The organism is Streptomyces sp. NPDC030991 (assembly GCF_055571235.1).
On sequence record NZ_JBVIFR010000008.1, the window covers coordinates 137,277 to 252,619 of the forward strand.

General features: G+C 72.7%; 85 protein-coding genes and 1 other RNA gene (1 of these 86 only partly in view). 26 read left to right on the forward strand and 60 right to left on the reverse strand.

The genetic code is table 11. The features are described from left to right. Nucleotides 1-232: 232 nt before the first annotated feature. The 14 genes from ACZ45E_RS17370 to ACZ45E_RS17435 form a co-directional block, all read right to left on the reverse strand. The gene (locus ACZ45E_RS17370; protein ID WP_016645140.1) at nucleotides 233-514 is read right to left on the reverse strand and encodes an HU family DNA-binding protein; all 282 of its coding nucleotides are present in this window, start codon (nucleotides 512-514) and stop codon (nucleotides 233-235) included. A gap of 329 nt (nucleotides 515-843) precedes the next feature. Then, nucleotides 844-2,277 (reverse strand): NAD-dependent malic enzyme, encoded by a 1,434-nt coding sequence (locus ACZ45E_RS17375; protein WP_468221698.1) that lies wholly within the window; start codon nucleotides 2,275-2,277, stop codon nucleotides 844-846. Nucleotides 2,278-2,644: 367 nt separating this feature from the next. After that, complete coding sequence (locus ACZ45E_RS17380; RefSeq protein WP_468221700.1) at nucleotides 2,645-5,029, reverse strand: HelD family protein; 2,385 nt, start codon at nucleotides 5,027-5,029, stop codon at nucleotides 2,645-2,647. A 91-nt stretch (nucleotides 5,030-5,120) separates the two neighbouring features. Then, nucleotides 5,121-5,930, reverse strand: coding sequence for an anti-sigma factor family protein (locus tag ACZ45E_RS17385; protein ID WP_468221701.1), 810 nt, complete (start codon nucleotides 5,928-5,930; stop codon nucleotides 5,121-5,123). Next, nucleotides 5,927-6,502 carry a sigma-70 family RNA polymerase sigma factor gene (locus ACZ45E_RS17390; RefSeq protein ID WP_468221703.1) on the reverse strand — a complete coding sequence of 192 codons (576 nt, stop codon included), beginning with the start codon at nucleotides 6,500-6,502 and terminating at the stop codon, nucleotides 5,927-5,929. Before ACZ45E_RS17390 ends, ACZ45E_RS17385 begins: the two co-directional genes overlap by 4 nt. A gap of 124 nt (nucleotides 6,503-6,626) precedes the next feature. Next, nucleotides 6,627-7,226 carry a CGNR zinc finger domain-containing protein gene (locus tag ACZ45E_RS17395; protein ID WP_468221704.1) on the reverse strand — a complete coding sequence of 200 codons (600 nt, stop codon included), beginning with the start codon at nucleotides 7,224-7,226 and terminating at the stop codon, nucleotides 6,627-6,629. A 53-nt stretch (nucleotides 7,227-7,279) separates the two neighbouring features. Beyond that, the gene (locus tag ACZ45E_RS17400) at nucleotides 7,280-7,822 is read right to left on the reverse strand and encodes a GNAT family N-acetyltransferase (protein ID WP_468221705.1); all 543 of its coding nucleotides are present in this window, start codon (nucleotides 7,820-7,822) and stop codon (nucleotides 7,280-7,282) included. A 70-nt stretch (nucleotides 7,823-7,892) separates the two neighbouring features. Further along, entirely contained in the window at nucleotides 7,893-9,059 is a 1,167-nt protein-coding gene (locus ACZ45E_RS17405) for a uroporphyrinogen-III synthase (RefSeq protein ID WP_468221707.1), read from the reverse strand. 217 nt (nucleotides 9,060-9,276) lie between these two features. Continuing rightward, complete coding sequence (locus ACZ45E_RS17410) at nucleotides 9,277-10,638, reverse strand: nitrate/nitrite transporter (protein ID WP_468221708.1); 1,362 nt, start codon at nucleotides 10,636-10,638, stop codon at nucleotides 9,277-9,279. Nucleotides 10,639-10,790: 152 nt separating this feature from the next. After that, the gene (locus ACZ45E_RS17415) at nucleotides 10,791-11,726 is read right to left on the reverse strand and encodes a hypothetical protein (protein ID WP_468221709.1); all 936 of its coding nucleotides are present in this window, start codon (nucleotides 11,724-11,726) and stop codon (nucleotides 10,791-10,793) included. Between the two features lie 121 nt (nucleotides 11,727-11,847). Continuing rightward, the gene (locus ACZ45E_RS17420) at nucleotides 11,848-13,272 is read right to left on the reverse strand and encodes an acyltransferase family protein (protein ID WP_468221710.1); all 1,425 of its coding nucleotides are present in this window, start codon (nucleotides 13,270-13,272) and stop codon (nucleotides 11,848-11,850) included. Beyond that, the gene (locus ACZ45E_RS17425; RefSeq protein ID WP_468221711.1) at nucleotides 13,269-15,488 is read right to left on the reverse strand and encodes a polysaccharide deacetylase family protein; all 2,220 of its coding nucleotides are present in this window, start codon (nucleotides 15,486-15,488) and stop codon (nucleotides 13,269-13,271) included. Before ACZ45E_RS17425 ends, ACZ45E_RS17420 begins: the two co-directional genes overlap by 4 nt. Continuing rightward, nucleotides 15,489-16,238, reverse strand: a complete 750-nt coding sequence (locus ACZ45E_RS17430) for a hypothetical protein (RefSeq protein WP_468221712.1) — start codon at nucleotides 16,236-16,238, stop codon at nucleotides 15,489-15,491. A 213-nt stretch (nucleotides 16,239-16,451) separates the two neighbouring features. Further along, nucleotides 16,452-17,444, reverse strand: coding sequence for a LysR family transcriptional regulator (locus tag ACZ45E_RS17435; protein ID WP_468221713.1), 993 nt, complete (start codon nucleotides 17,442-17,444; stop codon nucleotides 16,452-16,454). An 83-nt stretch (nucleotides 17,445-17,527) separates the two neighbouring features. On the opposite strand from ACZ45E_RS17435, the gene ACZ45E_RS17440 reads away from it, so the two are divergent. Further along, nucleotides 17,528-18,790, forward strand: coding sequence for an MFS transporter (locus tag ACZ45E_RS17440; RefSeq protein WP_468221714.1), 1,263 nt, complete (start codon nucleotides 17,528-17,530; stop codon nucleotides 18,788-18,790). Here the strand turns inward: ACZ45E_RS17440 and dacB are convergent. From dacB to ftsE, 7 genes are all read right to left on the reverse strand, one after another. Then, a complete protein-coding gene (gene dacB, locus ACZ45E_RS17445; protein WP_468221715.1) occupies nucleotides 18,780-20,417 on the reverse strand; it encodes a D-alanyl-D-alanine carboxypeptidase/D-alanyl-D-alanine endopeptidase in 1,638 nt (545 codons plus the stop codon). The two genes, ACZ45E_RS17440 and dacB, sit on opposite strands and share 11 nt — an antisense overlap. Before the next feature lie 29 nt (nucleotides 20,418-20,446). After that, the gene (locus tag ACZ45E_RS17450; RefSeq protein ID WP_468221716.1) at nucleotides 20,447-21,421 is read right to left on the reverse strand and encodes an extracellular catalytic domain type 1 short-chain-length polyhydroxyalkanoate depolymerase; all 975 of its coding nucleotides are present in this window, start codon (nucleotides 21,419-21,421) and stop codon (nucleotides 20,447-20,449) included. Between the two features lie 102 nt (nucleotides 21,422-21,523). Then, nucleotides 21,524-21,911: a transfer-messenger RNA gene (gene ssrA, locus ACZ45E_RS17455) on the reverse strand. A gap of 107 nt (nucleotides 21,912-22,018) precedes the next feature. After that, nucleotides 22,019-22,567 carry an SsrA-binding protein SmpB gene (gene smpB / locus ACZ45E_RS17460; RefSeq protein ID WP_468221941.1) on the reverse strand — a complete coding sequence of 183 codons (549 nt, stop codon included), beginning with the start codon at nucleotides 22,565-22,567 and terminating at the stop codon, nucleotides 22,019-22,021. Between the two features lie 19 nt (nucleotides 22,568-22,586). Beyond that, nucleotides 22,587-23,813: a S41 family peptidase gene (locus ACZ45E_RS17465; RefSeq protein WP_468221718.1), complete on the reverse strand. Its 1,227-nt coding sequence runs from the start codon at nucleotides 23,811-23,813 to the stop codon at nucleotides 22,587-22,589. A 78-nt stretch (nucleotides 23,814-23,891) separates the two neighbouring features. Next, complete coding sequence (gene ftsX / locus ACZ45E_RS17470; RefSeq protein WP_468221719.1) at nucleotides 23,892-24,809, reverse strand: permease-like cell division protein FtsX; 918 nt, start codon at nucleotides 24,807-24,809, stop codon at nucleotides 23,892-23,894. 41 nt (nucleotides 24,810-24,850) lie between these two features. After that, nucleotides 24,851-25,540, reverse strand: a complete 690-nt coding sequence (gene ftsE, locus ACZ45E_RS17475; RefSeq protein WP_468221721.1) for a cell division ATP-binding protein FtsE — start codon at nucleotides 25,538-25,540, stop codon at nucleotides 24,851-24,853. Nucleotides 25,541-25,846: 306 nt separating this feature from the next. On the opposite strand from ftsE, the gene ACZ45E_RS17480 reads away from it, so the two are divergent. Then, entirely contained in the window at nucleotides 25,847-26,038 is a 192-nt protein-coding gene (locus tag ACZ45E_RS17480; protein ID WP_468221722.1) for a hypothetical protein, read from the forward strand. A 138-nt stretch (nucleotides 26,039-26,176) separates the two neighbouring features. On the opposite strand, the gene ACZ45E_RS17485 is transcribed toward ACZ45E_RS17480, so the two are convergent. From ACZ45E_RS17485 to ACZ45E_RS17500, 4 genes are all read right to left on the reverse strand, one after another. Further along, nucleotides 26,177-27,067 (reverse strand): hypothetical protein, encoded by an 891-nt coding sequence (locus ACZ45E_RS17485; protein ID WP_468221723.1) that lies wholly within the window; start codon nucleotides 27,065-27,067, stop codon nucleotides 26,177-26,179. 345 nt (nucleotides 27,068-27,412) lie between these two features. Further along, complete coding sequence (gene prfB, locus ACZ45E_RS17490; protein ID WP_468221724.1) at nucleotides 27,413-28,519, reverse strand: peptide chain release factor 2; 1,107 nt, start codon at nucleotides 28,517-28,519, stop codon at nucleotides 27,413-27,415. 68 nt (nucleotides 28,520-28,587) lie between these two features. Further along, nucleotides 28,588-29,886 (reverse strand): serine/threonine-protein kinase, encoded by a 1,299-nt coding sequence (locus ACZ45E_RS17495; RefSeq protein ID WP_468221725.1) that lies wholly within the window; start codon nucleotides 29,884-29,886, stop codon nucleotides 28,588-28,590. Nucleotides 29,887-30,007: 121 nt separating this feature from the next. Then, the gene (locus tag ACZ45E_RS17500; protein WP_468221726.1) at nucleotides 30,008-31,720 is read right to left on the reverse strand and encodes a serine/threonine-protein kinase; all 1,713 of its coding nucleotides are present in this window, start codon (nucleotides 31,718-31,720) and stop codon (nucleotides 30,008-30,010) included. A gap of 398 nt (nucleotides 31,721-32,118) precedes the next feature. Here ACZ45E_RS17500 and ACZ45E_RS17505 point away from each other — a divergent pair, with 398 nt between their 5' ends. The 5 genes from ACZ45E_RS17505 (at nucleotide 32,119) to ACZ45E_RS17525 (ending at nucleotide 41,608) form a co-directional block, all read left to right on the forward strand. Continuing rightward, nucleotides 32,119-35,277 (forward strand): FHA domain-containing protein, encoded by a 3,159-nt coding sequence (locus ACZ45E_RS17505; protein ID WP_468221727.1) that lies wholly within the window; start codon nucleotides 32,119-32,121, stop codon nucleotides 35,275-35,277. Between the two features lie 247 nt (nucleotides 35,278-35,524). Continuing rightward, nucleotides 35,525-36,895, forward strand: coding sequence for an ABC transporter substrate-binding protein (locus ACZ45E_RS17510; RefSeq protein ID WP_468221728.1), 1,371 nt, complete (start codon nucleotides 35,525-35,527; stop codon nucleotides 36,893-36,895). Nucleotides 36,896-36,902: 7 nt separating this feature from the next. Then, on the forward strand, nucleotides 36,903-38,351 hold the full coding sequence (locus tag ACZ45E_RS17515; RefSeq protein WP_468221729.1) for a carbohydrate ABC transporter permease: 1,449 nt from the start codon (nucleotides 36,903-36,905) through the stop codon (nucleotides 38,349-38,351). Beyond that, nucleotides 38,348-39,229, forward strand: a complete 882-nt coding sequence (locus ACZ45E_RS17520; protein WP_468221731.1) for a carbohydrate ABC transporter permease — start codon at nucleotides 38,348-38,350, stop codon at nucleotides 39,227-39,229. Before ACZ45E_RS17515 ends, ACZ45E_RS17520 begins: the two co-directional genes overlap by 4 nt. Before the next feature lie 156 nt (nucleotides 39,230-39,385). Next, nucleotides 39,386-41,608, forward strand: coding sequence for a bifunctional glycosyltransferase/CDP-glycerol:glycerophosphate glycerophosphotransferase (locus ACZ45E_RS17525; RefSeq protein ID WP_468221732.1), 2,223 nt, complete (start codon nucleotides 39,386-39,388; stop codon nucleotides 41,606-41,608). On the opposite strand, the gene ACZ45E_RS17530 is transcribed toward ACZ45E_RS17525, so the two are convergent. The 8 genes from ACZ45E_RS17530 to ACZ45E_RS17565 all read right to left on the reverse strand — a co-directional run bounded on the left by ACZ45E_RS17530 (nucleotide 41,535) and on the right by ACZ45E_RS17565 (nucleotide 55,782). Continuing rightward, nucleotides 41,535-42,680: a glycosyltransferase gene (locus ACZ45E_RS17530; RefSeq protein WP_468221733.1), complete on the reverse strand. Its 1,146-nt coding sequence runs from the start codon at nucleotides 42,678-42,680 to the stop codon at nucleotides 41,535-41,537. The two genes, ACZ45E_RS17525 and ACZ45E_RS17530, sit on opposite strands and share 74 nt — an antisense overlap. After that, nucleotides 42,677-45,406: a CDP-glycerol glycerophosphotransferase family protein gene (locus ACZ45E_RS17535; protein WP_468221734.1), complete on the reverse strand. Its 2,730-nt coding sequence runs from the start codon at nucleotides 45,404-45,406 to the stop codon at nucleotides 42,677-42,679. The genes ACZ45E_RS17530 and ACZ45E_RS17535 overlap by 4 nt, the downstream gene beginning before the upstream one ends. Next, nucleotides 45,403-48,861, reverse strand: coding sequence for a bifunctional glycosyltransferase/CDP-glycerol:glycerophosphate glycerophosphotransferase (locus tag ACZ45E_RS17540; RefSeq protein ID WP_468221736.1), 3,459 nt, complete (start codon nucleotides 48,859-48,861; stop codon nucleotides 45,403-45,405). The genes ACZ45E_RS17535 and ACZ45E_RS17540 overlap by 4 nt, the downstream gene beginning before the upstream one ends. 102 nt (nucleotides 48,862-48,963) lie before the next feature. Continuing rightward, nucleotides 48,964-49,809: a TylF/MycF/NovP-related O-methyltransferase gene (locus ACZ45E_RS17545; RefSeq protein ID WP_468221737.1), complete on the reverse strand. Its 846-nt coding sequence runs from the start codon at nucleotides 49,807-49,809 to the stop codon at nucleotides 48,964-48,966. Nucleotides 49,810-49,848: 39 nt separating this feature from the next. Continuing rightward, entirely contained in the window at nucleotides 49,849-51,003 is a 1,155-nt protein-coding gene (locus ACZ45E_RS17550; RefSeq protein WP_468221738.1) for an acyltransferase family protein, read from the reverse strand. After that, nucleotides 51,000-52,832: a hypothetical protein gene (locus ACZ45E_RS17555; protein WP_468221740.1), complete on the reverse strand. Its 1,833-nt coding sequence runs from the start codon at nucleotides 52,830-52,832 to the stop codon at nucleotides 51,000-51,002. Before ACZ45E_RS17555 ends, ACZ45E_RS17550 begins: the two co-directional genes overlap by 4 nt. A 62-nt stretch (nucleotides 52,833-52,894) precedes the next feature. Continuing rightward, a complete protein-coding gene (locus tag ACZ45E_RS17560) occupies nucleotides 52,895-53,599 on the reverse strand; it encodes a methyltransferase domain-containing protein (RefSeq protein WP_468221741.1) in 705 nt (234 codons plus the stop codon). An 89-nt stretch (nucleotides 53,600-53,688) separates the two neighbouring features. Further along, nucleotides 53,689-55,782: a bifunctional glycosyltransferase/CDP-glycerol:glycerophosphate glycerophosphotransferase gene (locus ACZ45E_RS17565; RefSeq protein ID WP_468221742.1), complete on the reverse strand. Its 2,094-nt coding sequence runs from the start codon at nucleotides 55,780-55,782 to the stop codon at nucleotides 53,689-53,691. A gap of 105 nt (nucleotides 55,783-55,887) precedes the next feature. Here ACZ45E_RS17565 and ACZ45E_RS17570 point away from each other — a divergent pair, with 105 nt between their 5' ends. Together ACZ45E_RS17570 and ACZ45E_RS17575 are read left to right on the forward strand one after the other, a co-directional pair. Beyond that, nucleotides 55,888-59,364 carry a bifunctional glycosyltransferase/CDP-glycerol:glycerophosphate glycerophosphotransferase gene (locus ACZ45E_RS17570; protein WP_468221744.1) on the forward strand — a complete coding sequence of 1,159 codons (3,477 nt, stop codon included), beginning with the start codon at nucleotides 55,888-55,890 and terminating at the stop codon, nucleotides 59,362-59,364. Beyond that, nucleotides 59,361-60,905 (forward strand): hypothetical protein, encoded by a 1,545-nt coding sequence (locus tag ACZ45E_RS17575; protein WP_468221745.1) that lies wholly within the window; start codon nucleotides 59,361-59,363, stop codon nucleotides 60,903-60,905. The genes ACZ45E_RS17570 and ACZ45E_RS17575 overlap by 4 nt, the downstream gene beginning before the upstream one ends. Nucleotides 60,906-60,916: 11 nt before the next feature. On the opposite strand, the gene ACZ45E_RS17580 is transcribed toward ACZ45E_RS17575, so the two are convergent. Further along, nucleotides 60,917-61,330, reverse strand: a complete 414-nt coding sequence (locus ACZ45E_RS17580) for an organic hydroperoxide resistance protein (RefSeq protein ID WP_468221746.1) — start codon at nucleotides 61,328-61,330, stop codon at nucleotides 60,917-60,919. 100 nt (nucleotides 61,331-61,430) lie between these two features. Here ACZ45E_RS17580 and ACZ45E_RS17585 point away from each other — a divergent pair, with 100 nt between their 5' ends. Genes ACZ45E_RS17585 through ACZ45E_RS17595 form a run of 3 tightly spaced genes read left to right on the forward strand, consistent with a single transcriptional unit; the run spans nucleotide 61,431 to nucleotide 64,845 of the window. Next, complete coding sequence (locus ACZ45E_RS17585) at nucleotides 61,431-61,889, forward strand: MarR family winged helix-turn-helix transcriptional regulator (RefSeq protein WP_468221748.1); 459 nt, start codon at nucleotides 61,431-61,433, stop codon at nucleotides 61,887-61,889. 37 nt (nucleotides 61,890-61,926) lie between these two features. After that, nucleotides 61,927-63,144 (forward strand): glycosyltransferase 87 family protein, encoded by a 1,218-nt coding sequence (locus tag ACZ45E_RS17590; RefSeq protein ID WP_468221749.1) that lies wholly within the window; start codon nucleotides 61,927-61,929, stop codon nucleotides 63,142-63,144. 60 nt (nucleotides 63,145-63,204) lie between these two features. Next, nucleotides 63,205-64,845 (forward strand): glycosyltransferase family 2 protein, encoded by a 1,641-nt coding sequence (locus tag ACZ45E_RS17595; RefSeq protein ID WP_468221943.1) that lies wholly within the window; start codon nucleotides 63,205-63,207, stop codon nucleotides 64,843-64,845. On the opposite strand, the gene ACZ45E_RS17600 is transcribed toward ACZ45E_RS17595, so the two are convergent. The 4 genes from ACZ45E_RS17600 to ACZ45E_RS17615 form a co-directional block, all read right to left on the reverse strand. Further along, nucleotides 64,839-66,272, reverse strand: coding sequence for a threonine/serine exporter family protein (locus tag ACZ45E_RS17600; RefSeq protein ID WP_468221750.1), 1,434 nt, complete (start codon nucleotides 66,270-66,272; stop codon nucleotides 64,839-64,841). The genes ACZ45E_RS17595 and ACZ45E_RS17600 overlap by 7 nt on opposite strands. Nucleotides 66,273-66,424: 152 nt before the next feature. After that, nucleotides 66,425-66,706 (reverse strand): hypothetical protein, encoded by a 282-nt coding sequence (locus ACZ45E_RS17605; protein WP_468221752.1) that lies wholly within the window; start codon nucleotides 66,704-66,706, stop codon nucleotides 66,425-66,427. A gap of 148 nt (nucleotides 66,707-66,854) precedes the next feature. After that, complete coding sequence (locus ACZ45E_RS17610) at nucleotides 66,855-67,559, reverse strand: LuxR C-terminal-related transcriptional regulator (protein WP_468221753.1); 705 nt, start codon at nucleotides 67,557-67,559, stop codon at nucleotides 66,855-66,857. Further along, nucleotides 67,556-68,905, reverse strand: coding sequence for a PspC domain-containing protein (locus ACZ45E_RS17615; protein WP_468221755.1), 1,350 nt, complete (start codon nucleotides 68,903-68,905; stop codon nucleotides 67,556-67,558). Before ACZ45E_RS17615 ends, ACZ45E_RS17610 begins: the two co-directional genes overlap by 4 nt. Nucleotides 68,906-69,090: 185 nt before the next feature. On the opposite strand from ACZ45E_RS17615, the gene ACZ45E_RS17620 reads away from it, so the two are divergent. From ACZ45E_RS17620 to ACZ45E_RS17630, 3 genes are all read left to right on the forward strand, one after another. Next, nucleotides 69,091-70,392, forward strand: coding sequence for a PspC domain-containing protein (locus tag ACZ45E_RS17620; protein WP_468221756.1), 1,302 nt, complete (start codon nucleotides 69,091-69,093; stop codon nucleotides 70,390-70,392). Next, nucleotides 70,382-70,585 carry a hypothetical protein gene (locus tag ACZ45E_RS17625; protein ID WP_468221758.1) on the forward strand — a complete coding sequence of 68 codons (204 nt, stop codon included), beginning with the start codon at nucleotides 70,382-70,384 and terminating at the stop codon, nucleotides 70,583-70,585. Before ACZ45E_RS17620 ends, ACZ45E_RS17625 begins: the two co-directional genes overlap by 11 nt. Before the next feature lie 420 nt (nucleotides 70,586-71,005). Further along, a complete protein-coding gene (locus ACZ45E_RS17630) occupies nucleotides 71,006-72,994 on the forward strand; it encodes a glycosyltransferase (RefSeq protein ID WP_468221759.1) in 1,989 nt (662 codons plus the stop codon). Nucleotides 72,995-73,054: 60 nt separating this feature from the next. Here the strand turns inward: ACZ45E_RS17630 and ACZ45E_RS17635 are convergent, their stop codons facing one another. Together ACZ45E_RS17635 and ACZ45E_RS17640 are read right to left on the reverse strand one after the other, a co-directional pair. Further along, the gene (locus tag ACZ45E_RS17635; RefSeq protein ID WP_468221761.1) at nucleotides 73,055-73,588 is read right to left on the reverse strand and encodes a DoxX family protein; all 534 of its coding nucleotides are present in this window, start codon (nucleotides 73,586-73,588) and stop codon (nucleotides 73,055-73,057) included. Nucleotides 73,589-73,685: 97 nt separating this feature from the next. Further along, on the reverse strand, nucleotides 73,686-74,957 hold the full coding sequence (locus ACZ45E_RS17640) for a hypothetical protein (RefSeq protein WP_468221762.1): 1,272 nt from the start codon (nucleotides 74,955-74,957) through the stop codon (nucleotides 73,686-73,688). Nucleotides 74,958-75,133: 176 nt separating this feature from the next. On the opposite strand from ACZ45E_RS17640, the gene ACZ45E_RS17645 reads away from it, so the two are divergent. Further along, nucleotides 75,134-75,997 (forward strand): DUF4429 domain-containing protein, encoded by an 864-nt coding sequence (locus tag ACZ45E_RS17645; protein WP_468221764.1) that lies wholly within the window; start codon nucleotides 75,134-75,136, stop codon nucleotides 75,995-75,997. A 40-nt stretch (nucleotides 75,998-76,037) separates the two neighbouring features. On the opposite strand, the gene ACZ45E_RS17650 is transcribed toward ACZ45E_RS17645, so the two are convergent. Then, nucleotides 76,038-76,829 (reverse strand): class II aldolase/adducin family protein, encoded by a 792-nt coding sequence (locus tag ACZ45E_RS17650; RefSeq protein WP_468221765.1) that lies wholly within the window; start codon nucleotides 76,827-76,829, stop codon nucleotides 76,038-76,040. A gap of 138 nt (nucleotides 76,830-76,967) precedes the next feature. Between ACZ45E_RS17650 and ACZ45E_RS17655 the strand changes: the two genes are divergently transcribed. Then, a complete protein-coding gene (locus ACZ45E_RS17655) occupies nucleotides 76,968-77,447 on the forward strand; it encodes a pyridoxamine 5'-phosphate oxidase family protein (protein WP_468221767.1) in 480 nt (159 codons plus the stop codon). Between the two features lie 77 nt (nucleotides 77,448-77,524). On the opposite strand, the gene guaA is transcribed toward ACZ45E_RS17655, so the two are convergent. Further along, nucleotides 77,525-79,102: a glutamine-hydrolyzing GMP synthase gene (gene guaA, locus ACZ45E_RS17660; protein WP_468221769.1), complete on the reverse strand. Its 1,578-nt coding sequence runs from the start codon at nucleotides 79,100-79,102 to the stop codon at nucleotides 77,525-77,527. 380 nt (nucleotides 79,103-79,482) lie between these two features. Here guaA and ACZ45E_RS17665 point away from each other — a divergent pair, with 380 nt between their 5' ends. Next, nucleotides 79,483-79,776 (forward strand): chorismate mutase, encoded by a 294-nt coding sequence (locus tag ACZ45E_RS17665; RefSeq protein ID WP_468221770.1) that lies wholly within the window; start codon nucleotides 79,483-79,485, stop codon nucleotides 79,774-79,776. 299 nt (nucleotides 79,777-80,075) lie between these two features. Here the strand turns inward: ACZ45E_RS17665 and ACZ45E_RS17670 are convergent, their stop codons facing one another. After that, on the reverse strand, nucleotides 80,076-80,795 hold the full coding sequence (locus tag ACZ45E_RS17670) for a hypothetical protein (RefSeq protein WP_468221772.1): 720 nt from the start codon (nucleotides 80,793-80,795) through the stop codon (nucleotides 80,076-80,078). A 331-nt stretch (nucleotides 80,796-81,126) separates the two neighbouring features. On the opposite strand from ACZ45E_RS17670, the gene ACZ45E_RS17675 reads away from it, so the two are divergent. Then, nucleotides 81,127-83,223, forward strand: a complete 2,097-nt coding sequence (locus tag ACZ45E_RS17675) for a glycosyltransferase (RefSeq protein ID WP_468221773.1) — start codon at nucleotides 81,127-81,129, stop codon at nucleotides 83,221-83,223. 134 nt (nucleotides 83,224-83,357) lie between these two features. Continuing rightward, on the forward strand, nucleotides 83,358-84,407 hold the full coding sequence (locus tag ACZ45E_RS17680) for an LAETG motif-containing sortase-dependent surface protein (protein WP_468221774.1): 1,050 nt from the start codon (nucleotides 83,358-83,360) through the stop codon (nucleotides 84,405-84,407). A 92-nt stretch (nucleotides 84,408-84,499) separates the two neighbouring features. Here the strand turns inward: ACZ45E_RS17680 and ACZ45E_RS17685 are convergent, their stop codons facing one another. From ACZ45E_RS17685 to ACZ45E_RS17720, 8 genes are all read right to left on the reverse strand, one after another. After that, nucleotides 84,500-86,296 carry a GMC family oxidoreductase N-terminal domain-containing protein gene (locus ACZ45E_RS17685; RefSeq protein ID WP_468221776.1) on the reverse strand — a complete coding sequence of 599 codons (1,797 nt, stop codon included), beginning with the start codon at nucleotides 86,294-86,296 and terminating at the stop codon, nucleotides 84,500-84,502. 32 nt (nucleotides 86,297-86,328) lie between these two features. After that, nucleotides 86,329-87,990, reverse strand: coding sequence for a succinic semialdehyde dehydrogenase (locus tag ACZ45E_RS17690; protein ID WP_468221777.1), 1,662 nt, complete (start codon nucleotides 87,988-87,990; stop codon nucleotides 86,329-86,331). 135 nt (nucleotides 87,991-88,125) lie between these two features. Then, nucleotides 88,126-89,871 (reverse strand): serine/threonine-protein kinase, encoded by a 1,746-nt coding sequence (locus tag ACZ45E_RS17695; RefSeq protein ID WP_468221778.1) that lies wholly within the window; start codon nucleotides 89,869-89,871, stop codon nucleotides 88,126-88,128. Between the two features lie 80 nt (nucleotides 89,872-89,951). Then, nucleotides 89,952-91,532 carry a serine/threonine-protein kinase gene (locus ACZ45E_RS17700; RefSeq protein ID WP_468221780.1) on the reverse strand — a complete coding sequence of 527 codons (1,581 nt, stop codon included), beginning with the start codon at nucleotides 91,530-91,532 and terminating at the stop codon, nucleotides 89,952-89,954. A gap of 58 nt (nucleotides 91,533-91,590) precedes the next feature. Continuing rightward, nucleotides 91,591-93,201 carry a serine/threonine-protein kinase gene (locus ACZ45E_RS17705; protein ID WP_468221944.1) on the reverse strand — a complete coding sequence of 537 codons (1,611 nt, stop codon included), beginning with the start codon at nucleotides 93,199-93,201 and terminating at the stop codon, nucleotides 91,591-91,593. Nucleotides 93,202-93,324: 123 nt separating this feature from the next. Beyond that, nucleotides 93,325-95,604 (reverse strand): protein kinase, encoded by a 2,280-nt coding sequence (locus ACZ45E_RS17710; protein ID WP_468221781.1) that lies wholly within the window; start codon nucleotides 95,602-95,604, stop codon nucleotides 93,325-93,327. Between the two features lie 156 nt (nucleotides 95,605-95,760). After that, entirely contained in the window at nucleotides 95,761-97,782 is a 2,022-nt protein-coding gene (locus ACZ45E_RS17715) for a serine/threonine-protein kinase (RefSeq protein ID WP_468221782.1), read from the reverse strand. A gap of 310 nt (nucleotides 97,783-98,092) precedes the next feature. Beyond that, on the reverse strand, nucleotides 98,093-99,799 hold the full coding sequence (locus ACZ45E_RS17720; protein ID WP_468221783.1) for a glycerol-3-phosphate dehydrogenase/oxidase: 1,707 nt from the start codon (nucleotides 99,797-99,799) through the stop codon (nucleotides 98,093-98,095). 302 nt (nucleotides 99,800-100,101) lie between these two features. Here ACZ45E_RS17720 and ACZ45E_RS17725 point away from each other — a divergent pair, with 302 nt between their 5' ends. Both ACZ45E_RS17725 and ACZ45E_RS17730 read left to right on the forward strand, forming a co-directional pair. Then, complete coding sequence (locus ACZ45E_RS17725) at nucleotides 100,102-101,517, forward strand: nucleotide sugar dehydrogenase (RefSeq protein ID WP_468221784.1); 1,416 nt, start codon at nucleotides 100,102-100,104, stop codon at nucleotides 101,515-101,517. 60 nt (nucleotides 101,518-101,577) lie between these two features. Continuing rightward, entirely contained in the window at nucleotides 101,578-102,156 is a 579-nt protein-coding gene (locus tag ACZ45E_RS17730; RefSeq protein ID WP_468221785.1) for a hypothetical protein, read from the forward strand. A gap of 78 nt (nucleotides 102,157-102,234) precedes the next feature. Here the strand turns inward: ACZ45E_RS17730 and ACZ45E_RS17735 are convergent, their stop codons facing one another. From ACZ45E_RS17735 to ACZ45E_RS17750, 4 genes are all read right to left on the reverse strand, one after another. Further along, nucleotides 102,235-103,359 carry a GuaB3 family IMP dehydrogenase-related protein gene (locus tag ACZ45E_RS17735; protein WP_468221787.1) on the reverse strand — a complete coding sequence of 375 codons (1,125 nt, stop codon included), beginning with the start codon at nucleotides 103,357-103,359 and terminating at the stop codon, nucleotides 102,235-102,237. A gap of 103 nt (nucleotides 103,360-103,462) precedes the next feature. Continuing rightward, a complete protein-coding gene (gene guaB, locus ACZ45E_RS17740) occupies nucleotides 103,463-104,974 on the reverse strand; it encodes an IMP dehydrogenase (RefSeq protein ID WP_468221788.1) in 1,512 nt (503 codons plus the stop codon). 128 nt (nucleotides 104,975-105,102) lie between these two features. After that, on the reverse strand, nucleotides 105,103-105,690 hold the full coding sequence (locus ACZ45E_RS17745) for a sigma-70 family RNA polymerase sigma factor (RefSeq protein WP_404209986.1): 588 nt from the start codon (nucleotides 105,688-105,690) through the stop codon (nucleotides 105,103-105,105). A gap of 299 nt (nucleotides 105,691-105,989) precedes the next feature. Next, nucleotides 105,990-106,601, reverse strand: a complete 612-nt coding sequence (locus ACZ45E_RS17750; RefSeq protein ID WP_003948568.1) for a response regulator transcription factor — start codon at nucleotides 106,599-106,601, stop codon at nucleotides 105,990-105,992. A gap of 383 nt (nucleotides 106,602-106,984) precedes the next feature. Here ACZ45E_RS17750 and ACZ45E_RS17755 point away from each other — a divergent pair, with 383 nt between their 5' ends. Then, entirely contained in the window at nucleotides 106,985-107,326 is a 342-nt protein-coding gene (locus ACZ45E_RS17755) for a WhiB family transcriptional regulator (protein ID WP_468221789.1), read from the forward strand. A 63-nt stretch (nucleotides 107,327-107,389) separates the two neighbouring features. Here the strand turns inward: ACZ45E_RS17755 and ACZ45E_RS17760 are convergent, their stop codons facing one another. Further along, nucleotides 107,390-108,340, reverse strand: a complete 951-nt coding sequence (locus ACZ45E_RS17760) for a LysR family transcriptional regulator (protein ID WP_468221790.1) — start codon at nucleotides 108,338-108,340, stop codon at nucleotides 107,390-107,392. A gap of 82 nt (nucleotides 108,341-108,422) precedes the next feature. Between ACZ45E_RS17760 and ACZ45E_RS17765 the strand changes: the two genes are divergently transcribed. Then, nucleotides 108,423-109,100 carry an MOSC domain-containing protein gene (locus tag ACZ45E_RS17765; protein ID WP_468221792.1) on the forward strand — a complete coding sequence of 226 codons (678 nt, stop codon included), beginning with the start codon at nucleotides 108,423-108,425 and terminating at the stop codon, nucleotides 109,098-109,100. 61 nt (nucleotides 109,101-109,161) lie between these two features. Further along, nucleotides 109,162-109,935, forward strand: coding sequence for an SDR family NAD(P)-dependent oxidoreductase (locus ACZ45E_RS17770; RefSeq protein ID WP_468221793.1), 774 nt, complete (start codon nucleotides 109,162-109,164; stop codon nucleotides 109,933-109,935). A 75-nt stretch (nucleotides 109,936-110,010) separates the two neighbouring features. Here the strand turns inward: ACZ45E_RS17770 and groL are convergent, their stop codons facing one another. The 3 genes from groL to ACZ45E_RS17785 all read right to left on the reverse strand — a co-directional run bounded on the left by groL (nucleotide 110,011) and on the right by ACZ45E_RS17785 (nucleotide 113,229). Further along, entirely contained in the window at nucleotides 110,011-111,633 is a 1,623-nt protein-coding gene (gene groL / locus ACZ45E_RS17775) for a chaperonin GroEL (RefSeq protein ID WP_468221794.1), read from the reverse strand. A gap of 119 nt (nucleotides 111,634-111,752) precedes the next feature. Beyond that, nucleotides 111,753-112,061, reverse strand: coding sequence for a co-chaperone GroES (groES, locus tag ACZ45E_RS17780; protein WP_108013273.1), 309 nt, complete (start codon nucleotides 112,059-112,061; stop codon nucleotides 111,753-111,755). A gap of 241 nt (nucleotides 112,062-112,302) precedes the next feature. Continuing rightward, nucleotides 112,303-113,229, reverse strand: a complete 927-nt coding sequence (locus ACZ45E_RS17785; protein WP_468221796.1) for a polysaccharide deacetylase family protein — start codon at nucleotides 113,227-113,229, stop codon at nucleotides 112,303-112,305. A 91-nt stretch (nucleotides 113,230-113,320) separates the two neighbouring features. Between ACZ45E_RS17785 and ACZ45E_RS17790 the strand changes: the two genes are divergently transcribed. Beyond that, nucleotides 113,321-114,520 carry a THUMP-like domain-containing protein gene (locus ACZ45E_RS17790; RefSeq protein WP_468221797.1) on the forward strand — a complete coding sequence of 400 codons (1,200 nt, stop codon included), beginning with the start codon at nucleotides 113,321-113,323 and terminating at the stop codon, nucleotides 114,518-114,520. Between the two features lie 14 nt (nucleotides 114,521-114,534). Here the strand turns inward: ACZ45E_RS17790 and ACZ45E_RS17795 are convergent, their stop codons facing one another. Next, a protein-coding gene (locus ACZ45E_RS17795; RefSeq protein ID WP_468221946.1) for an RNA polymerase sigma factor crosses the window boundary here: on the reverse strand, nucleotides 114,535-115,343 show its 3' portion. It continues 418 nt past the right edge of the window; 809 of the gene's 1,227 nt are visible here — the last part of the coding sequence; the start codon falls outside the window, past its right edge; the stop codon is at nucleotides 114,535-114,537.

Below are 115,343 nucleotides of genomic sequence, written 5' to 3' on the forward strand. Positions count from 1 at the left end.
CTTCTTTGGGGTCCCTCACTCCCGTCGGGGGTGTCTTGGTGGTTGTTCACGCATTCCCCCTCCCCCTGGGGGGAACAGGGGGTTCCCTTTTAAGGGGCGCGGGGAACTGCGCGAGAAGCCCCACCGGCCGTCGGACGGCGACGAGACGCCGACCCGGCAGACGCACCCCGCAAAGCCCGACGGGCGGCCCCCCGGAACCCCGGGTGACCGCCCGCCGAAAAAGAGCCGAAGGCTACTTGCCCTTGGCGGCTTCCTTGAGCTTCGAGCCCGCGGAGACCTTCACGCTGTAACCGGCCGGGATGTTGATCGGCTCGCCGGTCTGCGGGTTACGAGCGGTGCGAGCGGCACGGTGCGTGCGCTCGAAGGTCAGGAAGCCGGGGATCGTGACCTTCTCGTCGCCCTTGGCAACGATCTCGCCGACGGTCTCGGCGAAAGCGGCCAGCACGGCGTCGGCGTCCTTGCGAGTCACCTCGGCGCGGTCGGCCAGCGCGGCCACCAGCTCACTGCGGTTCATGTTTGTACTCCCGTGTTCTTCTTGCCGTTGAGGCGTGCCATACGGCTGAGCCGCATGTTGGGCAACAGCGAAGCCGATGCTGCCAGGGTCTCGGTCAGGCCCAGTACCCGGGGTCCGTTGTCCGGACCCTCGCGCCCGTGGGGGCGCCCCCTGGACGCAGTCCTTGGGAAAGCATCCTGCCCCCACCAGCGGCGGTAAAGCCAATCCGGCACCCGTCGGGGTCACACGGAAAAGCCTTACCCCCCAGGGAGCGGGGGCGGGCCAGGGGCCTGCTTCCCGGCCACCCTAGAGGGCCCGGAGGGGCCCCACGTTCCGCGACGCGCCGGACCTCAGGCCGTCGTGGCGCCCGTCACAACGGTTCCGGCGGCCTTCGCGGCATCGCGTACGGCACCGGCGACGGCACCCGCGACCTTGTCGTTGAAGACGCTCGGAATGATGTAGTTCGGGTTGAGCTCGTCCTCGCTCACCACGTCGGCCAGGGCCGTGGCGGCCGCCAGCATCATCTCCGTGTTGACCGTACGCGACTGGGCGTCGAGCAGGCCACGGAAGACCCCGGGGAAGACCAGGACGTTGTTGATCTGGTTGGGGAAGTCGGAGCGGCCGGTGGCCACGACCGCGGCCGTCTGGCGGGCGATCGCCGGGTCGACCTCGGGGTCGGGGTTCGCGAGCGCGAACACGATGGCGCCCTCGGCCATGGCGGCGACGTCGTCGCCGTTCAGGACGTTCGGCGCGGAGACACCGATGAAGACGTCGGCATCGACGACGGCCTCCTTCAGGGTGCCCGTCAGGCCTTCGGGGTTGGTGTTGTCCGCGATCCAGCGCAGCGGCGAGTCGCTGTCGGCGCCCTTGAGGTCCTCGCGGTCGGCGTGCACGACGCCGTGGATGTCGGCCACGACCGCGTTCTTCACGCCTGCCGCGAGCAGCAGCTTGAGGATGGCGGTACCGGCGGCGCCCGCGCCGGACATCACGACCCGGATGTCGCCCATGCCCTTGCCCGCGACGCGCAGCGCGTTGGTCAGGGCGGCGAGCACGACGATGGCGGTGCCGTGCTGGTCGTCGTGGAAGACGGGGATGTCCAGGGCCTCGCGCAGGCGGGCCTCGATCTCGAAGCAGCGCGGCGCGGAGATGTCCTCGAGGTTGATGCCGGCGAAGCCCGGGGCGATCGCCTTGACGATCTCGACGATGGCGTCGGTGTCCTGGGTGTCCAGGCAGATCGGCCAGGCGTCGATGTCGGCGAAGCGCTTGAAGAGGGCCGCCTTGCCCTCCATGACCGGCATGGCGGCCATCGGGCCGATGTTGCCGAGGCCGAGCACCGCGGAGCCGTCCGTCACGACCGCGACGGTGTTGCGCTTGATGGTCAGGCGCCGGGCGTCCTCGGGGTTCTCCGCGATCGCCATGCAGACGCGGGCCACACCCGGGGTGTAGATCATGGAGAGGTCGTCACGGTTGCGGATGGGGTGCTTGGACTGCATCTCGATCTTGCCGCCGAGGTGCATCAGGAACGTACGGTCGGAGACCTTCCCGAGCGTGACGCCCTCGATGCCGCGCAGCTCCTCCACGATCTCGTCCGCGTGGGACGTGGAGCTCGCCGCGATCGTGACGTCGATCCGGAGCTTCTCGTGGCCGGAGGCGGTGACGTCGAGGCCGGTCACCGAACCGCCGGAGGACTCCACCACGGTGGTGAGCTGCGAGACAGCCGTACCGCTCGCGGGCACCTCCAACCGGACCGTCATCGAGTAGGAGACGCTGGGCGCCGTTGCCATGGCCGACTTCCTCTGCTTTCACCGTGTAGCTGTTGCCGTCCGATGGTCGCACCTACCGCCGAGTACGTGGTAGCCGCATCGGATTGTGAACGTTACGTTCACCGCGCTTTCGGAAACTAGTTTCCACCATACGAGAAGTGCCGGAGAACAGGAAGAGGCTCCGGAACGAGAAGAGGCTCACGTCACCTGGGGTGACGTGAGCCTCTCTCTACGTTCATGACACCGGCCCGCCATGCTCGCCTCGCGGCAAGTGGTCCCTCTGAGGGACGAAGGTTGGGCCCGGGGGCTTGGATCGAGCCGGTGCCGTCTTCAACGGTACTGCATTCTCCCGAAACACCCCAGACCCCCGTGGCCCTTCGCCGCCACGTCAGTCGCGCAGCAGGTCCGGCACCCCCGACGCGTCGGGCGCGTCGCGCTCGCCGGAGACCACCGTGAGCTGCTGCGTGGCCCGCGTCAGCGCCACATACAGCACCCGCAGACCGGCCGGGGACTCGTCGGCGATCTCGGCCGGGGAGACCACGACCGTGGCGTCGTACTCCAGCCCCTTGGCCTCCAGCGAGCCGAGCGCGACGACCCGCTCCCCCAGTCCGGCGAGCCAGCGGGCCGCCTCCGCGCGGCGGTTCATCGCCACGACGACACCGACCGTGCCGTCGACCCGGTCGAGCAGCCGCGCGGCCTCCTCCCTGACCGTGGCACCGAGCCGGTCCCGCACGACGGCGAAGCGCGGCTCGACGCCGGTGGAGCGGACCGCGGACGGGGACTCGGAGCCCGGCATCGCGAGCGCCAGGACCCGCGCGGCCAGCTCCGCGATCTCGGACGGATTGCGGTAGTTGACGGTGAGCGTGAAGCGGCGGCGCGGTCGCGAGCCCAGCGCCTCGTCCCGGGCGGCCGCCGCCTCGTCGGGGTCGGACCAGGACGACTGGGCCGGGTCGCCGACCACGGTCCACGTGGCGTGCCGGCCGCGGCGGCCGACCATGCGCCACTGCATCGGCGTGAGGTCCTGCGCCTCGTCGACGATGACGTGCGCGTACTCGGTACGTTCCTGCGCCAGCCGCTCGGCGCGCTCGCGCTGGGTCTCCTCGCGCTGCGGCATCAGCTCCTCGAGACCCGTGAGCTGGTCCAGCGGGTCGTACTCGCGTTTCCTCTTCGGGCGCGCCGGGGTGCCGAGGATGGCGGTCAGCTCGTCGAGGAGGGCCACGTCGTGCACCGACAGCGCGTCGCGCCGCAGCGAGCGGGCGACCTTGCGGACCTCGCCCGGGTTCAGGATGCGGCGGGCCCAACGGCCCAGGCGCCGCTCGTCGGACATCGCGGCCAGGACGGCGCGGGGCGTCAGCTCCGGCCACCAGGCGTCCAGGAAGCGCAGGAAGTCGTCCTCGCCCGTGATGTCCTCGTCGAAGGAGGAACGCAGCTCGGCCGCGAGCTCGGGGTCGGTGTGCCGGCCGCCCGCGCCGGACTGCTCCCACAGGGCGTCGAGCAGGAGTCTGCGGGCGCGGGGGCGCAGGTGGTTGACGGGCGCCGTGCCGCTCAGCGCGGCCTGGCGGATGCGGTGGAGCCGGCCGGCCTCCAGCTCCAGGCGGCGGCCGAAGGCGACGACGCGCAGGCGCGTGGGCGTACCGGTCGGCGCGGCCGGTGTCTCCTCCTCGCCACCGAGGTCACCGAAGTCGCCGAGGGCCAGCTGTTCGGCGGGGGCCACGGCCGGGCGGCCCGACTCCAGCGCGCCGCGCGCCGCGTGGCGCAGCACCTTCAGCATCCGCGACGAGCCCTTGACGCGGGCGACGGCCGGGCTGTCGTACTCGGTCGCCTCTGCGCCGTCGACCAGGGAGCCGACCGCGCGGATCGCGACCTGGCCCTCCTCGCCGAGCGAGGGCAGCACGCCCTCGGTGTACGCCACCAGCAGCGGCGTGGGCGAGACGATCAGGATGCCGCCCGCGTACCGGCGCCGGTCCTGGTAGAGGAGGTAGGCGGCCCGGTGCAGGGCCACCGCCGTCTTGCCGGTGCCCGGACCGCCCTCGACGTACGTCACGGAGGCGGCGGGCGCCCGGATGACCTGGTCCTGCTCGGCCTGGATGGAGGCCACGATGTCGCGCATCGAGTGGCTGCGGGCCTGGCCGAGCGCGGCCATCAGGGCGCCGTCGCCGATGACCCGCAGCTGCTCGCCGTCCAGGTGCGCGGTCAGCTCGGGGCGCATCAGGTCGTCCTCGACACCGAGCACCCGGCGCCCCTTGGAGCGGATGACGCGGCGGCGCACGACCCGCCCCGGGTCGACCGGTGTGGAGCGGTAGAACGGCGCGGCGGCCGGCGCCCGCCAGTCGATGACCAGCGGCGAGTAGTCCGCGTCCAGGACACCGATGCGCCCGATGTGCAGGGTCTCGGCGATGTCGGCCGTGTTGTCCGCGCGGACCGCGCCCTCGGCCGGTTCGACGGCCGTGTACGCGCCGTCCGGGCCCTTCGTGCCGTCCTTGCCCTGGAGCAGGTCGATACGGCCGAAGAGGAAGTCCTCGAACTCGTTGTTGAGCCGACTGAGATGGACACCCGCGCGGAAGACCTGCGCGTCCCGTTCGGCGAGCGCGCCGGGCGTGCCGACCTGCCCTCGCTTGGCGGCGTCGTCCATCAGGAACTCCGCCTCGTGGATCTTCTCTTCCAAGCGGCGGTAGACGGCGTCGAGGTGTTTCTGTTCGACGCCGATCTCGCGGTCACGAACGGAGTCCGTATCCGAGTCCACCGCTGGATCCTGTTGAGCCTGAGCGGCCACCGGGCCCCCTTCTGACGTGCTGGGCAGCCGTCAAAGGTACGCGACAGGGGGCCCCGGCGGCTACGTCTGCGAAGGTCGGCTCACCGGGCGGTCACGCGTTCACCTCCACGAGCCGCTTCCCGTCGAGCGTCTCGACCTCGAAATGGTCGATCTGGTTCCGGTCGAAGGCCGCGCCTCCGTGCACGTACAGCGGGTAGTGGGCGCTCTCGTGGGCGCTGCCCTCGATGCCGTAACCCCACTTCGGGACGGACCAGGTGGTGACCGTCTCGCGCTCGCCGTTCCTGCCGACCGCGATCAGTGAGCACTTCAGCGGTCCCTTGACGTTCTTCAGCCGCAGGACGGTGTGGGTCCCCCATGCCTTCTTCTCCATGCCGACCGTCGCGCTGACCTTCGTCGTCGCGTCGGTGGCCGACACCTTCTCGTCCATGTGGTGGAAGAAGGCGTCCTCCGCGGGGCTCGTGGGGTGCGGCTCCGCGACGCTCCCGGTGCCGCCGTCGCCGGTGGCCGCCAGGACCGTGAGCGGGCCGCCGATGATCAGGGCCGCGGCAGCCGCCACCAGGTACATGCCCCGGCGCCGCCGGCGCCCGCGCCCGCGAGCGACCTCGCCGGCCAGGGACGCCGCGAGCCGCGGGCCCGGCACGGCCGCGAGGGACTCCCCGACGCGCCGCACCGTGGGCGCGTCGCGCGTGGCCGGCAGGTCGGCGAGGGCCGCGAGCAACGGCTCCATCCCCGCGAACTCCTCCAGCTGCGCCGCGCACCTCTCGCATCCGGCCAGGTGGGCCTCGAACGCGCTCGCCTCGGCGTCGTCGAGGATGCCGAGCGCGTAGGCGCCGACCGTCTCGTGCACGTCACCCGAGGGCTCGTGCCCGGACGGTCCGTACGAACCGTACGCCGATGTCATGCCGTCACCCCCCGCTCCTCCAGCGCCAGCTTCATGGAACGCAGTGCGTAGAACACGCGGGACCGCACCGTGCCGCTGGGGATGCCGAGCGTCTCGGCCGCCTCATTGACCGTACGTCCTTTGAAGTACGTCTCCACGAGCACTTCCCGGTGCGCGGGGGTCAGGTCCTCCAGGGCATCGGAGAGTGTCATCAGCCACAGCGCCTTGTCGATCTCGTCCTCCGCGGGAATGACCTCCAGCGGTGACGCGTCGACCTCCTGTGGCCGGGCCTGCCGGCTGCGGTGGACGTCGATGACGATCCGTCGGGCGACCGTCACCAGCCAGGGGCGTACCGAGCCGGTCGCCCGGTTGAGCTGACCGGCGTTCTTCCAGGCACGGATGAGCGTTTCCTGCACGACATCCTCCGCCCGCTGCCGATCCCCCGCCACCAGACGGAGCACATAGGCGAGAAGCGGTCGCGCGTGCTCGGCGTAGAGGGCGCGCATCAGCTCCTCGTCCAGCGCAGGGGGCCGGGACGCGCGATGTCGGGCCCGGGGCGGGCGTTCATCGGCCACGGCGGAATCCTTGCGCACGCCTACCTCCGGTGTCCCCAGTTCGACGATCCGACCGTCTTTTCTCGGCTGGGCTCACCGTTGGGATACGTACGCGAACACGCTTGTGTTCAAAGGGAGTTCAGGGACGTCCGAAGTGAGCCGGTCAGGCCCGGGCCAGCGCCGCCCGGCGACGGTGGCGGGCCACCCGCTCACGGTTGCCGCAGATCTCGCTGGAGCACCAGCGGCGTCTGCGCCCGCGCGACGTGTCGAGGTAGATGATCGGGCAGTTGTCGCCCTCGCACTGGCGCAGACAGCCGCGCGCGGCGGGGTCGGTGAGCAGGTCGACGACGTCCCGGGCGACGGCCGCGAGCAGCGCCGGGCAGCCGGGCTCCTCGTGCAGGGCCCGGACGAGGGCGCCGTCGGCGGCTCGGACGGCGCGGGGCGCGGGCGGCGCGGCGCGGGCGAGCAGGTTGACGCGTTCGAGGGCGGCGGGCGCGGGCCGGCCCGCCAGCTCGCCCCGCACCAACTGGCCGGTGTGACCGCGCAGTTCACGGAAGGCGGCGAGCCAGGCCGGAGCGCACGCGGGCAGTCCGACGGGTTCGGGGACGAGACCGGCGCCGATGAGCCAGGCGCGCAGGCGGTCGGTGGAGGTGAGGCGTTCGACGGGGTGTGCGGTGGCGACCAGGTCCAGGCAGAGGCGTCCGGAGTCGAACCGCAACTCATGGAGAGGGGGGAGGGAGGGCCCTGTGGGTACTGCTGCCATGTCCTCTACAGTGCCCGCCGCGACGCCCCGCCGTAACCCCCGCTTCCGCGACGCTACTTGGGGATGTACGCGGGCGGGTCCTCGTGCAACAGCCGCTGGAAGAGGACGTGGTCACGCCATTCCCCGTCGATGTGCAGGTACTTCGGGGCTCGCCCGTACTCGACGAAGCCGCATTTGGTGAGCACCCGCTGCGACGCCTTGTTGTGCGGCACGGTGCCCGCCTCGACGCGGTGCAGGCCGAGTTCGTCGCGGGCGGCGCGGCAGACCTCCTCGACGGCCGCGGGGATCAGGCCGCGTCCCGCGTACTCGGCGTCGACCCAGTAGCCGAGGCTGGCGCTGCACAGCGGGCCGAGCACGATGCTGCTGAGTGCCAGGCGGCCGACGACGCGGCCCCCGGCGGCCCGGTCGAACAGCAGCCACATCGCGCCACCCGGCTCGGTGATCCGGGTGGCCTGCGTCTCGGCGGTGTAGAACTCCTCGCTGCGGTACGGCTCCCAGGGGCGCAGGTGCTCCCGGTTGCGCAGCAGGGCGTCGGCGAGGGCCTGTGCGTCGTCCTGGACGGCGAGACGCAGTGCGATGTCGTCGGTGATCAACATGCCCGTACGGTACGCGCGGCCGCTCGTCGGCGTCCGTCTCCCGTCCGCTCGCCTCGCCCGCCGGGTCACGTCACCCGTCGGCGTACTTCGCGTCGGCCGACGCCGGGTCGAGGGCCAGCCGGTACCCCCGCTTCACCACCGTCTGGATCAGCTTGGGCGCGCCGAGGGCCGACCTGAGCCGGGCCATCGCCGTCTCCACCGCGTGCTCGTCACTGCCCGCGCCCGGCAGCGCGCGCAGCAGCTCCGCGCGAGCCACCACCCAGCCGGGCCGGCGCGCAAGCGACCGCAGCAGCGACATCCCGGCCGGCGGCACCGGCCGCAGCTCCCCGTCGACCAGGACGGCGTGCCCGCGGATCTCCACCCAGTGTCCCGCTATGGGCAACGTACGGGCGCGGGAGGGGAGTTCGCGGCAGAGCAGCTGCACCAGCGGGCCGAGCCTGAACCGCTCCGGCTGCACCGTGTCCACGCCGTGCGCCTGCAGCGGCAGCGCCGTCACGGGGCCCACGCACGCCGGGACGACGTCATGGTGCAGCGCCGCCAGGACCTCGGGGAGCAGGCCGCGCTCCTCCGCCCGGTTCAGGAGCGACGCGGCGGCCGGCGCCGAGGTGAACGTCAGCGCGTCCACGCCCCGCGCCACCGTCGCGTCCAGGAGCCGGTCCACAGGGCCGATGTCCTCCGGCGGCATCCACCGGTACACCGGTACGCCGATCACCTCGGCCCCGGCCTCGCGCAGCGCCTCCACGAAACCGGGCAGCGGTTCGCCGTGCAGCTGGATCGCGACCCGCCTGCCCTGGACGCCTTCGGCGAGGAGCCGCTCCAGGACCTCCGCCATCGACTCCGACGACGGCGACCACTCCTCCGTCAGCCCCGCCGCGCGGATCGCCCCCTTCACCTTCGGGCCGCGCGCGAGGAGTTCCACCCCGCGCAGCCGGGAGATCAGCTCCTCCCCCAGGCCCCAGCCGTCGGCCGCCTCGACCCAGCCGCGGAAGCCGATCGCGGTCGTCGCCACCACGACGTCGGGGCCGTGGTCGATCAGCTCCTTGGTCGCGGAGAGGAGTTCGCTGTCGTCGGAGAGCGGCACGATCCGCAGCGCCGGCGCGTGCAGCACCGTGGCGCCGCGGCGCCCCAGCAGCGCGCCCAGTTCGTCGGCGCGGCGCGCTGCGGTCACCCCCACGGTGAAGCCCGAGAGCGGGCCGTGCGGCTGCGCGGCCCCGGGGGTCTGCTGTTGCTCGTCCATGCTGGTTCTCGTCCCGCTCGACGGTCGTCCCGTGCACTGCTGTGCTGCTGTGCTGCTGTGGTGGTGAGTACTGCTCTGGTGGTGTGTGCCGCTCTGGTCCGTGGTGGTGTGCCGCTGGGTGCGCTCGGCCTCCGCTGTCGTGCCGACGTCCGAGCCTGTCAACCCACCGTGACAGACCCGGATCAGCGTGATTGCGTACGTGTTACGTGCTCGCTCCTCACACCTCGGCGTAGCTGAGCTGCGGCTTTGCCTCGGCGGTCGGTGCGGCGACGGAACGCGCGGCCGTCCGCCGAAGGTATACGGCCCAGGTCACGGCGAAGCACACCGCGTAGAAGACGAGGAAGGACACGAAGGCCCCGGTCCCGGTACCGGCCGTCTGGAAGGACTGGCGGAACGCGAGGTTGATGCCCAGGCCGCCGAGGGCCCCGACCGCCCCGATCAGCCCCATGGAGGCGCCCGAGAGGCGGCGCCCGTACGCGGCGGCGTCCTCGCCCGTCAGGCCGAGGCCGAGCGCCTTGGTGTGGAAGATGCCGGGGATCATCTTGTACGTGGACCCGTTGCCGAGCCCGCTCAGCACGAACACGACGATGAACGCGACCGTGAACAGGGCCAGGGACTTCTGGACCGACGCCAGGATCACCACGGCCGTCGCCGCGGCCATCGCCACGAAGTTCCACAGGGTGATGCGCGCGCCGCCGAACCGGTCCGCGAGCCGGCCGCCGACCGGCCTGATCAGCGAGCCGAGCAGCGGCCCGATGAAGGTGACCCCGGCCGCCTGGAGCGGCGTACGGCCGAACTGGGTCTGCAGGACGAGCCCGAACGCGAACGAGTAGCCGATGAACGAGCCGAACGTGCCCACGTAGAGGAACGCCATGATCCAGGTGTGGGCGTCCTTGGCCGCGTCCCGCGCGGCGCCGGTGTCGTTCTTCACCGTCGCCAGGTTGTCCATGAACAGGCCCGCGCAGAGCGCCGAGACGAGGATCAGCGGGATGTAGATGCCCAGGAGGACGCGCGGGCCGCCGCTCATGCCGATGACGGCGAGGGCGACGAGCTGGATGACGGGGACGCCGATGTTGCCGCCGCCCGCGTTCAGGCCGAGCGCCCAGCCCTTCTTGCGCATGGGGAAAAAGCTGTTGATGTTCGTCATGGAGGAGGCGAAGTTGCCGCCGCCGACGCCGGTGAGCGCCGCGCACACCAGGAACGTGGTGTACGAGGTTCCCGGCTCCATCACGACGAACGCGACGACCGCCGGCACCAGCAGCATGCTCGCCGAGATGACCGTCCAGTTGCGGCCACCGAAGACCGCGACGGCGAAGGTGTAGGGCACCCGCGCGAAGGCGCCGACCAGCGTGGCCATCGAGACGAGGAAGAACTTGCCCGCCGGGTCGATGCCGTACTCGGGCCCCATGAACAGGACCATGACCGACCACAGGGTCCAGATCGAGAACCCGATGTGCTCGGAGAGGATGGAGAAGACGAGGTTGCGCCGGGCGACCTTCGCACCCGTCTCCTCCCAGAACGTCACGTCCTCGGGGTCCCACCGATCGACCCACTCACGGGTCCGGCTCCGGCCTGCCATCTCACGCCTCCAGGGTCACGGTTCCTGCCTTGTGCGACCGAAGGTAGAGAGGCCGGATTTCCGGGCTGTGCCGTGCGATGACCGGTGGGGAACGTTGCTCTCACCCGGGGCGGCGGCGAGCGGTGAGGCCCGGGCGGGGCGCGGCCGGCGGGTCAGCTGGAGCCCGCGCCCGACCAGGGCAGCTTCACCGAACCGCCCTTGTCCCAGGTGAGGGTGGTGACGTCGGAGGACTGGGTGAGGTTGGCGGCGAAGACCTCGTCGCCGGTGTCCTGGCCCACGCAGGAGACGGCGATCCGGAAACCGTCCCCGTTCCGCGTCTGCCCGATGCCGCTGCAGATCCCCTTACCGCCCGAGTCGATGTAGGAGACGCTGTACTTGCCCTTGGCGTTGCCCGACTCGATCTTGGCGCCGACGGTCAGGGTCTGCGCCTTCTCGTTCTGCCACTGCCCCTGGTAGCCGGTGGAGCCCGCCGGGCGCTCGGCCGGCTCGTCGTCGGCGTACGGGTCGTCGGTCGGCGCCTCGCTGTTCGGGTCGTCCGACGGGGGCGAGACGGGGCTCGGGTAGCCCGTCTCGCTCGGGGCCGGTCCTGCGCTGCCCGTCGCGACGACGCTGCTCTGCTTGGCGACCGGTTCGGCGTCACCGTCGTCCTCGCCGCTGGTGGCCAGCAGGACGCCGCCGCCGGCGAGCGCGGCGACGACCACGACCGCGACGGCGATCAGCACGGCCCGCTTCTTGCCGCCGCCACCGCCGCCACCACCGCCGCCGCTGTCCGGGCCCTGCGGGGGCGGGAACTGAGCGTACGGCGGCGGCTGCTGTCCATAGGCGGGCTGCCCATAGGCGGGCTGCTGTCCGTAGGCAGGCGGCTGCCCGTAGGCGGGCTGCTGTCCGGGGCCGGGCTGCTGTGGTGGGCCGGGCTGCTGTGGTGGGGTGGGCGCGCTCGCGTACGGGTTGTCGGCGCCGCCGTACGGGCCGGGTTGCTGCGGCGGGGCGCCGTAGGGACCCTGCGCACCGTAAGGCCCGGCGGGCGGCTGCTGCGGGGGCGGACCGCCGTACCCGTACCCCTGGCCGTCCTGCGGCGGCTGCGTCATGGCTGTCCCCGTCCCCGTGGTCCCGTACGCACCGTGCGGCCCACGCCGCGCAGTGCGCACAAGTCAACCCGGAGGGGCCCTCCGGGCACAACCCCCCGCCCGCGGGCCCCGGGCGCCCTCGCTAGAGCCGTCTCCGCTTTCCTGTCGCGGTCCCCGTCGTGGTCCCCCTCGTGCTCCCCTTCGCGCTTCGGCCCCTGCCGTCCGGCCACAGGCGGGGCGGGCGCTTGGCGGCCAGGTCCTCGATCCAGCCCGTGCCCACGATCGCGAGCGCGATCAGCGGCCAGACGAGGACGAACGCCCAGAACATGTACGTCGTGTCGAGCGCGGAGCTCAGCCCGTCGGTCATGAACGGAAGCGAATAGGCCAGGTCGATCAGCGGGAACGTCGCCATGATCAACAGGTTGTGCCAGAGATAGATGGTGACGGCCCGGTTGTTGGCCAGCGTGATCGGCCGGTCCCAGCGGGCCAGGCGCCCCGGCAACCGCTGCCAGGACGGCGAGTACTGGAGCAGGACGACGACGAACCCGAGGGACCACGCCGCCTGGGCCAACGGGATCTCGTTCAGGTCCCAGCCCTCCTCGGTCAGGTGCCCCGAGGCCCACCACAGCCCGAAGGCCATGACGAGGGTGGCGCCGGAGACCGCCAGATACCTCGGCACCTTGGCCAGCACGCCCTCGTGGTGGGCGAAGCCGAGGACCCAGCAACCGCCGTAGACGGCGAAGTCGGTGACCGCCTCACCGGTCCTGCCGGGGATGTCGACCAGGCCCGTGCCCACGACGGCGGTGAGCGCCAGCGGCGCCAGCAGCGTCGCCCACGGCACCTTGCGGAAGGCCCACAGGAGCAGGGGTGAGGCGATGACGAACCAGAGGTACGCGCGCAGGTACCAGAGGGGGCCTACGGCCTGCTCGGCCCAGCTGCTCTCCAGGAAGCCGGGCGGGTTGCCCACCTCGAAGGGGAAGGGCGGCGAGCCGACCGGCACGAGGTAGTCGACGACGCTGAGCCAGCCCCAGCGCCCCCCGTAGTCGGGGTCCTTGCCCGGGTTCCAGCCGCCGATGAACAGCAGCGACAGCGCCACCGCGCTGAACGCCCACAGCGGCGGCAGCAGACGCCGGACGCGCCCGCGGATCACGCCGAGTGCCGGGCGGTCGAGGGAACGCGCCATCAGTGACCCGGCGAGCGCGAACATCACGCCCATCGACGGGAACAGCACGCTCAGCCACGCCCACCCGAAGAGGTGGTAGGCGACGACGCGGACGAGCGCGATGGAGCGCAGCAGGTCGAGATAGCGGTCCCGGCCCGGCTTCTTGGGCGCGGGCGCGGCGGGCGGTGCCGGTACAGAGGACGGTGCCGGTGCCGGCGCCGGTGCCTGCGCGGGCACGAGGGCCTGCTCCGGGGTCAACAGGGAGATGGCCTCCGTCTGGTGGGGCACCTCGGCGACCCAGGCGGCCGGCTGCGCGGGCCGCTGGGTCTGCGGCCAGGCGCCGGTCCCCGGCCCGCCGGGCGGGGCGGGCCACGAGGGGGTGCCTTCTCCGTGGGGGTGCGTCATGCGACCGGCCTCCTGTCGCCACCGGACACCGAGGCGGACCGCTGCCGCGGCATGCCCGGCGCGGTGCCGGGTGCGGGGCTGGGTACGGCACCGGGTGCGGCGCCCAGCGCGCCGGTGCGGCGCAGCTTCTGCCAGCGCAGCCGGCCGCCGGTGAGAGCGGTGATCCAGGACTGGAGCAGCACGACGTACATCAGCTGCCGGTAGAGGACCTGCTGGAGCGGGAGGGAGATGAGGTGCGTCATGCGTTCCTTGTCGAGCCGGAAGGCGTACGCCGCGCAGACCGCCTGGATGGCGAGCACGCCGAACCAGGCCAGCACCGTCTTCTGGGTGGGACCGAACACCACCCCGTACAGCAGGAAGACGTCGATCAGGGGTGCGAGGAGCGGGGCGAGGACCATGAACAGGGAGACCAGGGGCAGTCCGACGCGGCCGAAGCGGCCGGAGGGGCCGCGCTCGATCACCGCGCGGCGGTGCTTCCAGATGGCCTGCATGGTGCCGTACGACCAGCGGTAGCGCTGCGACCACAGCTGCTGCACGGACTCGGGGGCCTCGGTCCACGCGCGGGCCTTCTCCGCGTAGACCACGCGCCAGCCGTCGCGGTGCAGCGCCATGGTGACGTCGGTGTCCTCGGCGAGCGTGTCGTCGCTCATGCCGCCGATGCGCTCCAGCGCCGACCCGCGGAAGGCGCCGACGGCCCCCGGGATCGTCGGCATGCAGCGCAGGGTGTCGTACATCCGGCGGTCGAGGTTGAAGCCCATCACGTACTCGATGTGCTGCCAGGCGCCGATCAGCGAGTCCCGGTTGCCGACCTTCGCGTTGCCCGCGACGGCGCCCACGCGCGGGTCGCCGAACGGCTGGACCAGCTCGCGCACGGTGGCCGGCTCGAAGACGGTGTCACCGTCCATCATCACGACGAGGTCGTACCGGGCGTTGGCGAGGCCCCTGTTGAGGGCGGCCGGTTTGCCCGCGTTGTGCTGGCGCACGACCCGGACGTTCGGCAGCCGCAGGTTCTCCACGATGCGGGCCGTGCCGTCGGAGGAGCCGTCGTCGATGACGATGACCTCGATGGGGTGTTCGCTCGCCATCAGGGAACGGACGGTGTTCTCGATGCACTTGGCCTCGTTGTACGCCGGTACGAGCACCGACACCGGTTCCATGACCTGCGGGCCCCAGGCGAAGCCGCGGCGGCGTACGCGCCGGGCGTGCAGCGCGGACAGCAGCAGCATGAGGCCGAAGCGGCTCATGACGAGGACGCCGATGACGGCGAGCCCGACGACCAGGACGCCCGTGATGTTCTCCGAGGCCTGGACCGCGTAGACCCATGCCCGGCCCTTCCACAGCTCCACGCCGGTCACGGAGGTGTGGGCGCTGGGCATGCCGAGCGCCTCGGTGAGGTTCTGGAACCGGTACCCCTTGTCCTGGAGGCCGGGCAGGAAGCGGTCGAGCGCGGCGACGGTCTGCGCGCGGTTGCCGCCCGAGTCGTGCATCAGGACGATGGCGCCCTTGCCGTCGTGCGGGGTGGCGCGGCGGACGATCTCGTCGACGCCGGGGCGCTTCCAGTCCTCGCTGTCGGTGTTGTTGACGACCGTGAGGTAGCCGCGGCTGGCGATGTACTCGGTCACCGGCCAGGACTTGTTGTCGAAGGCCTCGGCGAACGAGGAGTAGGGCGGGCGGAAGAGCGAGGTGCGGATACCGGCCGCGCCCTCGATCGCCAGCTGGTTCTGGGACAGCTCCCAGTCGATGCGGCTCTTCGACTGGTAGGAGAGGTCCGGGTGGTTGAAGGTGTGCAGGCCGACCTCGTGGCCCTCCGCCACCATGCGGCGCACCAGCCCCGGGTAGCGCGAGGCCATGGTGCCGGTGACGAAGAAGACGGCGTGCGCGTCGTGCTTCCTCAGGACGTCGAGGACCTTCGGGGTCCATTCCGGGTCGGGGCCGTCGTCGAAGGTGAGCACCAGCTTCCGGCGCGGTATGCGCGCCGTGTCGGCCCGCTTGTCGCGGGCGTCGATGACGGGCCCGCCGGCGAGGATGCGCTGCGGCACCTGGTCGGTGGCCGCCTCCGGCTGGACGCGGTGGTCGGCGAGCAGCTCGCTGTGGACGTAGCCGCGCAGCATGAGCATGACCATCATCGCCACGAGGAGCAGCGACGGCAGGAGGTAGCGCAGCGGAAGGCGGCGCTTTCGGGCGCGGGTCTGCCGGGGACGGGAGCGGTGGGGCATTTACAGGACGCTGCTTTCCAGGGACGCGACGGACGGCACCGAAGGGGCACCGCCGAGCAGCCGCCCGACGGGCCTGCGCGGCGCGGCGCCGGCGGCGGTGGTGTCGGTGCCGCCGCCGGCCGGGGAGGTGGAGGGAGCGCCCGACGGCTCGGCGGGCGTCGGCGTGCCGGTGCCCGCGGGGGGATCCACGGGGGGCGGGACGACCGGCGGCGTGGTGTGGGTCCCGGGCCGGGACGTGGCGGCGGGCGGCTTCGGCTTGCCGTCCGCGGTCCTGCCGGGCGACGCGCTGCCGGTGCCGCGGCCCTTGCCGGGCTTGCCGGGGCCGGCGCCGGCGCCGGTGGACGGGGCCCCGCTCGTGCCCGGGGCGGTGCTGGTGCCGGGCGCGGTGGCGGAGGCGCTCGGCTCCGGGAGGCTCCCCTGCGACGTGGACGGCGTCGCGGTGTCGGCGGGCAGCAGCGGCTTGGTGTCGACCTGGCCCGCGGGGTCCTTGGGCATGGGCAGCCAGGGTGCGCTCGAATTCCCCGAGAGCATGGTGACCACGATGACGACCGCGTACACCGCGCAGGCGATGCCCATCGCCACGCCGAACCGACGGAAGGTGCGGCCGCGCCGCCCCGAGTCGTCGACGAAGACAGGGACTTCCTTCGCCTCCTTGCCGCCGCGAGGCGCCCCGGCCGATGCGGCCGGTCTGCCGCCCGCGGCGAGCAGGCCACTCAACTGGCGCCCCGCGCCGTCGAGTTGGACCGTCACCTCGTTCGGATCATGTGTCAGCCCGAGTAGGGCGTCTTCTCGCCAGTTCTCCACGTACGCACAGCCCCCCAAGGACGTGTTCGTGGGTGCGCACGCGACTACCCGGAGACTCGTCGGCCGGACCGGGCCCCCACCCGATCCGAGCGCCCCCCTTCATCACAACTGCACCCGGGCCACGAATGTAGCGACGCCGAGGGCGCTCAAGTCCACACATCAATCGCGATTCATCATGATGAGTGCATCTGGGGCCGGTAGCCATGCGTTCTCGGGGCGTCGCAGCCATCCTTCCTCCTCGGCAAGCTCGGCCGCGGCAGCCCTCAACGCCTCGATCCCGGGGTGTTTTCGCCCCTTGCGCCACACCAGGGAGACCGGTGACAGCGGGACGGGGTCGACGAGCGGCCGGAGCACCGAGCCCGGCATGGCCGGAAAGTCGATGCCGGTAAGGACTGGATTCCGGTATTTCGCCATGATTCGCCGGAACTCCTCCTCCCCGATGGCAAGCGGCGCGGGCGGCGCGATCCGGATGCCGCGCCCGGCGAACAGCCGCCGGGCCAGATCGGTCCACTCGGGCGTACGCGGATTGCCGGCGCCCGCGTAGATCGTCTCCCCCGCGAGCCGGTCCAGCGGTACGGCGTCGAGCCCGGCCAGCGGATGCTCCGCGGGGAGCACCACCGCCATCGGCTCGTAGCGCACGGGCTGCTGGGCGAGGCGTTCGCGCACCGCCGGGTCGAGCCCCGCGAACCGGCCGAAGGAGAGGTCGATCCGCCCCGCGAGGAGTTCGGCGGCGGCTCCGGTCAGGCCGCTCTCGTAGCGGGCCATCAGCTCGCACTCCGGGGCGAGTTCGCGGGCCCGCGCGAGGACGCGTTCGTTCACGAGGCCGGGGCTGTTGACGTCGACGAGCAGCGGCCTGGCCTCGGGGGCGGGCCGGGTGAACGCGGCGAGCAGTTCGTCCTGCGCCTCGATGGCGCGCCGCGCGTACGGCAGCAGCCGCGCGCCCTCCGCGGTGAGGGTGACCTGCCGGGTGGTCCGGCCGAACAGTTCGGTGCCCAGCTCCCGCTCCAGGCGCCGGATGTCTCGGCTGAGCGCCTGCTGGGCGACGTAGAGGCGGGCGGCGGCGCGCGTGAAGTGCAGCTCGTCGGCAACGGCGAGGAAGGAGCGCAGCAGGCGCGGTTCGACGTGCCGTGGGCTTGCGGCGGAGGGCGGCATCGGGCGAACTTACAACGCGAGTGCGTCAATCGGCACCGAGTAGGTGTTGGACCGCGTACGTGACCTGCGGCGACGCTCGTCGCATGGCTGACGCGCCCACGACCCCGAGCACCACCGCCCCGCCCACCGCCCCGTCCCGGAAAGTCACCTACGCCCGGCTGTTCACCCTCCCCGGCGCCCGCGCCTTCACCCTCGGCAACCTCATAGCCCGCTTCCCGCAAGGGATGTTCAGCATCAGCGCGGTCATCATGATCTCGGGGACGCGGGGTTCGTACGCGCTCGCCGGCGCCGTCACCGCGACGGGCCTGGTCACCAACGCGCTCGTCGGCCCGTGGACCGCCCGGCTCGTCGACCGGCACGGGCAGGCGCGCGTCGCCGTCCCCGCCACGGTGGTCTCGGCGTGCGGCTCGCTCGCCCTGCTGCTGTGCGTGCGCCTCGGCGCCCCGGACTGGACCCTGTTCGCCGCGTACCTGGCGTCGGCGGCCACACCCAACACGGGTGGCATGTCCCGGGCCCGCTGGGCGCACCTCCTCAAAGGCGACGCGGACGCGCTGCACACCGCGAACTCCTTCGAGCAGGCGGCGGACGAGCTGTGCTACATGCTCGGCCCGGTGGTGGCCGCCTTCCTCTGCGGAACCCTGTTCCCGGAGGCGGGCACGCTGGTCAGCGCCGTGCTCATGGTGACGGGTGTCCTGATCTTCGCCGCGCAGCGCGCCACGGAACCGCCTCCCCACGCGCGCACGGAGGCGACGAGAACGCCGCTACGCGCGCGTGGCATGCCGCCGCTGCTGGTCGCCTTCCTCGCCACGGGGGCGGTCTTCGGCTCACTGGAGGTCGTCACGGTCGCCTTCGCGGACGCGCAGGGCCACAAGGTGTGGGCGGGCGGCATCCTCGCCCTGCAAGCGGCGGGCTCGTGCGCGGCGGGCCTCGTCTACGGGGCGACGAGGCCGTCGGGCCCGGCCGACCGGCGCCACCCGGTGTGCATCGCGGCGATGGCCGCGCTGATGACGCTGCCGCTGCTCGCGGCCGCCCTCACCGGCTCGCTCCTCGCACTCGGCGGCGCGCTCCTGGTCGCCGGGATGGCGACGGCGCCGACGATGGTGACCGGTATGACGCTGGTCCAGGAGCGCACCCCCGCGGGCCGGTTGAACGAGGGGATGACGCTCGCGGTGACCGGTCTGCTCGGCGGCATCGCGTGCGGCTCGGCGACGGGTGGCGCCGCGGTGGAGCACTGGGGCCCCACCGCGGCGTACGCCGTGCCGGTCACCGCGGCGGCGACGGCGCTGCTACTGGCGCTCTACGGATACGTCCGGCGCCCCGGGCGGCCTGGCGTGGTCAGCACGTGACGGGCTTGCGCCAGGAGCACTCCAGGTCCCCGTCCCGCTCCGCCGCGGGCAGGGACCTGGTGGGCTTCGGTGTGACGGTCGCGGCCTTCTTCGCGGTCGACCCGGCGAGGGTCACGACGATCGCGTCCTCCAGCGGTTTCACCGAGTCGACGAGGTAGTTGTTCTGTACGACGCTGTAGACCAGCTCGCGTCCGGTGGCGTCCTTCACATAACCGGACAGGGCACTGGCCCCGGTCAACGACCCTGTCTTTCCACGGGCGTTGAGCGCGGCGGGCGTACCGCACATCCGGGAGCGCAGCGTCCCGCCGACGAACCGGTCCGGGTCACAGGCGACCGGCAGCGACGCGTACCAGTCGGCGTACCACGGCTCGTGGCGTACGGAGAGCAGCAGGTCGGCGAGTTGCCGGGCGGCGAAGTTGTCCTTGCGTGACAGCCCCGAGCCGTCGACCTGCCGCACCTTCCCGGCATCCACGCCGGCGCCCTTCAGGTAGGCGGCGATGGCGGCGACCCCGTCGCTCCAACTGCCGGGCCTGCCCGTCGCCTTGTACCCCATGGCTTTGGTGAGGGACTCGGCATGCATGTTGTTGGACAGCTTCATGAACGGGACGAGCAGCTTCTTCAGGGGCATGGACTCGTGCGTGGCGAGCGGCCTGGCCCCGGCCGGGGTGGCGCGGCCCGGCACGGTGGCGCCGCTCACCCGCACCCCGTGCGCGGCGAGCGCGTCACGGAAGACGGCGGCGGCGTACCCGGTCGGCTCCCACACGGTGACCCACTCCTTGGTGGTGTCCCCGCCCACCGGCACGGTGCCGCTGACGGTGATGGTGTTGGTCCCGTGCCGCCGCTCGACGGCGACGTCGTCCTCGCCGCCGGCGGCCACGGTGCTCGCCCGCACGTCGAAGCGCACGTAGTCCGTCCGGGGTGTGACGCGCACGACGGGCCTGTCCCCCGCCTTCCTGCCCGGCGCGACCTCGACGATGACGGTCCCGGTGTCGTAGTCGGTGTCGGGGGCGACGCTCAGCGCGGAGATCTGGGCGGCGTAGTACGAGGACTCGTCGTCGGCGCCCCAGGTGTCGCCCTGCCGGTGGTCGTCGAACCGCGTGTCGTCGGCGACGAGCCGCCCGTCGACCTTCTTCACACCGTCGGCGGCGACCTCGGCGGCGAGCTTGTCGTAGTCGGCGGCGAGGGTGGTCGGGTCGCCGGTCCCGCGCAGGTACAGGTCGCCGTGGAGCACCCCGCCCCGGACCCGGCCGCGGGCCAGCACGTCGGTGGTGAACGTGTGGTCGGGGCCGAGCACTCCCATGGCCGCGGCCGACGTGGCGAGTTTGGTGTTGGACGCGGGCATGAGGCGCCCGGTCTGGTTGTGCTGGTACAGCGTCTCGCCGGTGGCGGCGTCGGCGACGACGACACTCGCCGCACCGCCCTCCATGCGCGGGTCGCCGAGGATGGTGTCGATGGCCTCGGACAGCCCGCCGGGGCCGGCCTCCGCCCCCGCGGGCCCGCCCCACGAGAGCGTGGCGGCGGCCACGCCGAGAACGGCGGGCCAGACCCACTTCCGGTACCGGCCGCGGTAGTTGCCACCCGAACCGTCCGAACCACCCGGTCTGCCGGGCCCGTCGAATCTACTCATGCGACAGGAGGATCCCGGACGCTTCACCTTCAGCCAAGACCCCACGAGTGACCGAGGACGTAGGCAGCGCACACCTGCACATCGAGGAGGTACGCCCCCGCCGTCCCGCACTGGGCGGCGCCGGTCCCCGGGTCGACGGGCTGCCCGTGCCCCATGCCCGTGATGCTGTACGTCTCCACGGCGGGGCTCCCGGAGGCGTCCCGGAAGACCTGGTGCGGGTATCCGACGGCGGTGTCGCTCACGTCGGCGACCTGGTCGGCGCTCCGCACATCGGTCCACTGCTCGACGAGGTCGGTCATGTTGACCGGCTTCACTGTGTAGTCGGCGCTGCCCTGGAACACGGTGAGACGCGGCCAGGGCCCCGCGTAGCCGGGCCGGGCTGCGCGCACCCGGTCGCCCCACTGCTTCGGGGTTTGGGTGGCACCCACGTACATGCAGACGTACGGCGACGCGGCGGCCTGCGCGCATCCGTAGGGCAGCCCGGCGACGACACCGGCGGCGGCGAACTTCTCCGGATACGCGGCCATCATCACGGAGGTCATGCCGCCCCCGGCGCTGAGCCCGGTCACGTACACCCGCGAGGCGTCCCCGCCCGCGTCGGCGACCTGCTTGTCGACCATCTGCGCGATCGACGCGGCCTCGCCCCGGCCGCGTTCGATGTCGCCGCTCTGGAACCAGTTGAAGCAGGAGCTGAGGTTGTTGCCGGAGGTCTGCTGGGGCAGCACGACCGAGAACCCCCACCGGTCGGCGAGGGCGGTCCAGCCGCTGCCGGTCCCGTATCCGGCGGCGTTCTGCGTACAGCCGTGCAGGGCGACGACGACGGGCCGCCCACCGGGGAGCCCGTCCGGGACGTACCGGAACATCTTCAGGCCGCCCGGGTTGGTCCCGAAGCCCGTGACTTCCTGGACGGCGGACACTTCCGCGGCGGCCCGCGCGGTGGTGGGCAGGAGGAGGGCCAGGAGAGCGACGAGGACAGCGACGGCTCTGGCACGTATGGATGTCATGGGGAGCGAAGGTAGAACCGGGCCCGGGCACCCGGTATGGGGCGGGCCCACACAACGACAAAGGCCCGGCTGTGTGAACAGCCGGGCCCGAATCGCATGGGGTGGTGGAGATGGCGGGAATCGAACCCGCGTCCAACGGTGCAGCAGCAGGGCTTCTCCGTGTGCAGTTCGCTTCGATTTTCTCGGCCCCGGTGATCACGCGAACAAGTCGCCGACGGGCCCAGTCACTGTTTGATTTCCCATCGAACCCCGTGACCGGGCTCGATGGTTTAGTTCCCTAGATTATGCCAGGATCCGGGTCGGGAACACTCCCGGGCTGACACCCTTTTAGGGTCCTTCAGTCGCTGTTATTAGGCAGCGAGGGCGAAGGACTGGGAATCGCTCTTGGAATTGGCGATTATTGGTTGCGACATATGGTTTACGAGATCATTGCCGCTTCCTCGACACGCTTCACCTGCTTCGACATCCGCTGTCGAAACCGATCATCCCCATGTTGTGTTATCAAGCGTGGATCTTGCGATCCGGTGCTCCCGCGATGAGGAGCAGTGCCATCGTACGTGACCAACGCGGGTCGATGCCAGCGTATTCCCGACCGGCTCAGCGCTCGCGCGCCCGCTGCTTCCGCTTGGCCGCCGCGATGGCGCGGTCCGAGTCCCTCCGGTCCTGCTGCTCGCGCAGCGTCTGCCGCTTGTCGTACTCCTTCTTGCCCTTGGCGAGCGCGATCTCGGCCTTCGCGCGGCCGTCCTTGAAGTAGAGCGCCAGCGTCACGATCGTGTGACCCGACTCCTGCGACTTCGCCTCCAGCTTGTCGATCTCGTCGCGGTGCAGGAGCAGCTTGCGCTTGCGGCGCACGGCGTGGTTGGTCCAGGTGCCCTGGCTGTACTCGGGGATGTGGGCGTTGTGCAGCCACGCCTCGCCCCCGTCGATCTGGACGAAGGCGTCGGCCAGGGAGGTCCGTCCCTGGCGCAGCGACTTCACCTCGGTGCCGGACAGCACGATGCCGGCCTCGTAGGTGTCCATGATCAAGTAGTCGTGCCGCGCCTTCTTGTTCTGCGCGACGATCTTGCGCTTGCCGTCCTTCTTGGACGCGTCTCCCTTGCCCTGCTTGGGCTGGGACTCCTTCGGTACATACATTCCCTTGGCCATAGTGCTGGCCATTTTCGCACTAAGAGGGGGTACCGAGGCCACTCAATACTGTCTCGCCCCGCTGCCGGGCGTCGGCGTCGGCCTCCAGGTCGGGGGTGATGCCGCGCCCGTCGACGCCCCGGCCCGAGGGCGTCCGGTAGTGCCCGACGGTCAGCTCGGCCACGGAACCGTCGGGCAGCGGGCTCGGCATCTGCACCGAGCCCTTGCCGAACGTCCTGCTGCCCACGACGACCGCGCGGCCCCGGTCCTGGAGCGCGCCGGTGAGCAGCTCCGCCGCGCTCATCGTCCCGCTGTCGACGAGCACGACCAGCGGCCTGGTGGCATCGCCGCCGCGCTCGGCGTGCAGGGCGCGCTGCGCGCCGCGCTCGTCGTACGTGGCCACGAGGCCGCCGTCCAGGAACGCCGAGGCCGCGCTGACCGCCTCGGTGACCAGGCCGCCGGAGTTGCCCCGCAGATCGAGGACGATGCCCGCGCGCGCGGGGGCCTCGCGCACCGCGCTGCGCACCTGCGCGCCGGAGCCCTTGGTGAAGGCGCTGACCTTGACCAGTACGGCGCCGGAGGCGAGGCGCGAGGTGGTGACGGAGTCGGTCGTCAGATTGGCGCGGCGCAGCGTCTCGCTCCACGCGCGCGTGCCGCGCTCCAGCCCGACGCGGACCGCCGTACCGGCGTGCTCGCCGCGCAGCAGCCCCAGGACCTCGGTGACGGGGCGGCCGGTGACGGGCCTGCCGTCGACGGCCGCGATGCGGTCGCCCTCGCGGATGCCGGCGAGCTGCGCGGGCGAACCGGAACGGACCCCTGTCACCTGGACCTCGCCGTCGGCGGCCCGCCGGGCCCACAGCCCGACCCCGGTGTACTCACCGTCCAGGGCCTGCTCGAACTCCTCGTACTCACCCCGTGAGTAGACCGCGCCCCAGCGGTCGCCGCTGCGGCTGACGGCCTCTTCGGCGGCGAGCGTCGGGGACTTGCCGTCCGCCATCGCCTCGGCGGCCGCCTCGGTCGGGTCGGTCGCACGGGTCGGATCGGTCGGGTCGGTCGGATCGGTCGGATCGGTCGGGTCGTCGTACGGTCTTTCGTGCGCGGCGGCGACCGAACGGCCTTGTTCCGCAGGGGATTTCCGGCCGTCCTCGGGCCACGAGCCGGTCGCCGCACCGGCCGCGAGGACGCTCGCGAAGACCAATGTCAGGGCCGCCCCCCGGCCGATGCGGCGAGGCAGGGAGTGCGCGGCGAGCGGATCCGGGCCTGACATGCCGGTGAGTCTAGGACAACGCGGGGCGCCGCACGGGGTGTTGCCCCGCCCGACGCCCCGCGATGCTGGGGACTCTCGTCACACCTTCAGGTACTTGCGCAACGCGACGAACGCGGCCAGCGCGGGCATCAGCACACTCACCGCGAGGATGAGCGGCAGCTTGGTGAGCACCGCGTCCCAGCCGATGAAGTTGATCAGCTGAAGCTTGTCGGAGAGCGCCACACCGTTGTCGATGACGAAGTACTGGCCCGCCGCGAGGAACACGCAGGCGATGCCGCCGCCGATGAGTCCGGCGACCGCGGCCTCCATGATGAACGGCGCCTGGATGTAGAAGCCGGACGCGCCGACCAGCCGCATGATGCCGGTCTCGCGACGACGGCTGAACGCGGACACCCGCACGGTGTTCACGATCAGCAGCAGCGCGACCACGAGCATCACCACCATCACCGCGCCCGCCGCGTAGTTCAGGTAGCCGAGCAGCCGGAAGAGGTTGTCGAGCACGCCCTTCTGGTCCTGCACGGACTGCACGCCGGGCCGCCCGTTGAACGCGGTCGCGATGACCTCGTACTTCTCCGGGTCCTTCAGCTTGATCCGGTACGACTCCTGCAACTGGTCCGGCGTGAGGGAGCTGGCCAGCGGGGAGTCGCCGAACTGCTCCTTGTAGTGCTTGTACGCCTGGTCCTGGGACTCGTACGCCACCTTCTGGACGACGTCCATCTTGGCGAGGTCGTCCCTGATCTGCTTCTTCTGCTCGGCGGTGACCGGGCCCTTGGCGCAGTTCGGGTCGGACTCGGAGTCTCCCTTGTTGCAGAGGAAGATCGAGACGTTGACCTTGTCGTACCAGAAACCCTTCATCTGGTTGACCTGGTCGCTCATGAGCAGCGAGCCGCCGAACAGGGCGAGCGAGAGGGCCACCGAGATGATGACGGCGAAGGTCATCGTGAGATTGCGGCGGAGACCGACACCGATCTCCGACAGAACGAATTGGGCACGCATAACGCTTACTGAGCCTTTCGCAGCTTCTCTCTCGGTACTTCTCAGTGCTGGTAGCCGTAGACGCCGCGCGCCTGGTCGCGGACGAGACGGCCCTTCTCCAGCTCGATGACGCGCTTGCGCATCTGGTCCACGATGTTCTGGTCGTGGGTGGCCATCACCACGGTGGTGCCCGTCCGGTTGATGCGGTCGAGCAGCTTCATGATGCCGACCGATGTCTGCGGGTCGAGGTTGCCGGTGGGCTCGTCCGCGATCAGCAGTTTCGGCCGGTTGACGAAGGCCCGCGCGATGGCCACGCGCTGCTGCTCACCACCGGACAGCTCGCCCGGCCTGCGCCCCTCCTTGCCGCCGAGGCCGACGAGGTCGAGGACCTGCGGCACGGCCTTGCGGATCTCGCCGCGGGACTTGCCAATGACCTCCTGCGCGAACGCGACGTTCTCGCCGACGGTCTTGTTGGGCAGGAGCCGGAAGTCCTGGAAGACCGTGCCGAGCTGGCGGCGGATCTGCGGGACCTTCCAGTTGGAGACGCGGGCGAGGTCCTTGCCCAGCACGTGCACCTGGCCGTGGCTGCACCGCTCCTCGCGCAGGATCAGCCGCAGGAACGTCGACTTGCCGGAGCCGGACGAGCCGACCAGGAAGACGAACTCACCGCGCTCGACCTCCAGGGAGACATCCCTGAGGGCGGGGTGGGTCTGCTTGGGGTAGACCTTGGAGACGTTGTCGAATCGGATCACGGGGGCGCCTCGGAGCGTCGGGGGCGTCGGGGACAGGTGAGCGTGACCATACGCGAACCGGCACACGGAGCGCAGGCGCCGTCCCCCGTTGAGCGTTTTGTCCCGGTGCGGGGCTCTCGCGGTGCCGCTTTTGTCCGTCCCGTGCCTGGTCAGGGACGGTCCTGGGAGCGGGCCGCGCCGAAAATACGGGAAGCTGGCACAGTGGAGGGGGAACGGTCGCGTTTCCCGGAGCGTTGAGCGGAGAGAACCAGTGGGAATCTGGCAGACGTTTCCGTCGGCTCCGCCGCGCGTGAGGAGGACGAGCGCATGACCCTTGACCGGTTGGTGTGCGCGAACTGCGCCGCGCCCGTGAGCGAGGGCCGCTGCCCGGTGTGCCGGGCGAACCGCCAGCGGCTCCAGGACGAGGGCCCGCTCGGCGGGCTGAACCCGATGGCGCTGGTCGCGCTCGTGATCGTGCTGGTGGCGGCCATGGTCCTGCTCGCCCATCAGACGGTGTAGGCCCGGCAGGACCCGACAGGACCTGCCCCGCGTACGCCGCACCCCGCCCGCCGCACCTGCACCTGCACGCGAGAGGGCCCGGAGCCGATCGGCTCCGGGCCCTTTCGTGTGCGCTGTGTGCGCTGTGCGACTCAGGCGTTACGCGGCAGCGCCGCGGTTGCTCGCCAGGCGCGGCAGGAAGCGGAAGCCGACACCGCCCGCGATCATCGTCGCGGCGCCGATCAGCAGGATCGTGGTGCCGTCGGCACCGGTCTCGGCCAGCTCGCCGCCCTTGGCCTGACCGGCGGTCTGCTCGGCCGGCGTGGAGCCGGTGTCCTGCAGGCTGTCCTTGCCCTGGCCCTGCTCGACGGGGTTGTTGTTGCCGTCGGGGTTGGTGTTGTCGCCGCCCGTGGACGAACCGCCACCGTTCCCGGAGCCACCGTTCCCGGAGCCGCCGTTCCCGGAGCCGCCGTTCTGCGAACCGCCGTTCTCGGAGCCCCCGTTCTGAGAGCCGCCGTTCTGGGAGCCGCCGTTCTGGGAACCGCCGTTCTGCGAACCGCCGTTCTCGGAACCGCCGTTCTCCGAGCCACCGTTCTCCGAGCCACCGTTCTCGGAGCCACCGTCAGCACCGGCGATCGCACCGCCGTCAGCACCACCATCGGCACCGCCGTCAGCACCACCATCGGCACCGCCGTCAGCACCGCCGTCAGCACCGCCGTCAGCACCGCCGTCAGCACCGGCGATCGCACCACCGTCAGCACCACCATCGGCGCCACCATCAGCACCGGCGATCGCACCACCGTCAGCACCGCCGTCAGCACCACCATCGGCGCCACCGTCGACACCGGCGATCGCACCGCCGTCAGCGCCACCATCGGTGCCACCGATCAGGTTGACACCCACGCCGTCCTCGTTGGCGCTCACGTTCGCCAGGCCGGGAACGTCGACCTCCAGGGCGGAAGCGGCACCCGCGGCGGTCAGCGACGCGCCGGCGGCGATCACCGCACCAGCGGCTATCCGCGCTACGCGGATCCGCGTCTTCTTGGTCATATGTCTGCTACCCCCAGTAGCCAATCGTGAATGGAGCAGCGCCCGGGACTGCGCTCAACCGGAGGCAGCAGGCATCACGTTCGGCCGGCCCCCGTTCACACGCGTCCCACTGATACGCATGCCGCGCGCCAGCCTTCCCAGTTTTCAGATCAACGTCAAGGTCGTTGCGCACGCGATGCCCCGAAATAGGGCGAGTTGACCGTCGTACGGACATGTGACTGTGACGTAAAAGGCCGAAAGACCTTCACAGTTGGGAGCCGATCAGGAGTCCGCCCCGAAAAAGCAAAACAACTGCCGCTGTCCGCACGGCAGTTGTCTTGTCGATAAATCGCGAGCCGGTCCGGCTTACTTCTCCTGCTGCTTGCGCCAGCGAATACCGGCCTCGATGAAGCCGTCGATCTCGCCGTCGAGGACGGCCTGCGGGTTGCCGACCTCGAACTCGGTGCGCAGGTCCTTGACCATCTGGTACGGGTGCAGCACGTACGACCGCATCTGGTTGCCCCAGGAGCTGCCGCCGTCGCCCTTGAGGGCGTCCATCTTGGCGCGGTCCTCCTGGCGCTGCCGCTCCAGGAGCTTGGCCTGCAGCACGTTCATCGCCGTCGCCTTGTTCTGGATCTGCGAGCGCTCGTTCTGGCAGGAGACGACGATGCCGGTGGGGAGGTGGGTCAGGCGGACCGCGGAGTCCGTCGTGTTGACGCCCTGGCCGCCGGGGCCCGAGGAGCGGTAGACGTCAACGCGCAGCTCGGACTCGTCGATCTCGACGTGGTCGGTCTGCTCGACGACAGGGAGCACCTCGACGCCGGCGAACGACGTCTGGCGGCGGCCCTGGTTGTCGAACGGGGAGATACGGACGAGCCGGTGCGTGCCCTGCTCGACGGAGAGCGTCCCGTACGCGTACGGCACCTGGACGGCGAAGGTGGTCGACTTGATGCCGGCCTCTTCCGCGTACGACGTCTCGTAGACCTCGGTCTTGTAGTTGTGGCGCTCGGCCCAGCGCAGGTACATGCGCTGGAGCTGCTCGGCGAAGTCCGCGGCGTCGACGCCGCCGGCCTCCGCGCGGATGTTGACCAGGGCCTCACGGGAGTCGTACTCACCGCTGAGGAGCGTACGGACCTCCATCTCGTCCAGCGCCTTCTTCACCGAGGTCAGCTCGGTCTCCGCCTCGGCGCGGGTGTCCGAGTCGTCCTCCTCCTCGGCCATCTCGAAGAGGACGGAGAGGTCGTCGATACGACCGCGCAGCGCCTCCGCCTTGCGGACCTCCGCCTGGAGGTGGCTCAGCTTGCTGGTGATCTTCTGCGCCGCCTCCGGGTCGTCCCACAGGGACGGCGCGGCCGCCTGCTCCTCGAGCACGGCGATATCTGCCCTCAGCTTGTCGAGGTCCAGGACGGCCTCGATCGACTCCATGGTCGAGGAGAGGGACTTCAGCTCTTCGGATACATCGACGACTGCCACGACACCAGCCTAACGGCTGGTGCAAGTGATCCGTCCCCGGTGGCCCCTGGGCCGCTCGCCGGGGCGCCCTACGGGTTCTCCGGAGCCGAGTTGTTGCTGTCCGTGGGCGGGGTCTCGTCCGAGCCGGAGGAGGTGGCGGCCCAGATGCCGCCACCGACCGCCGCCGCGAGGACGACGCCGGCCACGCCCAGCGTGATGCGGCGGCGGCGCGCGGGCTGCCGGTTGCGGGCCGAGCCCGGGCGGGGGGCACCGGCGGCGCGCGGGGCGCGAGCCGTGCCGCGGGCGCCCCCGGCCAGCTCGTCCGGGGCCGGGACCCGCATCGACGTGTGGGTGTCGCGGTTGGAGTCGGCGGGGGTGGCGCCCGGCACGAGGGAGACCGCGCCACGGCGGGGCGGAGCGGGCTCGGCGCCCTCCTGCGCGGAGGGGCGGGCGTGCTCGGCGGCCGGGCCGCTGTCGGCCCCGCCCTGCTCGCCGTCGCCGTCCTCGTCCTGGCCGGCGGGGCCGTCCGGGTCGTCGGGGTCCTCCACGTCCAGGGGGGCCATGCCCGTCAGCAGGGGGGCCAGTTCCCGCAGCCGCGCGGCCATCTCCGAGGCGCGCAGCCGGGAGGCCGGGGCCTTCGCCAGGCACTGGATCAGCAGCTGCCAGAGCTCGTCGGGGATGCCGGGCAGCGGGACGACCGTCTCCGTGACATGGCGGCGCAGGATGGCGCCCGGGTGGCCGCCGCCGAAGGGGGTGAAGCCCGCGAGGAGTTCGTAGAGGACCGTCGCGAGGGCGTAGATGTCGACCGCCGCGCGGGGCGGCAGGCCCTCGATGATCTCGGGGGCCAGGTAGTCCGGCGTACCGATGATCTTCGTGGCGCGGGTGCGGCGCGGGGTGTCGATGAGTTTGGCGATGCCGAAGTCGGTGAGCAGGGCCGGGTGCGAGCCGCCGGGGCCGAGCGGGCCCTCCATGTCGAGCAGCACGTTCTCCGGCTTCACGTCCCGGTGCACGATGCCGGCGGCGTGCGCGGCGGCCAGGGCGTCGGCGACGTCCGCGACGACGGCGACGGCGGCCTCGGGGGCCATGCGCCGCTCGCGCTCCAGGCGGGTGCGCAGATCGGTGCCGCGGATCAGGTCCATGACCAGCGCCAGGTCGTTACCGTCGACGACGAGGTCGCGGACGCCGACCACGCGCGCGTGGTCGAGACTCAGCAGGGCCGTGCGCTCCTGGACGAAGCGGCCGACCAGTTCCTGGTCGGAGGCGAGGTCCTCGCGCAGGAGTTTGATGGCGACGGGCCCCTCGGGTCCCTCGCCGAGCCACACCGTGCCCGCGCTGCCGCGGCCCAGGATCTGGTGTGCGGTGTACCGGCTGCCGATCTTCCGTGCCAAGACTGCTCCTACAGACGCGTGTTGGCGCCCAAGCTACGCGGCTCGGACGCCAACCAACGCATCGGCGGGGGAAATCACCCGTCGGATGTCGACAAATCTCCAACGTCGCCTGCGGGGGCGGTCAGCCGCCTGTCTTGCTGCTCAGGTCGCCGATCCAGCCGGTCACCGTCGAGAACCAGTCGGACAGCTGGGCCCAGTACCCCTTGCCGGTGCCGATCCAGTCCTGGAGCGGGGTGAACTCCCAGACCAGCCAGCTCACCACGAACAGAATCACGATCATGAACAGGCAGCCCTTGAGGCAGCCGAGACCGGGGATCTTCATCGGGTTCGAGCTGCGCCGGCGCGGCTCGCGCGGCTCACGCGCGGGCGGGGCCTGCCGGGGCGGCTGCTGCGGCGGCGTGTACTGCTGCGGCTGCTGACGCTGCGGGGCGTACTGCTGGGGCTGCGGCGGCTGCTGCGGCTGCGGTGTCTGCCGGCGCGGCTGCCGGGGCGCGTACTGCTGCGGCCTGGGCTGCTGCTCCGGGCGCGACACCTGGCGCTGCGGGCGGCGGCGCAGCGGGTCGTCGTTCGGGTCGAGGTACTGGACCTGCGTCTGCTCGTTGCGGTCGCGGGCGGCCCGCATCTGGTTCTGCCAGGGGTGCGGGTCGTCGGGGTTCCCGGCGTCCTCGGGGTTACCACCCTGCGCGTTCTGGCCCGGACGGTTCGGCGGGACCGGCGGCAGCACGGCGGTCGGGTCCGCGGCGCCCCGGTTCGGCAGCACGGAGGTCGGGTCGGCGTCCGACGTGCCGAACCCCTGCCCGCCGGGCTGCTGCTGCATGACGCTGGTCGCCGCGTTCGGGTCGTACGAGGGTGCGCCCGCCGAGGTGTTCGGCAGTACCTGGGTCGGGTCGGCGGCGCCGGGGGCGCCCGGGACCTGCGCGGGGTCGGGGTCCGGCGTCAGCAGGGCGCCCACGCCCTCCGCGGCGGCGATCTGCGCGCTGTTGGCGTGCACGCCGATGCCCTCGGCGACGGTGCGCAGGGCACGCGCGAGGTTCTCGGCGCTCGGCCGGCTCTCCGGGTTCTTGCGCAGGCAGCGCTCGATGACCGTCCACAGCGGGTCGGGGACCGTCGAGGGGCGGCGCGGTTCGGCGCTGAGGTGCTGGTGCAGGACCTCGAGGGCCGAGCCACCACCGAAGGGCGGGCGGCCCGTGATCAGTTCGTAGAGCAGGATGCCCGCGCCGTAGATGTCGACCGCGCTGGTCTGCGGGCGGCCCTCGGCGGACTCCGGCGCCACATAGGCGGGCGTGCCGACGAACTCGTGGGTGCGGGTCAGCCCCGGGGAGTCGGCGAGGCGCGCGATACCGAAGTCGGTGAGCATCGGGTGCATGCCCGCGTCGTCCTGTTTGAGCAGCACGTTCGCGGGCTTCAGGTCGCGGTGCACGACGCCGTCGGCGTGGCTGGCGGCGAGCGCGTCGGCGATCTGCGCGGTCAGCAGCGCGGCGGCGACCGGCGAGAACGGGCCGTTCTCGCGCAGGTAGCGGTGCAGGTCGGGGCCGTCGACCAGGTCCATCACGAGGGCGAGCAGCTCGCCCTCGACGACCAGGTCGCGGGTGCGCACGATGTTCGGGTGCGTGAGGCGGAGCAGGACGGAGCGCTCGCGCAGGAAGCGCATCACCACGTCCGCGTCGTTCGCCAGTTCTTCCTTGAGGACCTTGATCGCGACGGTCTCGCCGGGCTGCCCGGCGACGGCCGCCTCGGCGCCCGCGGTCTCGCGCTGGCGGGCTCGCCAGACGGTGCCCGTGGCGCCGCGTCCGAGCGGCTCCTCGAGCAGGTACTTGCTGCCTACCGGCCGCACGTCATGCGCTCCCTGCATCGGTACTTGCTTGGTCTGCCCGGTCCCGGGTGTCGCGACCCACTGTAGTGGCGGTGCCCGCGCCGGTGGCTGTCGATCGCGCCGACGCTCCGCGCTCCGCCTGACGCTCCACGAGAAGACGCAGCCGCCGCGTCCTTGGTTGCCGCCCGGTGACGTGACTGATCTCAAGCGGCATCCAGGCGGCACGCAGCAGGCACTTTTGCGGGCAGAGCCGACCAATCAAGATCACTTACGGGTGGGGGGCGGGCGTGTTGTCGGTGGTAGGTGCGAGGATGCCTCCAGCACTGGCTGACGTGCCCGTAGCGATGGGGGAATCTGCGGTGGGGGGACCGCGGGCTGTTCCGTCCCGGGCGCCCGCGCAGAAGGGACCGCAGACGGCGATGCAGATCCGCCTCACTGTCGTAGACCCCCTGGGCACGCGCCCCGACGCGTCCGCGCGCGAGGGAGCCGCGGGCAGCACGGTGGACGTGCTGGTGACCGCGCCGGCGGGCACCGCGCTCGCCGCCGTCGTCTCCGGCCTCGCCACGGCCGTCGCTGGCGGCGACGCCCCCTCCTCCGTCCTGTACGCGGGTGCCGAGCGGCTCGACGCCCAGCGCTGCCTCCTCGGCGAGCCGCCGCTGACCGACGGGGCGGTGCTCTCGCTGGGCGCCCCCACCGATCCCGGCCCCGAGCCGGACGGCGCCGCGGCGCAGCTGCACGTGGTGGCGGGTCCGGACGCGGGCGGTGTCCATCTGCTGCACGGCGGGCAGATCCGTGTCGGCCGCTCCGCCGACGCCGATGTGCCGCTGGACGACCCGGACGTGTCGCGGCTGCACTGCGCGGTGACGCTCGCCGCGGACGGCCAGGTCTCGGTGGTGGACCTGGGCTCGACCAACGGGACGACGGTGGACGGCCGCCCCCTCGGTGACCGCCCCGTCCGTCTCTCCCCCGGCGCCCTGCTGCGCCTCGGCGAATCGGCGCTGCGGGTCGCGGTCGCGGGCGACGCCGCCCGCCCTGCGCCGGTCGCCACGGCGCCGGACGGCGAGGGGCACGTACGCGTCACGCTCGCGGGCGAGGCCGGGGACGGGGACGCGCCCGGCGCCGAGGAGCCCACCGGGAGGCCCGCGCCCGCCCCGGCGGCGGCGCCCGCCCCGGACGAGACCCGGCACGCGTACGGGGACGCCTCCTGGGGCGCCGCCGGTGAGAGCCTGCCGCACGGCGCCGAACCGATGGTCCCCGAGCAGGGCGGCGCCCCCGACCTGGAGCGGACGCGGCTCGGCACCCCGCCCCGTGGCACCCCGGTCCCGCGCCCCGCGCGCCGCCGCGGGGGCCTCGGGCGGCTGCTGCGGCGCGGCCGTGACGAGCAGGACCAGCAGCACGAGATCCACGAGCCGTACACGCTGCGCACCCCGTACACACCCGAGCCGTACGAGGACGCGCCGGTCCCCGCCCCGCTCCCCGGCCCCGGCCCCGGCCCCGCCGAGACCTGGCCCGACGCCGCGGCCCTGCTGCTGACCGCGCTCGGCCCGGGGCCCCGGCTGTGGGAGCGCGGGCCCGGGCACCCCGAAGCGCTCGCCGTGCGGCTCGGCACCGTCGACCGGACGGGCCCCGACGGCGCCGGGCTGCTGCCCGCGGTCCCGGTGACCGTGGGGCTCGCCGAGGCCGGCGCCCTGGGTCTGGCCGGGCCGCGGGCGCGGCTGTCGGGCCTTGCCCGCTGCGCCCTCGCCCAGCTCGCCGCGTTGCACGCCCCGGACCGGCTGGAGATCGTGCTGATCGCCACCGACCGGGCCACGACCGTGGAGCAGCGCGTCGCCGAGTGGTCCTGGCTCGGCTGGCTGCCGCATGTGCGCCCGGCCCACGGTCAGGACTGCCGGCTGTTGCTCGCCTACGACCGTGACCAGGCGGCGGCCCGCACCGGTGAGTTGCTGCGGCGGCTGGAGGACCATGCGGCGGGGCTCCGCCCGGGCCGCGCCGGACCGGCGGTCGCCGAGGGGGCGGCCGGCCCCGCCGCCGAGGCCGCCGTCGTGCCCACGGTCGTCGTCGTCGACGGTGACCCCGGCTCCGCCACGCTGCGGGAGGCGACCGTGCGGCTCGCCGCCGAGGGGGCCCCGGCCGGGATCCACGTGCTGTGTCTGGCCGAGGCGCCCGCCGCCTCGCCCGCCTCCCCCGTCGCGGAGACGTACGAGGCGGCGTGCGCCGAGAGCCCGGCGTTCCGGGCGTGCGGCGCCGTGGCCCTGCTCAGTGGGGACGTGGCGACGGCGCTGCGGCTGCACCGGGCGGCCCACGGCCGGCTCGTCGGGCACGGCACCGTGGCCACGGTGGACGCCGTCTCCCGTCCCTGGGCCGAGCGCTTCGCGCGGGCGCTCGCCCCGCTGCGCACGGACGCGGCGGGCACGTCCGGCGGCCGGCAGACGCGCGTGTCCGCTCCGCTGCCGCCCACGGCCCGGCTCCTCGACGAGCTGGGGCTCGCGCGGGCCACTCCGGCGTCGCTGATGGCCCGCTGGGCCGCCGCCGCGGACGATCCGGGCTCGCTCGGCGGCCGGGTGTGGGCGGTGCTCGGGGCGGGGCCGCGCGGTCCCGTCGCCGTGGACCTGGCCGCGGACGGACCGCATCTGCTGATCGAGGGGCCCGCTGGCAGTGGCCGTACGGAGCTGCTGCGCTCGGTCACCGCCTCCCTCGCCGCCGCCGAGCGGCCCGACCGGCTCGGGGTCGTGCTCGTCGACGGCAAGAGCGACGGGCCGGGCGGCGGCACCGGTGGGGAGCGGGCCGAGGGCCTGCGGGTCTGCACCGATCTGCCGCACGTCACCACGTATCTCGCCGCCAACGACCCGGTGCGCATGCGGGAGTTCGCCCAGTCGCTGACGACGGAGCTGAAGCGGCGGGCCGAGCTCATAGGGCGTACGCACTTCACCGAGTGGCACACCCAGCGCGCCGTCGCGGGGCGGATGGTCGCCCAGCGCGTCGCGCCGTCCTCCGCGGGCGCCGGCGATCTGGAGGCGCCGCCGAGTTCCACGATCCGGCTGCGGCCCGGCGGGGCGCGGGAGAAGACGGAGGCCGCGCCTCCGCTGCCGCGGCTCGTGGTCGTCGTCGACGATCTGGACGCGTTGCTCGCGCCGCCGCTCGGCTCGCCGGGACGGCCGGCCGCCGGGTCCGTCGTGCGGGCCCTGGAGGCGGTGGCGCGGGACGGGGAGCGGCTCGGGGTGCATCTGGTGGCGGCCTTCGCCGCCGGCGGGGCGCCGGGGTGGACGGCCGGCCCGCTGGTGGTGCTCGACCCGGTCGGGACGGGCGCGGACGATCCCGCGCCGGGGCGGGGCGTGCTGCACGGGGCGGACGGCCGGGACGTGGGCCTTCAGGCGGGGCGGGTGACCGGCCGGATCCCGCGGACGGCCACGCAGCGGCCGACGGTGGTCGGGCTCGACTGGGCCCGGATGGGCGACCCGCCGGACCGCCGCCCCGTACGCGAGCTGGGGAACGGGCCGACGGATCTGGCCCTGCTCGCCAGCGCGCTGGAGCGGGCCGCCCGGTCGGTGTCGGCCCAGGAGGTGCCGTCGCTGTTGTGAGTCCCGGGGCCCGCTGGGCGGCGCCCGGGACGGCAGGTCCGCGGGACGAGAGCGGGCCTTAAACCCAACTACCGCCTCCCGTAATGAGATTGACGCATCACGACCCCGTCACGATCACCGTTCATACAGCACGGGCACTCTTGCCGGTTCTCCCTGGTCGGGCGTAGACCAGTGCGCACGGACACCGCTCAGGACGAGACACCGCTCAGTACGTGCGTTCAGCGTTCAGGACGAGAACGGGGCAGCGATGCGCAGCACTCTTCGTACACCCATATACCGCCGGGCCCTCGCGGCCGTGGCCGTGGGCTCACTGGCCCTCGCGCTCACCTCCTGCGGGGATGACAACAAGGACGACAAGTCGGGTGGGGGCGGCGAGAGCAAGTCGCCCTCCTCCGGCCTCCAACTGCCGAAGCTGGACGGTGAGTCGCTGGAGATCGCCGCGGTGTGGACCGGCGAGGAGCAGAAGAACTTCAAGCAGGTGCTCGCCGAGTTCGAGAAGCGGACGGGCGCGAAGGTCACGTTCGTGCCGGCGCAGGACCCGATCATCAACTTCCTGGGGTCGAAGGTGGCCGGTGGCGCTCCGCCGGACATCGCGATGCTGCCGCAGCCCGGCGCGATCAAACAGGCTGTCGACAAGAAGTGGGCCAAGCCGCTCGGCAAGGAGGCCCAGGAGCAGCTCGGCAAGAACTACAGCAAGGGCTGGCAGGACCTGGGGAAGGTCGGCGGGACGCAGTACGCGGCGTACTACAAGGCCGCGAACAAGTCGCTCGTCTGGTACAACAACGCGGTCTTCGAGAACGCGGCGGCCAAGGTGCCGAAGACCTGGACACAGTTCCTGGCGACCGCTCAGTCGATCTACGACTCCGGGGTGACGCCCATGTCCGTCGGCGGGGCCGACGGCTGGCCGCTGACCGACTGGTTCGAGAACATCTACCTCTCCCAGGCGGGTCCGGAGAAGTACGACCAGTTGGCCAAGCACGAGATCAAGTGGACGGACCCGTCCGTCAAGGAGGCGCTGACCACGCTCGCGCAGCTGTGGGGCAAGAGCGACTTCCTCGCGGGCGGCAACAAGGAGGCCGTGCAGACCGAGTTCACGAAGTCGGTCGAGCAGACCTTCACCGGCGGCGACCAGCCCAAGGGCGCCATGGTCTACGAGGGCGACTTCGCGCAGGTCAACATCGAGCAGACCAAGGCGAAGGTCGGGACGGACGCGAAGGTGTTCCCGTTCCCGGCCGTCGGCGACCAGGCGCCGGTGGTCAGCGGTGGTGACGCGGCGGTGATCCTGGAGGACTCCAAGGCGTCGCAGGCCCTGGTGACGTGGCTGGCCTCGCCCGAGGCGGCGACCATCCAGGCCAAGCTGGGCGGTTACCTCTCCCCCAACAAGAGCGTGGACCTGTCGGCGTACCCGAACGAGGTGCAGCGCACGATCGCCAAGGCGCTCATCGACGCGGGCGACGACTTCCGCTTCGACATGTCGGACCAGACCCCGCAGGCGTTCGGCGGCACGCCCGGCAAGGGCGAGTGGAAGGCGCTCCAGGACTTCCTGGTGAACCCCAAGGACGTCGCGGGCACGCAGGCGACGCTGGAGGCCGACGCGGCCAAGGCGTACAAGGACTGACGGGGCGATGACATCGGCCGCCGAAGGTGGCGGCCCGGACCGCACCGCCAAGTCACCGGTTCCCGCCGGTGACGTGGCGGCCCCGTCCGGGCCCGCCCCCGAAAAGGGTTCGTCACGGTTCAAGAGCGTGACCGGTACGCGCAGGACGGTCGCGCTGCTGTTCCTGCTGCCCGCGCTCATCCTGCTCGGCGCGCTGGTCGTGTACCCGATCGGGTACTCGGTCGTGCGCAGTTTCTTCGACGCGTCGGGCGGCTCGTTCATCGGGTTCGACAACTACGAGACGCTGTTCACGCGCGAAGACACCAAAGCCGCGATCAACAACAACATCTTCTGGGTGGTGCTCGCCCCGACGGTCGCCACGGCGCTCGGCCTGATCTTCGCCGTGCTGACGGACCGCATCCGCTGGGGCACCGCGTTCAAGCTGGTCGTCTTCATGCCGATGGCGATCTCGATGCTGGCCGCGGGCATCATCTTCCGGCTCGTCTACGACCAGGACCCGGAGAAGGGCGCGGCGAACGCGGTCTGGGTGGGTGTCCACGACACGTTCGCCGAGTCGTCGGCGTTCCCGAAGGCGCATCCGCGGCCCAACGGGGAGCTCGCCGGGAAGAGCGGCGGCCCCTTCCTCACCAAGGAGCCGATACGGGCCGGGAGCCCGGTGAGGCTGGCGCTCGTCGGGGTCGCCGCCGACCAGATGCCGAAGGGGGCGAAGCCGGCGAAGGAGCCGCGCGACGCGCCGTCCGAGGTCACCGGCACCGTCTGGCAGGACTTCACCCTCGGCAAGGGCGCGGGCGGTCTCAACGGCATCGACTCCACCGAGCTCGGCTATCCGGGCATGCGGATCGAGGCCGTCAAGGACGGCAAGGTGGTGGCCTCCGCGGCGGCCGCGGCGGACGGGACGTTCAGCCTCCCCGCCAAGGCGGACGGGGCCCGGCTCCGGTTGCCCGCCTCGAACTTCGCGGAGCCCTACAACGGCGTCGACTGGCTCGGCGACAAGAAGTTCTTCACGGTCCACCTGGGCGGCTTCGACCTCTACCTCAACATCGTGACGACCTCGATCATGGTGTCGTACGTGTGGATGTGGGCCGGGTTCGCGATGGTGCTGATCGGGGCCGGCCTCGCCAGCATCCCCAGGGAGCTGCTGGAGGCGGCCCGGGTCGACGGGGCGAGCGAGTGGCAGGTGTTCCGGCGTGTGACGGTGCCGCTGCTCGCGCCGGTGCTCGCCGTCGTCCTGGTGACGCTGATGATCAACGTGCTGAAGATCTTCGACCTGATCTTCATCATCGCGCCCGGCTCCTCGCAGGACGACGCGAACGTGCTGGCGCTCCAGCTGTACCGGTCGGCGTTCAGCGAGAGCAACGAAGGGCTGGCGAGCGCCATCGCGGTCCTGCTGCTGCTGCTCGTGATCCCGGTGATGTGGTTCAACATGAGGCGACTTCGGCGGGAGGCACGGCCATGACCACCGTCGACGGGGCAGTGAAGAAACCGCGGTCGTTCGCGAGCCGCGTCACCGAGAAGGTCGGCGGAGGGTTCCTGCAGTTCGTCCTCATCCTGGTGGGCGCGTTGTGGCTGGTGCCGACGGTGGGGCTGCTGCTCTCCTCGCTGCGGACGCCGGAGGACATGTCGGCCAGCGGCTGGTGGAAGGTGTTCAGCAAGCCGTCGCAGCTCACCTTCGACAGCTACACCAACCTCCTGGAGAACTCCGACATCACCCGCTCGCTGGTGAACACGGCGCTGATCACGGTGCCGGCGACGCTGCTCGTCATCGTCATCGGCTCGCTCGCCGGGTACGCGTTCGCGTGGATGGAGTTCCCGGGCCGCGACTGGTGGTTCCTGATCGTGGTCGGGCTGCTCGTGGTGCCGGTGCAGCTCGCGCTGGTGCCGATCGCCAAGCTCTTCGGCGACATCGGGATCTTCGGCTCGATCTTCGGCGTGATCCTCTTCCACGTCGGGTTCGGGCTGCCGTTCGCGGTGTTCCTGCTGCGGAACTTCTTCGCGGAGATCCCCCGTGAACTCCTGGAGGCGGCCCGTCTCGACGGCGCGGGTGAGCTGCGCCTGTTCATCCGGGTCGTGATGCCGCTGGGCGGTCCGGCGATCGCCTCGCTCGGCATCTTCCAGTTCCTGTGGGTCTGGAACGACATGCTGGTCGCGCTGATCTTCACGGACACCGACAGCCAGCCGATCACGGTCGCCCTGCAGACCCAGGTCCGGCAGTTCGGCAACAACGTGGACGTGCTCGGCCCGGGCGCGTTCATCTCGATGGTGGTGCCACTGGCCGTGTTCTTCGCGTTCCAGCGCCAGTTCGTCTCCGGCGTCATGGCGGGCGCGGTGAAATAGCGGAAAGTCGCACGTCAACGGGGGGTGGGCCGGGAAACCACGGCCCGCCCCCCACCTCTGTGCGGACGTCCCTCGGATGCCACAACCGGCGTAACCAGATCACTCCGACGGGCGTTTTCGGGCAGTATGCCCGCGCCGACCCCTGGATGTGCCCCCTTGCCCCGGTTCAGCGTCATCGTCCCCGCGTACAAGGTGCAGGCGTATCTGCACGAGTGCCTCGGATCGGTCCTGGAGCAGTCCTTCACCGACCTCGAAGTGATCGCGGTGGACGACTGCTCGCCGGACGCCTGCGGAGCGATCATCGACGAGTTCGCGGCGCGCGACGCCCGCGTCAGGGCGGTCCACCTCGACGAGAACGTCGGCCTCGGCCGCGCCCGCAACGCGGGGCTCAAGCACGCGCGCGGCGACTACGTCCTCTTCCTCGACAGCGACGACAGCCTCACCCCCGGCGCGCTGCGGGCCATCGCGGACCGCCTCGACGAGACCGGCTCCCCCCAGGTCCTGCTCTACGACTACGCGCGCACGTACTGGGACGGCCGACAGGTCCGCAACCAGTACGCGGACGAGCTCACGCAGCGGGGCCGCGCGCCCTTCCGGCTCCTCGACCGGCCCGGCCTGCTGCGGCTGCTGATGGTCGTCTGGAACAAGGCATACGAACGGGAGTTCATCGAGCGGGAGGGCTTCTCGTTCCCGCCGGGCTACTACGAGGACACGCCGTGGACCTACCCGGTGCTGATGGCCGCCGAGACCATCGCCACCCTGGACCGGGTCTGCGTCCACTACCGGCAGCGCCGTCAGGGCAACATCCTGGGGACCACCTCCCGCGAGCACTTCGACATCTTCGACCAGTACGAGCGGGTCTTCGACTTCCTCGACCAGTACCCGGACCTGGACGCCGAGTGGCGGCACGTCATGTTCCGGCGCAGCGTCGACCACCTGGCCACCATCTACACCCGGCGGGGCCGGCTGCCGCGCCGCAGCCGCGCCGAGTTCCTGCGCAGGTCGCGCAGGCACTATGCCCGCTACCGCGTCGAAGGGGCCCCCGTCCCGCCCCGCACCCGGCTGCGGCACGCCCTGGTCCGCCTCGGCGCGCACCGCACGTTCCGCGCCCTGTGGGCGGTCCTGCGGGTCACGCGGCGCCTGGCACGGGCCGCCGCCGCAACCCGCCGCGCCCTCGGGGCGACAGGCCTGCTCCTGCACTACCGCCTCCAGCTGCTGCTCCCCGTCCGCCGGTACGACGCCGTCTTCAGCAGCTACTGGGGCCGCGGCCACGGCTGCAACCCGGGCGCGCTGGAGGAGGCGTTCCGCGAGCACGCCCCGCAGGTGCGCACGGCGTGGATCGCGCACCCCGAGCACCACCACACGATCCCGCCGGGCACCCGCCGCCTCACCCCCGGCACGGCCGCGTACTGGACGGCGCTGGCCCGCTCCAGGTACCTGGTCAACAACGTCGACTTCGACCGGCGCCTGGTCAAACGCCCGGACCAGATCCTCGTCCAGACCCGGCACGGCACCCCGCTGAAGAAGATGGGCCTCGACCTCCAGGACTACCCCGCCGCCGCCCGCGGGACGGACTTCGCGCAGTTGCTGCGCGACGTCGACAAGTGGGACTACGTCCTCTCCGCCAACCGGCACTCCACGCTGGTCTGGGAGCGCGTCCTCCCGTCCTCGTACACGACGCTCGAATACGGCTATCCGCGCAACGACCGCCTGCTCGGGGCGGACGAGTGGGACGTCGCGCGCGTCCGCGCGTCGCTCGGCATCCCACCGGACGCGACCGCGATCCTGTACGCGCCCACGCACCGGGACTACCGGACCGGCCGGCGCCGCACCCCTGACCTGGAGCGGATGCTACGCGTCCTCGGCCCGCGCTTCGTGATCCTGGCCCGCGCGCACCACGTGTACGACGAGCCGCCGGGCCGCGCGGCGGACGGCCGGCTCATCGACGTGTCGGACCATCCGAGCGTCGAGTCCCTCTGTCTGGCCGCGGACGCGCTGGTCACGGACTACTCGTCCCTGATGTTCGACTACGCGTGCCTCGACCGGCCGCTCGTGATCCACGCCGACGACTGGGAGGCGTACGAGGCGGCCCGCGGCACCTACTTCGACCTGCGCTCCTTCCCGCCGGGCGCGGTGGCCCGCTCCGAGGACGAGCTGATCGACATCTTCGCCACCGGGCACTGGCGGGGCTCGCGCTCCGCGCAGCTGCGGGCCGCTTTCCGCGAGCGGTTCTGCGCGTACGACGACGGGCGCGCCGGTGAGCGGATCGTGCGGCACCTGGTGTTCGGCGAGGGAGCGCCGCGCTCTACCGTTCCAGGAGGCCGAACAGGTCCTCCCACCTCTCCAGGACCCGCTCCTCGGAGAACCGCTGTACGTTGACGCGCGCCCGCTCCCCCATGGCGTCCCGCAGCCGCGGGTTGCCGGTGAGGCGCAGCAGCCGGTCGGCGAGGGCGTCGAGGTCGCCGAGCGGTGCGAGGAGGCCGTCCTCCCCGTCGCTGACGATCTCGCGGACGCCCGGCGCGCAGTCGAAAGCGGCGCACGGCACGGCGCTGGCCATCGCCTCCATGAGGGCCAGCGGGAAGCCCTCGCCGCGGGAGGACTGGGCGAACACGGAGGAGGCGGCGAGGGCGCCCGGCACGTCGTCGGTGCGGCCCAGCCACCGCACCGAGGTGTCGAGCCCCAACTCGGCGCACTGGCGCCGCAGTTGCGGCTCGTCCGCGCCGGCCCCGTAGACGTGCAGCTGCCAGTCCGCGCGGAACGGCGCGACCTTCGACCAGGTGTCGAGGAGCATGTCGACGCCCTTCTGGTCGGCGAGCCGGCCGATGGAGCAGACGACCTTCTCGGTGCGCGGCGAGGGGAGCGCGGGCAGGTGGGCGAGGGCGTTGGGCATGAAGTCCACGTTGTGCAGGCCGTCGGCCGCCCAGCTGTCGGCGTCCTCCTGGGTGAGCACCAGCCAGCGGTCGACGTGCGGGTAGTGCCGTCGCACCCAGTGGTAGCGGTGGCAGGCGCGCGAGTACCGGTACGACTCGTGGCTCATGCCGACGACCGTGAGGTGCGAGGTGTCGATCTCGCGCAGCCACTCCATCGGCCACACCTGGGTGACGACGACGACGGACCCGGGCCGCGCCGGGCCCAGGATCGACTCCAGCGTGGCGACGGCCCGCTTCTTGGCGGCGACCCTGCGGGCCTCGCGGCGGCGCGCGGGCAGGCTCAGCCGGCGGGCGCCGCGCACCGGCCGCGGGGTCGGCGGGTGCTCCTTGTAGAGGCTGGTCACGGGGTAGCCGGGGGTCTGCGGCACCGCCATCTTCAGGTCGGACTCGTGGACGCCGATGACGTGCACGCGGTGGCCCGCGCCGGTGAACAGGCGGGCCATCTGGTGGGTCCAGGCGGTGACGCCGCCGAGTTCGTCGGTGGTGTTGGCGACGAGGTAGAGGTCGCGGGCCGCGGTCATGAGCCTGCCTTTCGCGTGAAGAGCGCGTCGACGACGGCGCGGGCGGACCCGCCGTCGTCGTACGTCCCGAACTCGGCGGCGAACGCCCGCCGCGCCTCCCGCCAGTCGCCGTCGGACTCCTTGATCCCGGCGAGGGTGCGGTGCAGCTCGTCCTGGGTCTCGACGACCGGGCCGCCGGCGCGGGCGCGCAGGTCGAAGTAGCTGCCGCGGTCGGCGGCGTACGCGTCGAGGTCGGGGGCGAAGTGCACGAGGGGCCGGTCGAGGAGCGCGTAGTCGAACATGATCGACGAGTAGTCGGTGACCAGTACGTCGGCCAGGCAGAGCAGTTCGCCGACGTCGTGGTGGGCCGAGACGTCGATGACGGTGCCCGGCGGGGTGACCGGCAGGGCCGCCGCCTCCATGTAGTGGGCGCGCACGAGCAGCACGTGCGTGTCACTGAACCGCTCGGCGAACGCCCGTACATCGAGCGGGAGTTGTACGTGCTTGCTCGTCGGGGTCCCGCGGAAGGTGGGCGCGTAGAGGACGACGGTCCTGTGGTCGGGGATGCCGAGTCCGGCGGCGGGGGCCGGGCGGGGGAAGCGGCCCTCGCGTTCGTCGCGCTCCCGGGCCGCCACGAGGCGGTCGTTGCGCGGGTAGCCGACGCGCAGCAGGCGCTCCTCGGGGATGCGGTAGGCGCGGGCGAGCGTGTTCACGTCGTGCTCGGAGCGGACCAGGAAGTGGTCGAACCGGCTCACTGCGCGGGCCAGTTGCTCGCGCTGCGGGGCGTTCTGCGTCTTGTGCCGGATCTCGTCGAAGCCCATCCGCTTGTACGCGGAGCCGTGCCAGGTCTGGAGGTACGTGGTGTGCTTCGGCTTGTCGAGTGCGTGCGGGAAGCCCTGGTTGTCGACCCACCACTCGGCGCGGGCCAGCGCCCACAGGTACCGCCAGGACCAGCGGCGTACGAGCCGGGCGTCCTTGGGGAAGCCGTCCGGGGACGTCGCGTAGGACCACACGGCGCGTGCTCCGCGGCGGCGGGCCGCCAGCTCCTCGTGGAGGGCGCGGGGGCTGTCGCCGTAGCACTTGCCCATGTGGCTCTCGAAGACGACGGTGCCGCGGCTGACGGGCAGGTGGCGCAGGAACCCGCGGTAGACGCGGATTTTGAGGCGCTGCGCGTGCAGGGCCTCGTACTGCCGCCGGAGCCTCTTCGTGAGCTGCCTGGCCTTGCGGGCCGGGCGGAAGTGCGTGAGGTACCGGGCGAGGGCGGCGGCCTTGCGGGCGGCCCGGCCGCGCGGCAGCAGGCACACGGCGAGGTGGTGCCTGGCGGTGACGTAGGGCTGCCAGGTGTCGGCGGCGAGGCGGGTCAGCCGGGGGCGGGCGGGGAGCGCCGCGGCCTTGCCGGGGACGGTCTCGGCTTCGGCGAACAGGTCGAGGGGGCGCAGGAGTTCCCCGTCGACGCCGAGCCGCAGGCGCAGGTCCCACACGCGGTCGCCGATGCCGCGCGGGCGCAGCGCCCGGGTGAGGGGGACGGCGGCGCGCCAGGCGAGGGTGGAGCCGTCCTGGAGCCGTACGTCGTCGACGGGGACGGTCACGGTCCTCCGGGCGGTGCCGCGCACCGTGAAGTCGAGGGTCGCGGTGAGGACGGCCGCCCGGTCGCCGCCGGTCAGGCCGAGGGGGACGACGACCTCGCCCGCGACGACGAGCCGCCCGTGCTCGCGCGCGCACCGGGTGACGCGGTTGAGGAGGGCGAGGTCGCGGGGCGCCCGGTGCTGGTGCCCGAGGTCGGTGACGTCGTACGCGGCGTCGGTGTGGTCCGCGCTCCACAGGACGCGGTCGCCGCTGCGGGCCAGCGGGGTGACGACGGTGCCGGGCCGCTCCAGGGCGTACGCGGCGGTGTGCACGCCGGCCGCGTCCCCGTCGGCGAGCAGCCGGGCGGCGACCCGCTCCAGGGGGTGGAGCCGCGCGAGGACATCGGCGCCGAGCAGCCCGTCCAGCAACTGGTGGGCCTCGGCGGCGACCTGGGCCCGCTGTGCGCGGTCGAGGCCGAGGAAGGCGCGGGCGCACGGCAGGACGTGCTCGACGACGAAGGCGTGGGCGCGGCGGGACCGCAGCTCCGGGTCGGCGATCAGGGTGAGCGCGTGCCGGTGCCGGGCGACGGCGGCGGGGAGGTCGCGCGGCGGGTCGGGGGCGGCGCGGCGCGTGGTGACGAGGTGGGGCACGAGGGCGACGCGGCGGGCGGCGACGGCGAGATCGAGCCCGGTCCGCCGCCCCGCGGCCGCCTCTTCGCGCAGGGTTCGCCGGACGCAGTACCCGGCGGTCAGCGCGTCGTGCGTCAGCAGCTCCGGCGCCCCGGCCGCCCCCTCCAGTACCCGTGTCCTGGCGTACAGGGCGGCCTGCCACCCGGGGGCCTCCTCCTTCGTGCCGGTGCCGGTCAGCCGGGTCCAGCGGCCCGCCACCAGATCGGCGCCGGTGCGGCGGGCGGCCGCGAAGAGGTTGCGGCAGGCGTTGCGCTCCAGGAGTTCACCGGGGGCCAGCGGCAGGACGTAGGTGCCGCGGGGGGCGCCGGTGCGGACCCGGTCGGGGCGGCCGTCGGCGGGGGCGGCGGCCGCGCCGGCGCCGGTGAGGACGACCTCCGTACGGGCGAGGGTCTGCGCCAGGGCCGAGGCGACCGTGGCCGACAGCGACGCCGGGCCGGTGCCCGCCGGGCAGTCGACGAGGACGCTGACGTCGAATCCCCCGGGGCCGGTCATCGCCGGCCCCCGGCCGCGCCGTGGGCCAGCATCGCGTCGGCGACCTGCGCGGCGGCGGTGCCGTCGTCCAGGTCGCAGAACGCCTCCCGGAACCGCGCGTACGCGTCCCGGTGCCCGGCGACCGCGGCGTCCGGGTCGAGGAGCGCGGCGATCACCTCGTCGCTGGTGCGCAGCAGCGGCCCCGGCGCCTGCGCGGTGAAGTCGAAGTAGAAGCCGCGCAGGGAGTCCCGGTAATGGTCGAGGTCGTAGGTGTGGAACAGCATCGGCCGGCCCGTCTGGGCGAAGTCGAACATCATCGAGGAGTAGTCCGTCACCAGCACGTCGGAGATGAGCAGGAGCTCGGCCGCGTCCGGGTGGCGGGAGACGTCACGCACGAAGTCGCAGGCGGGCACGGAGCCGCCGACCAGGTAGTGGCGGCGGACCAGCAGCACGTGGTCGTCGCCGAGGGCCGCCCGCGCCGCCGCCAGGTCGAGCTGGAGGTCGAGGCCGTACCGGCCGGATCTGCGGGGCTGGTTCTCGCGCCAGGTCGGGGCGTAGAGGATGACGCGCTTGCCCTCGGGGATGCGCAGGCGCTCGCGCACGGCGGCGGTGAGCTTGTCGCGGTCGGGGGCGTGCAGTACGTCGTTGCGCGGATAGCCGGAGGCGAGGACGGGGCCCGTGTAGCCGAAGGCGCCGCGCAGGACCGGCGTGGAGAAGCTGTTCGGGGAGACGAGCAGCGACCACTGGTCGGCGCGGGCGGGCAGGGTGGCGATGTACTTCGCGTCGGCTGAGGCGTTGCCCAGGAGGTCGCGGCCGATCCGCTTGAGGGGGGTGCCGTGCCAGGTCTGGACGACGTACTGGCCCTCGGCGCGCTCGAACCACTCGGGCAGATGCGTGTTGGTGACGACATAGCGGCAGCGGGCGAGCGCCTCGTGCCAGTCGGCGCTCCACAGGGCGACGGGCGTGGCCCCCGGCGGCAGCTCCACCTGCTGGTCGCGCACGGCCCACAGGTGCTCCAGTTCGACGCCCCGCGCGATCAGCTCGTCGAAGACGGCGCGCGGCGAGTCGGAGTGCTGGCGCCCGTCGAAGCTGATGTACAGGACGGCGTCGCGGCGCGGCAGGGTCCGCCCGGTCGCGTAGGCGGTGCGCAGCGCCTGCTGCGCGCCGCGCCCGCGGTCCCGCTCGGGCAACGAGGTGCCCGAGGTGAGCAGGAGCTGGTCGTGGTGGCGGCGCTGCACGGCGAAGTCCCGGCCGCCCAGCGGCTTGAGGAGCGGCAGCTCGGGGTGGCGGGCGGGGGCCACGAGGACCGGCACGCCGGAGCCGTCGTCGCCGCTCGCGCGCAGGAACAGGTACCAGTTGCCCTCGGCGAGCGGCAGCGTGCCGGCGGGGCCCGGGAGCGCGTGCGGGTACAGGGACGTCTCGAAGCGGCCGTCGGCGTGGGTGACCGGGACGACGGCCTCCTCGTCGTGGCCGCTGTGCACCAGCACCAGCTCGCGGCGGACGGCGTCCGGGTAGCTGCCGGCCAGCAGCAGGCGGCCCGTCTCCTCCCAGCGGACGGTGTCGACGACGGGCCGTACCGTCTGGTCGCGCAGCTCGGTGTTGCCGGACGGGTTGGCGAGCACCATCAGCTCGCGGCCGCCGCCGAGGCCGTACCGGCCGGGGGCGATGTCGGGGCGCACGGCGAGCGAGGTCCAGGTGTCGTCGGCGCCGATCAGGCCGACGCCCCACGGGTCCGCGGGTCCGTCCGAGCCGCCGAAGAGGGCCAGCGGCACGTCGGTGGTGAAGGTCCGTCCGTTGACGGTGACCGGCAGGTCGTGCGCCTCCTTGGTACGCCAGTTCTCGACGCGCACCGCGACCGGCACCTCGTGCTTGCGGCGCCTGAACTCGCCCGTGATGTGCACGTGTCGCCCGTCGCCCTCGTGGGCGGCGAGCCGTGCGGGCAGCCGCTCCACGCGCAGGCGCAGCCGTCCGCCCCGCAGGCTGGGTGCGATCCGCAGGAAGTCGTCGAGGTGGCGCACCGGCAGTGGACACGCGCCGTCCATCCGGACCGGGCCGGAGCGCGGCAGCGGGCCGCCCGCGAACGCGGCGAGCTCCAGGTTCCAGGTGGTGCTCGCCCGCCCGGTGACCAGCTTCGCCGGGTCGACGACCGTCTCGAAACCGGCCCGGTCGTAGCTGTGCAGGCCCTGCCGGGAGGCGAGCGTCGCCTCGCGCGAGCGGACGGTGCGCAGCCGCAGCGGCACGGCCCGGCGCCTGCCCGCGCGCAGCCAGGCGACGCGGGCGCGGGCGCCGAACCGGCCCGCGGGCAGGTTGCGTACGTACGCGTAGCCCTTGAGCCGCAGCGTGCCGTCCTCGCTCCAGGCGGCGTGCGTGACCCGGGCCTCCAGCGGCAGGTCGGCCCGGGTGAGGGCGAGGACCTTGCGGGGCAGCGGCCGGGTCAGGGCGGGGAAGTCGGCGCGGCGTCCGCGCGGCCCGCGGCGGACCCGGAAGGCGCCCGGGTTCGACGTCTCGTACGCCATGAAGGTGAGCAGCTCCGTGACGCGGCGCTCGCGGATCAGGTGCCAGCGCACCCGCAGGCCGAGCGGCAGCTCGCCGAGGACGGCCGGATCGACGCGGGCGGCGAAGGAGTTGGCGTGGTCGAGGAACGCCTCGTGGTAGGCGCCGTCCCCGTCGGGCAGCGCCTCCATGAACATCCACAGGTCACCGGCGAGCACGGAGGCGTCGTAGCGCCGCTTGGCCTCCCGCCACTCGGGGCGCCCGGCGAGGAAGCCGCTGACGTGGGCGACGGAGGCGGTGCGGTCGCGGACGGCGCGCGGGATGGCGCGCCGGTTGGAGATCGAGCCGTCGCGGTCGCGCCACAGGTAGACGGTGTCCTGGACGACGTCGACGGAGCGGGCCAGGAAGTGGGCGGGCAGCACGACGGGGATGTCCTCGAAGAGCACGCCCTCGGGGAAGGCGAGGCCGTGCTCGTCCCAGAAGGCGCGGCGGAACACCTTGTTGCAGGCGATCCGGTCGGCGAGCAGGTCCCAGTCGCGGGTGACGTGGGTGGCGTCGCGGCTGGTCGCCATCGCCTTGCGGAACATGGGCGACTGCTCGGTGGTGCCGTCGGCGCGCAGCCGGAAGACGTTGCCGGTGACGAAGTCCGAGCCGGACTCCTCCAGGGTGGCGAGCATCAGCTCGTAGGCGCCCTCGGGGATCACGTCGTCGCTGTCGACGAAGGCGAGGTGGGTGCCGGTGGCGTGCCGGACGCCGGTGTTGCGGGCGGCGCCGAGGCCGGCGTTGTCCTGCTCGACGAGGCGGAACCGGGCGTCCTGGGCGGCGAATTCACGTGCGATCCCGCCGCTGCCGTCGGTGGAACCGTCGTCGACCATGACGACCTCGAGGTCCGGCACGGTCTGGGCCGCGAGCGACGCGAGGCAGGCGCGGAGGTACTCCTCGACGTTGTGGACGGGGACGACGACGGTGAGGCGGGGTGTCATGCGCTGCGCACATTCCTTCCGGCGAACGGCGAGGGGCGTACCCGTGCACAACCGGCGCCGCCGTTCCCGGTCACCGGTCCTGGGCCATACGAGTGGTCGCGCTCACGGCTTGACCGCGATGCGCCCCTCGTCCATCCGCAGGAGCAGCAGCCGCTCCCCGGTCCGCTCCAGGAACTCGTCGACGGCCTGCCTGCTGCCCTGCCAGTAGCCGTAGTCGTCGATGAGCAGGACGCCGCCGGGTACCAACCGGTCGTAGAGGTGGTCGAGTTCGTGCTTGGTGGAGGCGTACCAGTCGGTGTCCAGGCGCAGGATCGCGATCTTGTCGGGGGCCTCGCCGGGCACGGTGTCCTCGACCTTGCCCTGGACGTAGTGGATGCGCTCGGCCGGGTAAGGCACCTGCTGGAGACCGGACTTGACGTCGTCGAGCGTGGCGTACGCCCAGATCGCCCGGTCCTTGCCGTGGCGCGCGAGGAGGTCGGCGGCGGGGGTGCCGTCGCGCCGCAGGTCCTCGTCGGTCGGCGGGGTCATGCCGTCGTACGTGTCGAAGAGGTACAGGTCGCGGTCGGTGACGCCGCAGCCGAGCAGCGTCTTCGCGCAGGCCTGCATCGAACCGCCGCGCCACACACCGCACTCGACGACGGAGCCCTGGATGTCGTGCCGGACGATGTACCGGGTGGCGAGGATGAGCGCGTTGAGCCGCTCGGGGGAGGTCATGGTCCACGGCTTGACCGCGCGGATCGTCTCCTTGGCCTCGTCGTCGTAGTCGACGGGCAGCTGCACCCCCTTGACCTTGGCGGTCTTGGCGGTACTGGCGGCCTTGGCGGGTGCGGGCGGCGCGGGCGTCGGGGCCTTCGGAACGGCGGCGCGCGGGGCGGGCAGCCGCGGCCGGGTCAGCTGGTATCCGATGAGCGTCCGGAGTGCGCCGTTGACGGCTTTCTTCCATGCCATGGGGCCGGACACTACGCGCATTTCACCCCTAATGTCACGCTAAGTCAGCGTATAGTCACTCCGCGCGCGGAGCCGTCCCGTCCACCACCGCCGGGCGGGTTCCTCGACGTAGGTGTACGCGGCCCAGGACAGGGCGACGGTGACGGACGCGACGCCGAGCAGGGTGAACACGGACAGGTTCGTGGGCTCCTGGCGGCCCCAGTGGTCGAGGATCAGGCGGTTGACGGTCTGGTGCAGCAGGTAGAAGGCGTACGACCAGGCGCCGAGCCGCACCATGACCGGGCCGCACAGCCACCCGCGCCGCCCCGCACGCTCCCGCCGCACGTACGCGACGATCACGAGCCCGGAGAAGACGGCGACCGACGGGCGTACGGAGAAGGCGAGTTGGGCGGCGACGGCGTCGGTGCACCACGCGTCGCGGTGCACGTACACCACCGTGTACGCGGCGAAGACGGCGGCGAGGACGGCCGGCCTCAGCGGGAGGCGCAGGCCACGGCCCACGGCGAGCGCGAGGGCGAGACCGAGCACGAACTCGGGCAGGCGGACCGGCGGCAGCCGCATCAGCCATTCGCGGTGGAACGGCGAAAGGTGCGCGGCGGCCCACCAGTTGACGGCCCACATGGCGACGAGTCCGGTCGCGGCGAGGCCGAGCAGGGTCCGCGTCCGCAGCCGGTAGGCGCCCCGGACGGCGAACGGGAACAGCAGGTAGAAGAACGCCTCGACGCTGAGCGTCCACGACACGCCGTTGCCGGGGAACATCGGGACGACGCCGGGGAACCAGGTCTGCACGAGCACCAGCGACGCCAGGAAACTCGGCAGGTCCCACGGCACGCCGCCCCACACGTGGAAGACCCAGACGCACGGCACGGTCGCGGCCAGGTGCAGCGGCAGTACGCGCCCCGCGCGCCGCAGGTAGAACTCCTTGGCGCCGGTCCCCGACCGGTGCCCCCAGGCGAGCAGGAACCCGGAGAGGACGAAGAAGAACCCGACGCCGTTGACGCCCATCGTCGAGTAGGGGAACAGCGCGGGCGCGTGAGCGACGCCGCCGGACGGGCTCGCCCCCGTGAAGTGGTGCGTGAAGACGGCGAACGCGGCGAGGAAACGCAGCCCCGTGAGGGAGTCCAGGCGCCCCGCCCCGGCCGCCCGGGCACGCTGCCGCGGCGGCTGCTGGGAAGGGAGCAGCGCGATGGTCACAGCTTCACCTCCTGGGAGGCGGGCACCACGGGGAGCGGCCGCGGGGTGGCGAGCGGGATCGGCCGGACCTGGCCGCGCGGGGGCGGGGCCGGCAGCCGGGCCGGGGTCGGGGCCGGGGCCATGGCGGGCCGGGCCGGGCCCAGACGGGCCCCGCAGTCGCCGAGGTGGCCGCGCTCGTGGTGCTTCTCGCGGTTCATCCGGTCGAGGCGGGGCCGCGCCCAGGCGCGGACGGCGTCGATGCGGCGGGCGCCGCCGGGGACGGCGGAGGCGAGGACGTAGTCGCCGCCGTTGCCCTCGCGGTACAGCGGCACGTATCCGGCGGCGGTGAGCCGGGCCACGGTCAGCCCCGTCTTCGCCGTCCAGGGGCCGTGGGTGTGCAGGAGTTCGGGGCGGGCCCCGGTCAGCACGTAGCGGGTGAGGGCGGCCCGGTCGCGGGCCGCGTACGCGTCGGCGATCCTGCGGTCCGTGAGGCCCGCGAGGTCGACGACGCGCAGCCGGCTGGTGAGCAGCGTCCCGCCGAGGTCGGGCAGCGCGGCGGTGGCGGCGGGGCGCAGGTCCAGCCGGTCGGCGTACGCGTTGAAGGTGCGGCCGTAGCGGTCGGCGACCCAGCACATGGAGAGCGTCGGCTCGCGCCGGAACCCTTCGCCGTGCACGCCCTGCCCGGCGACGGAGAGCACCAGCGCGCCCGCGACGGCGCAGCCGAGCAGGGCCCTGGCCCGGGGCGCGGCGCCGGTCGCGGCGGCGGTGACGGCGAGCGCGGCGACGGCCGAGCCGAGCACCCACACCGGGGTGGCGAACCGGTACAGCGGCATCCAGTCCCGGGCGAGCGCGCCGTACGCGAGGAGGGTGAGTCCGAGCGGCACGCCGAGCACGCCGATCGCCCGCCGCGCGGGGCCGGGGCGCCCCATGACCAGGCCGGCGCACGCGGCGCAGAGGAGGACCAGCGCCCAGCCCGCGTGGCCGAGCAGCTCCCCCGCCTTCGCCAGTTCGGCGGCGTCGGGCGGCCGCTGTGATTTGGCGACGGCCGTGTTGGGCACCCAGCGCCCGAACTCCGCGTGCCGCCACAGCAGGAAGGCGCCGTACCCGGCCCCGAACACCGAGCAGCTGAGCAGGGCCGCACGGGCGGCGCCCCGGCCCCGCAGCAGCAGCACGGTCAGGGGGTAGGCGGCGGCGAGGACGGCTCCGTCGGGGCGGGTGAGCGCGGCGAGGACGGCGAGCCCCGCGGCGGCGCACGCGGCGCGGGGCCCGGTGTCGCCCCGCACAAGCAGGAGGGCAAGGGCTGCGGCGAGCAGCCCGTACAGGGAGTTCTCCAGGCCGGAGAAGCACCAGACGACGTAGGCCTCGTTCGCGGCGAGCAGGCCGCCCGTGCCGAGCACGGCGAGCCAGGCCCGCCGGGGCAGCGCCGCCCGCGCCACGCCCGCGACGCACGCCAGGGTCCCGGCGACGCAGCCGAGGGCGAGGGCCTTCGGGAACAGTGCGAGGTCGCTGACCCCGAACCAGGCGCCGTGGTCGAAGAGGCCGAGGACCCGCCCGACGAGCAGGAGGGCGAGCCACGCCGGGTTCGAGTACCCCTCGACGGGTCCGGCGCCCGGCTGCTGGACCGGCCCGAGTCCGTCCCCGACGCTGCGCACGTAGGCGAAGGTGACGGCGGCGTCGTCGACGATCCACTGGCCGAGCCCGGCGGCGCGGACGGCGACGAGGGCGGTGCCGCCGAGCACGGCGAGGGGCACGGCCCAGGAGCGCGGCGGGGTGCCGGGCGGCGCGCCGGGGCGGCGGGCGCCGGGGACGGCCGGGCGGGACGGGACGAGGGGCCGGTTCAGGATCTTCATCGAGTGACCAACCCCCGCGGCCCCGTGCGGTCACTCGCGCTGGCCCGCCCGGGTGACCCCGCTCAGCCCACCTGGGCGGGCACCGCCTGGGGCCGCGCGCACCGGTCGCGGCCGTCGGCGGGGGCCGGGACGGGGACCGCGTCGACGCCGCCGACCCGGTTCGCCCACCAGCGGGAGACCCCGCGCACCAGCCCCATGCGCAGCGCCGGGTAGGTCTCCGGCCGCCGGAAGACGCCGACCGTGTCGCCCCAGTAGGAGTGCTTGGCGTCGATGCCCGGGTAGTCGTGGCGGATGCCCTTGAGCGGCGGGAAGTCCGTGTGTACTTCCACCAGTTCGAGCCCGCTGTGCGCGGCGAGCGCCCGCATGCCGTCCGGGTAGTAGCGCCAGCAGTCCTGCGCGTCGTGCGCGTGGCCGCGTGAGGGCGCGGTGACGAAGGCGGTGCCGCCGGGTCTGAGCACCCGGGCGATCTCCAGCATCGTCACCCAGAAGAACGGGATGTGCTCGAACGCCTGCCCGGAGATGACGAAGTCGGCGCTTGCCGACTTCACGGGGACGCGGTACGGCTCGGTCATCACGCGGTCCACGTTGCGCCCGTCGAGCACGTCCACGCCGACGTAGTCGATGTCGCGCCCCTCCAGCAGCGAGCGGTGCGTCCTGGTCTGCTTGTCGGAGATGCGCGAACCCAGGTCGACGACCCGGTGGCGCCCCTCGGCGGGCAGGTACCGCTCGACGCAGAGTCTCATGTGGGCGTAGGCGGAGGGGTGCATGGTGCGGGTTCCTCTCGGCTCGGGTGCGGCGGTGGGACACACCCGGGTCGGGGCCCGCCCGGGCGTACGTCACCTGCCCGGGAACGGCCTCACGCGTTCAGGAACAGCCGTTGTACGACCCGTTCGGCCGCACCCCCGTCGTCGTAGGCGCAGAACCGGTCGCGGAACGCCGAGCGCAGCCGGGTCGTCGCGTCGGTGTCCAGGGCGCCGTCGCGGAAGAGGGCGAGCAGTTCGTCCTCGGTGGTGGCGACCGCGCCCGGGGTGTCGCCCGGCCGGCCGGACAGGAGGTCGAAGTAGGTGCCGCGGGCCAGCCGGTACGCCTGCCAGTCGGGGGCGTAGACGACGATCGGGCGGTCCAGGCACGCGTAGTCGAACATCACGGACGAGTAGTCGGTGACCAGCGCGTCGGCGGCGAGGCACAGGTCCTCGACCCGGGGGTGGCCGGTGACGTCGAGCAGCCGTGGGTGGGCGTCGACGAGACCGGCTTCGGCACCGTAGAAGTAGTGGGCGCGGACCAGGACGACGTGGTCCTCGCCGAGTGCGTCGGCGAACCGGGCGAGGTCGAGCCGGGGCAGGAAGCCCTTCTGGTAGTCGCGGTGGGTCGGGGCGTAGAGGATCGCCCGCTGCCCGTCGGCGATGCCCAGCCCGCGGCGCAGGGCGCGCACCTCGTCCGGGCCCGTGGTGAAGTAGACGTCGTTGCGGGGGTAGCCGAGCTCCAGCGGGGCGTACGCGGCCGACGGGTAGACCCGCTCCCAGACCTGTGTGGAGTGCGGGTTGGCGGAGAGGCTGTAGTCCCACTGGTCGGTGTGGGCGAGGACCTTGGCGAAGCTGATGCCGTGCGTGCCCGCCGGGTAGCGGCGCTGGTCCAGGCCCATCTTCTTCAGCGGTGTGCCGTGGTGGGTCTGGAGGTAGACCTGGCCGGGGCGCTTGGTGAAGCCGCCGGGGAAGGACGAGTTGTTGATCAGGTACGAGGCCGTGGCCATGGTCTGCCAGTAGCGGCGAGAGCCCTCGACGACGTACGGGACGCCGTCGGGGACGCGCTCCTGGTGGCGGGAGGAGACGACGAAGACGCCCTTGACGTGCGGGGCGATCCGGCGGGCGGCGGCGTGGATGGCGGCCGGGTTGCAGCTGACGCCGCGGTTCCAGTACGCGCCGTAGACGGCGAGGTCCGGGTCGAGGCGGGTGGTGCGCAGGTCGGTGCGGTAGGCGGCCCGCATGACGCGGGAGCGCAGCTTCTTCTTCTGCCGCCGCAGCGCCGAACCGACGGACTTCTTCCGCCCCCTGGCCTTCTCCTGCTTCTGGTACGCGGGCCAGGACCCGGCGGCGAGCGCCTGCTCCCGCGCGTCCGCCGGGGTGTGCCCGCCGGGCCGGTGGGCGCGGTGCAGTGCGGCGGCGCGGCGGAACAGCTCGGGGCGGTCGGCGGCGACGGTGCGCGAGGCGTCGTCGAGGACGTCGAGGACGCGGCCGACGGCGACCGGGAAGAGGCGGGGCGCGTCGGCGGCGCCGCAGAGCAGTTCCGCGTAGCGCTCGACGACCGCGAAGTGCCGGTCTCCCGGGGTGCCGGCCAGGCTGCCCGCGCGGCGCCTGCGCCAGCGCACGCAGGGCCGCGGCAGCGTCGCGAGGGTGGCCGCCTCCAGGACGGCGCGGTGGGCCGGGACCACGTCCTCGTAGGGGCCTTCGGGGGTGAAGGCGAGGCCGCGCTCGGCCCAGAAGTCGCGGCGCACGGCGCGGTTCCAGGCGGCGGGGGTGACGGTGAGCGGGTCGGCGCCGCCGCCGAGTTCGTCGCCGCTGTCGCCGAGCTTGTCCCACCAGTCGGTGCGGTCGTGGTCGTAGAGCAGGACGTCGGGGTCGCCGGCCTCGGTGAGCGCGGTGTCGATCGCGGTGAGGGCGCCGGGCAGCAGGACGTCGTCGGCGTCGAGGAAGAGGAGGTAGTCGCCGTCGGCCGCGCGCAGCCCCGCGGTGCGGGCGGCGCCGACGCCCGCGCGGGCGGGCAGGGTGACGGCTCGCACCCGTGGATCGTGCTGCGCGTACTCCGCCGCGATCGCGCCACAGGCGTCCGGCGAGGCGTCGTCGACGACGATCAGCTGCCAGTCGCCGTGGTTCTGGCCGAGCACGGAGTCCAGGCACTCCCGCAGATAGCCCTGGACGCGATAGGCGGGGACAACAACGGAGAATCGGGACATAAGACCTGACGCTACCTCAGTCGGGCGGGCGACCCGGCCGGAGCCGGTTGACCCAGCCGGGCGAGCGGAGGAAGGAATTCCGGCCCGAACGGGCAAATACTACGAATGTCACAAAAGCCGCGCCGCCCGCGCCTCAGCGTCGTCGTCCCCGTCTTCAACGTCGAGGACTACCTGGCCGAGTGCCTGGAGTCGATCGCCGCCCAGACCCTCGCCGACCTCGAAGTGATCCTCGTCGACGACGGATCCACGGACGCCAGCCCGCACATCGCCCGCGCCTTCGCGGCCCGCGACCCCCGCTTCCGCTACGTCCGGCAGGAGAACGCCGGCCTGAGCGCCGCCCGCAACACCGGCGTGCGGCACACCGGCCCGGACGCCGAGTTCCTCACGTTCGTCGACAGCGACGACATCGTGCCGCACGACGCGTACGAGCGGATGGTCGCCAGCCTGGAACGCACCGGATCCGACTTCGCGACCGGCAACGTGTGGCGGCTGACCGAGCGCGGACGGCAGCAGGCCTGGCAGTACAAGTGGCTCACCCGCCGCCGCGAGCGCACCCACATCACCCGCGACCGGCAGCTGCTCTCCGACCGGGTCGCCTGGAACAAGGTGTTCCGGCGCGCGTTCTGGGACCGGCACCGGTTCACCTTCCCCGAGGGGAAGCTGTACGAGGACACGCCCGTCATGATCCCGGCGCACTTCCTCGCCGACTCCGTCGACGTGCTCGACGACCACGTCTACTACTGGCGGGTGCGCGAGGGCTCCATCACCCGGCGCCGCACCGACGTCAAGGGGGTCCGCGACCGGATCGCCGCCTGCGACCAGGTCAGCCGCTTCCTCGCCGAGCGCTACCCGGACCGACCCGAGCTGAAGCGGACGTACGACACCTCCTGCCTGCGCGACGACTTCGTGTACTTCCTCGACGGGCTGCCGATGGGCGGGCCCGAGTACCGGCAGGCGTTCTGCGCGGACACGGCGGCGTTCCTGAGCCGCGCGGACCCCGCGGTCGCCGACGGGCTCCCCCTCCACCTGCGCGTGAAGTGGCACCTCGTACGCGAACACCGCCTGGACGACCTGGTCCGCCTGCTCTCCTTCGAGCGCCGCAACGGCACCGCCTTCCACGTCCGCGGGGCGCTGCGGCGCAGCGCCGCCTACCCGGGCCTGACCCGTCTGCCCGAGCGGCTCCTCAAGGTCGGCAGACGCGAGCTGCCGGTGGTGGCGCGGGTCCGCGAGACGGCGTGGGGCGCCGACGGGAAGCTGCGGGTCAGCGGCTACGCGTACATCAAGAACCTGGCGGCGGGACACCCCGCGCACTGCGTGAAGACGGGCCTGCTCAAGGCCGCGGGCAGCCGCAGGCAGCTGCGCCTGGTGCCGACCCGCTCCGTCCCCGACCCACGGGCCACCGCCCACTCCGGGCAGGAGCTGCACAGTTACGACCACGCCGGGTTCACCATGACGATCGACCCGCGGAAGCTGAAGGTGAAGGGGCGCTGGCAGGCCGGCACCTGGGACCTGGGCGTCGTCGTCGCCGGGCACGGGCAGGTGCGCCGCGCGGCCCTGCGCGCGCTCGACGGTTCGGCGCAGCAGCACCTGGTGCGCGACCTCGGCGACGGCGCCCGCCTCGTCGTCGGCCACACCAAGGGACGGCTCGTCCTGAAGGTGGTGGAGTACGCGGCGCTCGCCGACGACCACCGCCACGAGGACGGCGCCATGGTCCTCGCGGGCCGTCTGCTGAACGGCATCGAACCGCGCACGCTGCGCCTCACCCACAAGCACTCCGGCACCGAGTTCGACTACCCGGTGACGTGTGCCGGCGGCCGCTTCCTGGTGCGGGTCCCGCTCGCGGACCTGGCGGCGGTGGCGGCGCCGCCGCACCACGCGCCCAAGGAGGTCGAGCCGCCGCACGGCGACCGCTGGCAGGTCAACTTCCGGCTCGCCGACGGAAGGACACGGTCGGTGGCGGCGGCGCTCGATCTGCCGCCCGGCCGGTACACGGCCGAGGGGCGCGAGCTCTGCGCGACCGCCAACGACCAGGGGCAGCTCGTGATCGAACTGACCCGGCAGCCGGTCGCCGACCTGGCCGACTGGGCGGACGACGGTTCGCTCGTCGTGGCGGGCACGGCGTCCGCGCACGGCTGGACCCGTCCCGAACTGGTGCTGCGGCACAGCTCTGCCGACGAGGAGATCACCGCCCCCACCGACCACGCGCAGGGCCGCTTCCGTGCGGTCGTCGCCGCGCCCGCCCTGTGGGAGGGCCGCTGGTACGCGTTCCTGCGGGACGCCGACGACCGGCACGGCGACGGCGTCCCGGTCCGCGTCCTGACCTCGGTCGGCGCCGCCCTCCCCCGCCATCGCCCGGACTCCGCCCGGGAGTTCACCCTCGACCGGCGCTTCGGCGACCGGCTGCTCGTCGAGGTGGGCCCGGCCCTCGCCCCGGCCGAGCGCGGCCCCTACCGCCGCCACCGCCTGCGCACCGGCCACTATCCGGCCCAGCGGCGGCTCCCCCTGCGCGACGCGGTCCTCTACGTCGACGGGGACTCGCCGCGCGCGGTCCACGCGGAGCTGGTGCGGCGCGGCGCCGAGGTCGAGCACCTGTGGGTGACGCGTGACGGCCGCACCCACGTCCCGCCGGCCGCGCGCGGGGTCGAGGAGTTCTCCGCCGAGTGGTACGCGGCCCTCGCCCGCTGCCGCCGTATCGTCACCGCCCACCAGCTACCCGACTTCTTCGAGCGCCGCGCGGGCCAGACCGTCGTACAGACCTGGGACGGCACCCCGCTCAAGCGGATCGGCGCCGACCTCACGGACACCCTGTACGCCGACCACGACCAGCTGGCACTGCTGCCGAAGCTGGCCCGTCAGTGGGACGTCCTCGTCGCCCCCTCACGCTGGTCGGCGCCGCACCTTTCGCGCGCGCTCGGCTACGAGGGTGAGGTCCTCCAGGCGGGCTCGCCGCGCAACGACATCCTGTTCACCGCGGAGGGCGACCGCCGCGCGCGGGCCGAACGGCTGCGCCGCGACCTCGCCATCGACCCGGACAAGCGGATCGTGCTCTACGCGCCCACGTACCGCGACCACCTCGCGCACTCCCCCGGCCACGCGTCCGGCCGCTTCCGCCACGAGCCGGCGTTCGACTTCACCGCCGCCGAACGCGAACTGGCCGCGGACCACGTGCTGCTGGTCCGCAAGCACCCCCGGGCCACGGGCCGCCTCACCGGGGCGCGCGCGCCGTTCGTCCGGGACGTCACGGGCCACCCCAGCGTGGCCGAACTCCTGCTCCTCGCCGACGTGCTGGTCACGGACTACTCGTCGCTGATGTTCGACTTCGCGCACACCGGCCGCCCGATGCTCTTCCACACCTACGACCTCGACCACTACCGGGACACGGTGCGCGGCTTCTACCTCGACTTCGAGCGGCACGCCCCGGGCCCGCTGCTCTCCTCCACGGCCCAGGTGGTGTCGGCGCTGCGGGAGCTGGACACGGTCGCGCCCCGGCACGCGGCGGCGTACGCGGCGTTCCGCGGCGCCTACTGCGACCTGGACGACGGGGGCGCGGCGGCCCGGGTGGCGGAACGGCTGATGCGATGACGCCGCCGGTGGCCACCCTGACCCGGGGGACGGTCCGCGGCGCCAGTGCCCTGCGCGGCGGCCGCCTCTGGCGTCCCACGCCGTTCTTCGTCTTCGGCGGCCTGTTCTGGCTGGTGATGACGCTCGCGTACTGGCGGGTGCCGATGTGCTGCGACTTCGGCCAGCACGCGGCGGTCGTCGAACGCCTCAAGGCGTCCCTGCTGCACCCCAGCCACCCGATGGCGGACCTGCCGGGCGCGGGCAGCCCCTACTACTCCCCGTACGCGGTCGCCCAGGGCGTCTTCGCGCGGGTGAGCGGTTTGGCGGGCTGGGAGGTCGTGAAGCTGGCGGGCCCGCTGAACCTGCTGGTCCTGCTGACGGGCCTGAACCGTTTCGTGCGGACCCTGACCCCGCGGCCGTGGGCGCCGGTCCTGGCCCTGGTGGCGATGGTGCTGCTGTGGGGGACGCGCACGGCCTGGTGGAGCGGCTATCTCGGGCTGCTCTCGATGACCGGCAACCTCGGCTACCCCTCGACGTTCGCGATCGGCCTCGCGTTCTGGGCGTGGGCGTGGGCGGCGAAGCTCCGGTCGGGCGGCCCGTGGTGGTCGTACGGGGGGCTCGGCGCCCTGCTGGGCACGATCCTGCTGGTCCATCCGATCACCTCGGTGGCGGCGCTCGTCGGCCTGGGTGCCACCGCGATCCCGCCCCGGGGCGCGGGGAGCCGGGCGGGCACCGGGCTGCGCCCGCCGGCCGGGTGGGCGACGGCTCTCCTGGTCACCGCGACGGTCACCCTGATCTGGCCGTACTACAACGTCCTGGCCCTGGTCGGGGACACCAGCGTCGATCACATCCACCGCCAGCTCTACACGGAGATGCCGGCGCGTTTCTGGCTGGCCTTCATCGGTCTGCCGGCGCTGTGGCTGCGCTTCCGCCGCGACCGGCGCGATCCGCTGGCCGTCATGTTCGCGCTCGACGTCCTGGTGATCGCCTACGGCTGGGCCACCGGCCACTACACGTACGGCCGGATCATGGGTCTGGCGCTGGTCCCGCTCCAGTTCTCCCTGGCCGTCGCGCTCGCCGCGCCCCGCCCGTGGACGTGGCCGCGCCGCGCCCTCGGTCTGACCGCGGCGGCGGGCGCGGCGCTCGGGTTCCTCACGGTGCAGGGCGGCGCGGTCGTCCCGCGCGGCTTCGACCAGCCGCCGATGTGGCCGACGTACACCTGGGCGGCACGGCACATCCCGCCCGGCGACGTGGTCCTGACCAACGGGTACCGGCCGACCCGCTCGCTGCCGGGGTACGGCCCGAACCTGCTCGCCCCGGCCTGGCCGGACCCGGCCCTGGACGAGCGGGAGCGGGCCCGGCGCCTCACCGCCGTGCGCGCGTACCTCTCGCCCGCGTCCACACGCTCGGAACGGACGGCGATCGCACGCCGGTACCGCGTGCACTGGCTGCTCCTCGACAAGAGCCAGAAGCTGCCCGCGGAGGCGGTGATGGTGGCGTGGAGCCCCCGGACCGGCGAGGTGCTGGCGCGGGTCAACGGGGGCTCTCCCAGGACCGGATGAGCGTGCGGCGACTACTCGATGACGAGCTCGACGTCGATGTTGCCGCGGGTCGCGTTCGAGTACGGGCAGACCTGGTGGGCCTGCTCGACCAGCTTGCGGCCCGTCTCGGCGTCGACCGAGTCCGGCAGCTCGACGCGGAGCACGACCGCGAGGCCGAAGCCCTCGCCCTGCTTGCCGATGGAGACCTCGGCGGTGACGGCCGCGTCGGCGACGTCCACCTTGGCGGTGCGGCCGACGAGCCCGAGCGCGCTGCCGAAGCAGGCCGCGTAACCGGCGGCGAAGAGCTGCTCCGGGTTGGAGCCCTGGCCGTTGCCGCCCATGGTCGTGGGGATGCCGAGCTGGAGGTCGATCACGCCGTCGGAGGAGACGGCGCGCCCGTCGCGGCCGTGGGTGGCGGTGGCGACGGCGGTGTAGAGGGCGTCCATGAGGGGCTCCTTCTCGGTACATCGGGTGCGAGGACAGAGATAAGTAGAGCACGCAATTCAATTGCACACAACTAAATGACGCGTTCGGTACCCTGGGACCATGACCAGCGCCCAGGACCTCCTCCGGCTCGACAGGCAGATCTGCTTCTCGCTGAACGCGGCGTCGCGCGCCTTCGGCGGCATCTACCGCGTCCTCCTCAAGGACCTCGGGCTCACCTACCCCCAGTACCTGGTCATGCTGGCCCTCTGGGAGGAGCCGGAGAACGGGGCGCTCCCGGTCAAGCGCCTCGGCGAGCGCCTGCGCCTCGACTCGGGCACGCTCTCGCCGCTGCTCAAGCGCCTGGAGGCGAACGGGTTCGTGCGTCGCGAGCGCAGCACCCGCGACGAGCGTTCGGTGAACGTGACGCTCACCGAGGCGGGCGCCGCCCTCAAGGAGCGCGCGGCCGAGGTGCCGCGCAGCATCGCGCGGGCGACGGGCTTCGAGCTGGACGAGATCGAGGAGCTGCGGGAGCGCTTGAACCGTCTGACGGAGGCACTGGACGCAGCGACCCTCGGGTGAGCCACCGGGAGCGACATGGGACATACGCTCCAATGTCGTGACAATCGGCACAGAGAACCGCCCCGCCACCCTCCGCCCGGTCCACACCACCTGGGTCCGGCCGTCCCGCACCGCGCTCCCCGTCGCCTGGGCCCTCACCCGCGCCGCGATGCTCCTCCTGCTCGCCCTGGACGGGGCGTACCCGCTCGGGGTCGGCGGCGTCGCCCGCGAGGTGCACCGGCTGTACGCGCACTGGGGCGCCACCCTCGCCCACGGCGCGTTCCCCGCCGGCGACCCCCTGTGGCAGTACCCGCCGGGCGCGGGACCGCTGCTCCTCGCCCCCGGCCTGCTGCCGGGCCTCACCTACTTCCAGGGGTTCGTGACGCTCACCCTCGCCACGGACGCGCTGGTCACGTACGTGCTGGTGCGCGGCGACCGCGACCCGCGCGGCGCCTGGCTGTGGACCGCGGGCCTCCCCCTCCTGCTGCACATCCCGCTCGCCCGCTACGACGTCGAGGTCACCGCGCTCGCCGTCCTCGCGCTGCTCACCCTGGACCGCGCGCCCCGCCTCGCCGGCACCCTCGCGGCGCTCGGCGCCCTGGTGAAGGTGTGGCCCGCACTGACGCTGCTGGGCGTGGAGCGGGGGCGCACGACGAAGCAGGCGTGGGGGGCGGCGCTCACCGCCGCGGCCGCCATGCTCCTGGTCCTGGCGCTGGCCTTCCGCTCGCCGTTCGCGTTCCTGCGCGAGCAGGGCGGGCGCGGGGTGCAGATCGAGTCGCTCGGCGGGACGGCGCTCGCCTTCGCGCGCAAGGCGGGCTGGCCGGGGCGGGTCCGCTACCGGTACGGGGCGATGGAGTTCGTCGGCCCGCACGTGGGCGTCGTCGCGGCGTTCTCGCTCGCGCTGACGGCGGTGGCCTTCGGGGTGCTGCTGTGGTGGCGGGTGCGGGCCCGGCGGCACTCGGCGGCCACGCCGTACGACGCCGCGCTGTGCGCCGTGCTGATGTTCACCGTCACCAGCCGCGTCATCAGCCCGCAGTACCTGGTCTGGCTGCTCGGCCTGGCCGCGGTCTGCCTCACCTCGCGCCACACCACCCAGCGCCCGGTCGCCCTCCTCGTCCTCGCCGCGGCGGGCGTCAGCGCCCTCGCCTACCCGGTCCTGTACGCGGACGTCATGGCCGGCACATGGCCGGGGCTCGCGGTGATGGCGGTGCGCAACGCCCTGCTCCTGGCAGGGGTCGCGCTCTCCTTCCGCTCCCTCTGGGATGCCACAAAGTAATACAAGTTTCGTCTTACCGGACAATTAACCAAAAGCACTACCATCTATCCCGTGAACACCCTGGACCCTTCGCCCCCCGTGGACTCTGTGGCCCCGACCGTCACGGTGGTCGTCATCGGTTACGACGACGCCGCCCACGTCGCCGACGCCGTGCACTCGGCGCTCGGCCAGGGACCGGCGGTGCGCGAGGTGATCGCGGTCGACGACTGCTCCACGGACGGCAGCGGCGCGCTCCTCGACCGGCTCGCCGCCCGCGAACCCCGGCTGAGCGTGGTCCACCGCGCGGCCAACAGCGGCGGCTGCGGCACCCCCCGCAATGACGGGATCGCCCGCGCCTCCTCCTCGTACGTCATGTTCCTCGACAGCGACGACGTGCTCCCGCCGGGCGCGGTCGACGCGCTGCTCGACGCGGCGGGCCGGCACCGCGCGCAGGTCACCGCCGGGCTGTGCGTACGCCGCGAACTCCCCTCCGGGCACGAGCTCCCCTGGCAGCCCGAGCTCTACGCGAAGGCGGCCGTGATCGCCCGTCCCGACCGGCGGCCACGCCTCGTCCACGACACCCTCTGCGTCAACAAGCTGTACCGCACGGACTTTCTGCGCGAGCACGCGATCCGCTTCCCCGACGGCCGGTTCGTCTACGAGGACTTCGTCTTCACGGCGCGCGTGCTCGCCGCCGCCCCGCGCATGGCGCTGATCCCCGACCGCGTCTACGTCTGGCACGTGCGCCGCACCGCCGAGAAGCTCTCCCTCTCCCTCGACCGCTCCGGCATCGCCAACTGGCAGGCCCGCCTCGACGCCCACCGCCAGTCCGTCGACATCCTCCTCGGCGCCTCCCGCAAACGGCTCGCCCGGGCCGCCCGCGCCTCCTTCCTCGACCACTCCCTGCGGATGTACGCGCGCGAACTCGATCTGCGCGGGCCCGGGTACCGCGCCGAGTGGTGGACCCGGACCCGCGGCTACCTGGAATCCTTCGACGCCGCCGACTTCGAGGCGGCGCCGGCGCCCGGCCGCGTCGTCGGCCGCCTCGTCCTCGCCTCCCCGGACCCCCGCGACCTGCCCCGCGTCAAGGAGCTCGCCGCCCGCCCGGCCCGGCTGCTCCCCCCGTACGCGCGGCTGCCGGACGGCACGCCCGTCTGGTCGCCCGACCTGCCCCAGGTCTCCCTCGAACACCTCATGCACCGCCCGGTGGGCCTGCTCCCGTTGGCCGTCGACGGCGAGCTGCGCCCCGGCGCCCGGCACACCCGGCTCAGGCTGCTGCTGCACGAGCTGTACGGGCGGGTGGCCGACGCGGGGCCGCGCACGGTCGACGTGGACCTGGTCGACCGGCGACGCGGCACGGTCCTCCAGCGCCGCACGGCGGCCTTCGAGGCACTGGCGCCCGAGGGCCCTGACGACGGCGCGGGCGAGGACGGGCAGTGGGTGGCGACGGTCCTGCTCGACCTGTCCGCGCTCGGCCGCCCCGGCACCTGTGACATCCGGCTCCGTCTGCACTTCGCCGACGGCACCCACCGCGACGCCACGGCGCATGCGGTCCGCGGACCGGGCCTGCTGCGCCGCGTCGCCGTGCCGAGCCGCCGCCACGGGGTGCTGCTCGCCCAGCCGTACGCCACCCACTCCGGCGCCCTCGCGCTGCGCACGGCGACGGGCCCGCGCGGGGTGGCCTCCGTGCTGCGGCGCAGGCTGGCCCGGCTGCTTCACTGATCCCCGAAGCCTCCGAGCTCCCCGGACCCCGCACCGCGACCCGCCCGGACCCTGCGCACCAGTTGACCCAGCTCCCCCGACAGCCCCACCCCCACCGCCAGGGCGAGCGTCACCGCCGCGACGTTGACCATCCCCCCGATGCCCACGGTGGTCCGGCCGGAGGCGAGCGCGCCAAGCGCCGTGTACAGCGCCCCGCCCGGCAGCAGCGGAGCGATCCCGGGCACGACGAGCGGCAGCGCCGACTCGCGGCGGCGCCGGGCCACCCAGTGCCCGGCGCCGCCGACCACCGCCGCCACCAGCGCCGTACCGAGCAGCGAGGAGAACCCCAGCAGCTCGAACTCGACCGACACCACGAACCCGGCGAGCCCCAGCGCGGCGGCGGGCAGCCAGTCCCGGCCCGGGGTGCGCGCCCGTGCCGCCACGGCCACGGCGAAGACGGCGGCGCCCACGCCCGGCGCCCCCAGATGCTCGGACCGCCGGACCGTGGGCACGATCGGCACGCCGAGGCCGAAGAGCCGCCCGGCGCCCAGCACCGCCACTACCCCCGTGACCACGGCGGCGAAGACGAGCAACGCGTCGAAGAGGCGCCCGACCGCGGTCAGGTAGTGCCCGGCGAGGGCGTCCTGCACGGCGCTCACGAACGTCACGGTGGGCAGCAGTCCGAGCACCCCCGCCACCACGACGGCCTGTACGGCGGAGGCGGGCCCGATCCGGCTGACGGCGAGGGCCAGCACCGCGGCGGGCATGGCGGCCACGGCGAACCGGTAGAAGGCCGGCACCCCGTGCCGGCCGAGCCACCCGCTCAGCTGCGAGCCGAACACCCCGGCCACGAACGAGCAGAGCGAGGTCAGTGGGCCACCGCCGAAGACGGGGCCGCCGCCGGCCGCGACCAGCCCGGTCTGCACCGGCACCCGCCACCGCGCCCAGCGCCGGCCGCCGACGGGCGCGGGTGCGTCGAGGATGCGCCCGGCCTCGGCCCGCGCCTCCTCCAGCGTCAGCCGGTGCCCGCTGATCCGGCCGACCAGGTCGTGCAGGTGGCCCAGGGCGCGGAAGTCGGTGGCGCGTTTACGGATGGCGCGGGTCGCGTGCAGCGGGATCAACTCGCCGGGCGCGTACGCGGACAGCGACACCGAGCCGAGCGTGACACCGGGCTCGCAGTAGCACAGCCCGTACGCCTCGGCGGTGACGAGCATCCCGGCGACGGCCTCCTCGGCGGAGGCCCCGTAGGACAGGAACGCCTCGCCGACCCGGATCGCCAGATCGACGACGCGCGCGCCGTAGGCCTGGATGTCGGAACGCCCGTCGTCGTGCAGCAGCTCCCCGGCGTAGCCGTAACTACTGATCGGCTCCAGCCCGCGCAGTCTCGGCAGGGCCTTCGTCAGCCAGGGGGCGGGGGGTGCGGCGGGGGTGTCGTTCCTCACGGACATACAGATGGAGCGTAACGGACATATAGCCCAAACGGGTCAGTTGTCGTCGCCCGAATTCTTCCGCCCCTCCAAGGGCACCCCCACACACCAAAGGGGGCCCGCTCCTGCTCGGCGGGTCCCCTTGGAGAGGTGCTGCGGCGTGCGCCGGTGACCTACTCGTCGTGGTCGCCCGCGCTGTAACCGTCGGCCCCGGTGATGCCGGCCGGACCGCCGAGGTTCTCGTAGCTGTAGGCGGCCTCCCAGCCGTGGTGGTGGTCGCCCTCGCGGTGGGCGCCCGCGCTGTGGGTGATCCCGGCCGGGCCGCCGAGGTTCTGGAAGTGGAAGGCGGTCTGCCCGCCGTGATCGAAGTCGTCGTGGGCGAGCGCGGTACCGCTGGCGCCCAGCACGGCAGCGGCGGCGAGAGCGGTGACGGCCAAGGCAGTACGAATACGCACGGGGGTCCCTTTCAGGTACACGGGCATGACGTTTGTGCAGGTCATGCCCTTTTTCCCGAGCGCACAGACCCCGTCCCGGCGCATTTCACCCGGACAGCCTCACCCCTGGCATCGAGCAGTCGGCGCCGCTGCCCCCGGGCCGAGAGGGTCAGACCAGGCGCCGCGCCGTCGCCCAGCGCGTCAGCTCGTGGCGGTTCGAGAGCTGGAGTTTGCGCAGCACCGCCGAGACGTGCGACTCGACCGTCTTCACCGAGATGAAGAGCTGCTTCGCGATCTCCTTGTACGCGTAGCCGCGCGCGATCAGGCGCAGGACCTCGCGCTCGCGCTGGGTGAGGCGGTCGAGGTCCTCGTCGACGGGGGGCGCGTCCGTGGAGGCGAACGCGTCCAGGACGAAGCCCGCCAGCCTCGGGGAGAAGACCGCGTCGCCGTCCTGGACCCGGAAGACCGAGTCGACCAGGTCCGTGCCGGTGATCGTCTTGGTGACATAACCGCGCGCGCCGCCGCGGATCACGCCGATGACGTCCTCCGCCGCGTCGGAGACGGAGAGGGCGAGGAACCGTACGGGGCTCTCGGCGTCCGCCATCAACGGGGCGCAGCGGCGCAGGACTTCGACGCCGCCGCCGCCGGGGAGGTGGACGTCGAGCAGGACGACCTCGGGGCGCGTCGCCGTGATGACGGTGACCGCCTGGTCGACGTCGGCCGCCTCGCCGACCACCTCGACGCCCGTCGTCTCGGTGCGGCCGATCTCCGCCTGGACGCCCGTACGGAACATGCGGTGGTCGTCGACGAGGACCACCCGCGCGTGCCGTCCGGGTCCGGTCTCCTCGGTGGGTCGCGTACCGGGTTCCGTCATGACGTCTTCTCCGCCCTCTTCATGGTCAGTTCGACCTCGGTGCCACCGTCCGGCACCGCCCGCAGCCGGGCCGTCCCGCCGTTGCGTTCCATCCGGCCGATGATCGATTCTCTTACGCCCATGCGGTCGAGGGGAATGGAGTCGAGGTCGAAGCCGGGCCCCCGGTCCCGTACGGAGACGAAGACCTCGCCGCCCGCTCCCGCCTCGACCTCCGCGAAGACCTGGACCGCCCCGCCCTCGCCACCGTACTTGGCGGCGTTCACCATGGCTTCCCTCGCGGCCTGCATCTGTGCGCGCAGCCCCTCGTCGAGCGGGCAGTCGCCGACGACCACGACCTCAAGTGGCACCCCGTGCTTGTCCTCGACCTCGGCGGCGTCCCGCTTGACCGCCTCGGCGACCGTCTCCGGCTCCTGCGGGTTCTCTGCGGCGGCCGGCTTGTACAGCCAGGCCCGCAGATCGCGCTCCTGGGCGCGGGCGAGCCGGCGCACCTCGGAGGCGCTGTCGGCGTTGCGCTGGATCAGCGTGAGCGTGTGCAGGACCGAGTCGTGGACGTGGGCCGCCACCTCCGCCCGCTCCTGGGCGCGAATGCGCATCAGCCGTTCCTCGGAGAGGTCCTGCGTCATCCGGATCAGGTACGGGCCCGCGAGCAGGGCGATGCCGACCAGCACGGCGAGCGCCGCCTGGAGGATCGAACCGAGGTGTTCGGTGGCGCCCTGGGTGACGAAGATGCCGGTGACGCCCGTGCCGACGAGCAGGACGCCGGCCGCGGCTCGGGCCAGGTTCAGGGTCCGCCTGCGGCGGCCGACCTCGGCCCAGCGGGCCCGGCGCGCGTTGTCCGCCTGGCGCCACACGAGGGCGACGCCCGCGCCGACGAGGACCGTGGGGACCAGGTACGCCTTGGTGTTGCCGGTGAGGTTCACGTTCTGGACGAAGACCATCGCGATGATCACCATCAGCACGAGGGCGAGGATCTGCCCCTTGTCGGGGCGGCGCGCGACCAGCCTGCGGCGCCCGTCTGAGGAGGTCTCCGTGGTGAGCACGGGCGGCCTGTCGGTACCGACACCGCCGACACCCAGCGGCACGAAGAACCAGAACGCCGCGTAGAGCAGGGCCCCGAGGCCGTCCCCCATGAACAGGCCCACGAAGACCAGCCGCACCCAGACGACCGGCAGCCCGAGATGCCCGGCGAGGCCGCGCGCGACCCCGCCGAGCCAGCGGCCGTCGCTGCTCCGGTAGAGCTTGCGCGGCGGCCGCGGGTCCCGGGGCTCCCCCGGTTCGCGGATGCCCCGGGCGTCCCGGGTGCCGCGGGTGTCTTCCGTGCGCGAGACGGACACTGCTTCCTGCATGCCTCCGATCGTCACACGGCGGAGCGGGCCGGGGCATCAGGGTCGACCCCGGACACTCCCCTGATCCCGGGCCGCCGGAAAAGCCGCGGACGGCCGCCGCGGAGGCGGTCCTCAGGGGCGATCTCAGGGTCCGGCCAGGGTTGTCCCGACTGCCGTCGGCGGCGCGGGCCGGTCACCATGGGCGTATGACGGAGTACGCCCCGCACGACGCGGAACCACCCGTGGCCACGGTCCCCGAACCGGAACCGCCCGCCCCGCCGCGACGCTTCCGCCGCGACCGCCGGTACAAGCAGCTGGGCGGGGTCTGCGCGGGGCTCGGACGGCACTGCGACATGGACCCGGTGATCTTCCGTATCGGCCTGGTCGTGCTCGCCGTGACCGGCGGCATCGGCCTCATCGCCTACGGTTTCGCGTGGCTGTTCGTGCCGTACGACGACGAGCGCGAGAACGAGTTCCACAAGCTCCTGACCGGCCGGGTCGACGGGCCGGGGCTCGCCGCGATCGTCACCGCGCTGGTCGGCTGCGGCGTCTTCCTGTCGATGCTGAACAACGGCGGGGTGCTCACCTTCGCCGTCGTCCTCTCCCTGCTGCTCGCGGGCGCGGGCTACTGGTCGCAGCAGCGCCGCACCGCCGACCCCGCGCCGGTCGCCGCGCAGGCCGCCGCCGACGCACCGCCCGAGGCGCAGGCGCCGCCGGTCGCCCCGGCCCCCTCGTGGTGGCGGGACCCGATCGTGAAGGACGGCACGTACGTCGGCGGCACCGGCTACTTCTGGGGCCCCGCGGACAGCGAGGAGCCCGCGCCGCAGCGGGCCGCCCGGCGCGGCTCCCCGGGCCGGCGCCCCGACCGGCCGCGCGGCCCCCGGGGCATCGGCGCCCTCACGTTCCTGGTGGCCCTCGTCGCCGGGACCGTCGGCACCGGCGCGTCCTGGGAGTCCCGCCCGTTCGGCGACAGCCTCCAGACCGGGCTGGCCTGTGCGCTCGGCGTGTTCGGTCTCGGCATCGCGGTCAGCGCGTTCCGGGGCAGGACCGGCGCGGGCTCGATCGTCCTCGCGGTGATCACGGCGGGGCTGCTCGGCGCGGCGGCCGCGCTCCCCGCGAACATCGACACCGACTGGGCACGGACGAACTGGAACCCGGCGAGCGCGGCGGAGCTGCGGCCGCAGTACGAACTGGGCTCGGGCGTCGGCACGTTGGACCTGTCGAAGGTGGACGCCGCCGAGGGCAGCACGCTCACCACGCACCTGGAGGTCGGGGCGGGGCAGGCGAAGATCGTGCTGCCCGCGAACGACACGGTGGAGCTGCACGTCGAGGTGGGCGTCGGGGACGTCCAGCTGCCCGGCGACGAGTCGAACGACGTCGATGTACGACCGGGCGTCGAGAAGACACTCACGCTCGAACCGCCCGCCGGCACGAAGTCCCCCGGCGGTGTCCTGGAACTCCACGTCGAGGTCGGCGTCGGACAGGCGGAGGTGTCCCGTGCGGCATGACTTCTCTCCCGGCCGGCTGATCGCCGGACTGACACTGCTCGCGACGGCGATCGTGTACTTCGGCGATGCCGGGGACGCGTGGGACACCCCGTGGTTCGTGGTGATCCCGGTGGTGTGCGGGGGCCTGGGCCTGGCGGGCGCCGTGGGCACGGTGACGCGGGTGGTACGCCTGAAGCGGCGACGCCCCTGCTGAGCGACGCCGGACCATCAGCTGGACGGTACGGCTGCCGCCCTTGGCCTTCGACGAAGGAGGACGGGGAATCGACCGGCGCGAGGTCGCACCGGCCGGCGGGGTGGCGCCCCCGCCCTGCCTGAGTGCGGCTCACCTGCCGTTGGGGGCCAACCCGTTGCCCCCTGCGCGGCCGCGGCGGGAAGGGCGGCAGACGCAACCCGCGCCTGTTCGGGGCGCGTTCGTCAAGGGTCTGCAAAGTGCGGGGTACAACCCTCGGGCACTTTCGGGCATCTAACCCCCCGTACTCCGTCAATCTCCACGATTACGTGACCTCGAAGCAGCCGCGCCCCGGGAGCCCAGCAGGGCTGGAAACCTGCCCCCGGCGGCGCCGTCGCCCGGGGGCAGCGAGTACGTCCACTGCCGCCGAGCCCGAGGAACGCGATGCCCCAGCCCCGAGTCAGTGTGATCGTCCCCGCGTACAACGCCCTGCCCGAGCTGACCGACTGCATCGCCTCGGCGATGGAGCAGACCATCGGCCTGGACCAGCTGGAGATCATCGCGGTGGACGACGGCTCGACCGACGGCACCGGCAAGGAGCTCGACCGGCTCGCCGAGACCTGCCCCGCGCTGCACGTCATCCACCAGGAGAACTCGGGCACCGCGGCCGTCCCGCGCAACGTCGCCCTGGACGTCGCCCGCGGTGACTACGTCTTCTTCCTCGATTCCGACGACTACCTCGGCCCCGACGCGCTGCGCCGCATGGTGGCCATGGCCGACGAGAACCGCACCGACATCGTGCTGGGCAAGATGGTCTCCGTCGGCGGCCGGGCCGTACCCACCGCGGTCTTCCGAAGCAACCAGCCGCGTACGGACATCTTCTCCTCCGCCGCCTACCGGACCCTCGGCTGCTGGAAGCTCTTCCGCCGCTCGCTCATCGAACGCCTGGACCTGCGCTTCCCGCCGTTCCGCAACACCGAGGACAAACCCTTCACCGCCGCCGCGTACCTCAACGCGGACGGGATCTCCGTCGTCGCGGACTACGACTGCTACTACCACCGCAACCGCGAGAACGGGAACAACCTCACCCTCACCGCGCAGAACCTGAGCCACCGGATGCGGGGCACCCGGCTCTGCTTCGAGACGGTGGCCCGCCACCTGGAGCCGGGGCCGCGGCGCGACCAGATCATGCGCCGGCACGTCGAGTGGGAGCTGTGCGGCCCGTTGTGGTGGCTGCTGCTCCGCGAGAGCGAGCAGGACATCCGCGAGCACATCTACCCGGAGGTCCGCACCTGGGTGCGGAACTGGGTCACCGACCCGATCATCGAGCGGCTCGAACCGCGCGACCGGGTCCTCCTGCACCTGCTGCGGGCAGACCGGTTCGATGAGGTGCTGACGGTCATCCGCGACGCCAAGAAGGACGCCGGACGCGGTCACGTCATCGACGCGGGGCGGGTCTACTGGGACCACCCGCTCTTCCGCGACACGGCGGTGGGGGTGCCGGACAGCGCGTTCGACGTCACCGGCCGGCTGCCGGTGCACCAGCGGATCGAGTCGGCGGCCTGGCAGGAGGGCGGGGTACTGCGGCTGACCGGCCACGCCCACATCGAGAACGTGGCCGCCCAGGACGCCGCCACCGAGCTGGTGCTGCGCTGCTACGACGCGGACCACCCGGAGGTCCGCGTCCCCGCCCGGGTGCACGCCGTCGCCGAACTCCCGGACGACGAGGGCCACACCGACGCGGGTTTCCTCGCGGAGATCGCCCTGCTCACGGCAGCGGCCGGCGCCCCGCTGGGCCGCGGCCGGTGGGACCTCTTCGTCGAGGTACGGGCGCAGGGGGTCAGTCGCACGGTCCGGCTGCGGAGCCCCGGCGCCGAGCGGACACCACCACCGCTGGAGATCACCGCGGCGGGCCGGCCCACGACCATCACCCCGTACGCCACGAAGGAGGGCGGTCTCTCCCTCAACGTGGGCCGGGAGATGCCGCGCGACGACAGCCGCTACCGGGTGACCGAGCTGTCGTGGCACAGATCGCGCAAAGCCACGCTGGTGGTGGGCGGCACGCTGACCGGCGAGGCCGCGCGGGACGCCGGGGCGCTGCGCCTACGCGTGGAGCACGGCAGCGGCGACCACCGTGAGGCGCCGGTGTCGCTCGGCGGGAGCGACGGAAGGTTCACGGCGGAGCTCCCGTTCAGGGGCCTGCGCCCGGGCCGCTGGACGATGACCCTGAACGCGCCCGGCTCCGCGCCCGTCGCCGTCCCCTACCTGGTGGGCCTGGGCCGCGCCCACTGGTTCCATCTCGCCCGCCCGCGCGCCGCCCGCCCGTTGAAGGCGGCGTCGGAGACCACGCTGGTGGTGCAGGTCCGCCCCGTGGACGTGCGGGGGGCGGTGCGGCAGAAGCTTCGGGGGGTTGTGCGCAGGGCGCGTGGATAGCGGGCCACGGGGGCGGGCCTGAGCGCTCCGGCCGGGCCGCCCGGCCGCGTCGGGGTCCGGTCACCAGCCTCGCGCCGTGCCCCGCCGTCGGCCCCGCAGCAGGGTGTCCACGGACAAGTAGGGCGCTCCGGCCAGCACCAGCGGCAGCCATGCCATCAGGTACGCCAGGTCGTTGCCGAGGTAGTACGGCTCGGCCGCCCAGCTGATGGTGAGCCACAGGCTCAGCGAGATCAGCGCCCCGCCGAGCGCGGCGATCCGCGCCAGCAGGCCGAGCAGCGTGCCGATGCCCACCGCCAGCTCGCCGAAGGCGATCGCGTAGCCGAAGCCCGTCGGGGACTTCAGCGCCAGGTCGACGAGTTGCGGGATCGCGGAGGTGTCACGGACGGCGCGCATCTGGTCCCCGATGGACCCGGCGCCGCTCGCGTGGAAGAACGCGCCGTCGGTGAGCTTGTCGAGGGCCGCGTAGAGGAAGGTGACGCCGAGGAAGACGCGGAGCGGCAGCAGGGCGTACCGCTGGGCGGTGTCGCGCCGGCCGCCACCGCCGCCTCCCCTGGCGTAGCCGCCGTGCAGGTCCGCCCGCATACCGTGCGTCATGACTGAACCGCCGCCTCTCACACCCGCACCCTTACTCGATCAGTTGACCACCCGACCATACGTACGACACGACGTCCGGGCTCACCCCGGACACGGATCAATCGACGACGTCGATGGCGCAGCGGTTCGTCTCGACCCCCGTCGCCGTGATCACCTGCACCTCGACCCGGCCCGGCTCGACATCCACCGGCACCGTCACCGTGAGCAGCGCGTCCGCCGGGTTGGTGAAGCCGCCGGCGACGGGCACGAGCGGCACATGGACGTGGACCGTGCCGATCCGGACGGCGACCCGGGCGAGCTGGTCGGCCGTGCCCGCGCCGGGCGGCACGAACCCGGCGCCGCGGATCTCGATGTCGTCGCCGGTGCGGATCGGCGCGTCCAGATCACCGGCCTCACGGGCGCGCACGACGGAGAGGACGACGGGGCGCCCGCCCTCCGCGTACTTGCCGCAGATGTACGTCCCCGCGGACACCCCCACCAGGACGGCGAGCCCCCACGGCAGGTCCGGCAGCTGGTCGGGGCGGCGGGCGAGGCGGGCGGCGGCCCAGACGAGGGCGGCGGCGCACACGGCGACGTACTGCGTGTCGGTGAAGCTGCCGCGCCCGGAGTCGTCGGTGAGCAGGTCGGCGGCGCGCGGCCGGGCGGCCGTCACCTTCTGCAGGCGCTGGGCGAGCACCCGAAGGCCGACGACGCGGCGCACCAGGACCGCGACCGCGCAGACCACGGCCAGCACGGTCAACAAGCCTGCTCCGCGCGCCAGTTCGAGTCCGTCGATGAGGGTCTCGCGGGCGGCGGGGCCGGACGCGGAGGCGAGTTCACCGGCGAGCACGAGCACCGCGTAGACCGCGAACAGTACGGTGCAGCCGGCCACCGCGCGGGACGTCGAGAGCCGGTTGTCCTCGCCGATTAGGGGCGCGAGGACACCGCCGCGCGTCCGGTGCGTGGACGCGGCGCCGGTGAGCAGCCCGGCCAGCACCACGGCGGCGACGAGTCCGGCCGTGCGCGCGTCGCTCCAGCCCGCGCCGATCGCGGTGAGCGCCTGCACGAGGAGCAGCGCGAGGACACCGCCCCACACCACGCAGAGGGTGCGCGGCCACAGGCCGGTGAGCCAGGCCGTGCCCTCCTCCCGGCCGCGGGCGGCCACCGCCTGCGCGGACTGGGTGAGTTCGTCGGAGATCCACTGCCGGGAGGCACCGGCCGAGTGCGCGACCGCCGGCGGCAGACCGCTCCCGGCCGCCAGCTCGTCCCGCTTGGCGAGGAAGGCGGCCACCGCCCTCCGATGCCCCTCGCGCGCGCCGTGCGGGCAGTCGCCGCACGTGCACCCGCCCCCGTGCGTGCCCTGACCTTGCCGCGCTTCTTGCATCGCCACCGCGACGCCCCCACCCTCAGCCTCTGCGTGACCCGTCAACTGGACGTCAACTTCGTTGTGATGGGAGGGAATTGTGCCGTACGCGACGCACGCTCCGGCGCACGGGTCCGCCTCCGTGCGGTGAACGCTATGCGTACGGGTGACCGGTGTGTTGACGTCACTGCGAGAATTTCCGTATGGCCGAGATCATCCAGCGTGACGGAACCTGGGCCTTCGACGGCACGACCGTCCGCATCACCCCAGGTCTGCACCGCGGCGTGGCCCTGCTGCGGCAGACGTACGGCGAGATCAGCGTGCCGCTCACGGCCGTGTCCGGGGTCGCCTACGAACCCGAGCGCAGGCGCGGCCGGCTCCGCCTGACCCTGCGCGAGGCGGCCGACCCGCTGTTACAGGCCACCGGGGGCCGCCTCCCGGACGCCGCCGACCCCTACCGGCTCGCGGTCGACATGGACGGTTCCGGAGTCGCGGAGTACGTCGCCGAGGAGATCCGCCGGGCGCTGCTCCTCGAACAGCTCCCGGACGGGCCCGCCGACACGTACCTCGTGCCGGGGCCCGCGGTGCCGGTCTCCGTGCGCTCCAGCGACGGCACGGTCTCCTTCGACGGGAGCCGGGTGCGGATCGACTGGAGCGACACCTCGGACCGGGTGAAGCGGGCGACGGGCCCGCGCGTCATCGCGCTCGGCGACCTCGACGGCGTCGACTGGGTGCCCAACTCCGGTTACGAGGACGGGGTGCTCAGGTTCGTCCTGAAGGACTCGGCCCACGCGAAGCTGCCGCCCGAGAAGGACCCGTACGCCCTCGACCTGTGGGGCAACGCCCGCAAGGATCTGCTGACCGCGCTCGTGGCGGCGGCCGTCACCGCCCGGCTGCCCCACCCCTCCACGCCCCGCGACGCGGCCCTGCCGGCCGCCGCGCACCACACGGACCACGACACGCTCCTGCGCCGTCTGCGGGAGCTGGGTGACCTGCACCGCCAGGGCGTGCTCACGGACGACGAGTTCACGATGGCCAAGCGGGTCGTGCTGCGCGGTTTCCGGTAGCGGGAGCGGGGCGGACGGGCGGGCGGGCGGGCGGGCGGCGTCAGCCCAGCAGCTCCGGTTCGCTGCGCGTGATGTCCTGCCACAGGGACTGGTAGTTGATCCACGCGACGAGGTCGCCGCCCGACCGGTCGCGGGTCGCGACGGCCTGGCGGCGGTCGACGAGTACGGGCCGCCCGGCCGCCCGCGCCACGAGCTGCACCTGGCAGCAGCGCTCCAGGGCGATGAACCACCAGGCCGCCGCGTCCACCGAGTCCCCGACGGTGAGCAGCCCGTGGTTGCGCAGGACCAGCGCCTTGTAGCCCCCGAGCGCGGCGGCGATCCGCTTGCCCTCGCCCGCGTCGACGGAGACCCCCGTGTACTCGTCGAGCAGCGCGTGGTCCTCGTAGAAGGCGCAGGCCTCCTGGGTGATCGGCTCGACCAGCTCGCCGAGCGCGGACAGGGCGCGCCCGTACGTGGAGTGGCAGTGGGCCACGGCGACCAGCTCGGGCCGGGCCCTGTGCACCTCGGCGTGGACGGTGAACGCGGCCTGGTTGACGTGGTGGCGGCCCTGGACGACCTGCCCGTCGCCGTTGGCCAGCACCAGATCGCCGACGGTGAGGTGGCGGAAGGGCAGCCCGAACGGGTTCACCCAGTAGCAGTCCTCGAACTCCGGGTCCCGGACCGTGATGTGCCCCGACACCCCGTCCTCGTAGCCGAACCGCCCGAAGATCCGGAGCGCTCCCGCGAGCCGCTCCTTGCGGTACCGGCGCTCGTCGGCCGCGTTGTCGTGCACCGGCGGCATGGCGAAGTGCAGCTGGTCGGGAGGGATCGGGGCGGGGTTCTGCGTCGACATGGAGCGGAAGGTACCTCCGCGGCCTCCAGGGCGACAGGCCCCCGCTGTGAAGAGAATGCGGCGGAAGGCTCGTGCGGGCGGCGAAAGAGCCCGGCATACCCGACAGAAGGTGTCGGGTATCGGCGCCAGACTCGGTCCATGACAGCGAACTGGGCCTCTTTCGCCACCGCCGAACCGGAGCTCGCCAGGACGGTCGAGGCCCGCTTCGCCCAGCACACCCACCACGTCCTGGCGACGCTGCGCACGGACGGCTCGCCGCGCACCTCCGGGCTCGAAGTCCGTTTCCTGGACGGCGAGTTGTGGCTCGGCATGATGCCGGGCTCCGTGAAGGCCCGCGACCTGCTGCGCGACCCGCGCTTCGCGCTCCAGGCCAACCCGGGCGAGGGCACGACGATGGGCGGCGGCGATGTGCGCGTCAGCGGCCGGGCGTTCCTCGTCGAGGACCCGGCGACCGTCGCCCGCTACACCGGCCGGGTCCGGGTCCCGGACCCGGACGACTTCCATCTGTTCCGCACGGAGCCCGCCGAGGTCACCAGGACGTACATCGAGGACGAAACGTATCTGGTGGCGCGGGTGTGGAAGCCGGGCGCGGCCGCCCGCACGCTCAGGCGGACGTGACCCGTGCCGCTACGCGGACGAGGGCGCCGCCCACCTCCACGGTGACCGGCGCCCTCGTCCACGTACGGCAGTGGGGACTACTCCCACTCGATGGTGCCCGGGGGCTTGCTCGTCACGTCGAGGACGACACGGTTGACGTCCTTGACCTCGTTGGTGATCCGCGTCGAGATCTTGGCGAGCACCTCGTACGGCATCCGCGTCCAGTCCGCCGTCATGGCGTCCTCGGACGAGACCGGGCGCAGCACGATCGGGTGGCCGTAGGTGCGGCCGTCGCCCTGGACGCCGACCGAGCGGACGTCGGCGAGGAGCACGACCGGGCACTGCCAGATCTCGCGGTCCAGGCCGGCCGCGGTGAGCTCCTCGCGGGCGATCGCGTCGGCCTCGCGGAGCAGGTCCAGGCGCTCCTTGGTGACGTCGCCGACGATCCGGATACCGAGGCCTGGGCCGGGGAACGGCTGGCGCTGGACGATCTCGTCGGGCAGGCCCAGCTCGGCGCCGACCGCGCGGACCTCGTCCTTGAACAGCTGGCGCAGCGGCTCGACGAGCTCGAACTCGATGTCGTCGGGGAGCCCGCCCACATTGTGGTGGGACTTGATGTTGGCGGTGCCGGTGCCGCCGCCGGACTCGACGACGTCCGGGTAGAGGGTGCCCTGCACGAGGAAGGCGACCTCGGGGCCGTCCTCCTGGAGGATCTCCAGCTGCGCCTGCTCGAAGACGCGGATGAACTCGCGCCCGATGATCTTCCGCTTCTGCTCGGGGTCGGAGACCCCGGCCAGCGCCTTCAGGAACCGCTCGCTGGCGTCGACGACCTTGAGGTTCGCGCCGGTCGCGGCCACGAAGTCCTTCTCGACCTGCTCGGTCTCGCCCTTGCGCATCAGGCCGTGGTCGACGTACACGCAGGTCAGCTGGGAGCCGACGGCCTTCTGGACCAGCGCGGCCGCGACCGCGGAGTCCACGCCGCCGGACAGGCCGCAGATGGCGCGCTTGTCGCCGACCTGCTCGCGGATCGCGGCGACCTGCTCCTCGATCACGTTGCCCGTCGTCCAGGTGGGCCGCAGACCCGCGCCCCGGTACAGGAAGTGCTCCAGGACCTGCTGGCCGTGCGTGGAGTGCATCACCTCGGGGTGGTACTGGACCCCGTACAGCTTCTTCTCGTCGTTCTCGAAGGCGGCGACCGGGACGACCTCGGTGGAGGCGGTCACGGTGAAGCCCTCGGGCGCGGCCGAGCAGGCGTCGCCGTGCGACATCCACACCGGCTGCTCGACGGGGGTGCCCTCGAAGAGCGTCGAGTCGGCCTTGGAGACGGCGAGCGGGGTACGGCCGTACTCGCGGGCGCCGGTGTTGTCGACGGTGCCGCCGAGGGTCGTCGCCATCAGCTGGAAGCCGTAGCACATGCCGAAGACGGGGACGCCGGCCTCGAAGAGCGCGCGGTCCAGGCGCGGGGCGCCCTCCGCGTAGACCGACGAGGGGCCGCCGGAGAGGACGATCGCCGCCGGGTTCTTGGCGAGCATCTCCGCGACGGGCATGGTGCTCGGCACGATCTCGCTGTAGACCCGGGCCTCACGGACACGGCGGGCGATGAGCTGGGCGTACTGCGCACCGAAGTCGACGACCAGGACGGTGTCGGGGGCGGCGGCAGCGGAAGCTGATGACACGGGTTGCCTTCCGGCTGCGGCTGAGCGGGGGGTACCGGTGATTCTACCGGTTCGGCCGGGCTGGTCCGCTGGCCACGGGGCTCCGCCCCGGACCCCGCTCCTCAGACGCCGGAGGGGCTGGAAAGCCGGACCCCGCAGGGGCGGAAGGCCGGAAGCCCGGAGGGCTGGGAAGCGCGGCGCGCTACACTCGGCCGCATGTTCTCGCAGACGACCTTCGTCTTTACCTATGGCAGCCGGCCCGCCGGATGCCATGGTCGTGCTGCTTGAGCCACTGACAAGCGACTTCCCAGGCGCCCCGGGCCGACAAGGCCCGGGGCGTCTGCCGTTTCCGGACCTGCCGGCCGGGGCTCCGCCCGACACAGAGACCGGAGCCCGATCCCATGACCACCGCCAATGCCGCGCACGCCGCCGATGTCACCGATGTCACCGACGCCGCTGTCGTGATCGCCGACGCCCGCGAGCGCATCGACTCCCTCGACGACCGCATCATCGGTCTCGTCCAGGAACGCATGGCCGTCTCCGCCGTCGTCCAGGAGACCCGGCTCGCCTCCGGCGGGCGGCGGGTGAGCCTGTCGCGCGAGATGGAGGTGCTGAGCCACTACAGGGACGCGCTCGGCAAGCCCGGCACCTCGCTCGCGATGACACTGCTCGAACTGTGCCGGGGCCGGGTCTGAGCGACCCTCCGCGCGCCCCGGATCCCAGTTCGGTTCCGCACTCACCCGTACGGCGCGTGACCCGGACGCGGCGGGCTTCGTTGGTCCCGGTGGCCGTGTCAGCCAGGGGCGGACCGATCGAACCACGCGTGGCTCCGCTGGAGCGATGAGACGTCACGGTCATGCCGTACGTCGTGGGACCTCGCTCCAGTGCAGTGACCGGACGGCAGGGGACAGCAGCCCGGTCACCCAAGAGAACGGTCGGCCCCGGGGACGCCCGGGGCCGGCCGGCCTCCCACTCCGCCCGTCCCGGGCGCCGCCTACTTGCGCGCGCCGCCGGCGGCCTTCTTCACCTTGTCGATCTGCGCCTCGATGATCTCCGCGGGGACCTGGGCCTGCTTCGCGTCCACGATGTTCATGGCGTAGAAGGCGGCGAGGGTGGAGCCGCTGCGCACGATGACGTACGTCATCGGGATCGTCTCGCCGTCGACCTCGCCGGTCATCGCGTACGAGACGGCCTCGTCACCCACCGCGGGGGCCTCGCGGGGCTTGATGCCGCTGTACTTGTAGCCGGTGTGCTCGTACGCGGTGCACTTCTCGCTCGCCGTGCGCAGTTCGCCGACCACCTTCTTGGCGTCCGCCTCCTGGTGCGCGAGCAGACCCAGCTGGACGACCGTGGCGTCCGTCGCGGTGAGGCTGGTCACCGAGCGGGCCACGCGGGCGGTGGCGTCCGGCTCGGAGCCGAGCAGGAACATGTCGGCGATCGCCTGGCACTCGGACGGCTTCGCGGGCACGCTCGCGTCCGGGATCTCGTCGTCCGACACCTTGCTGACGGCGTACCCCTTCAGGTCCGCCTTGACGAGCGCGGCCTGCGTCAACTGCGCCTGGCTGAGCGGCTTCAGGGCCGGCTTCGCCGGGGCCGACGACTTCGCCGCGGGCTTGTCGTCACTCGCGTCGTCCGCCCCCGAGCACGCCGTCGTGGCGGCGAGAGCCGCCGTCACGCAGACACCGGCCAGCAGACGCCCCAGACCTGACTTCACGTTCGTTCCCCACCTCATGAGTGCACGAGCACGTCCGCCGATACGGCCGCACCGAGCCGCTATCAAAACTTGGACCTGCTGCTTTTACCAGGGCTTTGCGCCCGGCACGCGTAACGATCGGAGATCGGCGACATGGTTGTACGGCAGAGGCATGGCACATGCCACACCCGCCGCGCCACGCCGGCGAGCACCGGAGTTCGACGCCGGAAGCGCAAGCGGAACATAAGCCTCATCTTGTGACCCCTGACACATCGGGCAACTTTTACCGCCCCCCAGGTCTCAACCAGTGCGCGAGTCGGCCGTGACTCGCCTCCTGGAGGGGAGACCACACGTGAAGATCGTCTTTCTGATCAACAACGCGTACGGGATCGGCGGCACCATCCGCGCCACCGCCAACATGTCCGGCGCCCTGGCCACGCGGCACGATGTCGAGGTCGTGAGCGTGCACCGGACCGCCGACCGGACGGGGCTGCCCTTCGACCCGCTGGTGCGGATGACCACCCTGATCGACCTGCGCGAGGACAGTCCGGCGTACGCGGGCGGCGAGCCACTGGCCGCACAGCCCTGCACGATGTTCCACGAGAAGGGCACGAAGGAGGGGCGGCTGCGGTACACCGCGCTGCACGACCGGCGCATCGCCGCCTTCCTGGCGGAGACCGACGCGGACGTCGTCATCGCCACCCGCCCGATCCTCAACGGCTACCTGTCCCGCTACGGCACCGACCGCTATCTGCGCATCGGGCAGGAGCACCTCTCGCTCGCGGGCCACGCCGACGACGTGCGCCGCGACCAGAACGTGGCGATCGGGCAGCTGGACGCGTTCGTCACCGTCTCGGAGGCGGACGCCGCGCAGTACCGCGCCGCGCTGCCCCAGGTGCGTACGACCATCACCTGCGTGCCCAACGGGGTGGGGGCCGTCGACGTCCAGCCCTCGTCCCGGGACTCCAGGGTGATCGTGGCGGCCGGGCGGCTCATCCCCGTCAAGCGCTACGACCGGCTCGTCGACGCCTTCGCCAAGGTCGCGGGCGACCACCCCGACTGGACGCTGCGGCTGTACGGGCGCGGCCCCCAGAAGGCCGCACTGCGCGCACAGATCGACGGACTCGGCCTGTACGAGCGGGTGTTGATGATGGGCCCGGTCTCCCCCATCGAGACCGAGTGGGCCAAGGGCGCCATCGCGGCGGTCTCCTCCGACATGGAGTCCTTCGGCATGACCATCGTGGAGGCCATGCACTGCGGGGTGCCGGTGGTCGCCACGGACTGCCCGCACGGACCCGCCGAGATCATCACCCACGGCAAGGACGGCCTCCTCGTGCCGGTGCCGCCCCGCGACGAGGGCGACGGCGGCGACGGTGGCGTCCAGGCGTACGCCGACGCGCTCGGGCTGCTCATGGCCGACGACGAACTCCGCGACCGGCTGGGCGAGTCGGCGCGCGTCCGCGCCCAGGACTTCGCGCCCGCCACGGTCGCCCGCCGCTACGAGGAGCTGTTCCGGGAGCTGTCGGCCGGACGCCGCCGGGCGCCGGTGCGCGAACCGCGGCGCCGGTCCTGGCTGTGGCGCCTGACCAGGGCCGCCGAGCCCGTCGTGCAGCCCGGGCCGGCCGCCGAGCCCGCCCCGCAGGTCAGGCCCGTCGCGTTCGTCCGGGCCACCGCCGACGGCGGGTGCACGGTCCGGTTCGACGCGGCGACGCTGCCGCCCGGCTCCCTCGACTTCGTGGTCCGCCTGCGCAGGGACCCCAAGGGGCGGGAGATACGGGTGCCGCTGCCCGAGGTCACCACCGCACCGGACCTCGACGCGATCGCCGTCACCCTCACGCCCGACGACCACGTCCTCCCCGAGGGCCGCTGGGACTGCTACGTCGCCCGCCGCGGCACCGACCGGCGCGTCCGCCTGGTCTGCGGCCTCGCCGAGCGCGCCCGGCGGGTGGGCGCCGCACCGCGCACCGGCCCCGAGGGCGCGGCGGCCTGGCTGCCGTACGCCACCGTCGACGGCTTCCTCGCGCTGCGCGCCTGGCAGCGCCCCGCGCACGCCGAGGTGGTCCGCGTCGAGCTGGACGAGGAGAGCGTCACGATCGGCGCCGGGCTCTACGCCACGCGGGCCTCGCTCGACGGGGCGCGCGTGGTGGCCGTCTCGCGCACGGGCGAGGCCCAGGACTTCTCGGTGCCGGTGACCCGCGTCGGCGACGAGGGCTTCGAGTTCACGCTGCCCTACGCGGAGGCGGCCGGGCGGCGCAGGACCGAGCGCGACCACTGGGATCTGCGGCTGCACTTCGCCACGCCCGACCCGGCCCCGGTGCCGCTCGGCCGGATCGGCGGCGACATCGTCGACCGGAACAAGACCGACCTGTTCCCCGAACGCGGCGGCCAGGGCGTGCGCGTGTACGTCACGGCCGCCAACGATCTGGCACTGAGCGCCCACACACAGTGATCCAGTTCACATAAAGATCAGGTGAGGTCCAGGACAACCATGTCCGCCCATCGCGGGTCACATGTTCTGAATCAACGGCCACACCCGCGACCGCCACCGCGGAGGCCCCCACTTCGTATCTGATCGAGGTCCAGATGAAGCTTCGCCGCGCACTGGTGACGGCGGCCGCCACGGCCGCCATAGCCCCGATCGCTCTGCTCTCCGCTCCGGCCGCATTCGCCGCGGGGACCCCGGGCCCCACCAGCGCGGTTGTCGAGCCCGACCCGTCGGCGTCGCAGACCGGCTCCACGGAGACGCCCGCGACGGGCACCCCCGAGACCACCGCGCCGGAGACCGGGGACCCCGAGGAAGGCGGCAGCAGCACGCCGGACCCGGACGCCACCACCACGGCGCCGGAGACCGGGGACGAGACGCCGCCCCCGACCTTGCCGGACCCGACCGACACCGAGACGGACCCGTCCTCCCCGGACCCGTCCGACTCGGACGAGCCCGGCGACGACGAGGAGTGCACGGACTACGCGGAGAGCCCCGACACCCTCGCCGAGCTGCGCGATCTGCCGTCGAAGATCGTCGCGGGCGACGGCTGGCACGGCTTCACGTTCCGCGTCACGAACAAGACGGACGTGGCCTTCGAGTCGGTCTCCGCGGACCTGTATGCCTTCGCTTACGCGTACGACCAGGACACCACGGACATCGCCAAGTACCTGCACGTCCAGTACTCCGACGCGGCCGGCTGGCACGACCTCGACACCAGCGTCTACGCCGAGGACGCCCTGTCGTTCGGCGACGCGGGGGCCATCGCGCCGGGCAAGCACGCCGATGTCAAGCTGCGCATCAAGGCCGACGCCAAGGCCCCGGCCGGGGTCGGCGGCTCGCTCGCCTTCGCCACGAGCGTGAACACGGACGGCCTCTGCGGCTTCAGCGTCGCCGACGACCAGGAGTACAGCTTCGAGATCCTGGCCGCGGGCACCAAGCCGGGCACGATCACGCCGGCCACGAGCGCGCCGCGCCCGAGCAACACCCCGGCCCCGCAGTCCAGCAGCACCCCGCTCGCGGGCTCACTGGCCGCGACCGGCTCCAACTCGATGCTGCCGACCCTCGGCCTCGTCGGCGGCGTCGCCGTCGTCGCCGGTGCCGGTGTCGTCTACTCCGTGCGTCGCCGCAAGGTGAGCAACGAGGCGTAAGCGCCTCGCACGCACGCACGCGAAGGACCCGCACTCGGAGGGGGGTGCGGGTCCTTCGCGTGCGACAACCGTGCCGTCGGCGCTCGTCGCGGCTACCCCTCCTTGGCGGGCACCGCCGGAATCCCCAGGAACGGCAGCTTCAGCGCGCCGAACGCCTCCGCGGGGACGACCGGGCTCCTCGGCTCGACGGGCGCGAGCCGCACGTACGCCGTCCCGGCCCGCGGGCGCGGATCGTCCTCGCCCTTGTTCGGCCAGTACGACATCGCGCGCTCGGCCTGCGCCGTGATCGTCAGGGACGGGTTCACGCCGAGGTTCGCGGAGACCGCGGCGCCGTCCACGACGGAGATGCCCGGGTGCCCGTAGAGCCGGTGGTACGGGTCGATCACCCCGGTGGCGGCGCTGTCGCCGATGGGGCAGCCGCCGAGGAAGTGGGCGGTCAGCGGGGTACCCATCAGCTCGCCGACGTTCGACCCCGCGAAGCCGTTGATCTCCGCGGCGATGGCGGCGGCGCCCTGCGAGGCCGCCTTGATCTGCTTCGGGTTGGGGGCGCCGTGGCCCTGCCCCGCGGTGAGCAGGCCCTTGCCGACGCCGTCCGGCTTCAGGTACGTGGTCAGCGAGTTGTCCAGGGACTGCATGACCAGGCCGATGATGGTCCGCTCCGACCAGCGGCGGTTGGAGAGGGAGCGCATCATCAGGCTCGGGTGCTTCGCCACGTTCACCAGCCAGCCCGCGACCCGCGACGACCTCTCCGCGTAGGGCACCTGGAGGATGGACAGGCCGCCCATCGCGTTCGAGCCCTTGCCGTAGCGGACCGGCTCGATGTGCGTGTTGGCGTCCGGGTGGATGGACGAGGTGATCGCGACACCCTTGGTGAAGTCGACCTTCGCCGCGCCGTGCCGCTTGCGGTAGCGCCGGTCGGTGGTCTGCGCGCCCACCAGGGCCTCGGAGTTGGTACGGGTCAGCTCGCCCAACCTGGCTGATATGTGCGGCAGTTGACCGCTCGCCTTCATGCGGTGCAGCAGCGTCTGCGTCCCGTACGTACCCGCCGCGACGACGACCTGGCGGGCCCTGAAGACACGGCCCGACGCCTTCCGGTCGTCGGTGGGCAGCGTCGCGATCGCGTAGCCGCCCTGCGAGTCGTCGGTCACGGAGACCACGGTCGTCATCGGGTGGACGACCGCGCCCGCCTTCTCGGCGAGGTACAGGTAGTTCTCGTTGAGGGTGTTCTTCGCGCCGTGCCGGCAGCCCGTCATGCACTCACCGCATTCGGTGCACGCCTTGCGGGCCGGACCGGCCCCGCCGAAGTACGGGTCCTCGACCTGCTGCCCCGGCCGCGCCTTCACCTCGTCGCGGCCGTCGGCGTCGTCCCCGTCGCCGAAGAACACGCCGACCGGCGCCATGTGGAAGGTGTCGCCGATGCCCATGGACTGCGCGGCCGCCTTCAGATGGACGTCGGCCGGGGTCATCGTCCTGTTGAGCCGCACACCGAGCATCCGCCGCGCCTGGTCGTAGTACGGCTTCAGCTCCTCCTCCCAGTCCGCGATCTCCTTCCACTGGGGGTCCTCGAAGAACGGCTTCGGCGGTACGTACAGGGTGTTGGCGTAGTTGAGCGAGCCGCCGCCGACCCCGGCGCCGGCCAGCACCATCACATTGCCGAGCAGGTGGATGCGCTGGATGCCGTACATGCCGAGCTTCGGCGCCCACAGGTAGTTCTTCACGTCCCAGGAGTTCTTCGGGAGCGTGCCGGGGGCGAACCGGCGGCCCGCCTCCAGGACACCGACCCGGTACCCCTTCTCGGTCAGCCGCAGGGCGGACACCGATCCGCCGAAGCCCGAGCCGATGACCACCACGTCGTAGTCGTGGCCGTGGTCGTTGCCGTCCTGAGTCACGTACGCGTTCTCCTTCGAACGATCGACGACTCCTACTTGAGCCGGAGCTTCTTCATCAGACCCAGGCTGCGCGTCATGAACTGGGCGTACTTCTCGTCGTCCATGCCGAAGGAGGGCGCCATCGGCATCAGACGCTGGTGCGCGACGGTCTGCGCCTCGGTGTACTTCAGGAGGCCCTCGGAGCCGTGGCGGCGGCCGAGCCCGGAGTCCTTCATGCCGCCCATCGGCGACTGGACGCTGCCGTACGCGGGCGCGTAGCCCTCGTTGATGTTCACGGTGCCGGTACGCAGCCGGGCCGCGACCTCGTGGCCGCGCTTGGCGTCCTTCGTCCACACCGACGAATTGAGGCCGTACGGCGTCGCGTTGGCGAGGGCGATGACCTCGTCCTCATCGGTGAAGCGGTAGACGGAGACGACCGGGCCGAAGGTCTCCTCGGTGCAGACGGCCATCGGCGCCTGGACCCCGTCCAGGATGGTCGGCTCGAAGAAGTACGGGCCGATGTCGGGGCGCGCCACGCCACCGGCGACGAGCGTGGCGCCCTTGGCGACGGCCTCCTCGACGTGGGCCTTGACGGTCGCCAACTGCCGTTCGCCGACGAGCGATCCCATGTCGGCGCCGTAGGCGAGCGACGTGCCGAGCCGCATCGCCCTGGTGCGGGCGGCGAACCGCTCGACGAAGGCGTCGGCGACCGACTCGTGGACGTACAACCGCTCGATGGATATGCACAGTTGGCCCGCCGAGGAGAAGCAGGCGCGGACGGCGCCCGCCGCGGCCTTCTCCACGTCGGCGTCCTTGAGCACCAACATGGCGTTCTTGCCGCCGAGTTCGAGCGAGACGCCGACCAGCCGGGCGGCGGCCCCCTGGGCGACCTCGCGGCCGGTGCGGGTGGAGCCGGTGAAGGAGACGTAGTCGGCGTGCCTGACCAGCTCGGGGCCCACGACCGGGCCTTCGCCGAGCACGACCTGGAAGACCTCGGCGGGCAGCCCCGCCTCGATCAGGAGGTCGCGGGCCCACAGGGCGGTCAGGCAGGTCTCCGTGTCGGGCTTCATGACCACGGCGTTGCCCGCGACGAAGGCGGGCAGCGCGTCACCGACGGAGAGCTCCAGCGGGTAGTTCCAGGGCGCGATCTGGCCCACGACGCCGCGCGGCTGGCGCAGCTCGGTCACCTTGGTGAGGGTGGGGACCGCGCCGGTGTGCCGCTTGGGCTTCAGGTACGAGGGGGCCTTGCGGCCGTAGTGGCGGGCCGCGACGGCGACGGCCTGCACCTCCTCGTGGGCGTGCAGCCGGGCCTTGCCGGTCTCCAGCTGGATCAGGTCGAGCACCTCGGCCTGGCGGGCCAGGACCAGGTCGTGGAAGCGCAGCAGCACGGCGGCGCGGTGGCGCACCGGGGTCCTCGCCCACACGTCCTGGGCGGCGCGGGCGCGGTCGAAGGCCGTCGCCACGTCCTCGGGCGTCGACTCCGGCAGGTCGGCCAGCTTCTCGCCGGTGAACGGCGTGTGGTTCGCCGTCCGCCCGGAGCCGACCACGCCCCGGGTGAGCTGGGCGATCAGCTCGGGCGTGACCACGTCGGCAGCGGTGCGCGCGCCCTGGGGCGCGGCGGCCGTCGGGTTGGTGCCGGCCGGCGCCGCGGTGGCCGCGCTCTCGGGGCTCGCTGCGTCTTCTGCGTTCTCGGGGGTGGCCTGCGACTCCGTCATGGAGGGGAGCGTATGCCGAAGCGGACGCTTTCGGTACCCATCGGTAACGGGCTTTCACCGAGTACACACACCGCGCCAGTGATCGCTGGCAGCAAAGCCGCTGATCAGGGGCTTTGCGGGGCCGTCCAAGGAATCTCAGGACTCCCCGGCAATGTCCAGGTTGGCGAGGACGTCATCGGCGACCTCGCGGCCCCGGTCGGTGAAGTCGCCCTTGCCCGGGTAGCTGATCGACACCCGGTACATGTCACCGGCCTTGTTCTTGTAGTAGAAGAACCGGATCTCGCGCGGCCGGGGGTTCTCGGTGTCGTCCGTCTTGTAGGCGACGGTGTTCTGCGCGGCGTCCTGCTCCTTGAACTTGGCGTCGTCGTCCGGCGCGGTCGTCGCGCCCTCCGGCATGTCGAGGCTTGAGTCGCCGGAGTCCTTGAACTTGGTGTCGTCGTCGTACATCTGGGCGCGGGCGGAGCCCTTGATCTCGTTCAGGGCGTCGTCCTTCTTGCGCGCCACATTCACGCCGATCCAGACGCTGCCGCTCCAGTCGGTGTACGTCACCCAGTTCTTGTCGGTGTCGGTCTCGGTGGGCCGGCCGGTCTGGTACTCCTCCGGGACCGCGACCGTGACCCCGAGCGCCTTCTCCGGGCGTTTCTCCCAGCCGTCCGGCAGCGGCCCGGCGAACGGCTCCGCGACCACCAGGTACGCCGCCGCGGCCAGGACCACGACACCCACCCCGATCCCCGTCAGCGCCTTGCGGCCGAGCCGCAACCCGCCCTGGGCGGAGCCGATCCGCACGACCTGGGTGGGCTCCGGGGCGGGCGGCTCGGCGGCCCGCTCCAAGAGCGCGCGCACCTGGGCCGCGTTCGGGCGCCGCGCCGGGTCCTTCTGGAGCAGCCCGTTGATCACGTCGGCCAGCGGGCCCCGCGCGGCGGCGGGCGCGGCCGGGGTCGCGTTCAGCACGGACTGGAGCGTGGCGGGCGTGTTGCTGCGGCGGAACGGGGAGACGCCCTCCGTCGCCGCGTACAGGACGACGCCCAGCGACCACAGGTCGGAGGCAGGACCCGGGCGCTGCCCCAACACCCTTTCCGGGGCGATGAATTCGGGCGAGCCGACGAAGCCGCCGGTGTCGGTCAGACTGGTCTCGCCCTCGACCTGGGCGATACCGAAGTCGGTGAGGATCACCCGGTCGTGCCGGCCGAGCATGACGTTGTCCGGCTTCACGTCGCGGTGCAGGATGCCCGCGGCGTGCGCGGCCTCCAGGGCGCCGAGCACCTCGAGTCCGACGCGGGCGGCGTCGCGCGCGCCCAGCGTGCCCTCCTGGAGCGCGGCGCCGAGCGAGCGGCCCTGCACGAACTCCATGACGATCCACGGCTGTCCGTCCTCGACGGCGACGTCGTGCACGTTGACCACCGCCGGGTGGTCGAGCCGGGCCGCGGCCCGCGCCTCGCGCCGCATCCGCTCGAAGACGTTCGCCCGCTCCCGGTCCGGCAGGTGGTCCGGCACCCGGGGTTCCTTGACGGCGACCTCACGGCCCACCGTCTCGTCCTCGGCCCGCCACACGGTGCCCATGCCGCCGTGCCCGAGCTTGCTCAGCAACCGGTAGCGCCCGGCCACCAGGCGGCCCGCGCCCGGGTCCGGCTGCCCCGGCACGACCTGCGTCGGCTCCGGCCGCTGCTGCTGGTGCGGTTGCTGGTGTGGTTGCGGTTGCTGGTGTGGTTGCGGTTGCTGGTGCGGCTGTTGCTCCGGCGACCGGTGCGACTGGGCGGGCGGGGCGGCCGCCGCGTACGGGTTTCCCTCGTGCGGCACGTGGGCGGGCCCCGGCCGCGGTGGCTGGAGACCGAAGCTGGTGGGTTCGTTCGGGCCGTAGGAGGTGCCCCCGTTGTCACTCATGGGTCCATCCCTACCGTGCGGGCGCCCCCCGGTTCCACCCGGGTCACGGAGTTGTGACCGCCCTGGTGCCGCACCGGTCATCATTCCCCCGCAGAAGGGGCGAAGGTGTCGACGGCGGCATCGAAGTACGCGCGGGCCTCGTCGACCCTGCCGACCGGCGCCGACACCCACACGTCGTACATCCGGCCGTCCTCCTCCCAGCACAGGTCGACGGTGTGCCGGGGCCCCTCGGCGGTGCTGAAGCCGTCCCAGGTGAACTCCCACAGCGCGGCGTCGTGCTCGTCGTGCGAGGTGTCGGTGACCTTCCCGCCCCGGTACCCGGGGTTGGTGCGCGGCCCCGCGGCGGCGGCCCTGCGCTGCGCGCCGGCGGGCCCCCCGCTCTGCGGCGCGGAGCTGCGCACACCGATGCGGAAGGTCTCGCCCGGCGACATGTAGAACACCCGCGGCCCGTCGAGCGAGCGGGTGAACCCTTTCGGCACGGCGAGAGCGAACCCCTTCGGATCCTCGACGGTCCGGTACCCGGGCGGCGCCGTGGGCCGCGGCGTCGCGGTGCGGGTCTCCTCCCGGGTGACGGTCACGGTCGGGGTGGGCGAGGCCGGCGCCGTCCCCGTGCGCGAGGGCCCCGACGCCGAACTGGGGGGCCGCTGCGGCGCGTTGTCGTCCCGTCCGGCGAGCAGCGCGGCGGCGGAGATCCCGGCCCCGGTGACCGCCGCGACGAGGGCCGCGGCCACCAGCAGCACCCGCGTCGGTATCCGCTGCCTGCGCACCACGACCGCGTCCGCCATGGTCGGCGAGTACGGCGCGTGCGGCGGCGCCGGCTGCGGGGTCGCGCCCGTGGCCACGTAGGCGCGCAGCAGCCGCTCGGCCTCGTCGATGCCCATGCGCCGGTCGGGCACCCGCTCCAGCAGGCCCCTGACCACCGGGAGCAGCGGGGTCGTCTCGGCCGGCGGGCGGATCTCCTCGTACACGACGGCGTGCAGGATGCCGCCGAGCGAGTCGCGCCGGAACGGGGACTCCCCGGCCAGCGCGGCGCAGAGCAGCGCGCCGAGCGACCACAGGTCGGCCCCGGCGCCGGTCCTGTCCCCCGCCATCCGCTCCGGCGCGGTGTACTCGGGCGATCCGACGAAGCCGCCGGTCTCGGTCAGCGTGGTGGCGCCCTCGACCTGGGCGATCCCGAAGTCGGTGAGCACGATCCGCCCGGTGCCCGACTCCAGGAGGACGTTCGCGGGCTTGAGGTCCCGGTGCAGCACCCCGGCGGCGTGGGCGACGCGCAGCGCGCCGAGCAGCGCCAGCCCGATCCGCGCGGCCTGCACGGCGTCGACGGGCCCCTGCTCCGCGATCCGGTCGGCGAGCGATCCGCCGTCCACCAGGTCCATCACGATGTACGGGTGCCCCTCGTGCAGCACCACGTCGTGCACGACGATGATGTTCGGGTGCCGCAACTGGGCGACGGCCCGCGCCTCGCGGAGCATCCGCTCCCGCTGCTGGTCCGCCTCGGCCGCGGAGAGCGTCTGGTCGACGGCCAGCTCTTTGACGGCGACCTGTCGCGCGAGCAACGTGTCGGTGGACCGCCAGATGACCCCCATGCCGCCTCGGCCGATCACGGCTTCAAGCCGGTAACGCCCGCCGATCATACGGGCGTTGGCCCCCTCGGTCCCCATGCGCCCCATCATGCCGCACCCTCGCGGGCCGGGACTGTCCGGTTCCGGTCAGCAACGGTTACGGAGCGGGCTGCCACCCTCGCAGTATGGCGTCGAACTGCTCCCGCGCCCCGTCCCATTCGGCCGCGGGTACGGACAGGTAGATGGCGTACTCCGTGCCGTCCGCCTCCCGGTACGTCTCCTCGATCGCGTGCCGCGGCCCTGACGTCGTGTCCTGGTTCCCGGCCGTCCAGGTGAACTCCCAGAGCGACCCCGGCCGGTCCCGGAACGTGTTGGAGTCGAGCGCCACCCGCTGGTAGTCGGGGAGCTTGGCCCGCAGGTTCTTCTCCAGGTCCAGCTGGTGCTGGTAGGAATCCGGCCACTGCGAGGCCTTGTCGACGGCGATGCGGACGAACCGCTGCCCGCCGTCGGGCGTGTAGTCGATCTGCGCCCCGTTCGCCTGCCGCTTCCAGCCGGGCGGCAGCCGCAGGCTGAACCCCTCGATGTCGTCGACCCGCTCCCAGTCGTCGGGTATCGCCCCGGCCGCGGTCCCCTGCTTCTCCTTCTCGCCGGACCCGCTCCCGCCGGACCCGCTCCCGCCGGATCCGCCGCCCTCGACGCTCTGGCCCGCCGCGGTCCCGCCGGTGTCGTCCCGGCCGTCCGCGAAGTACTTCACCGCCGTCAGCGCGCCGCCTCCCGCGATGACCAGGACCCCGATCACGGCGGCCAGCACCCGGGGCCAGCGCCGCCGGGCGGCCGGTGCGGGAGCGGGCGGTACGGGCCCCGGCGGCGTCACGGTCGTGGCGGTCTGCGACGGCCTGCCCTGCCCCGGCACGTGCACCTGCGTCGGTACGTACGCCTGCGCCGCGCTGGCGCGCCGCCCCTCCGCGGCCTCGGCGAGCATCACCTCGGCCTCGTCGGCGGTGGGCCGGGCGGCCGGGTCCTTGCGCAGCAGGGCGCTGATCACCGGCCCCATCGCCCCGGCGTACTCGGGGACTTCGGGCTCGTCCTCGATGACGGCCTGCATCGTGCTGATCGGCGACGTGCGCCGGAAGGGCGAGACGCCCTCGATGGCCGTGTACAGGGTGGCGCCCAGCGCCCACAGGTCGGAGGCGGGTCCCGGCTCGGCCCCGCTCACCCGCTCCGGGGCGAGATAGTCCACGGAGCCCACGATCTCGCCGGTCCGCGTGATGGTCGAGTCGCCCTCGACCTGGGCAATCCCGAAGTCGGTCAGCTTGACCCGGCCGTCCCTGGCCAGCAGCACGTTGCCCGGCTTCACATCGCGGTGCAGCACCCCGGCGTCGTGCGCGGCGCGCAGCGCCCGCAGCGTCCACAGGCCGATGCGCGCGGCCTCGGTGGGCACGATACGGCCGTGCTCCTTGACGGCGTCGGCGAGCGAGGGTCCCTCGACCAACTCCATGACGATCCACGGCCGGTCGTCGTGTTCCAGCACGTCGTGCACGGTGACGACGGCCGGGTGGTTGATGCGTGCGGCGGCCCGCGCCTCCGTCTGCGTACGCGCGAGCAGGATCGCCCGGTCGGCCTCGGCCACCCACTGAGCGGCCGTCAGCTCCTTGACGGCGACCGCCCGGTGCAGCACTTCGTCATGGGCGCTCCACACGCGGCCCATGCCGCCGCGGCCGATCGATTCACCGAGCCGGTAACGGCCCGCGAGGAGCTGGCCCTGCATCTGATTCACGTTCCCACCCATGGTCTTGACAGGGCCACACTAGGGAGCGGGCGCCTCCCAAGGAACAGGCGGGGTGCCATGGAGACAGCACTGTGACGCGTGTCGCGTCCGGTACCTCCCGTTTCAGCCGCCGTACTCGTAAGTAGCCGACGCCTGGTCGTACAGCCGCGTCACTTCATCGCGCTCCGCCTCCGGACCACGTACCTGCACGACGTGATACTTCCCGCCGACGACCATGGCCAGATTGCGTACGAACACCTCGCGCCCGTCCGAGCCCTGCCAGGTGAACTGCCCCTCGGCCATGGGCCGTCCGCCGACGTCGATGGACTTCATCCCGCTCGACGTGGCCCAGGTCGAATCGCGGAACGGCTGGAGTTCGCGCTCGTCCTCCCGCTGGTACTTCATCGGGTCCCTGCCGTACGAGGCGGTGGAGTCCCGGCCGGGGACGAGGAGGAGCTCGAAGTTCCCGTGCGTGTAGCGGACCTGGCCCCGCCCGTTCTTCGACTGGCGCTGCCAGCCCTTGGCGACGGCGACCTCGAAGCCCTCGGGGTCCTTGCGGAGCGTGAACCCGGCGGCGACGTCGGACTGCGGCTCGGTGCTCGACGGGTCGGAGCTGCTCCTGCCGTCGGGGGTCGCGGAGGGCTTCGGGGCGGGCGGCTTCCCGTCGCCCTTGCCCTCGGACGCGGACGGCGAACGCGCCGGCGCCCCGCCCACCGAGCCGGCCTTCTCCTTCGTCCCCGCGCCGGTCTCGTCCTTCGGCATGAAGACCATCGCGTACGCCACCGCGCCGACGAGTCCGAGCAGTACCAGCACCAGCAGCCACCGGCCGAGCGACCCGGCCCGCCGCTCCCGGCCCGCCGCGCGCGGCGCCTGCTGCACCCGCTCGGCCCGCAGCTCCTCCCGGGCCCGGGGCGGCTTCGGTGCCTTCAGTGCTTTTGGCGCCTTGGGCGCCTTGGGCGCCCGCTGCGCCCTGGGTGCCCGCTCGACGCGGCCGCGCCGATGCCGGGCGCGTCTGCGGACCAGCTCACCCCGGCGCCGCACGATCGGCAGCCGGGCCGCGTCGAAGGGCGGCGCGGGCACGACGTTCACGCCCGCCTCCGGCTCCGGCGCGGACCGCACCAACGAGCGCAGCCAGCCCCGCAGTTCCTCGAAGTCGAGCCGCTCGGTCGGGTCCTGCCGCAGCAGGGACTCCACCACGGGCCGCAGCGGCCCGCACTCCTCGGCGAACGCGGGCGGCTCCGCGCACACCATCTGCACGAGCTCCGGCGTGGACTCCTCCGGGTACGGGGCATGCCCCTGCACGGCCCGGAAGAGCAGCGCCCCGAGCGCCCACAGATCGGTGGCGGGCCCCACGGGCGCCGCCAACTGCCAGCTGTCCTGCACGGGATAGGCCTGCTCGGGCGCCCACCGCTCGGTGACGGGCCCGACCACGGTCATCCGCACCTGCCGGGCCCGCTCGGCGGCGACACCGCTGAGCCCGCTCCCGGACCCGGCCGGCGCCGCCCCGTCCGACGCGGGCGCGGGGCCGGCCTCCCCGGCGACCAGTTCGTTCCACCGGGCGGGCCGCACCGCGGAGTCGGCGGGGGCACCGCCCTCGACCTCACGAAGGGGCCGGGGCGCGGCCCCGTGCCAGGACTCCCCGCCCGCGGCGGCCCGTGCCCCCGCGCGGTACGCGGCGATGGCCCCCGCCCTGGCGGCGCGGTAGTCCCCGGGGTCCGGCGCGACATCCGGCGCGGGCAGCGGTGCGGGGAGGTGAGCCACCTGGGGCCCGGCCGCCTCCACCCCCGCCCCGAACTCCGGCTCCTCCGCGAACGGCTGGGGCCGCGGGTCGTACCCGCACAGGGCCTCCTCGGCGGCGCCCGCGGCCATCCCGGTCAGCACGACCCGCCCGTCGTCGCAGACCAGCACGGTCCGGGCGGTGATGTTCCGGTGCACCCAGCCGTGCGCGTGCAGCGCCCGTAAGGCGGTCAGTACGTCGGAGGCGATCTCGGCGGCCCGGTACGGGCTCAGCGGCGCCTCGGCCAGCACCGCGGCGAGCGGCCGCGCCGCGACGACCTCGCTCACCACCCACAGCGACCCGCCCTCGGCGAACACGTCGAAGACCTGGTCGAGCCGGGGGTGGTCGGGTATCTGCGCGGCGGCCTGCGCGGCCTCGATGGCCCGCGCCACGGCGGGCTCGGCGGAGTGCCGGGCGGCGCCGGGCCTGAACCCGGCCGGCAGCCCGTCCGCGTCGAGCACCTCGGCCTCGACGACCTCCGGCAGCGGCACCTGCCGGACGAGGACCTCCTGCCCGCTGTACGTGTCGAAGGCGCGGCTCTCCGCGAACTCGAACTCGTAGGCGTCGGAGGCCGGTACGGGGAGGCGGTACCGGTCGGCGAGCACCCGTCCCGCGTACTCGTCCACGACGCCTCCCCAGCTCCGCCCTGCGGTCAAATCCGTTCGCTGTGTGCCCAGTTATACGAACTGTTGCGTCACGACGCCTCCTGATACGGCTGCGTACGGTCCGCAAGCACTCACGATACGTGCCGAAGGGCCTCCGGGTTCAGGACTCGTGAGCTTTCACGACTTGGGCTTGAAGGACTGGGTGAACGTCTTCCATGTCGACTTGCGCTGCGCGCCGTTCCAGTCGGCGTCCTTCGCGGTGTACATCAGTCCGTACCCCTGCGAACCGCTGACCACGAAACCCCGGTCCGTCGAGTGGTACTTGGTGCCCCCGTCGACGTACGTGAACTCCCAGTCGGCGGTCTTCCAGCCGCGGTAGTCGACCGCCGCTATGCGGATGCGGTCGTACTGGGCACGCCGCATGTAGTTCTCCTGGTTCTGCCAGTCCTTGACCGGGTCGGACTTGGGCGTGCCGGTCCAGCCGACCAGCAGCTTCTGTCCGTCCGGGCCGGCGAAGCGCGCCCCGGCGGCACTGGTGGAGGCGTACTTCCACCCCTTGGGCAGATCGATCGCGAAGCCCTGGGCGTGCTTGTACGTCGTCGCGTCGGCGTCGGTGCCGGAGCCGTCGCTGCTGGGCGAGGCGCCCTGGCCGGTGGCGGATGCCCCGCCCTCGTTCTCGTCCGGCTCGTTCTCGTCGGGTTCGTTCTCGTCCTCGCTCGAACCCTTGCCCTTGTCCTGGCCCGTGCCCGCGCCCTTGCCCTTGTCGGCGGAGCCGGTGGCCCCGGCGGAGACGGCCTTGTCACCGCCCTTGGCCCCGCTGCCGCTGTCGTCACCGCCGCTGAGGGAGACCGCGAGGATGACGCCGATGACGACGAGCGCCACGACGGCCGCGATGATCACGAGCGTGCGGCGCGGCACGACATCGGTGATCGACGCCTTGGTGGCGGGGGTGCGCGGCGGCCCGCCCGGCTGGGCCGGGATCCGTCCGGACGACGCCGGCGCGGAGGCGGACGCGACGGGCGCGGCCGGCTTCTCGCGGGCCGCCGTGGCGGCAGCGGCGGCCTTGCGCACCGACTTGAGCGCGCCCCGCAGCTTCTCCGCCGCCTCCTCACCCTTGGCGGCGACGGCCGCACCGCCCTTGCCCTGCGCCCTCTCGGAGCGGGGCAGCGGCGGCAGCGGCACGACCTTGGTGGCGTCGACCGGCTCCGGCTCGGGGGCCCGCTTCGGCTCGGGCGCGTGGATGACGTCGGTCAGCAGCGCGCGGGCGCCCGCGTCGTCGAGGCGCTGCGCCGGGTCCTTGGCGAGCAGCCCGTAGATCACCTGCTCCAGCGGGCCCGCGTTCTTCGGCGGGTCGACCGGCTCGGTCATCACGGCGGTCAGCGTCGCGATCGCCGAGCCCTTGTCGTACGGGGGCACGCCTTCCACGGCCGCGTACAGCAGGCCGCCGAGCGACCACATGTCGGCGGCGGGGCCCGGCTTGTGCCCCCGGGCCCGCTCGGGCGAGATGTAGGAGGGCGCGCCGACGAGCATGCCGGTGGAGGTGATGGAGGGGTCGCCCTCGACCTGGGCGATGCCGAAGTCGGTCAGCACGACCCGGCCGTCCTCGGCGATCAGCACGTTGGACGGCTTCACGTCGCGGTGCAGGATGCCTTCCCGGTGCGCCGAGCGCAGCACGTCGAGCACGGCGAGCCCGACCTCCGCGGCGCGCTTGGGTTCGAGCAGCCCGTCCTCGCGCACGGCCTCGGCGAGGGACTTGCCCTCGACGAGCTCCATGACGATCCACGGCCGGTCGTCCTCGTCGACGACGTCGAAGACGGTGACGGCCCCGTTGTTGCGGATCCGGGCGATCGCCTTCGCCTCGCGCAGGGTCCGGGTGATGAGGCGCCGCTTCTCCTCGTCGTCGATGCTCGACGGGAAGCGCAGCTCCTTCACCGCGACCGTGCGCCCGAGCGTCTCGTCCTTGGCCCGCCAGACGGTGCCCATGCCGCCCCGGCCGAGCACGTCGCCGAGGCGGTACCGCCCGGCGAGCAGCCGCCCGGTCCCTTTCCCGCCGGTCGTGTCCTGGCCGGTGGAGGAGTCCCGGTCGGAGGGCCCCTGCCCGTCCCGATCGTCGCGTACGCCCTGAACGTCCTGCGCGGACGAGTCCTGACGAGCGTTCTTGCCTTGACGGGTCTCGCCCGCCCGCTCCGCCTCCGACATGCGTCCCCTCTGCAACCCGCCCTGACAGAGCCTTCATTGTCCCCTACGCGAGGACCGTCCGACGCCCAGGGTCACCCCAGTGGCGCCGTTCCCGGTTACGTCCCGCTCTGTCTGAATCCGGGCAGCACGCCACCCGTTGATCCTTCTGTGGAGGCCACTCTTCCGTTGCTCGTCACCAAGGGCAAGGCCCTGGGGATGACCCTCCTGATCACCGGAGGAACAGTGGCCCGCTCCATCCCCACGGGCCCCTGCTCTCGCGGGGCGGTCCGACGGCTCCTCAAAGGGCGGGCGCGGGGTGCGCGTTGATCCGTCACAGCGGCGCGATGTCGGGCGCGCCGAGGCGGGCCGCGTCGGCCGTGAGGTCGTCCGGCTGCAACTGGGACTCCCGCTCGGCCTCCACCCGCTTCTCGTAGTGCTCGATCTCCCGCTCCACCTGGTCCTTGTCCCAGCCGAGCACCGGCGCCATCAGTTCGGCCGCCTCCCGCGCGGAGCGGGTCCCGCGGTCGAACGTCTCGATGGAGATGCGGGTGCGCCGCGTCAGCACGTCGTCGAGGTGCCGGGCCCCTTCGTGCGAGGCCGCGTACACGACCTCCGCCCGCAGATAGTCGTCGGCGCCGCCGAGGGGCGCCCCGAGCCCGGTGTCCGCGGCGATGAGTTCCAGCACTTCCTGCGCCAACGCCCCGTACCGGTTGAGCAGATGCTCGATCCGTACGACGTGCAGGCCGGTGCGCGCGGCGATCCGCGCCCGCGCGTTCCACAGCGCCCGGTACCCCTCGGCCCCGACCAGCGGCACGTCCTCGGTCACGCACTCGGCGACCCGCTGGTCGAGCGCGTGCACGGCCTCGTCCACGGCGTCCTTCGCCATGACGCGGTACGTCGTGTACTTGCCGCCCGCGACCACGACGAGCCCCGGCACGGGGTGCGCCACGGTGTGCTCGCGCGACAACTTGCTGGTGGCGTCGGACTCCCCGGCGAGCAGCGGCCGCAGCCCGGCGTACACACCCTGCACGTCGTCCCGCGAAAGGGGCACGCCGAGCACGGAGTTCACATGTTCAAGGAGATAGTCGATGTCGGCGCTGGACGCCGCCGGATGCGCCTTGTCGAGGTCCCACTCCGTGTCCGTCGTCCCCACGATCCAGTGCCGGCCCCACGGGATCACGAACAGGACGCTCTTCTCGGTGCGCAGGATCAGCCCGGTCGTCGAGTTGATGCGGTCCTTGGGCACGACGAGGTGGATGCCCTTGGAGGCGCGTACGTGGAACTGCCCGCGCTCCCCGACCAGGGCCTGCGTGTCGTCGGTCCACACCCCGGTGGCGTTGACGACCTGCTTGGCCCTGATCTCGTACTCGCCGCCCCCTTCCACGTCCCGCACCCGCGCCCCGACGACCCGTTCGCCCTCCCGGAGGAAGCCGGTGACCCGCGCCCGGTTGGCGACCTTGGCCCCGTACACGGCGGCGGTCCGCACCAGCGTCGCGACGTACCGGGCGTCGTCCATCTGCGCGTCGTAGTACTGCAGGGCGCCGACCAGCGCGTCCTTCTTCAGGCACGGCGCGACCCGCAGCGCGTGCCGCCGCGACAGATGCCGGTGCATGGGGAGCCCGCGCGTGTGCCCGCGGGCCATGGACATCGCGTCGTAGAGGGCGACGCCCGAGCCCGCGTAGAGCCGCTCCCACCCCTTGTGCTGCAAGGGGTACAGGAACGGCACGGGCTTCACGAGATGCGGTGCGAGGCGTTCGAGGAGCAGCCCCCGCTCCTTGAGCGCCTCCCGTACGAGAGTGAAGTCCAGCATCTCCAGGTACCGGAGCCCGCCGTGGATCAGCTTGCTGGACCGGCTCGACGTGCCCGAGGCCCAGTCCCGCGCCTCGACGAGACCGGTGGCCAGGCCCCGGGTCGCGGCGTCGAGCGCGGTGCCCGCGCCGACCACCCCGGCGCCCACGACAAGAATGTCCAGCTCACCCTCGGCCATCGCCGCCAGGGCCTCCGCACGCTGCCCGGGTCCCAGTGTCGCTGCCTTCACTGCTGCCTCCCGCATTCGTCGGCGTCGGCCTCACCGGCAGATGTACCCGGGCTCACGGGGCGCAAGCAGGGCACCGGGTGCGGCATGTCCCGATTCTTCACCGACTGCCCGGTTCCAGCCACTACGAGGACCGGGCGGCCGGCCCGGCAACACTCCGCGCCACGGGGCGGCGCAATACCGCATATCGGTCATATTTACTCCTAGTGTGACAGTGCGCTCGCCCGTCCTGTCCACCGGGCTTGCGCACTCGTCCCGCCCCGGCTAGAAGCCGGGTCCGCCTCCCGGGAAGGACGGCAACCGCCATGCCCGCAGAACCAAGGCCTGTCGGGAGTTCCCCCGCGGCGTCGCGACGCCCGGCACGCCCCCTCACCACCCCGGCCGACGGCCGGACCTCCGCCACCGGCGCTGCCGTCCGGCACACCGAGGGCACGCACCGCACGCCGCTCCTCCACCCGCGCGGGAACTCCCGGCAGGACCTGGCCGTCATCGGCCTCGGCCACCTCGGCCTGCCCCTCGCCCAGGCCGCCGTCGCCGCACAGATCGCGACCGTCGGCCACGACCCGGCCCGCGCCCAGGACCTCGCCGCGGGCCGCGTCCCGGGCGACGGCGACGACGCGGCCCTGACCGCCGCCGACGTCCGCCGCATGCTCGCCGGCGGCTTCCGCCCCACCGCGAACCCCGCCGTACTGGGCCGCGTACGCACCGCCGTCATCTGCGCCCCCACCCCGCCCGACGCCGACGGCACCCCCTGCCTCGGCCCCGTCGTCGAGGCGACCCGCACCCTGGCCGCCCACCTCCGCCCGCACACGACGGTGATCATCGAATCGCCGGTCCCGCCGGGCACCACGGAGACCCTCCTGCTCCCCCTCCTCGAAGAGGGCTCCGGGCTGCGCGCGGGCCGCGACTTCCACCTGGCCCACGCCCCCACCCGGCTCGACCCGGGCAACCGTGCCACCACCTACGCCGCCACCCCCAAGGTCATCGGCGGCTACACCCCCGCCTGCACGGAATCGGCGGCCACCTTCTACGGCCGCCTCACCGACAAGGTCGTCCGCGCCCGCGGCCCCCGCGAGGCGGAGACGGTGCACCTCCTGGAGACCAACTACCGGCACGTCAACATCGCCCTGGTCAACGAGATGGCCGTGCTCTGCCACGACCTGAACGTGGACCTCTGGGACGTCATCCGCTGCGCCGAGACCAAGCCCTTCGGCTTCCAGGCCTTCCGCCCGGGCCCCGGCGTCGGCGGCCACGCCCTCCCCCAGGACCTCACCTCGCGCCACTTCCCCACCCGCCCCCTGCGCATGGTGGAACTGGCCCGCCAGGTCAACGACAACATGCCGGGCTACGTCGTCCAGCGCGCGGCCGCGCTCCTCAACGAGCACGGCAAGTCCGCCCGCGGCGCCCGCGTCCTGCTCCTCGGCATCACGTACAAGCCCGACCTCGCCGACCGGCAGGGCGCCCCCGCCCAGGAGATCGCCACCCGCCTCATGCACCTCGGCGCGGCCGTCAGCTACCACGACCCGTACGTCCCGTCCTGGAACGTCCTGGACCGCCCGGTCCCCCGCGCGGACACCCTCTACGAGGCCGCGGCCGACGCCGACCTGACGATCCTGCTCCAGCACCACCGCACGTACGACCTGCAGGGCCTGGCGGTCAAGGCCCAACTCCTCCTGGACACCAGGGGCGCGACTCCGGCGGGCGCCGCCCATCGCCTCTGACTGCTACTCTGCGGCCTTTCTGGGCACACCCGTGCCCATGTTCACTCTTCGGGGGACCGCATGACCCAGCCACCGCCGCCACAGGACGCCAACCCGTACGCGCAGCAGCCGCCGCAGGGCCAGCAGCCCCAGCCGGGCTACGGCTACCCGCAGCAGCAACAGCAGCAGCCGTACGCCCCGTTCCCGCAGCAGCAGGCACAGCCGGGCTTCCCGATGGCACCACCGCAGGCGCCCGCACGCGGCAATCTGGGCCTCGGCATCCTCGCCGGCTTCGTGACGATGCTGGCCGCGGGCGGCGCGTACGGCGGGATACTCGGCGGCACCGAGCACGAGATCGGCTACGCGGCGGTCGGTGTCGGTTTCCTGGTCGGCCTCGTCACCGGCAAGGTCGGCGGCCGCAACTCCGCGGCACCCGTCGTCGCCGCTGCCCTGTCGCTGATCGGTGTCTACTTCGGCCAGCTGCTCGGCGAGGCCATCATCGGCGCCAAGCAGCTCCCGGTGACGGTGACCGAGCTGTTCTTCGAGCACTTCAGCCTGCTCAACGAGGCGTGGAAGGCCGACTCCGACTTCCTCAGCTTCGTCTTCTTCGCCGTGGCGGCGATAGCCGCGTTCGGCGCCGCCAAGCGCGCGGCCGCCTGACCCGCCCCGCAGGCAGGCAAAAGGGTGGGGCCCCGCCACAAAGGCGGGGCCCCACTCATGTCCTGCTACAACACAGCGTCAGCGCCGGTGCTGGGAGTCGGCCACCGTGACCTCGACCCGCTGGAACTCCTTGAGCTCGCTGTAGCCGGTCGTGGCCATGGCCCGCTTCAGCGCGCCGAAGATGTTCATCGACCCGTCGGGCGTCGAAGAGGGCCCGGTCAGGACCTCCTCGGTGGTGCCCACGGTGCCCAGGTCGACCTTCTTGCCGCGCGGCACGTCCTCGTGGACGGCCTCCATGCCCCAGTGGTGGCCGCGGCCGGGCGCGTCGGTGGCGCGGGCCAGCGGCGACCCCATCATGATGGCGTCCGCGCCGCAGGCGATGGCCTTCGGCAGGTCGCCGGACCAGCCCACGCCACCGTCGGCGATGACGTGCACGTACCGGCCGCCGGACTCGTCCATGTAGTCGCGGCGGGCCGCGGCGACGTCGGCGACGGCGGTCGCCATCGGCACCTGGATGCCCAGCACGTTGCGCGTCGTGTGCGCGGCCCCGCCGCCGAAGCCGACCAGGACGCCCGCGGCGCCGGTCCGCATCAGGTGCAGCGCGGCCGTGTACGTGGCGCAGCCGCCGACGATCACCGGCACGTCGAGCTCGTAGATGAACTGCTTCAGGTTGAGCGGCTCGGCGGCGCCCGACACGTGCTCGGCGGAGACGGTCGTCCCCCGGATCACGAAGATGTCGACGCCCGCGTCCACCACGGCCTTGGAGAACTCGGCGGTGCGCTGCGGGGAGAGCGCGGCGGCGGTGACGACACCGGAGTCGCGCACCTCCTTGATGCGCTGCCCGATCAGGTCGGCCTGGATGGGGGCCGCGTAGATCTCCTGGAGGCGACGCGTCGCGTTGTCCGTGTCCAGCTCGGCGATCTCGTCGAGCAGCGGCTGCGGGTCCTCGTACCGGGTCCACAGACCTTCGAGGTTCAGCACGCCCAGACCGCCCAGTTCGCCGATGCGGATGGCGGTCTGCGGCGAGACGACGGAGTCCATGGGTGCGGCCAGGAACGGCAGCTCGAAGCGGTAGGCGTCGATCTGCCAGGCGATCGAGACCTCCTTCGGGTCGCGGGTGCGCCGGCTCGGTACGACGGCGATGTCGTCGAAGGCGTACGCGCGGCGGCCGCGCTTGCCGCGCCCGATCTCGATCTCAGTCACGTGGTGTGGGCCTTTCCCTCTGGGTCTGCCTGTCCAGTATCCCCGACACACGAGTGAGGGGCGGCCCCGGCGATCCGGGTCCGCCCCTCAACCGGCGTCGGTGTTACTTACGGCTGTAGTTCGGCGCTTCGACCGTCATCTGGATGTCGTGCGGGTGGCTCTCCTTGAGACCCGCGGACGTGATGCGCACGAAGCGGCCCTTGGTCTCCATCTCGTCGACGCTCGCCGCGCCCACGTAGCCCATCGTCTGGCGCAGGCCGCCGACGAGCTGGTGCAGCACGTTGGCGAGCGGGCCGCGGTAGGGCACCTGGCCCTCGATGCCCTCGGGCACGAGCTTGTCGTCGGAGGAGACCTCGGCCTGGAAGTACCGGTCCTTGGAGTACGAGCGGCCCTGGCCACGGGATTGCATGGCGCCGAGCGAACCCATGCCGCGGTACGACTTGAACTGCTTGCCGTTGATGAACATCAGCTCACCCGGCGACTCCTCGCAGCCCGCGAGGAGCGAGCCGAGCATCACGGTGTCGGCGCCGGCGGCCAGCGCCTTGCCGATGTCGCCGGAGTACTGGAGGCCGCCGTCGCCGATGACCGGGACGCCGGCCGCACGCGCCGCGACAGCCGCCTCGTAGATGGCGGTGACCTGCGGGACGCCGATGCCGGCGACCACGCGCGTGGTGCAGATGGAGCCCGGGCCGACCCCGACCTTGACGCCGTCGACACCGGCGTCGACGAGGGCCTGCGCTCCGTCGCGCGTCGCGACGTTGCCGCCGATGACGTCGACGCCCACGCCCGACTTGATCTTCGACATCCAGCTCAGCGCGTTGCTGTTGTGGCCGTGCGAGGTGTCGACGATCAGGAAGTCGACCCCGGCGGCGGCCAGCGCCTGCGCCCGCTCCAGCGCCTCGGGGCTGGCGCCGACGGCGGCGCCGACGAGGAGGCGGCCCTCGGCGTCCTTGGCGGCGTTCGGATACTGCTCGGCCTTCTTGAAGTCCTTGACCGTGATGAGGCCCTTGAGAATCCCCGCGTCGTCGACGAGCGGCAGCTTCTCGATCTTGTGGCGGCGCAGCAGCTCCATGGCGTCGACGCCGGAGATGCCGACCTTGCCGGTCACGAGCGGCATGGGCGTCATGACCTCGCGCACCTGACGGGTGCGGTCGTTCTCGAAGGCCATGTCGCGGTTGGTGACGATGCCGAGCAGCTTGCCCGCCGCGTCGGTCACCGGGACACCACTGATACGGAACTTGGCACAGAGCGCGTCGGCCTCGGCCAGCGTCGCGTCCGGGTGCACGGTGATCGGGTCGGTCACCATGCCGGACTCGGAGCGCTTGACGAGGTCGACCTGGTTGACCTGGTCCTCGATCGACAGATTGCGGTGCAGCACGCCGACACCACCCTGGCGCGCCATGGCGATCGCCATGCGGGCCTCGGTGACCTTGTCCATCGCGGCCGACAACAGCGGGATGTTCACGCGGACGTTGCGGGAGATGCGGGACGAGGTGTCGACCGCGTTCGGGAGGACCTCCGATGCGCCCGGCAGCAGCAGCACGTCGTCGTAGGTCAGCCCGAGTGTCGCGAATTTCTCGGGCACCCCAGTCGAAGAACCGCCGTGTGCAGTCATGACACCTTCCCCAAATGGCCTTGATCGGTGCGGATGTCCATGCTAACGGGAACTGGCGGTGTCTCATTCCACGAGCAAGATCATCGGTTTACTTTGTACGTTCCCACGTACGCGCCCGGGGCCGCGTGCTATTGCTCGGCGAGCGCTCGCAGGCGGCTCAGGGCCCGGTGCTGCGCGACGCGCACGGCGCCGGGTGACATGCCCAACATTTGCCCGGTCTCCTCGGCGGTGAGCCCGACGGCGATCCGCAGGAGCAGCAACTCCCGCTGGTTGTCGGGCAGGTTCGCGAGGAGCTTCTTGGCCCAGGCCGCGTCGCTGCTGAGCAGCGCCCGCTCCTCGGGCCCGAGGGAGTCGTCCGGCCGCTCCGGCATCTCGTCGGACGGCACGGCGGTCGAACCGGGGCCGCGCATGGCGGCGCGCTGCAGATCCGCGACCTTGTGCGCGGCGATGGCGAAGACGAAGGCCTCGAAGGGGCGCCCGGTGTCCTTGTAGCGCGGCAGCGCGAGCAGCACCGCGACGCAGACTTCCTGGGCGAGGTCCTCCACGAAGTGCCGGGCGTCGCCCGGGAGCCGGGAGAGACGGGTCCGGCAGTAACGGATGGCCAGCGGATGGACGTGCGCGAGCAGATCGTGCGTGGCCTGCTCGTCACCGTCGACGGCGCGGCCGACGAGCGTACCGATGACCCCTCGCGGAGTCACTGCCTCGTCGTCGCGCATCGGTCCATGGTGCCTTGCCGCCGCTCGGTCCGTTGCACCGCGGTCCTTGTTGTGCACCGAAGCGTTATGAGCAGGTGCGCCGGAACTCATTTCCTGCGCCCTCCCCTCTCGCTGACCCTGCTCGCCCGACTCGTCGTCCCCGAGGAACTCCACACCTCAAGGATGCGGCATCGGCGGCGAAACGAGGGAGCACCGTCCGTACTGCGCCCCGCGAGGGGTACGGGGAACGGCGCCACCAGCCACGACGAAGCCGAACAAACCCACCGGCCAACCGAATCGCCGCACCCCCGAGGGGTGCGTCAGCGCACCAGGCCCCAGCGGAAGCCGAGCGCCACGGCGTGCGCCCGGTCCGAGGCGCCGAGCTTCTTGAAGAGCCGCCGCGCGTGTGTCTTCACAGTGTCCTCGGAGAGGAAGAGCTCGCGCCCGATCTCCGCGTTGGACCGGCCGTGGCTCATGCCTTCGAGCACCTGGATCTCACGCGCGGTGAGCGTGGGCGCCGCGCCCATCTCGGCCGAGCGCAGTCTGCGCGGCGCGAGCCGCCAGGTCGGGTCGGCGAGCGCCTGCGTCACCGTGGCCCGCAGCTCGGCGCGCGAGGCGTCCTTGTGCAGGTATCCGCGGGCACCGGCGGCGACCGCGAGCGCGACCCCGTCCAGGTCCTCGGCCACGGTGAGCATGATGATGCGCGCACCGGGGTCGGCGGAGAGCAGCCGCCGGACCGTCTCGACGCCGCCCAGGCCGGGCATGCGTACGTCCATCAGGATCAGGTCGGAGCGGTCGGCGCCCCAGCGGCGCAGAACCTCCTCGCCGTTGGCCGCGGTCGTCACGCGCTCGACGCCGGGTACGGTCGCGACCGCGCGGCGCAGCGCCTCTCGGGCAAGCGGGGAGTCGTCGCAGACGAGGACGGATGTCATGACCGTCCTCCGCAGCTGATGCGCGTCACCTTGAGCCTCCAGGCTTCTTACGAATCGTCACCTGTGCGGTCGACGCTCTCGGACAGATGCCCGAGCGCTTGTTCTCTCAACCGCCACCGCACTCTCAACGACGGTCACTCGAAAGAGTTACGGGTCGGACGGCCTCGTTCGGCACTCTACGTGAGGGGCCGGACACAGGGCAGGCGCCGCGTCGGACCCTCAAGGTTTCATCACAAGCCATGCCCCATTTAGCGGCTTTTCTTCCCTTTTGCTGGTGTCTGTAGCTAGATTCGCAATGAGTCATATTTTCATCTCCTTAGATAGTAGATGTACGGTCATGGGCACCGTATCCGCGTCACAACCGGCTACAAGGGGACAACGCAATGGCAGATTTCTCCCGCCTTCCCGGACCGAACGCAGATCTGTGGGACTGGCAGCTCCTCGCGGCCTGCCGCGGGGTCGACAGCTCGCTCTTCTTCCACCCGGAAGGCGAGCGAGGAGCAGCGCGCAGCGCGCGCGAGAACTCGGCGAAAGAGGTCTGCATGAGGTGCCCGGTCCGCGCGGAGTGCGCTGCTCACGCCCTACAGGTGCGTGAGCCGTACGGCGTGTGGGGCGGGCTGACCGAGGATGAGCGCGAAGAGCTGATGGGGCGGGCCCGCAACCGGCTCGTCACGGCGTCGGCCGCGGGTGGCGGCGGGGTCGCGAGCACCGCGGACGACCACTGAAGGAACGTTTCTGCTCGAACGGCGGACACCTGCGGCCGCGGACGGGCCGGGGCGCGCCCGCGCTCAGCGGGTGGCGGCCTTCGCGAGGTGGTCGAGGGTCGCGGCGACCGCCGGGACCTGGGCCAGATCGGGCAGGGTGAGGGCGACGATCTCGCGCCGCACGGGCGGCTCGACGGTCACTGTGCGTGCACCCTTGGGCCGAACGGACTCGATGGCCAGTTCGGGCAGGACGGCAACTCCGAGCCCCGCGCCGACGAGGCCGACCACCGCCGGGTAGTCGTCCGTGGCGAAGTCGATGCGCGGCACGAACCCGGCGCCGCGGCACACCTCGACGAGCTGTCGGCGGCAGCGCGGGCAGCCCGCGATCCACGGGTCGTCGGCCAGCGCGTCGATGGTCACCGAGCCCGCCCCGGCGAGCGGGTGCGCCTCGGGGACCAGGCCCACGAGGCGGTCGGCGAGCAGGGGACGTACGACGAGGTCCTCCCACTCCTCCGCCGCGTGCGCCTCTTCGGCCTCCCGCCTCCCGGCGCCGCCCTTCTGCCGGGGCTCCTCGGGCCGCCCCTCGTACCGGAAGGCCAACGCCACGTCGCAGTCGCCCTCGCGCAGCATCTCCACCGAGCGCGGCGGTTCGGCCTCCACCAGGGAGACGCGGGTGCCCGGGTGCTCGGCGCGCAGGGCGGCCAGCGCCGTCGGGACCAGGGTCGAGCTGCCGCTGGGGAAGGAGACGAGGCGGACGCGCCCGGCGCGCAGGCCCGCGATCGCGGCGACCTCCTCCTCGGCCGCGGTGAGCCCGGCGAGGATGCCCGCCGCGTGCCGGACGAGCGCCTCGCCCGCCTGGGTCAGGCGCATCTCGCGGCCCGTGCGGATCAGCAGCGGCGTGCCGGCCGAACTCTCCAGGGCCTTCATCTGCTGGCTGACGGCGGGCTGGGTGCAGCCCAGCTCCCGGGCGGCCGCCGAGAAGGAACCGGTGGCGGCCACGGCGCGCAGGACACGGAGATGACGGGCCTCGATCATGCGTCAAGCATAAGCGCCACTTGGGGTCCGCGCCGATTAACGCGTGGCGACTTTGGTCACGGGTCGGTTAGCGTGCGGTCCCATGAAGCTCCTCTCCTTGAACCTGGGCCGGCCCAGGGCCGTCGACTACACCGACCAGCCCGAGGGCCTCACCGGAATCGACAAATGGCCGGTCGACGGGCCCGTGCGGGTGGCCGCGCCCGGCGCGAAGGGCGTCGGCGCCAGCGGTCTCGCGGGGGACGCCGTGTGCGACACGCGGCACCACGGCGGGCACGACCAGGCCGTGTACGCGTTCGCGCGCGAGGACCTCGACGCCTGGGAGCGGACCCTCGGCCGGACGCTGCCCAGCGGCGCGTTCGGCGAGAACCTCACCACCGAGGGCGTCGACGTGTGCGGCGCCAGGATCGGAGAACGCTGGCGGATCGGCCCCGAGCTGCTCCTGGAGGTGAGCGCGAGCCGGATACCGTGCAAGACCTTCCAGGGGCATGTCGGCGAGAAGCACTGGGTCAAGCGGTTCACGCAGGAGAAGCGGCCGGGCGCGTACCTGCGGGTGATCGAGCCCGGCGAGATCCGGGCGGGGGACGCCGTCGAGGTCGTGCACCGGCCCGCGCACGAGGTGACCGTCGCCTTCGAGTTCCGGGCCCTGATGACCGAGCGCGAACTGCTGCCGCGCGTGCTGGCCGCCGGGGACGTGCTCCACCCCGAGGTGGAGCGGGTGGCGCGGGAGTACGTGCGGAAGTACGGCGCGCGGTCCGCGTGAGCGGGGCGGTCCGGCGCCCGCGGTGATCACGGGCATCGCCGTGCGTCACTAACCTTGGTCCATGACTACGGCACTGATCACGGGATCCACCGCGGGCATCGGCGCCGCCTTCGCCCGGCGCCTCGCCGCCGACGGGCACAATCTGGTGCTCGTCGCGCGCGACACGAAGCGGCTGCGGGAGCAGGCGACCGAACTGCACGACCGGCACGGCATCGAGGCCGAGGTGCTCACCGCCGACCTCGCCACGGACGACGGCATCGCGGCGGTCGAGAAGCGCCTCGCCGACCCGAAGGCCGCGGTCGACCTGCTCGTCAACAACGCCGGGTTCGGCAACAAGGGCCAGTACCTGGAAGTCCCCATGGCCGACGAGCTGACGATGCTGAAGGTGCACTGCGAGGCGGTGCTGCGGCTGACGTCGGCGGCCACGCGGGTGATGCGCGAGCGCGGGCGCGGCGGCGTGGTCAACGTGGCGTCGGTGGCGGCGTTCGTGCCGCGCGGCACCTACGGGGCGTCGAAGGCGTGGGTCGCGCAGTTCACGCTGGGCGCGGCGAAGGACCTGGCGGGCAGCGGGGTGCGGCTGATGGCGCTCTGCCCCGGCTTCGTCCGTACGGAGTTCCACCAGCGGGCCGGCATGGGCACCGGCAACATCCCGAAGTGGATGTGGCTGGACGCCGACAAGCTGGTCACGGCGGCGCTCGCCGATCTGGCCCGCGGCAAGTCCCTGTCGATCCCGGACCCGCGGTACAAGGCGCTGATGGGGGCCGTGAAGGTGACGCCGTGGGCGCTGCTGGGCGGGCTCACGTCGCGGACGGGGCGCAAGTACGGCCCGCAGTAGGCGCCCGAGAACACCGAGGCCCGGCCCCCCGAAGAAATCGGGGGCCGGGCCTCGGGTCAGTGCGAGTGGAGCGCGTCAGTGCGAGTGACCGTGGCTGTGACCGGCCTCGGCCTCTTCCTCGGCCGGCTTCTCGACGACCAGGGTCTCGGTCGTCAGGAGCAGGGAGGCGATGGACGCGGCGTTCTCCAGCGCGGAGCGCGTGACCTTGACCGGGTCGATGACGCCGGCCTTGACCAGGTCGCCGTACTCGCCGGTCGCGGCGTTGTAGCCGAAGCCCTTCTCGAGCTCGGCGACCTTGGAGACGATGACGTAGCCCTCGAGGCCCGCGTTCTCGGCGATCCAGCGCAGCGGCTCGACGGCGGCCTTGCGGACGACGGCGACACCCGTGGCCTCGTCGCCGGTCTTGCCGAGGTTGCCCTCCAGGACCTTCACGGCGTGGACGAGCGCGGAGCCACCACCGGAGACGATGCCCTCCTCGACCGCGGCGCGGGTCGCGGAGATGGCGTCCTCCAGACGGTGCTTCTTCTCCTTGAGCTCGACCTCGGTCGCGGCGCCGACCTTGATCACGCAGACGCCGCCGGCGAGCTTCGCGAGGCGCTCCTGGAGCTTCTCGCGGTCCCAGTCGGAGTCCGTGTTCTCGATCTCGGCCTTGATCTGGTTGACCCGGCCGACGACCTCGTCGTGGCTGCCGCCACCGTCGACGATCGTGGTGTCGTCCTTGGTAATGGTCACGCGACGCGCGGAGCCGAGCACGTCCAGGCCGGCCTGGTCGAGCTTGAGGCCGACCTCTTCGGCGATGACGGTGGCACCGGTGAGGGTGGCCATGTCCTGCAGCATCGCCTTGCGGCGGTCACCGAAGCCGGGGGCCTTCACCGCGACGGCGTTGAACGTGCCGCGGATCTTGTTCACGACCAGGGTCGACAGGGCCTCGCCCTCGACGTCCTCGGCGATGATCAGCAGCGGCTTGGAGCCGCCCGCCTGGATGACCTTCTCCAGGAGCGGGAGCATGTCCTGGATGGAGCCGATCTTGCCCTGGTGGATCAGGATGTACGGGTCGTCGAGGACGGCCTCCATACGCTCCTGGTCGGTGACGAAGTACGGGGACAGGTAGCCCTTGTCGAAGGCCATGCCCTCGGTGAAGTCGAGCTCCAGACCGAAGGTGTTGGACTCCTCGACGGTGATGACACCGTCCTTGCCGACCTTGTCCATCGCCTCGGCGATGAGCTCGCCGACCTGGCTGTCCTGGGCGGACAGACCGGCGACGGCCGCGATGTCGGCCTTGTCGTCGATCGGGCGCGCCGTGGCGAGCAGGTCCTCGGAGACGGCCTTGACGGCGGCGTCGATGCCCTTCTTCAGGGCGGCCGGGGAGGCACCGGCGGCAACGTTGCGCAGGCCTTCCTTGACCAGGGCCTGGGCCAGCACGGTGGCGGTGGTGGTGCCGTCACCCGCGATGTCGTTGGTCTTGGTCGCCACCTCCTTCACCAGCTGCGCGCCGAGGTTCTCGTACGGGTCCTCGATCTCGACCTCGCGGGCGATGGTCACACCGTCGTTGGTGATGGTGGGGGCGCCGAACTTCTTGTCGATGACGACGTTGCGGCCCTTGGGGCCGATCGTCACCTTGACCGTGTCGGCAAGCTTGTTGACGCCGCGCTCGAGGGCGCGACGGGCGTCCTCGTCAAACTTCAGGATCTTCGGCATGGGAGCGTTTCAGCCCTCTCGAAAAACTAGGGGTGAACGAATCGCGCCCCTGGTCCCGGCTTCTTACGATCGCGGGTGCCAGGGGCGCAATTCACATCAAAAGCTGCTACTCGGCTTGGTTACTTCTCGACGATCGCAAGGACGTCGCGGGCCGAGAGGACGAGGTACTCCTCGCCGTTGTACTTGACCTCGGTGCCGCCGTACTTGCTGTACAGCACGATGTCGCCGGTGTTCACGTCAAGCGGCAGGCGCTCGCCGTTCTCGAAGCGCCCCGGGCCCACGGCGAGGACGACGCCCTCCTGGGGCTTCTCCTTCGCGGTGTCCGGAATGACCAGGCCGGAGGCCGTGGTCTGCTCGGCGTCGAGCGGCTGGACCACAATGCGGTCCTCGAGCGGCTTGATGGCAACCTTGGAGCTGGCGGTCGTCACGATCCGGTCTCCCCCTTCGGAGATCTCACGGGGTTAAGAGTCTGAGGTGGCGACCAGGTGGATCCGTCGTCGCGGGTGCCGGACCTGCCCGTCGCTGTTGGCACTCTCCAGTGGTGAGTGCCAGGGCCGAGACTATGACTGCGATTAGCACTCGGTCAAGCGGAGTGCCAATTCCAACCGGAGGTGGCGCCGGTTCCGGGCTGCGCCGCGCCCCGCTACGGCGTCCCACCAGGGGGCCGGGTCACAGGTAGTCCTCCAGCCTCCCCACTGTCAGACCCTGCTTCCGGACGCGCGCGAGCGTCCGCGCGGTCGCTTCCGTAAGGCTCGCGCCGGGGGCGTGGACGCGGACCGCGACGATGTCGCCGGGGCGGAGCCGGGCACCGTCGGCGCCACCCAGGACGATCGCGTCGATACCGCAGGCGCCCGCCGCCCGCAGGGTGTCGGCGTCGTAGGCGTCGTAGGGCGGCCGGAAGAGCCGCGGGGCCGCGCCGAAGCGGTCCCTGAGCCGCTCCTGCTGACCGCAGATCTCGGCGTGCTGCCCCACGTAGCCGAGGCCGGGCAGGAACGGGTGCGTGAAGGTCCGGTTCCCGATCCCGGCGCCGAGCGCGCGGAGCCGGCCGAGCTGGTCGCGGCCGGGGCCCTCGACGGAGCGCGTGAGGAACACCGAGACCGGCAGGCGCAGATCACGGACCAGGTCGGCGAAGCGGGGGTCCTTCCCCGCGCTGTCGTCGTAGGCGAGGAAGACGACCTTGTCCCGGGTGGGGACACGCCGCACGACCGGCGGGAGCGCGCCGCGAACGCGCGGGGGGAACACCCGCCGGGCCGGGGACGCGGGAGCGGGCGGGACGGCGTACGGCGGACCGCCGGGTGCGCCGGGTGCGCCTGACACGTCGGGTGCGCCTGACACGTCGGCGTGGTCGGTCCCCGCGTGGTGACGGACCTTCTGGGCGGCCTTCCTGCCCATGCGTTCGATCGGGTCCACGGACTGGGCGCAGCCGGTGAGCAGTGCGGCGGCCAGGGCGCAGGCGAGCGTTCGGCGCGCGCGCCGGGCCGTGGGTCCGGTGGCGTACGAGTCGAGGGGCCGGCCGGTGGTGAACGCGAACCGGCGCCCGGAGCGGGTGCGAGCCGACGTCGGGGCGGTTTCCTCATTTTGTCGTACTGATGCCATGGCGTCGGATCTTCGCAGCTCAAAGCCCTGATCAGGGGAGGACACCGCCGCCGTGCGCACCCCGTCCTTCGACTGGCCCACAATGGGTCGAGTGAGCTCCTCCCCCGCCTCCGCCGACGCCCGCACCCTCGCCGCCCTGCTGACCCCCGAGGGGCAGACCCTGCTCGACGCGCTGCGCGACCACGACCCGGCGCAGGAGCTCGCGCTCGCCACCCGGCTGCGCCGCGAGCACCCGGCCGAACTCGTCTCGGCGGCGCTCGCCCAGGCGCGGCTGCGGCAGCGGGCGGTGGCGAAGTTCGGGCCCGAGGACGCGGCCCGCATGTACTTCACGCCGAACGGGGTCGAGCAGGCGACCCGGACCAGCGTCGCCGGCTACCGCGCCGAATCCTTCCGCGCCCTCGGCATCGGCTCCGTCGCCGACCTGTGCTGCGGCATCGGCGGCGACGCGATCGCGCTGGCCCGCGCGGGGATCACGGTCCTCGCCGTCGACCGGGACCCGGGGACGTGCGCCGTGGCGCGGGCCAACGCCGAGGCGCTCGGGCTCGCCGGCCTCATCGACGTACGGGAGGCGGACGTCACCGAGGTCGACACCGCCGCGTACGACGCCGTCTTCGTGGACCCGGCCCGGCGCTCGGACAAGCGCGGCCGGATCTTCGACCCCGAGGCATACTCCCCGCCGCTGTCCTGGGCCGTCTCCGCCGCGCTCGCGGCACCGCGCGCCGCGCTGAAGATCGCACCCGGCATCCCGCACGAGGCGATCCCGCCGCAGGCCGACGCCGAGTGGATCTCGGACGCCGGGGACGTGAAGGAGGCGGTCCTGTGGTTCGGCACGCAGCCCGGCCGGAAGCGGGCCACACTCCTGCCCGGGCCCCGGGGGCTGGTCGGACGCGGCCTGCCGGACCCCGAAGTGCGGCCCGTGGGGCGGTACTTGTACGAGCCGGACGGCGCCGTCATCCGCGCGCACCTCGTCGCCGAGGTGGCCGACGAGGTGGGTGGTGGGCTCGTCGACGAGACGATCGCGTACGTGACGGCGGACGAGCTGCGCCCGACCCCGTACGCCACCGCCTACGAGATCACCGACCGGCTCCCCTTCAACGTGAAGAAGTTGAAGGCGCTGCTGCGGGAGCGGGAGGTCGGGGTGCTGACCGTGAAGAAGCGGGGATCGGCCGTCGAGCCGGAGGAGCTGCGGCGGAAGGCCATGCCGAAGCCCTTCGGGAAGCGGTCGGCGACCGTGTTCCTGACCCGGGTCGCCGGCGCCCCGACCATGCTGGTCGGCGCCCCCGCGCGCTGAGGTCCGCGCCGAGGTCACGGCCCGGGCGCCGGCGGGGCGGGCTCCGGCTGCGACCGGTTCAGCAGGAACTCCCTCTCGCGTGCGTTGCGCGTGAGGGACGCCGCGCGCTCGTACTCGCCCCGCGCCTCCTCCAGCCGGCCCAGCCGCTCCAGCAGGTCGCCTCGCACGCTCGGCAGCAAGTGGTAGTTGCGCAGGGCCGGTTCACCGGCGAGCGCGTCCACGAGCGTGAGCGCCGCGCCGGGTCCGTCCACCATCGACACGGCCACCGCCCGGTTCAGCCGCACCACCGGGGACGCCGTGCGAGCCGCCAGGAGCGAGTAAAGGGCGGTGATCTGAGCCCAGTTGGTCTCCTCGTACGTATGCGCCCGGGCGTGGCACGCGGCGATCGCGGCTTGCAGGGCGTACGGGCCGGGCGGCCCCGAGGACACCTCGTCCGCCCGGGTCAACGCGGCGAACCCGCGTCGGATCAGCAGCATGTTCCAGCGCCCGCGGTTCTGGTCCCTGAGCAGGACGGGCGCACCGTCGGCCCCGGTACGGGTGGCGGCGCGGGACAACTGGAGCTCCAACAGCGCGGCCAGGCCGTGCACTTCGGGCTCCCCGGGCATGAGCGACTGGAGCACCCGGGCGAGCCGCAGGGCCTCCTCGCACAGGCCGGGGCGGAGGTAGTCGTCGCCGTCCGTCGCCGCGTACCCCTCGTTGAAGATGAGGTAGATGACCTCCAGGACCGAGCCGAGTCGGGCCTCGCGGTCCGGTCCTGCCGGCACCTCGAAGGCGACGTTGCGCGTGGCGAGGGTGCGTTTGGCGCGGACGATGCGCTGGGCGA

Coding starts and splice junctions, on each gene's coding strand:
- ACZ45E_RS17465 (WP_468221718.1), bottom strand. CDS start 23,813: ATGTCAGGCCCGGATCCGCTCGCCGCGCACTCCCTGCCTCGCCGCATC.
- ACZ45E_RS17450 (WP_468221716.1), bottom strand. CDS start 21,421: ATGACATCCATACGTGCCAGAGCCGTCGCTGTCCTCGTCGCTCTCCTG.
- ACZ45E_RS17400 (WP_468221705.1), bottom strand. CDS start 7,822: ATGTTGATCACCGACGACATCGCACTGCGTCTCGCCGTCCAGGACGAC.
- ACZ45E_RS17785 (WP_468221796.1), bottom strand. CDS start 113,229: ATGGCATCAGTACGACAAAATGAGGAAACCGCCCCGACGTCGGCTCGC.
- ACZ45E_RS17535 (WP_468221734.1), bottom strand. CDS start 45,406: ATGACCGGCCCCGGGGGATTCGACGTCAGCGTCCTCGTCGACTGCCCG.
- ACZ45E_RS17505 (WP_468221727.1), top strand. CDS start 32,119: ATGCAGATCCGCCTCACTGTCGTAGACCCCCTGGGCACGCGCCCCGAC.
- ACZ45E_RS17585 (WP_468221748.1), top strand. CDS start 61,431: ATGACCAGCGCCCAGGACCTCCTCCGGCTCGACAGGCAGATCTGCTTC.
- groL (WP_468221794.1), bottom strand. CDS start 111,633: ATGCCGAAGATCCTGAAGTTTGACGAGGACGCCCGTCGCGCCCTCGAG.
- ACZ45E_RS17755 (WP_468221789.1), top strand. CDS start 106,985: ATGGCAGATTTCTCCCGCCTTCCCGGACCGAACGCAGATCTGTGGGAC.
- smpB (WP_468221941.1), bottom strand. CDS start 22,567: ATGGCCAAGGGAATGTATGTACCGAAGGAGTCCCAGCCCAAGCAGGGC.
- ACZ45E_RS17415 (WP_468221709.1), bottom strand. CDS start 11,726: ATGACGCAGCCGCCGCAGGACGGCCAGGGGTACGGGTACGGCGGTCCG.
- ACZ45E_RS17375 (WP_468221698.1), bottom strand. CDS start 2,277: ATGGCAACGGCGCCCAGCGTCTCCTACTCGATGACGGTCCGGTTGGAG.
- ACZ45E_RS17620 (WP_468221756.1), top strand. CDS start 69,091: ATGACGGAGTACGCCCCGCACGACGCGGAACCACCCGTGGCCACGGTC.
- ftsX (WP_468221719.1), bottom strand. CDS start 24,809: ATGCGTGCCCAATTCGTTCTGTCGGAGATCGGTGTCGGTCTCCGCCGC.
- ACZ45E_RS17695 (WP_468221778.1), bottom strand. CDS start 89,871: ATGAGTGACAACGGGGGCACCTCCTACGGCCCGAACGAACCCACCAGC.
- ACZ45E_RS17725 (WP_468221784.1), top strand. CDS start 100,102: ATGCCCGCAGAACCAAGGCCTGTCGGGAGTTCCCCCGCGGCGTCGCGA.
- guaB (WP_468221788.1), bottom strand. CDS start 104,974: ATGACTGCACACGGCGGTTCTTCGACTGGGGTGCCCGAGAAATTCGCG.
- ACZ45E_RS17650 (WP_468221765.1), bottom strand. CDS start 76,829: ATGTCGACGCAGAACCCCGCCCCGATCCCTCCCGACCAGCTGCACTTC.
- ACZ45E_RS17700 (WP_468221780.1), bottom strand. CDS start 91,532: ATGGGGACCGAGGGGGCCAACGCCCGTATGATCGGCGGGCGTTACCGG.
- ACZ45E_RS17425 (WP_468221711.1), bottom strand. CDS start 15,488: ATGCCCCACCGCTCCCGTCCCCGGCAGACCCGCGCCCGAAAGCGCCGC.
- ACZ45E_RS17370 (WP_016645140.1), bottom strand. CDS start 514: ATGAACCGCAGTGAGCTGGTGGCCGCGCTGGCCGACCGCGCCGAGGTG.
- ACZ45E_RS17405 (WP_468221707.1), bottom strand. CDS start 9,059: ATGGACGAGCAACAGCAGACCCCCGGGGCCGCGCAGCCGCACGGCCCG.
- ACZ45E_RS17510 (WP_468221728.1), top strand. CDS start 35,525: ATGCGCAGCACTCTTCGTACACCCATATACCGCCGGGCCCTCGCGGCC.
- ACZ45E_RS17680 (WP_468221774.1), top strand. CDS start 83,358: ATGAAGCTTCGCCGCGCACTGGTGACGGCGGCCGCCACGGCCGCCATA.
- ACZ45E_RS17610 (WP_468221753.1), bottom strand. CDS start 67,559: ATGACGGAACCCGGTACGCGACCCACCGAGGAGACCGGACCCGGACGG.
- ACZ45E_RS17410 (WP_468221708.1), bottom strand. CDS start 10,638: ATGGCAGGCCGGAGCCGGACCCGTGAGTGGGTCGATCGGTGGGACCCC.
- ACZ45E_RS17480 (WP_468221722.1), top strand. CDS start 25,847: ATGACCCTTGACCGGTTGGTGTGCGCGAACTGCGCCGCGCCCGTGAGC.
- ACZ45E_RS17580 (WP_468221746.1), bottom strand. CDS start 61,330: ATGGACGCCCTCTACACCGCCGTCGCCACCGCCACCCACGGCCGCGAC.
- ACZ45E_RS17690 (WP_468221777.1), bottom strand. CDS start 87,990: ATGACGGAGTCGCAGGCCACCCCCGAGAACGCAGAAGACGCAGCGAGC.
- ACZ45E_RS17765 (WP_468221792.1), top strand. CDS start 108,423: ATGAAGCTCCTCTCCTTGAACCTGGGCCGGCCCAGGGCCGTCGACTAC.
- ACZ45E_RS17600 (WP_468221750.1), bottom strand. CDS start 66,272: ATGTCCGTGAGGAACGACACCCCCGCCGCACCCCCCGCCCCCTGGCTG.
- ACZ45E_RS17715 (WP_468221782.1), bottom strand. CDS start 97,782: ATGTCGGAGGCGGAGCGGGCGGGCGAGACCCGTCAAGGCAAGAACGCT.
- ACZ45E_RS17575 (WP_468221745.1), top strand. CDS start 59,361: ATGACGCCGCCGGTGGCCACCCTGACCCGGGGGACGGTCCGCGGCGCC.
- ACZ45E_RS17420 (WP_468221710.1), bottom strand. CDS start 13,272: ATGACGCACCCCCACGGAGAAGGCACCCCCTCGTGGCCCGCCCCGCCC.
- ACZ45E_RS17665 (WP_468221770.1), top strand. CDS start 79,483: ATGACCACCGCCAATGCCGCGCACGCCGCCGATGTCACCGATGTCACC.
- ACZ45E_RS17655 (WP_468221767.1), top strand. CDS start 76,968: ATGACAGCGAACTGGGCCTCTTTCGCCACCGCCGAACCGGAGCTCGCC.
- ACZ45E_RS17750 (WP_003948568.1), bottom strand. CDS start 106,601: ATGACATCCGTCCTCGTCTGCGACGACTCCCCGCTTGCCCGAGAGGCG.
- ACZ45E_RS17395 (WP_468221704.1), bottom strand. CDS start 7,226: ATGGCAGCAGTACCCACAGGGCCCTCCCTCCCCCCTCTCCATGAGTTG.
- ACZ45E_RS17515 (WP_468221729.1), top strand. CDS start 36,903: ATGACATCGGCCGCCGAAGGTGGCGGCCCGGACCGCACCGCCAAGTCA.
- ACZ45E_RS17530 (WP_468221733.1), bottom strand. CDS start 42,680: ATGACCGCGGCCCGCGACCTCTACCTCGTCGCCAACACCACCGACGAA.
- ACZ45E_RS17520 (WP_468221731.1), top strand. CDS start 38,348: ATGACCACCGTCGACGGGGCAGTGAAGAAACCGCGGTCGTTCGCGAGC.
- ACZ45E_RS17440 (WP_468221714.1), top strand. CDS start 17,528: ATGGCTGACGCGCCCACGACCCCGAGCACCACCGCCCCGCCCACCGCC.
- ACZ45E_RS17645 (WP_468221764.1), top strand. CDS start 75,134: ATGGCCGAGATCATCCAGCGTGACGGAACCTGGGCCTTCGACGGCACG.
- ACZ45E_RS17730 (WP_468221785.1), top strand. CDS start 101,578: ATGACCCAGCCACCGCCGCCACAGGACGCCAACCCGTACGCGCAGCAG.
- ACZ45E_RS17540 (WP_468221736.1), bottom strand. CDS start 48,861: ATGACACCCCGCCTCACCGTCGTCGTCCCCGTCCACAACGTCGAGGAG.
- ACZ45E_RS17565 (WP_468221742.1), bottom strand. CDS start 55,782: ATGTCCCGATTCTCCGTTGTTGTCCCCGCCTATCGCGTCCAGGGCTAT.
- ACZ45E_RS17545 (WP_468221737.1), bottom strand. CDS start 49,809: ATGGCATGGAAGAAAGCCGTCAACGGCGCACTCCGGACGCTCATCGGA.
- ACZ45E_RS17760 (WP_468221790.1), bottom strand. CDS start 108,340: ATGATCGAGGCCCGTCATCTCCGTGTCCTGCGCGCCGTGGCCGCCACC.
- ACZ45E_RS17570 (WP_468221744.1), top strand. CDS start 55,888: ATGTCACAAAAGCCGCGCCGCCCGCGCCTCAGCGTCGTCGTCCCCGTC.
- ACZ45E_RS17770 (WP_468221793.1), top strand. CDS start 109,162: ATGACTACGGCACTGATCACGGGATCCACCGCGGGCATCGGCGCCGCC.
- ACZ45E_RS17555 (WP_468221740.1), bottom strand. CDS start 52,832: ATGAAGATCCTGAACCGGCCCCTCGTCCCGTCCCGCCCGGCCGTCCCC.
- ACZ45E_RS17615 (WP_468221755.1), bottom strand. CDS start 68,905: ATGCAGGAAGCAGTGTCCGTCTCGCGCACGGAAGACACCCGCGGCACC.
- ACZ45E_RS17435 (WP_468221713.1), bottom strand. CDS start 17,444: ATGCCGCCCTCCGCCGCAAGCCCACGGCACGTCGAACCGCGCCTGCTG.
- ACZ45E_RS17705 (WP_468221944.1), bottom strand. CDS start 93,201: ATGCAGGGCCAGCTCCTCGCGGGCCGTTACCGGCTCGGTGAATCGATC.
- ACZ45E_RS17630 (WP_468221759.1), top strand. CDS start 71,006: ATGCCCCAGCCCCGAGTCAGTGTGATCGTCCCCGCGTACAACGCCCTG.
- ACZ45E_RS17385 (WP_468221701.1), bottom strand. CDS start 5,930: ATGACATCGGCGTACGGTTCGTACGGACCGTCCGGGCACGAGCCCTCG.
- ACZ45E_RS17560 (WP_468221741.1), bottom strand. CDS start 53,599: ATGCACCCCTCCGCCTACGCCCACATGAGACTCTGCGTCGAGCGGTAC.
- dacB (WP_468221715.1), bottom strand. CDS start 20,417: ATGAGTAGATTCGACGGGCCCGGCAGACCGGGTGGTTCGGACGGTTCG.
- ACZ45E_RS17745 (WP_404209986.1), bottom strand. CDS start 105,690: ATGCGCGACGACGAGGCAGTGACTCCGCGAGGGGTCATCGGTACGCTC.
- ACZ45E_RS17485 (WP_468221723.1), bottom strand. CDS start 27,067: ATGACCAAGAAGACGCGGATCCGCGTAGCGCGGATAGCCGCTGGTGCG.
- ACZ45E_RS17635 (WP_468221761.1), bottom strand. CDS start 73,588: ATGACGCACGGTATGCGGGCGGACCTGCACGGCGGCTACGCCAGGGGA.